Consider the following 113,023-nt stretch of genomic DNA (forward strand, 5'->3'; position numbering starts at 1 on the left):
GCACGATCCGCCAGAGCCTGCTCGACATCCAGTACGGCGTCGCCGAGGACACCCGCGGCTGGATGACCCGGCTCGCCTGAGCAGCCACGCCAGCACCGCACCGAGGTAGCCCACGTGACCCCTCGGCTCATCGCCACCGATCTCGACGGCACCCTGCTGCGCAGTGACGGGACCGTCTCGTCCCGCTCGGTCGACGCCCTTCGTGCCGTCGCCGATGCAGGGCTCGAGACGGTCCTCGTCACCGCCCGCCCCCCGCGCTGGCTCGACGAGCTGGCGCACGTCGTCGGCACGCGCGGAGTTGCGATCTGCGGCAACGGTGCCTTCCGCTACGACGTCGCCGAGCGGCGGGTCTTCGGCGTGCGCTCCATCCCGCGCGAGGTCGTCACCGAGATCGTGCTCGACCTGCGCGACCAGCTGCCCGGCACGGGTTTCGCCGCCGAGCGGCACACGGGGCTGGCCGCGGAGAGCATGTTTGCCGCGATCCACGACCACCCGGAGAACCTCGTGACGACCCCGGCCATCGAGCGGCTGGACGACGCGCTCGTCGGCAAGCTGCTCGCCCGCAACCCGCACCTGACCGACGACGAGTTCATCACCGCGGTCACCGAGATCGTCGGCGACCGCGCGGTCGTGGCCTTCAGCGGTGCCGGCGGGCTGGCCGAGGTCTCGGCGAAGGGGGTCACCAAGGCTGCCGCGCTCGCCGGCTGGTGCGCGGAGCTCGGGATCGACGCGGGGGAGGTGTGGGCCTTCGGTGACATGCCCAACGACCTGCCGATGCTCCTCTGGGCCGGGCGGTCCTTCGCCGTGGCCAATGCGCATCCCGAGGTCTTGGCGGCCGCGACCGACCACGCCCCTGCCAACGACGACGACGGCGTCGCCCAGGTGCTCGAGGGGCTGCTGTAGTCCCTTCGAGACGGCCGCGGGCGGCCTCCTCAGGGAGCGTAGGTCCGACCGGTCCCTGAGGAGCTCGCTCTGCGAGCGTCTCGAAGGGCGGACGGTCGGTGACCGGCTCGTGGGACGGTGCCATGGTGATCAGGTGATGCCCCAGATGACGACCCGCGCTGCCACCGCAGCCGAGCTCATTATCTAGGCGCGACGAGCCACCTGCTCGTCGCGCGGACCTCCCACACCCGGGGGGTCTTTCGCTTTTCTCGGGCAGGAGACGAGACGAGCGGACGGGTCCGGAGCATCACCCCCGCCACGGACGGGCGCGACGAGCAGGTGTCACACTCACCGCGGAGGCGAGTGCCTCCCTTCGCCCCAACCGGAAGAACCCACGATGCACGGCTTCCACGTCTACGACACGACCATGCGCGACGGTGCCCAGCAGGAGGGCATCAACCTCTCGGTCGTGGACAAGCTGACGATCGCCCGTCACCTCGACGACCTCGGTGTCACCCACATCGAAGGGGGGTGGCCGGGGGCCAACCCCAACGACACCGAGTTCTTCCGCCGGGCTCGCACTGAGCTGCAGCTGCACACGGCGACGCTCGCCGCCTTCGGCGCCACCCGGCGCGCCGGCGGCTTCGCCGCCACCGACCCGCAGGTGCAGGCGCTGCTCGACTCCGGCGCCGAGGTCATCACCCTCGTCGCCAAGATGCACCCGGGGCACGTCGAGCGGGCGCTGAAGACCACCCGCGACGAAAACCTCGCGATGATCGCCGACACCGTGACCCACCTCGTGGGTCAGGCCCGGACCGTCATCGTCGACGGCGAGCACTTCTTCGACGGCTACCACCTCGACCGCGACTACGCACTCGCCTGCGTGCGCGCCGCACACGAGGCCGGCGCCGAGGTCGTCGCCCTGTGCGACACCAACGGCGGCATGCTGCCCGGCCAGGTGAGCGCGGCCGTCGCCGACGTCATCGAGGCGACCGGGGCGCGGCTGGGCATTCACTGCCACAACGACACCGGCTGCGCGGTGGCCAACACGATGGCCGCGGTCGAGGCCGGCGCCGACCACGTCCAGGGCACGGTCAACGCCTACGGCGAGCGCACCGGCAATGCCGACCTCATCACCGTCGTCGCCAACCTCCAGCTCAAGCTCGGCATGGACCTCGTCGAGCCGCACCGCCTGCAGGACGCGACACGCATCGCGCACGCGGTGAGCGAGGTGACCAACTTCCCGCACTTCTCCCGGCAGCCCTACGTCGGCTCGGGCGCCTTCGCGCACAAGGCCGGTCTGCACGCGAGCGCGATCAAGGTCGACCCCGACCTCTACCAGCACATCGAGCCCAAGGACGTGGGCAACGACATGCGCATGCTCGTCTCCGACATGGCCGGGCGGGCGACGGTGGAGCTGAAGAGCCGGGAGTTCGGCGTCGACCTCGCCGGCGACGACGCGGCGCTCGCGCGCGTGCTCGCCAAGGTCAAGGATCTCGAGCAGCGGGGCTACACCTTCGACGCGGCGGACGCGAGCTTCGAGTTGCTGCTGCGGCGTGAGGTGCAGGAGGAGTCGCTGGAGTACGCGCAGGTCGAGTCCTGGCGGATCATGATCGACGCCCGCGGTGGGGCCGACGCACTCTCGGAGTCGACGGTCAAGGCGACCGCGGGCGGGCAGCGCTTCGTCGCGACGGGGGAGGGCAACGGCCCGGTCAACGCGCTCGACCAGGGTCTGCGCCACGCTCTCGTCGCGGTCTACCCGGAGATCGAGCGGATCGAGCTCATCGACTACAAGGTGCGCATCCTCGATGCCGCCCACGGCACCGACGCGACGACGCGGGTGCTCATCGAGCACAGCGACGAGCACACCTCGTGGACGACCGTCGGCGTGGCGCCCAACATCGTCGAGGCCTCGTGGGAGGCACTACTCGACGGCATCACCTACGGCCTGATGCGCGCCGGGGTGCCCGTGCGCTGACCCGCGCAAGGGTCAGGCCAGGACCTCCACCCGCTGGCAGCGATCAGCCCGCCACGTGACCGAAGCGATGCCGGGTGGTGCTCACGGCCTGCTCCCGGACGAAGGGGAGCAGCTCGCGGCGTCCGGTCGCCAGGACCTCGCCGGTGATGACGTCGACACCACCGGCGACGAGGTCGTCGACGAGGGTGGGCGGGACCTCGCCGATGGCGCGCACGCGCACGTCGGCGGTCGCGCGGGCCCGCACGAGGCAGGCCGCCTCGTCCTCGGTGACGACCTGCACGTGGCCGAGGCTCGCCGGAAGGTCGAGGGATGGGTCGGCGGAGACGACGACGCGGGCTCGGGTGAGGGTGGCGGCTGCGACGAGGCGCAGCACCTCGACCGGTCGCGCCCCGGCGCCGGCGCGCACGAGCACCCGCGGGTGCGGGCGGTAGCGGAAGACGTTGGTCTCCACGACCAGCGCGCTCTCGTCGTGCTCGACCCCGAGCTCGTCCGCCCAGGCGGCCGCATCGCTCGCGAGCGCCGACTCGAGCCAGGCGCGCTCCTCGTCGGTGACCGTGTCGCCGAGTCCGGCGAGCTGCGCGTCGACGGTGGCGCGGACCGCGGAGGCGACGGACGCCCCCTTCGTCGGGACGCCGTCGGCGGACCACGTGCCGAGCTGGGCGACGTAGTTGGGGCCGCCCGCCTTGGCGCCGGGACCGATCGAGCTGGCCTTCCACCCCCCGAAGGACTGGCGGCGCACGATCGCGCCGGTGATGTGCCGGTTGACATAGGCATTGCCGACCTCGACCGCTTCGGTCCAGCGCTCGATCTCCTCCTCGTCGAGGCTGTGCAGGCCACCGGTCAGGCCGAAGGCGGTCGCATTCTGCAGCTCGAGCGCCTCGTCGAGGGAGTCCGCGCGCATGAGCCCGAGCACCGGTCCGAAGACCTCGGTGAGGTGGAAGAAGGAGCCGGGGCGCACGCCGTCCTTGACGCCCGGCGACCAGAGCCGGCCGGTGTCGTCGAGGCGACGCGGCTGCACGAGCCAGCGCTCGCCCGGCTCCAGGGTCGTCAGCGCGCGGAGCAGCTTGCCGCTCGGCACCTCGATGACCGGGCCCATGCGGGTGTCGAGGTCCGCCGGCCACCCGACGGCGATCGACTCGACCGCGTCGACGAGCTGACGGCGGAATCGCTCGGAGTCGGCGACCGACCCGACGAGGATGCCGAGCGAGGCGGCCGAGCACTTCTGACCGGCGTGGCCGAAGGCCGAGGAGACGAGGTCGGCGACGGCCAGGTCGAGGTCGGCTGACGGGGTGACGACGAGCGCGTTCTTGCCCGAGGTCTCGCCGAGGACGCCGGCCCCGTGCTCGCGTCCGGCGCGCCAGCCGGCGAAGAGCCGCGCGGTCTCGCTAGCGCCGGTGAGCACGACGGTGTCGACGTCGGGGTGGGCGACGAGGTGCTGACCGATCTCGTCCTCGTCGGTGCGCACGACGTGCAGCACCTCGCGGGGGATCCCGGCGGCGTGCAGCGCCGCGACGGTCGCCTCGACGCACACCGGCGTCTGCGGCGCCGGCTTGATGACGACGGCGGAGCCCGCGGCGAGTGCAGCCAGGACACCGCCGATGGGGATGGCGACGGGGAAGTTCCATGGCGGCGTCACGAGCGTCAGGGCGAAGGGGGTGAAGCGCGCCCCGTCGGCCATCGCCCCGTCCTCGAGCTCGAGGGCGCGGTCGGCGTAGTAGCGCGCGAAGTCGACGGCCTCGGAGATCTCCGGGTCGGCCTCGGCGGCGGTCTTGCCCGCCTCGGCGGCCATGATCGCGAGCAGTTCCTCGCGGCGGTCGTCGATCTCGCGAGCGGCCTTGCGCAGCAGGTCTGCTCGCTCGGCGGCAGGCCGCGCGGCCCAGCCCTCGTGGGCAGTGCGGGCGGTGGCGACGACCTCGTCGACGGCGGCGGTGCTGCCCAGGTGAGGTGAGGTCGGCTCGGGCCGGGGTGCGGCGACGGCCCGGGCAGCCCACTCGCGGGTGGCCGGCAGCGCCGGGTCGGAGTCAGGCGTGTTGTCGAAGTGGTCGCCGATGGGTGCCCGCTCGGCGGAGCGGCGCGGCCCGACGGGCGTGGAGCCGATGGCCTCGACGCTCGTCCGGAAGCGAGCCTCCTGGTCGGGCATCGCCGACGGGTCGTCGGCGAAGGAGGCGTGCAGGTAGTTTTCCGGCGACGCGGTCTCCTCGAGGCGGCGCACGAGGTAGGAGACAGCGGCGTCGAAGTCCTGGGGGGCGACGACTGGCGTGTAGAGGATGACGGTGCCCACCTCGTCGCGCACGGCGCGGGCCTGGGCGGGGGACATGCCCTGCAGCATCTCGACGTCGAGCGCGGCCGAGACGCCGCGGTGCTGAGCGAGCAGGTGGGCGGCGGCGACGTCGTAGAGGTTGTGCGAGGCGACGCCGAGGCGCAGCGCGCCCGCGAGCTCGGGGCGCAGGGCCCGCTCGATGCAGCGCAGGTAGTTGGCGTCGACATCCCCCTTCGTCGGGTAGGGGGCCTGCTCCCAGCCGTGCATGACGGCCTCGACCCGCTCCATGGCGAGGTTGGCGCCCTTGACGAGGCGGACCTTGATCGGGGCGCCACCGGCCGCGCGGCGGGCGAGGGCGAAGTCGACGAGCCGCTCGAGGGCGGGCAGCGCGTCGGGCAGGTAGGCCTGCAGGACGATGCCGGCCTCGAGGTCGTGGAACTGCGGCTCGGACAGGAGGGTCGTGAAGACCTCCATCGTCATCTCGAGGTCGCGGTACTCCTCCATGTCGAGGTTGACGAAGGCGTGCGGCGTCGAGGCCCGGGCCGTCTCGTAGAGGGGGCGCAGGCGGGTCAGGCAGCGCTCGACGGTGCCCGCCGTGTCCCACGTGCTGATCTGGCTGACGAGCGAGGAGACCTTGATCGACGCGTAGTCGACGTCGGGGCGCTCGAGGATCTCGCGGGTGCGCTCGGTGCGCGAGGAGGCCTCGCCCTCGCCGAGCACGGCCTCGCCGAGGAGGTTGATGTTGAGGCGGAAGCCGTCCTCGCGGGCGGCGGCCAGGTGACGGCCGAGCCTGGGGTCGCGGGCGTCGACGATGAGGTGGCCGACCATCTGTTTCATCCGCGCGCGGGCGGCGGGCACGACGACCTTGGGCGCGATCCGCGCGGCGCGGGCGCCGAGGCCGAGCAGGCTGCGGTCGAGCGGGCCGAGGAAGGAGGCGGCGTCCGAGGCGGTGATCCGGTTGAGGGCGGTGGCCGCGACCCGGTCGTCCTCGGGCCGGGCGACCCGGTCGACGAAGAAGACGGCGAGGTCGAGCCCCTCGTGGTCGGACAGGAGCGCGGCGAGCTGGCCGGTCGACTGCGCCTCCCGCTTCGTCTCCCCGGCGCTGGCCGCGGCGGACCAGCGGGCGGCGAGGGCGATGGCCTCCTCGACGAAGGGGGCGAACGCGGCGGTGGCCGGGTCGGTCTGGACGGGTGTCGTCGTCATGCTCTCGACGGTAGGCGCGCGACGTGGCGATGACCACAGCCAGACGTCTGCCCCAAGCCGCTCATCGACATACATCTGTCTGGTCGGCACGGTCGGGGTCTGTGTGACACGCGTCCTGTCTCCACCCCTTGGGAGGTAGTGCCTCGGGCATCCCCTGCCTAGCGTCGAAGGAGACGTCGACCCGGCCGCGGGTTCCTGAACGTCGCCAGCCTGAGGAGGTCATCTCGATGCCCACGACGAAGCGCACCACCAACCACGACGCCGATCCACCTGCCGACGACGGCGTCGGTGCCGGCGGCGAGACCCACCAGCGAGCAGGCGGCGATAGCCCGGTCATGACGTCGGCGCACGGCGTCCCGATCGAGGACGACAACAACTCACTGCGAGCGGGTGGGCGTGGTCCGACCCTCATGTCCGACCACGCGTTCCGCGAGAAGCTCTTCCACTTCGACCACGAGCGCATCCCCGAGCGAGTGGTCCACGCGCGTGGCTACGGAGCTCACGGGGTCTTCGAGTGCCACGAGTCGCTCGCCGACATCACACGTGCCAGCATCTTCGCCTCGGCCGGCAAGAAGACCGAGACCTTCGTCCGCTTCTCCACCGTGGCCGGCAACCTCGGCTCCTTCGACCTCGCGCGGGACGTGCGCGGGTTCGCCACGAAGTTCTACACCGACGAGGGCAACTGGGACCTCGTCGGCAACAACATCCCGGTCTTCTTCATCCAAGACGCCGTGAAGTTCCCCGACCTGGTCCACGCAGTCAAGGAGGAGCCGGACCGCGGTTTCCCGCAGGCGCAGAGCGCCCACGACACCTTCTGGGACTTCGCCTCGCTCATGCCCGAGTCGACCCACATGACGCTGTGGCAGATGTCGGACCGAGCCATCCCGCGCTCTTTCCGCATGATGGAGGGCTTCGGTGTCCACACCTTCCGCTTCATCAACGACGCCGGCGACAGCTCCTTCGTGAAGTTCCACTGGAAGCCCGTGCTGGGCATGCAGTCCGTGGTCTGGAACGAGGCGGTCAAGATCAACGGCGCCGACCCCGACTTCCACCGCCGCGACCTCTTCGACGCCATCACCGTCGGCGACTTCCCGCAGTGGGAGCTGGGTGTGCAGGTCTTCGACGACGCCTTCGCCGACGAGTTCGACTTCGACGTCCTCGACGCGACCAAGCTCATCCCCGAGGAGCTCATCCCGGTCCGGACTGTTGGCACGATGACCCTGGACCGGCTCGTCGACAACGTCTTCGCCGAGGTCGAGCAGGTCGCCTTCATGACGCAGAACGTGCCGCCGGGCATCGACTTCAGCAACGACCCCCTGCTCCAGGGCCGCAACTTCTCCTACCTCGACACCCAGCTGAAGAGGCTCGGCAGCACCAACTTCAGCCAGCTGCCGGTCAACGCGCCCCGGTGCCCCGTCGCTCACTTCCAGCGCGACGGTCACATGCAGATGTCACCGCAGCCTGGTCGGGCGGCCTACGAGCCGAACTCCTTCAGCGGCGAGGACCGAGGGCCGCGCGAGGTGGGTGCGCAGGGACAGCAACCCTTCCCCGACGAGGTCGAGGGCCAGACCCGGCGCGTGCGCAGCGCGTCCTTTGCCGATCACTACAGTCAGGCCCGGCAGTTCTACGTCAGCCAGACGCCGGTCGAGCAGGAGCACATCGTCCTCGCGTACACCTTCGAGCTGGGCAAGTGCGAGATCCCGGCCATCAGGTCACGGATGATCGCCAACCTGCGCAATGTCGACGAGGACCTCGCCGCTGGCGTGGCCGCGGGCCTGCGGATGCCCCTCCCGGAGGCCTCCGTCCCGGCCGCGGAGCCCATCAGGGATCTGCCGCCGAGCCCCGCTCTGAGCATCCTTGCCAACGCCAAGGAGACCTTCGCCGGCCGCAAGCTGGGGCTGCTGGTCGGCGACGGCGCGGACGCGGCCGCGGTCAAGCGTCTGCGCAAGGCCATGACGAAGGCAGGCGGCATCTGCGAGGTCGTCGCCAAGGCCGTCGGGGGCGCCACGCTGTCCGACGACTCGCTGCTCGAGGCGACGCAGGCCGTCGCCGGCGCCCCCTCGGTGCTGTACGACGCGATCGCGGTCCTGACGGGGCCCGACGGTGGAGCCGTCCTGGCCGACGAGCCAGCAGCGCGTGACTTCCTCACCGACGCCTTCAACCACTACAAGGTCATCGGGCTCGGCGGCGCCACCGATGCTCTCGTCGCGGCGGCCGGTCTCAGCGACAAGCTCGACGCGGCCTGCCTGGGCCTGGACACGGCCAAGGACAACACGACATTCCTGTCGAGGATCGCCGGACCACGCCAGTGGGACCGCGACCTCGACGCCTGAGACACCACGACGGAGAGGCACCACATGAAGGCACTCACCTGGCAAGGCCGCAGCGACGTCCGCATCGACGACGTCCCCGACCCTCGCATCGAGCACCCGACCGACGCGGTCATCCGTGTCACATCGACGGCGATCTGCGGATCCGACCTCCATCTCTACGACCCACTCGGCCCCTTCCTGTCGAAGGGAGACATCCTCGGCCACGAGACCATGGGCATCGTCGAGGAGGTGGGGTCGGAGGTCACCCACATCTCGGTGGGCGACCGGGTCGTCGTCCCCTTCAACATCTCGTGCGGGCACTGCTGGATGTGCCAGCGCGGATTCATGGCCCAGTGCGAGACCACGCAGGTGCGCGAGCAGGGCATGGGGGCCTCGCTCTTCGGTTTCACCGAGCTCTACGGCTCCGTCCCGGGGGGCCAGGCGGAGTACCTGCGCGTCCCGCAGGCACAGTTCGGCCCGATCCTCGTCCCCGAGGGCGTGGCCGACGAGCGGTTCCTGTACCTCTCCGACATCCTCCCGACCGCTTGGCAGGGGGTGGAATACGCCGACGTGCCCGACGGGGGCAGCCTCGCCGTCATCGGGCTGGGACCGGTCGGCCTGATGGCGGTCGCCATCGCGACCCAGCGTGGCCTGCAGGTCATCGGCGTGGACAACGTGCCGGAGCGGCTGGCACGAGCGCGCCAGTACGGCGCGGCAGTCATCAACACCGACGAGACCGATGACGTGCCGGGCGCGATCCGCGAGCTCACCGACGGCCGCGGGGTCGACGGCTCCCTGGACGCGGTCGGGATGGAGGCCCACGGCGCACCCGTGGCCGAGACCGCCATCAAGGCCGTCGGCTTGGTCCCGGATGTCCTGGCCAAGCCGATGATGAAGACGGTCGGCATCGACCGCCTCGCCGCACTGCGCACGGCGATCGGAGCCGTCCGACGTTCGGGCACGGTCTCGGTGAGCGGCGTCTACGGCGGGATGGCCGACCCCCTACCGATGATGGAGATCTTCGACAAGGGTCTGGCTCTGCGCATGGGCCAGTGCCACGTCAAGCGGTGGATCGACGACATCATGCCGCTCGTGCTCGAGGACGGCGACCCCCTCGGTCTCGAGGCGTTTGCGACCCACCGACTGCCGCTGACACAGGCTCCTGACGCGTACTCGATGTTCCAGAAGAAGCAGGACGGCTGCATCAAGGTCGTGCTGAAGCCGTGACCGCAGCACGAGTGGCCGGGGCCCCACGCGGTCTCGGCCACTCGTGACGCGCTGCGCCCGCGATCGACGCGGTGCTGGCCGGTCGCTCGCCGATCGAGCTGACACCCCAGTCGTGGGTGGGCAGGCGGGTACACGGTGTCGCGCCGCGCGCCGGCTCAACCCGATCGATCCGGTCGAAGGGGGTCGCAGCGCGGCAGCGCGTCGGGTCAGTAGTCGGCGGGCGTGGGCGGCGCCTCGAGGACGATCCGCTTGCGTGTCGGGGCCATGCCGTTGTCGATCCCCCAGAGGACGGCCTGGCTGCGGCTGTCCACGCCCATCGTCCGGTACGCGGAGCGGATGTAGGACTTGACCGAGTTGATGCTCAGGCACGTCCGCTCCGCGATGGCGTTGTTGCTCAGACCGGCGGTCACGAGAGCGATGATCTCTGACTCACGAGGCGTCAGGCCGGCCGCGCGGCCGGGCCAGTAGTTGGTGGGGAGCGTGGAGTCCGGCTGGAAGGGGATGACCCGCAGATGCCCTTCGTGAGCCTTGGTCAGCTCCATGACGAGATCCTCCGCGCTGACCGACTTGGAGATCGCCGTGGTGACCCCGCGGGCCCGAGCTGACTCGATGAGGTCCTCGGACAGATGCCAGGTGAAGAGGACCACCTGCCCGATGTGGGGGGCGGCGCACAAGACGTCGAGGTCGTCACCGTCGAACGCGGTGCGGGCGTAGGTGTCGTACAGCGCGATGTCGACCGGTTGAGCCACCGTGGTCCCTGCATCCAGCTCGACGACCCTGACGACGTCGGCGTAGGGCTCGAGCATGGCGGCGACTCCTTGGATGATCAGCTCGTGATCGTTGATCAGGGCGACCCTCAAGGGGCCACGTGCAGGGGCGCTCATGCGCTGACCATAGCCGCGGTCACCGACTCGGTCAGGCTCGGGTCTCGTTGCCGTCCGCCGTCGCGACGAGCACGATCTTGCCGGGACGACGGATGATGCGGCCCTGCCTCTCGAACTCGTCGAGCCACCCCGACATGGGCCACTCGTGCCAACGTCGCCAGTAGATCGATGCATTGCGCACGATGTCGACGAGATGCTCGACCGGCGGCCGTGACACCGGGTGATGCTGGTGGTAGGCATGGGCGCCTCCGACCCAGACCAGCTCGACACCTCGCTCGCGGGCGACCCGACCGAGGTCGGTGTCCTCGGCCCCGTAGCCGACGTACTCCTCGGCAAAGCCTCCCAGCAGGTCCCAGGTGGACGCTTTGACCGCGAAGCTCAATGACCAGAAGAGCTCGTGCGAGCCGTCGCGCTGGATCGTGTCGGGCGCTGGTGCCGGCCGGGCGGGGTGGGGGTCGGTCAGGTCGTCGAGCCTGCGGGCGTCGTCCGGGACCCGGACGCCTTCGTCGAGGTAGGTCACCGGTCCGCAGAGCAGGGCCTGAGGAACTTTCTCGGCAGCGATCTCGTAGGAGCTCACCAGACGTGGTCCGGGCACACAGTCCACGTCGAGCAGGATCACCAGGTCCGCGCCGGAGCGCAGCGCTGCCCGCACCCCGATGTTGCGTGCTCGCGCGAGGGGGAGACCGCGAGGATCGCGCTCGACATGGATGACGGTCACGCTCGGCTGGCCAGCGACGACGTCGTCGATGGCGTGGTCGTCCATGGCCACGATGATGTGCGGCGTCCCGGGGGAGACGTCGCGCAGGATCCTGCGCTGCTCGCGCAGGTGCGCGTGCCGGCCGTGGACGACGGTCACGATCACGATGTGCTCAGCCACCGGCCACCGCCTCGACCAGCGCGGCCGCCCGGTCGACGGCACCTGCGCACTCCCACCGCACCCACCCCCGGCCGCCTCGCGCCAAGGCCGTGTCGAGCGCGCAGGCCCAGTCGATCGTGTCGAGGTCCTCGGGCCGGACCGCGGTCGCAAGACCTGCGGCGTCGAGGGTCGCGGCCATGTGCTCCTGCTCCTCGTAGGGTCGGCGCTGTGGCACGACCAATGCCGCCACACCGGCAGCGGCGACGTCAGCCACGGCGTTCTGCCCGCCGTGGGTGACCACGACGTCCGCGCGAGCGATCAGGCTGCGCACGTCCGGGACCCAGACGTCTCCGCCCGCGACCTGCCAGTCGAGGTGTGGGGCCGAGCGGACGATGCTCATCGGCAGGTCTCCGCGGTCGAATCCCTCGGAGCCCGAGAGGATGAGACCCGTGGCGCGACGCACGCCGTCCCGGGCGTTCGTCCGGTGCCGGCCTGCCGAGGCGATGGCTGCTCGCGGGCCGCGGGCTAGTCCTCCCACGGCCACGACGCGTGCGGCGAAGGTCTCGGTCGACCACAGCTGCGTGTGGGCCCACTCCGGCCATGGGGCGAGAACGGCGGTGGCTGCGGCCAGAGCGCTCTGGTGCGGCGCGTCGCGCCGCAGTCCCGGCTGTGCCACGACGATGACCGGGACACCGAGGAGTCGGACGAGCACGGTCACCTCGCACGAGACGTCCACGACGACGACGTCGGGCTCGTGCACCTGGATCCACCGTGCAATGGTCGTCATGCGCTCGCTGAATCCCCGGTGGCCCAACGGTGCCCAGTGCATGAGGCCGCGCATCGTCACGTCGGCGTCGCTGGCCGATGCGCCGTCGGCGAGAGGAGCGTCGTGGGGCAGCGGCACGGACTCGAGTCCGGCGGCGCGCGTGGCGGCCAGGTCCAGCTCTGAGCCGAGGAGGGTCACATCGACCCCGTGCGTGGCCAGCCGACGGCCAACGAGCATCGCTCGGGTGCGGTGCCCGGAGCCGTGGTGGTGCACGTACCAGCCGACCTTCACGCTCGGCCTCGTCCCGAGCCGACGAGCTCGCGGTACAGGCTCGCGTACTCGTGCACCATCCGCTCCGAGCCCAGGTCCCTCAGGGCGGCGTGGCGCACGCCCTCGCGGGGGAGCGAAGCCGCTGCGTCCACGCCGTCGCTCAGTCCCCGGACGATGCTGTCGGCGTCCCCCCGGGCACTCACGAGGACGCCGATCTCTGGGGTGACGAACTCTGCGAGACCACCCCGATCCAGAGCGATGACCGGGGTTCCCCAGGTCGCAGACTCCGCCGCGACGAGGCCGAAGGGTTCTTCCCACCGCGGGGTGAGCAAGGTCGCCGCGCTGGCGCGCACGAGCGCGGCCAACTCGGAGTGCGGCAGATGTCCGGCGTACCTCACACGATCGTCGAGCTGGGGCGCGATGACGTCGTCGAACCACGCCTGCTCGCTCACCGGGCCGACGATGGTCAGGCGCCGCCCGGCTCGTCGCGCGGCGGAGATGGCGAGGTCGCATCCTTTGGTGTGCGTCAGACGGCCGACCCACACCAGGTCCTCGCCCCCTGCGCCCGAGCCGCCGCCGTCGTCGGCGACCCCGTTGTGGATGACCCTCGGGCGGGTGGGCAGCGTGCTCCAGTCTGCCGCGTTGGTGCGGCTGACGCAGACGTACTCGACGCGCGGGCTCGCCAGGGCGACCCCGAGCTCCATCCAGGGGAAGGGGGGAGTGTGCAGCGTCGTCACCAGTGGTGCGGCCACCGCCGGGCTGAAAGCCAGCGGGAGGAAGTTCAGGCTCTGGTTGTGGACCACGTCGACGGGCCTGGCGAGGAGGTCGACGACAGCCGCGGTGAAGGCCGCGTGGTCGCGCAGGAAGTCGGGCTCGGGCAACTGGGGGTCGAGCGCGGCCACGGCACTGAGGTCGGGCAGACCGCGATAGGGGACGAGCTCGTCGGCGACACCGGGGTCGCTGCCCGCGGGCGCGTACATCCGCACGTGGTGCCCGAGCTCCCGCAGTCCGCGCGCCAGCAGCGCAGTGTGCGACTCCTGGCCACCGGCATAGGGCTCGGCGATGGGGTGACGCGAGGTGGCGAGCATGGCGATGCGCACTAGCCCACCTCGTCCGCGAGGTCGGTGAGGTACTCCGCAAAACCACCCCGGCACCGACCGTTCCGACGGGCCGAGGAGGACACTCGCACCGTGTCCGTCGCCACCCATGACGGCGTGTGAGCGCGGATGCGCCGCACGAGGTCGACGTCCTCGTCGCTCGCCATCGCGCGGAACCCTCCGATGGCGAGGTAGGTGCTCGCACGCAGGCCCAGGTTGGCGCCGTGCACGTGAGGGTGCCCTTCGACCAGGTGGTGCCGGGCGCGCCATTCCATCAGCACGCGCGAGTCGGTCAGACCGCGCGGCTCGACGGTGCCGATGACCGCGTCATGGGTCCGGGAGAGGTCGATGTGTCCGACCAGCCAGTGCGGGGGGACGACGGTGTCGGCATCGGTCGAGGCGAGCCAGAGGTCATCGACACCGATCTGAAGGGCCGCGGCGGTTCTCAGGGCAGCGGTGGCCCCACTGCGTCGGGCGGCGCCGACATTGCCGTGGTCGACGCTGAGGCTGCGGACACCCGCTCGGCGGACGACCGACGCGGAGCCGTCGACGGAGCGGTCGAGCACGACCGTGACGTCGATCATCACCTCGGGATGGACGGTGCTCGCCCGGCGCCGAGCGGCGTCGATGCTGGCCAGTGCCTCGGGGAGCAGCACCTCCTCGTTGCGTGCGGGCACGACGACGTGCAGGGCGCGGATCATCGGGACGCCTCGTAGACGTCGATGAGGACGTCCTCCTCGACGAGGGTGACCACCGACCAGCGGTCACACACGGCGCGGACCTGAGCGTGCACGCGGGGGCCGTCCGAGGGGATCTCGCGGGTCGCGTGCCGCCAGCTCACCAGGACGAGCTCACCGCCGGGAGCGAGCCGCTCGATGAGACCGCCGAGGGTGAGCCACAGCTCGAAGGGCGTGAGGAAGTAGCCGACCTCGGACATCACCACGAGGTCGAAGGGTCCGCTCAGCTCGGTGATGATGGAGGGGGCCTCGCCCCTGATCCAGGTCAGGCCGCTCGGTGCGTCGCGAGCAGCGATGTCGAGTGCGCGCTGACTGACGTCGATCGCCACGACGTCACCCGACCGCGACGCGAGGTCGCGCGTGAGCGCACCCGTGGAGCATCCGAGGTCGAGCACCCGTTCGTACCGCTCGCGTCGCAGGACGGCCGTGGTCAGGGCACGTTTGCGCCGCTCGTACCAGGTGTCGCTCGACCAGGGGTCCTCGCCGCAGTCGAACATCGCGTCGAACGTGGCGGGGCGCTGCGAACTCGGCGCATCGGGGCGCAGGTTGCCGCGGTCGGGCAGGACCAGGGTGGTGAAGCCACGCACGGTCGGCGCCAGCACTGCGTCCGTCAGCAACGCCTCGTCACCCGCGGCCGTCGAGAGCGGCTGGACCTGGCTGTGATGCCGCTGGACCGCCCGCGTGCGACGGGACTGGGCGTCCAAGGTCGCGTCGACGGCGACGAGGTCCGACCACGGCAGCAGGTCGGGTTCGCCCCAGTGCCAGAACCACACCAGGTAGTGGGCCAGGTTGACCCCCGCCTCTCCGGCGGACGTCCGGGAGAGGACCGCGGTGCGGGTTGCGCGACCAGCAGCGTCATGATCGGGGTGTCCGTCCGACGTCCACGGGGCCAGGACGAGGGTGCCCGCGGAGCAGAAGGAGGCGACGGCAGCCGAGATCTCCTCCTGGCGCTCTGCGAGGCCGCCGTCGGGGAGCCCGACGTGCACGACGTGTGCGGCCGGCGCGAGTTCAGCGGCGGCTCGCTCGCCCTCGGCGCGCCGACGAGCGCCCAGGTCCTCACGGCTCACCGTGGAGGAGCGAGGGTGCGACGCCTCCCCGCTGGTCAGGATCAGCAGCGTCACGTCCACGCCGAGCGCGGCGGCATCGGCGATGAAGGCCCCGGCGCCCAAGCACTCGTCGTCCGGGTGGGCTGCCACGACGAGTAGGTGGTGGTGGTCGCCGATGACGGCACGCGTCGTGGGTGTCCTCACCGATGACCATCGAGGGTCGCCCACCCACCGCAGCTCGCCGTCGGGGTGGTCCAGGCGTGGCGTCCGGGTGGTCATCGTGCGGCTTCGACGAGCAGCGCTCCGGTGCGCGCCAGGTCGCGGTCGCCATGGTGCTGCCGGACGTAGACGGTGAGGTCCGCGACCCGACGGGCGTGCTCCTCGTCGAAGGTCAGCGGAGCCGGCCCCAGCGCCCGAGCCACCTCGGTCAGGCAGACGTGGGCGGCGGACGCTGCCGCGTCGCGGGCCCGGGCGGCCATGAAGGCGCCCGCCGCACCCGTGGCCGTCCCCGCGTCGATCGCGGCGGCTGCCGCCCGCAGCTCCAACTCGGCGGCCCGCAGAGCCCGGTCGAGGCGCCCGAGGTGCCAGGTCGCGATCTGATCGGGCTCCCGGCGACATGCAGCGTCGAGCACGCGCTGCGCGAGGGCTGCCGCAGCTCCGAACCACACGGCCGCCACGGCGACCCCACCCCACGCGAATCCCGGTCGGGTCAGGTACCACCCGGCCGGGCCGACGGGGGTCGCTGGGACGTCGTGCAGGTCCAGGCCGGTGCTGCGCACGTCCACGAGCCCGCGCGAAGCCCAGGACGCGTCGTCCCGTCGGATGCCGGGGTGCGACAGGTCGACGGCGAAGGCCTGCCGCCGCTCGGCGGACACGTGCGCGGTGATGATTGCGTGGCTGACGTGGGCCGCGAGCGAGCACCACGGTTTGCTCCCCGACAGACGCCAGCCCGCATCCGAGCGGGTGGCGTCCAGATGGGTGTCCGGGGAGTGGGCCGCGTAGACGCCCCAGGTGCTGCCCCGCGGTGCGCTGACGGTCACGTCGCCACCGTCGGCGCCAGGGTGTGCGGCGGCCGCCTGCGCCAGGATGCTCAGCGCATCGAGGTGCGGCTCGACGACCCGGGCGACGGTGAGATCGCCGGCGCCGAGGGAGCCCAGGGATTGCAGGTAGGACCATGTGCTCGTCCCCAGGTGGGAGGAGAGCGGGCTCAGGTCGATCGCCAGCGACAGTGCCGCCGGGATGTCTGCCGCCACGTCGCGGGCGGCGAGGACGAGGTCTTGGTCCGCCCAAGCCAAGAAGCTGAAGGGCCGCGAGGCGGCCGTGCTGGTCGTCATGAACGTCGCAGCGACGACGCGCGATCGAGGAGACCGGCCGGACCACGCTGCTGCTCGCCGAGGGCGGCGTCCAGGACGAGCAGGCCGCCCGTCGCCATCGGGGTGGCCCACTGGAGCCAGCGCATACGGGCAGAGAGGTCGCGGACGCGCTGGGCCGCCTCCGGGTCCCGGTCGCCGGCCTCTTGGGCACGACCGAGCCGGGCCCCCTCGCGATACGCGGCGGCGCTCGCGACCAGCGCGACGCCGGTGAGAGCCGTCTTCACGACGACTGCAGTTGTGGTCGGTGGGTGGACCACGACGCGCCGTTTGTTGTCGGCGACGATCGCCAGCCCGCTCAGGAGGTGCACGCCGATCGCGCCGGCCTGCACAGGTCCCCACGAGGTCCACCCTTCGTCGGCGATGCGTGAGCGCTCCTGAGCGCTGTCGCCCACTCGTGATGCAGGGTTGAGAGCGACGGCGCCCATGAGCGAACCGCCGAACCAGGCGGCGTTGGTGACAAGGTGCGCGGCCCGGACCGTGGTGCTGTAGATCGTCATCTCTCGACAGTAGGAAGGGCGGGCCCGGGCTGCAACACCCCTAGGGGTGGCCTGGTGCAGTGGGCCGCTCCGCCTACATTTGTCCGATGGCCGATCTGCAGGACCTCGTCGACGAGGCCTCCGCGATCCTCCTCGCCCCGGTGACCCTCGAGGACCGTCGTTTCCGGCTGCTCGCCTTCGCCGCGCACGCCGGTGACGCCGACAGCGTGCGGGTCGAGACCGTCATGTCGAGGGGTGCGCACCCGAGTACTCGGGAGTGGTTCGAGGCCTTCGGCATCGCGCGGGCGAGCGGCCCGGTGCACATCCCGGCGGACCCGGAGCGGGGGACGGGTGCCCGGCTGTGCCTGCCGGCCCGCTGGCACGGGGTCGTCCAGGGCTACCTGTGGGCGGTCGAGCCGCCGGGGGGCCTGTCGGCGGAGCGCGTGACGGCGGCTGGCGTGGTGGCCGATCGCGCGGGGGAGCACTTCGCCCGGCTGGTCTCCCGTCGCCGCGAGACCGAGCGGCTCGTCCTCGACCTCGTCGCGGCCGGTCCGCGCTCGGGGAGCGGCCCGGCCCGCGAGCTCGCGGACGAGCTGGCCGTCGACCCGAGCGTCCGGGCGGCCGTCGTCGTGCTCGGGGCGGCGCCCGGCACCCGCCTGCGCGCCGACGAGGTGCACGGCCCGGGCGGGCTGCCGCGTCACGTCGGGGTCGCCGAGCGATCCGGTGACCTCGTGCTCGTCGTCCCCGCGGCCGGGGAGGCGGAGGTGCACGAGGAGGCACAGGCGGCGCTGCAGGTGCTCGGTCGGGTCAACCAGGCGCACGTCGTCGCGGGTGTGGGTGAGCTCGTGCCGCTGCCCGAGGTCGCGAGCTCGCTGCGGGAGGCGCGGGCCGCCCTTCGCGTCGTGCGGCCGGCCCCCGGCGACATCGACCGTCCGCCGGCCGCCGCCCGCGTCCACCCGTGGGCCGCGCTCGGCATCGAGCGGCTGCTCGGCACGACCGCGGGTGACGAGCTGCTCGCCGCGGTGCGCACGCCCGCGGTGGCCGAGCTGCTCTCCGCCGCACCGGATCTCGTCGAGACCGCCTGGGCCCACCTCGAAGGGGGCTGCTCCGTCGCCGCGACCTCGGCCCATCTCGGCCTGCACCGGCAGAGCGTCTACGCGCGGCTGCGGCGGATCGAGGCGATCACCGGTCTCGACCTCTCGCGCGGGCGCGACCGCCTCGAGCTGCACCTCGGCCTGCTCGTCCTGCGCCCCTGAGCCCGCATGTCCCTAGGGAAATGCGCACTCCAGCCCGCATTTCCCTAGGGAAATGCGGACTCGGGCGCGGCGAGCAGCCGGTCGCAGACGTCGACGAGCTCTCGCCGCAGCGCGTTGGAGGTCGTCATCAGCTCACGCTGCCGGGCGACGTACTCCGCCTTGCCCTGCGGCGTCTCGATCGCGACGGGGTCCAGCCCGAAGCCCGACACGTCGTACGGCGAGGCCTGCATGTCGAGCCGGCGCACCTGCAGCGCATGCCGGAAGGCGCGCAGCGTCAGCTCCGAGGGCACAGCCGGCGCGAGCTTGAAGCACCACTTGTAGACGTCCATGCCGGCGTGCAGGCAGGCCGGCTGCTCGTGCTCGACCTGGTCCTCACGGGTGGGGCGAAGGGAGTTCAGCTCCACCGCGTCGGGGGTGAAGAAGCGGTAGGCGTCGTGGTGGCTGCACCGGATCCGGTGGCCGTCGACGACCGCGTCGGTCGCCTCCTGCCCCAGACGAAGGGGGAGCTGCTCGTGCCGCTGCTCGCCGGGCTGGAGGTGGTAGACCATCGCCCACTCGTGCAGGCCGAAGCAGTCGTGGGTGCCGGGGCGCGACAGCGTCGCGAGGAGCAGGTCCCGCACGAAGGCGACGGTCCGCCCCCTTCGCCCGACGAGGCCGTCGAGGTCGAGCCGGGCGACGCCCCCGCTCACGACGTAGCCGGAGCGGTCGGCGTACTCCGGCGCGTCGCGCAGGGCGACGCCCGGGCCGGGGTGCCATCGGCGCAGCTGGCTCGGCCGGTGCGCGTAGTACTCGAAGAGGAAGTCCTCGACCGGGTGCCGCTCGCCCCGGGCGCGGCGCTCGCGGTGCCCGGCCGTCAGCTCGTCGACGGCGGTGGCGTGCTCGCGGGCACGCGTCGTCCACTCGTCGCGGGTCAGGGTCGTCGGGAGCATCGCACCACAGGGTAGGCAGTCGCCTAGGGTGGACTCGTGCGCATCGCGAGATACACCCAAGGTGACGACCCCGTCTACGGGCTCGTCGACGCAGACGGCAAGAAGATCGCGGAGGTGACCGGCGACCCGCTCTACCAGCGGATCGAGCTCACCGGCAGGACGACGACGGTCGACGAGGTGCGGCTGCTCGCACCCGTCATCCCGCGCAGCAAGATCATCGGCATCGGGCGCAACTACGCCGACCACGCCGCCGAGATGGGCAACGACGTGCCCGAGGAGCCGATGATGTTCCTCGTGCCCAACACGGCGGTCGTGGGCCCCGACGACCCGGTCGTCATCCCGACCGCCCTGACCTCCGAGGTCCACTACGAGGGTGAGCTCGCGGTGATCATCGGCCGGATGTGCAAGGACATCCAGCCCGAGGAGGCCAAGAAGGTCATCTTCGGCTACACCATCGCCAACGACGTCTCGGCGCGTGACCTGCAGCGCGGCGACGGCCAGTGGGCGCGGGCCAAGGGCATGGACACCTTCTGCCCGCTCGGCCCGTGGATCGAGACCGACCTCGACCCGCAGGACGTGTCGATCACGACCCTGCGCGACGGCGAGGTCGTCCAGGACGGCCACAGCTCGGACATGGTCCACGGCGTCGCGGCCCTGATCAGCCACGCCTCCCGGTCCTTCACCCTGCTGCCCGGCGACGTCATCCTCACCGGCACCCCGGCGGGGGTCGGCCCGGTGACGGCCGGTCAGCGGGTCGACGTCGAGATCGACGCCATCGGCACGCTGTCCAACCCTTTCGTCGCGTCCGAGTGACGCGCGGCTGACATGGACGTCGCCCGCTCGGTCCCGCTCTTCGTCCTCGCGGCGGTCCTCGAGATCGGCGGGGCCTGGCTCGTCTGGCAGGGCGTGCGCGAGCACCGCGGCTGGGTGTGGGTCGGGGCCGGCGTGCTCGCGCTCGGGCTCTACGGCGTCGTCGCGACGCTCCAGCCCGACGCCAACTTCGGGCGGATCCTCGCCGCCTACGGCGGGGTCTTCGTCGCCGGGTCGCTGCTGTGGGCCATGGCCCTCGACGGCTTTCGCCCCGACCGCTGGGACGTCGCCGGCGCGCTGATCTGCTTGGCCGGCGTCGCCGTCATCATGTACGCACCCCGGTCAAGCTGACCCCCTGCGGCCCACCCGGTGAAGGCGTCGTCCTGAGGTGCGACGGAGGAGCCTCGAAGGGGGGAGTCCTCCCCATGTCGCCACCGGTCACCCGCCGCTACGGTCGTCTCATCCACGGCGGGAGCGACGATGACCCTGACCCACGGCACCGATGCCGAGCGACTGCGCGAGGTCGCCTCGCGACTCGACGACGAGGCCGCTCGCGTGGCCCGGGTGCACGCCGACGGCACGACCCGGCTCGGCCTGCTCACCGCCGCCTGGCAGGGGAGCGACCTCGACGACTTCCGGCAGGAGTGGCGGCTCGCCGAGCGGGCCCTCGGCGACTGCACGACCCGGCTGACGACGGTGGCCCGCGCACTGCGGGCGCAGGCGGACGAGCAGGTCGCGGCGAGCGGTGGCTCAGGTGGCGCACCCGCCACACCGTCCACCCCGGGCCCGGCCGCACCGCGGACCGGACCTCCCACGCCGGACCCGCGGACCGGGTCGAGCTTCGACGAGGACGTGCGCGGCACGGAGGGGCAGCCGGTCGATCGTGACCTGTGGGCGCTGGCCCACCACGTCTACGGTCCCGACAACGGGCTCTACGACCACCCGCTGCTGCACGACAGCCAGCCCGACCTGCCCGAGGGGTACTCCGAGGTGTCGGACGACGACCTGCACGCCCTGGGCATCGACACCGCCACCTTCGAGGACGCGGGCAGCGGCCTGCAGTCAGCGCTCTACCGCACGGCCGACGGGGGATACGTGCTCGCCTTCCGCGGCAGCGACTCCGAGCTGTCGGACTGGTTGGACAACGGCCGGCAGGGTGTGGGGTTGCCCGCCCAGCAGTACACCCAGGCGATGGCCCTGGCCCAGCAGGTCGACGTGGCGACGGGCGGAGAGGTCACCTTCACCGGACACTCGCTCGGTGGTGGTCTGGCCGCGGCGGCGGCGATGGCCACGGGTCAGCCCGCGGTGACCTTCGACGCGGCCGGCGTGCACGACAACACCGCGGAGGCGGCGGCCGAGCTGCGCGGTGGGGGAGCGACGGCGGCCTCGGTCCTGGCGGCGACGGACCAGGGGCAGATCCGCACCTACAGCACGTCGACCGACATCCTCACCCAGCAGCAGCAGAGCGGGCCGCTGTCGGGGCTCATGCCCGACGCGCCCGGCACCCAGATCGTCCTCGAGACCCCGCAGAGCGCCCAGGGCGACGCCGTCGTGCGGACGGGCGCGATCATCGGCACGATGGTCGGCGCCGTCACCTCCGGATTCGACCTCAACCCCTTCGACACCGCACGTGACATCGCCGAGGGGGCGCAGACCGGTGCGGACCTCGGCGCGGGCGTGTGGGGTCACCACTGGGACCCGATGGAGCAGGCACTCGAGGAGCGCTACCCCGACTGACCCGGCCGGTGACGGCGATACGATCGGGCCATCATGAGCGACTCCTCCGCACACGCTGCACCCTCCGCGTCCTCCGTCCGCCTGCGCGTCGCGCCCTCGCCGACCGGCGACCCCCATGTCGGCACCGCCTACATGGCCCTCTTCAACCTCGCCTTCGCGCGGCAGCAGGGTGGCCAGTTCGTCCTGCGCATCGAGGACACCGACCGGTCCCGTTTCAACGAGACGAGCGAGCAGCAGCTCTACGACACGCTCGGGTGGCTCGGCCTGCGCTGGGACGAGGGCCCCGACGTCGGCGGCCCCTACGCGCCCTACCGGCAGAGCGAGCGTCTGGAGACCTACCGGCCGTACGTCGACAAGCTCATCGAGGACGGCCACGCCTACTACTGCTGGTGCTCCACCGAGCGCCTCACGGCCATGCGTGAGAAGCAGCAGAAGCTCAAGCTGCCCACCGGCTACGACCGCCTGTGCGTCGGCAAGACGCGTGAGGAGCGCGCCGAGCTCGAGGGCTTCAACGAGACCCCGGTCGTGCGCATGCTCGTGCCCGACGACGCGCCGACGACCTTCGAGGACGTCATCCGCGGCACCGTCTCCGCGCCGCGCCCCGACGACCAGGTGATCCTCAAGGCCGACGGCTTCCCGACCTACCACATGGCCGTCGTCGTCGACGACCACGAGATGGGCATCACCCACGTCGTGCGCGGCGAGGAGTGGATCTCCTCGACGCCCAAGCACGTGCTGCTCTACCAGTGGCTCGGCCTCGAGCCGCCGAAGTTTGCCCACATGCCGCTGCTGCGCAACACCAACAAGTCGAAGATCTCCAAGCGCAAGAACCCCGAGGCCCGCCTCACGTGGTTCCAGGAGCAGGGCTACCTGCCCGAGGCCGTCGTCAACTTCCTCGGCCTGCTGGCCTACCCACCGGCGAAGGGGGAGGACGGCCAGGACGTCGAGAAGTTCACCTTCGAGGAGTTCAGCCGCGACTTCGCGTGGAGCAAGGTCAACACCGTCGGCCCGATCTTCGACCTCAAGAAGCTCGAGTGGCTCAACGGCGCGTGGATCCGCGACCTCGACCTGACCGACTTCACCGCGCGGCTGCAGCCCTACCTGCAGGCCGACGGGGTGCTCGGCGACAACCCCTCGCTGGGTGAGCTGGCCCGGCTGAAGTCGGTCGCCGAGCTCATCCAGACGCGCATCGCGCTGCTCACCGAGGCGAGCGCCCTGGTGCGGCCCTTCTACACAGCCGACGCCGACCTGCAGATCGACGAGGACGCGCGTGCAGGCCTGAAGGACAACGCCGGGGAGGTGCTCGACGCGGCGATCGGCGCGCTCGAGGCGCTGCACGTGCCGGCCGGGGTCCTCTCCGAGGAGAGCCGGGCGGGCAACGAGTGGCACGCCGAGCAGATCGAGGCGACGCTGCGCGAGGCGATCGTCGACGGCATGGGCATCAAGCCGCGCTTCGCTTTCGGGCCGCTGCGCACGGCCGTGTCGGGGGCGCGGATCAGCCCGCCGCTCTTCGAGTCGATGGAGATCCTGGGGCAGCACTCGACGCTCGCGCGCCTGCGCGCGCTGCGCTCCTCGCTGGGCTGATCGGGGCGATTTGGGGTGACGCCCTTTCGCGGGTAGCATCGTCACTCGGTTCACAGGCCGCGCGGACTTCGGTCCGAAGGGTCGGTGATACCCCCTTGGGGTATGGTGTAATTGGCAACACGGCTGATTCTGGTTCAGTTGTTCTAGGTTCGAGTCCTGGTACCCCAGCGCTGAGAGCGGTTCGCCGCTCGATTTCGGAAAGAGCCCCCTTCGGGTTAAAGTTCTCTCCGTTGCCCAGCCGGTCAGCCGGTTTGGGAAGCACATATGGCCCCGTTGTGTAGTGGCCTAGCACGCCGCCCTCTCAAGGCGGTAGCGCGGGTTCGAATCCCGTCGGGGCTACATCGGTCGAAGGCCCCCGCTCTGAAGAGCGGGGGCCTTCGTCGTGTGCGGGAGCGCATCCGCTCCGGTCTCATGTCAGCCGCTACCGATCAGGAGACATGGCGCGCTGCTGATGTCCTTCGTGGTCGTGTGCTCACCTCGTCCTTCACGACATCGGCTTGACGCTGCGCCACGCCTCCTGCCCGTCCGCTCCTGCTCGGGGGCGGACGCGTCCGAGCAGGTGGCCGGCGTCATTGTTGTCGCCCGGTTGCCCTCCTCGGGGCAGCCAGGTGGCATTGACGACGCCGGGTGGCGTCAACGACGACAGGCGGGGCGAAGGGGGGGAGTGCCCCCCCTTCGCCCTGTGCTCCGTCTTCACTCGGTGTCGCGGTCGGCGGCCTCGGCCGCCTTGGCGTGCTTCTCCAGGACCTCGGTCAGCTTGTTGGCGCCGGCGATGACGGTCGCGGCGTGCAGGCGACCGGGCTGGCGGGAGAGGCGCTCGATCGGGCCCGAGATCGACACGGCGGCGATGACCCGTCCGCTGGGGGAGCGGACGGGGGCCGAGACGGAGGCGACGCCCGCCTCGCGCTCACCGACGCTCTGCGCCCACCCGCGGCGGCGCACCGCCGAGAGCATCGTCGCGGTGAAGGCCGCCTCCTGCAGGCCGCGGTGCAGCCGGTCGGGCTCCTCCCACGCGAGCAGGACCTGGGCGGCGGAGCCGGCCTGCATCGACAGCGTCGCGCCGACGGGGATCGAGTCGCGCAGACCGACCGGGCGCTCCGCGGCCGAGACGCACACACGGTGCTCGCCCTGGCGGCGGAAGAGCTGCGCCGACTCGTTGGTGTGGTCGCGCAGGGCGCCGAGGACGGGGTTGGCGGCGACGAGGAGCTTGTCCTCGCCGGCCGAGGCGGCCAGCTCGCCGAGGCGTGGACCGAGGACGAAGCGCCCCTGCATGTCGCGCGCGACGAGTCGGTGGTGCTCGAGGGCGACCGCGAGGCGATGTGCCGTGGGGCGTGCCAGACCGGTGGCCGCGACGAGCTGGGCGAGGGTCGAGGGACCCGCTTCGAGAGCGCCCAGCACGACGGCGGCCTTGTCGAGAACGCCAACTCCGCTACCGTTGTCCATGGAGTGATATTGACATCTCATGTCGTGAGACGCAAGATCCGGGTCGCTGGCGACGTGCGAATGTCGGCAGCGACACACCCCCGCGCACACATCGCGGAACCGCTTGGAGGGAAGAGGCACATGGCTGGAACGCTGGCCGAAAAGGTCTGGGGCGAGCACGTCGTCCGACACGTCGACGGAGAGCCCGACCTGCTCTACATCGACCTGCACCTCCTCCACGAGGTGACGAGCCCGCAGGCCTTCGAGGGCCTGCGCATCGCCGGCCGGCCCGTGCGCCGTCCCGACCTCACGCTCGCGACCGAGGACCACAACGTCCCGACGACCCCCGGGCCGATCACCGACCCGGTGAGCAAGGTCCAGGTCGACACCCTGCGCGACAACTGCGCGGAGTTCGGTGTGCGGCTGTACCCGATGGGCGACGCCGAGCAGGGCATCGTCCACGTCGTCGGGCCGCAGCTCGGCTTGACCCAGCCCGGCATGACGGTCGTCTGCGGCGACAGCCACACGAGCACCCACGGCGCCTTCGGTGCGCTGGCCTTCGGCATCGGCACGAGCGAGGTCGAGCACGTCCTCGCGACGCAGACCCTCTCGCTCAACCCCTTCAAGACGATGGCGATCAACGTCCGCGGCAAGCTGCAGCCCGGCGTGACCGCCAAGGACATCATCCTCGCCGTCATCGCCAAGATCGGCACCGGCGGTGGGCAGGGCTATGTGCTCGAGTACCGCGGCGAGGCCATTGAGGCCCTGTCGATGGAGGCACGCATGACCGTGTGCAACATGTCGATCGAGGCCGGCGCCCGCGCGGGCATGATCGCCCCCGACGACGTGACCTTCGACTACCTCAAGGGCCGCGACCACGCCCCGACCGGCGCCGACTGGGACGCCGCCGTCGAGCACTGGCGCACCCTGCGCACCGACGACGACGCCGTCTTCGACGCCGAGGTCGACATCGACGCCTCGACGCTCACCCCCTTCGTCACGTGGGGCACCAACCCGGGCCAGGGCTCGCCGCTCGGCGAGGCCGTGCCGGACCCCGCCGCGATCGCCGACGACACCGAGCGGGTCGCCGCCGCCAAGGCCCTGGAGTACATGGGGCTCACGGCCGGCACCCCGCTGCGCGAGGTCGCCGTCGACACCGTCTTCGTCGGCTCGTGCACCAACGGTCGGATCGAGGACCTGCGCGCCGCCGCCGAGGTCATCAAGGGACGCCGCGTCGCCGACTCCGTGCGCATGCTCGTCGTGCCCGGCTCCGCCCGCGTCCGCCTGCAGGCCGAGGCCGAGGGCCTGGACCAGGTCTTCACCGACGCCGGTGCCGAGTGGCGCCTGCCCGGCTGCTCGATGTGCCTCGGCATGAACCCCGACACCCTCGCGCCGGGGGAGCGGTCGGCCTCGACGAGCAACCGCAACTTCGAGGGGCGCCAGGGCAAGGGTGGCCGGACCCACCTCGTCAGCCCGCTCGTCGCCGCGGCGACCGCGGTGCGCGGCACTCTGTCGAGCCCCGCGGACCTGGAGTCCGACGCCCCCGCCAGCCTCGAGACGGTCTGAGGAGCACGCCATGGAAAAGTTCACGACCCACACCGGCACCGGCGTCCCGCTGCGCCGCAGCAACGTCGACACCGACCAGATCATCCCCGCCGTCTACCTCAAGCGGGTCTCGCGCACCGGCTTCGAGGACGGGCTCTTCGCGGCCTGGCGGGGCGACGAAAACTTCGTGCTCAACCAGCCCGCCTACCGCGACGGCTCCGTGCTCGTCGTCGGCCCCGACTTCGGCACCGGCTCCTCGCGCGAGCACGCCGTGTGGGCGCTCAAGGACTACGGATTCCGGGTCGTCATCTCCTCGCGCTTCGCCGACATCTTCCGCGGCAACTCCGGCAAGCAGGGGCTGCTCGCCGCGCAGGTCTCGCAGGACGACGTCGAGCTGCTGTGGAAGTACCTCGACAACACCCCGGGTGCGGAGATCACCGTCGACCTCACGGCCAAGACGATCACCGCGGGCGACATCGTCTGCGCCTTCCACGTCGACGACTACACCCGCTGGCGTCTGCTCGAGGGGCTCGACGACATCGGACTGACGTTGCGTCACGAGCAGGACGTCACCGACTTCGAGGCCGCCCGCCCGAGCTGGAAGCCGGTCACCAACCCGGCGTAACTCCTTGCCGCACAGGCGTATTGGTTCACAGCGAAGGGGGCGGCGCGCCGCCCCCTTCGTGAACCGGCTTGCGCGACAACAAACTGACGGGGTCCAAATCACACACCGTGGCTCTCCCCACCCCTACCGTCGGAACAGGTCGGGTGCACGACTCGGCCTTCCCTGCCGGGGGACGACCGGCGCCGTACCGCTACGGGAGTGACCGTGAACAAGGCAGAACTCGTCAAGGCTCTCGAGGAGAGGCTCGGCAGCCGGAAGGCCGCCCAGGAAGCGCTCGAGGTCGTGCTCGACACGATCGTCCGCGAGGTGGCGAAGGGTGGCCGCGTCGCCATCACCGGATTCGGCACCTTCGAGAAGGCGGCCCGCGCAGCCCGCACCGGCCGCAACCCCCGCACGGGTGAGGTCGTCAAGATCAAGAAGACGTCGGTGCCGCGCTTCAAGGCCGGGACGAGCTTCAAGGGCTACGTGGCCGACCCCCGTTCCCTGCCCAAGGCGGCCCCTGCCGCGGCGCGGGCTGCGGCCGGCACCGTGACGAGCGTCGCGGGGACGGCTCTCGGCATCGCCGAGAGCGCCGTTCCCGGTCGCAAGTCGAAGAAGGCCGCACCCGCCAAGAAGACGTCGACCGCCACGAAGACCTCGGCGAAGAAGGCGACGCCGGCGAAGAAGTCGACGCCCGCGAAGAAGGCCACGGCGACCAAGGCCGCCTCGGCGAAGAAGGCGACGCCGGCGAGGAAGTCGACGCCCGCGAAGAAGTCGACGCCCGCGAAGAAGGCCACGGCGACCAAGGCCGCCTCGGCCAAGAAGGCGACGCCGGCGAAGAAGTCGACGCCCGCCAAGAAGGCCACGGCGACCAAGGCCACCTCGACGAAGAAGGCGACGCCGGCGAAGAAGTCGACGCCCGCCAAGAAGGCCACGCCCGCGAAGAAGACCGCCGCGAGCAGCGACTGACCTGCGGTACGCGTGGGGCCGGTGACCGAGGTCGCCGGCCCCCACGTCGTCCCGTCAGGTGATCGTCTCGCCCTCGCCGATGCCGGTGATCCACAGCCGCTCGACGACGTCGCCGCGCAGGGTGATGCTCACCCGCTGACCGGGCCGCACGAAGCGCAGCCCACTGGCGGCCACGACCTCCGCGGCCACCTCGAGGCGGCGGCCCGCGTCGGTGACGACCGTCGTCGCATCCGGGGAGTGGGAGAAGACCGTGGCTTGCACGTGAGCGAGCGTATCCGTGTCCTAGGGTGAACAAGCCGACGCCGGCCGCGGGTCCCACCCCGGACCCGACAGCAGAAGAGGTGACATGGTCGTCCACCGCACGCACACGCCCGTGATGTACCGGGTGGCCGCCCGGCTGCTGCGCGGCGCGATGCGCGTCGTCGCGCGCTACGAGGTGTCGGGCCTCGAGCACGTGCCCGAGGAGGGCGGCTTCCTCATCACGCCCAACCACATCTCGCACGTCGACCCCTTCCCGTGGGCGCACGTGCTCTACAACCGCGGCTACAGCCCGGTCTACCTCGCCAAGAGCACGCTCTTCGACACCCCGGTCGTCGGGTGGGTCCTGCGCCACGCCAAGCAGGTGCGCGTCGACCGCGAGACCTCGTCTGCCGGAGAGGCTCTCGTCCCTGCCGTCCGGGCTCTCGGCGAGGGGGAGTGCGTCGTCGTCTACCCCGAGGGGTCGCTCACCCGCGACCCCGACCTGTGGCCCATGCGTGGCAAGACGGGTGCCGCACGTCTGGCGCTGCAGTCCGGTGCGCCGGTGATCCCCGTCGCGCAGTGGGGCCCGCAGGAGCTGCTGCCCCGCTACGCCAAGCGGCCTCGGCTCTCCCGGCACCGCCGGCTCATGCGGGTGCGCTTCGGGCCGCCGGTCGACCTGGACGACCTGCGTGACCAGCCGCTGAATGCCCCGACGGTCACCGCCGCCACGGAGCGCATCATGGCGGCGATCACGCACGAGCTCGAGCAGCTGCGGGGCGAAAGAGCACCCGCCGAGCGATTCGACCCCAAGTCCCACGGCCTGAGGGTCACGGGCAACTACCGACAAGGAGTCGACCAATGACACAGATCGCCGTCTTCGGTGCCGGCAGCTGGGGCACCGCCTTTGCCTCCATCCTCGCCGCCGGCGACAACGACGTGCGGGTGTGGGGCCGCCGTCAGGGGCTCGTCGACCAGCTCAACGCCGGCGTCAACGACGACTACCTGCCGGGGGTGGCGCTCCCTTCGCGCATCTCGGCCTCGACCGACCCCGCCGAGGTGACCGACGGGGCCGACATCGTCGTCCTCTCCGTGCCGTCGCAGTCGCTGCGCGACAACCTCACCGGCTGGGCCCCCCTGCTCGGACAGGACAAGATCGTCGTCTCGCTGATGAAGGGGATCGAGCTCGGCACGACGAAGCGGATGAGCCAGGTCATCCACGAGGTCGCGGGCATCCCAGCCGAGCGGATCGCGGTCGTCAGCGGGCCCAATCTCGCACGCGAGATCGTGCAGCAGCAGCCTGCCGCGACGGTCGTCGCCTGCCCGGACGTCGACGCGGCGACGAGCGTGGCCGCCGCCTGCTCGACGAGCTTCTTCCGCCCCTACACCTCGACCGACGTCGTGGGCGTCGAGCTCGGTGGTGCGGTCAAGAACGTCATCGCGCTCGCCGTCGGCATGGCCGCCGGCCTGGGCTTCGGCGACAACACCAAGGCGTCGATCATCACCCGCGGTCTCGCGGAGACCACGCGCCTGGCCATGGCGCTGGGCGCCGACCCCCGCACGATGGCCGGGCTCGCCGGCGTGGGCGACCTCATCGCCACGTGCATGTCGCCGCTCTCGCGCAACCACTCCTTCGGCGTCAAGCTCGGCGAGGGTCTGTCGGTCGCCGAGGTGACCGAGCAGACGCGCCAGACCGCGGAGGGTGTGAAGTCTTGCGCCTCGATCCTCGACCTCGCCCGCGCCCACGGCGTCGAGGTCCCGATCACCGAGCAGGTCACCCGGGTCGTCCACGAGGGCGTCTCGCCGCGCGACATGGTGGGCGTGCTCCTCTCGCGTGCCCGCAAGCACGAGACCGAGTAGCGCCCTCTTCCCTGAGGAGGCCGCCCGCGACCGTCTCGAAGGGCCGCTGCGGCTCCGGATGAAGGGGGACGACCGCGCCCGCCGAAGTCCTTCGTCTCCCCGCAGGTCACGTCGTCGTGCCTGACTTCGGCTTGATGTGCGCGGTCACCCCCCTTCGTCCTGCGCTTGCGCCGTCAGATGCGGTCGAGGGCCTGCTCGAGGTCGGCCCAGAGGTCTTCGACGTCCTCGACTCCGACGGACAGCCGCACGAGGTTGACGGGCACGGCCTCGGGCTCGCCCGGCTGGCGACGCCGCCGCTCGAGCTGCGACTCCACCCCGCCGAGGCTCGTCGACGGCGACCAGATCCGCGTGCCGGTGGTCAGGGCCTCCGCCTCGACGACGCCGTCACCCTCGCCAGCGACCTCCACGGAGACGATGGCGCCCCAGCCGGGGTAGCGGACCCGCGAGATCCGCGGGTGGGTGGCCAGCCGTCCCGCGAGATCGGCAGCATTGGCACAGGCCCGCTCGACGCGGAGGGAGAGGGTCCGCAGCCCGCGCAGGGCCAGCCACGCCTCCATCGGGCCGGCGATCGCCCCGCCGAGGGTTCGCTGCCGGGCCAGTCGGGTGTGCAGGTCCCGTCCCGTCGCCGTGTCGGGCGTGACGGTCAGCCCGAGGATGATGTCCGAGTGGCCCGCGAGGTACTTCGTCGCCGAGTGCACGACGACGTCGACGCCGTCCTCGAGGGGTCGCTGCAGCAGCGGGGTGGCGAAGGTGTTGTCGACGACGACGAGCGCCCCCGCCTCGTGCGCCGCGGCCGCCAGACCTGCGATGTCGGCGACCTCGAGCAGCGGGTTGGACGGCGACTCGAGCCACAGCAGGTCGGCGCCCGGCAGGGCGGCCCCGACGGCGGCATCGTCCGTGATGTCGACCCAGCGCACGGTGAGCCGGCCAGCCTCGGCGGCCTCGGTGAGGGAGACGACGACGCCGTTGTAGGCCGCGGCCGGCGCGACGACGGTCCCGCCCTGGGGCACGAGGGAGAGCGCCGCGTGCACGGCCGCCATGCCGGAGGAGTAGAGGAGGGCCCGGCCCCCTTCGAGGTCACCCACGGCCAGCTCGAAGGGGGTCCACGTCGGGTTGTCGACGCGGGCGTAGTTGACCGGTCCGTCCTGGACGTAGGTGGAGGTGAAGGTGACCGGAGCGTTGAGCGGCGCGCCCGGCGCCCGCTCGGGCCGACCGAGCGCCACCACGCGGGTGCGGGGGGAGAGGGCTGCGTGCGCGTCGTCGTCTCGGTGCTCCATGGGCGAGAGGCTAGACGTTAGTCTTCCCCCGATGAGCAGCCATCCCAGCAGCAAGCCGCGCGTCGCCGTCGTCTTCGGCGGACGCTCCTCCGAGCACGCCGTCTCGTGCGCCACCGCGGCCGGTGTGCTGCGGGCGATCGACCGCGACGCCTACGACGTCGTGCCCGTGGGCATCACCCGCGACGGCGCCTGGGTCCTGGCCGCCGACGACCCCGACGCGCTGGCGCTCACGCCGGGGCACACCCCCGAGGTCGCCCACACCGGCACCGAGGTGATCCTGCCGACGCGCGTGGGGGAGACGGCGCTCACCGTCCACCGCCCCGGTCAGGCGCTCGAGGCGCTGGGCGACGTCGACGTCGTCTTCCCGTTGCTCCACGGCCCTTACGGCGAGGACGGCACCCTCCAGGGCATGCTCGAGCTCACCGACATCCGCTATGTCGGCTCGGGGGTGCTCGCCTCGGCGGCGGGGATGGACAAGCACTACATGAAGGTCGTCTTCGCCGGCGCCGGTCTGCCCGTCGGGCCCTACACCGTCATCACCGACGCCCAGTGGCGCCGGGACAAGGCCGCGGCGATGGACGCTGTGGCCGCCCTGACCTACCCGATCTTCGTCAAGCCCTGCCGGGCCGGCTCGTCCATGGGAGTGTCCAAGGTCGACACCCCCGACGGGCTGGAGGCCGCCATCGAGGCCGCCCGCGAGCACGACCTCAAGGTCATCGTCGAGTCCGGCATCGTGGGCCGCGAGATCGAGTGCGCCGTGCTGCAGGGCCGCGGTCTCGACGCGCCGCGCACGTCCATGCCGGGCGAGATCGTCGTCGAGGAGGGCCACGGGCACGACTTCTACGACTTCGAGGCCAAGTACCTCGACGAGGCCTCGGTCGTCCTCTCCTGCCCGGCGGACCTGTCCGAGGCCGTCACAGACGAGGTGCGTCGCCTGGCAGCGGCCGCCTTCGAGTCCCTGGCCTGCGAAGGCCTGGCGCGGGTCGACTGCTTCGTCACCGACGGCGGTGCCGTGGTCATCAACGAGATCAACACCATGCCCGGCTTCACGCCCCACTCGATGTACCCGCGCATGTGGGAGGCGAGCGGCGTGACCTACCCCGAGCTCGTCGACGAGCTCATCCAGCTCGCCCTCGAGCGCCCCGTCGGCCTGCGCTGACCCTCCTTCGCTGTCATTTGCCTAGGGAAATGTGCCGAGGGGTGCGCATCTCCCTAGGGAAATGCGCAGGAGGGCCGTATTTCCCTAGGGAGATACGCAGCGAAGGGGGAGTGCCCCGGACTCAGGAGCACTCCCGGCCGTTGGTCGGCAGCTCCTCGACAGCCTCGCTGAAGGCCGGCAGGAGGAGCGGGCCCGGACCCTGCTCCTGCGGCACGATGACCTCGATCGCCGGGTCGTGACCGAAGCTCGTCAGTCGCGTGCCGTCACCCAGGTCCTCGGCGACCCACCCGATCTCGTCGACGACGACGCACTGCTCCTCGGTGGGCGGCATCGCCGGCACACCGCAGCGCGCGACGATCGCCGGGTCGCCCCACGCCCGGACAGCCGGGTCGCTCGGGTCCGTCTCCACGGGGGCCTGACCCGACAGCTCCTGCGGCCAGTGCTCGCTCGCGGCGGTGCACGCCGGACTACCCGCCGCCCCGGGCACGCCCACCTCGACGGCCCCGGCGCAGCCGGCGAGCAGCAGGGGCAGGGCGAGGGCACAGGCGAGCGCGACGCGAGGTCGGGGAGTGGTGGGCACGGCCGGGAGGCTACCGTGCGGTCCTGACCCCCCTTCGTCGGACGGAGAGCCCGGATGCCCCGCACGCGCCTGCGTGACCTCACCGAGGGCGAGCTGCTCGAGCAGCTCTTCCCGCGTTTCGGCGGGATCACCGGGCCCGCGGCCGTGCCGCTCGGCCCCGGCGACGACGCCGCGGTGCTCGCCGCCCCCTCGGGGAGTGTCGTGCTCACGACCGACTCCATGGTCCGCGGGCGTGATTGGCGCGACGACTGGTCGTCAGCGCGCGAGGTGGGGCTCAAGGTCGTCGCGCAAAACATCGCGGACATCGCGGCGATGGGGGCGGTGCCCACCGGGCTGCTCGTCGCGCTCGCGGCCGACCCGGAGACCGAGGTGGCCTGGGCGCTCGAGCTCGCCGAGGGCATCGCGCAGGCCGCGGGGGAGGCCGGTGCCCCCGTGCTCGGCGGCGACCTCTCGTCGGCGGCCTCCGGCACGGTCGTCGTCGCGATCACGGCGACCGGTGACCTCGAAGGGCGTCCACCCGTGCGTCGCGACGGTGCCCGGCCCGGCGACGTCGTCGCCGTCCGGGGCGGGCTCGGCCGGTCCGGGGGAGGGCTGCAGCTCCTGCTCGCGGGTCGCGGACGCACCCACCTCGACGGCGAGCCGGGCGGGTCCGAGCAGGCGGCCCACGACCTCTGCCTCGTCCACCGGACCGCCGGGTCGCCGCCCTGGCGCGAGGGGCCCGCGGCGGCGCGTGCCGGGGCGACGTCGATGATCGACGTCTCCGACGGGCTCGTGCGCGACCTCGGCCGGGTCGCCCGTGCGAGCGGCGTGCGGGTCGAGCTCGACGGGCAGGCACTGCGCGTGCAGGCCGACGGCCCGCTCACCCGGGCCCTGGGGGCCGACGAGGCACTCGTCCAGGTGCTCAGCGGGGGCGAGGAGCACTCGCTCGTGGCGACCTTCGCGCCGGCTGACGTCCCCGCTGGCTGGCAGGTCCTCGGCAGCTGTGCGGCCGGGGAGCCCGCGGTGCTCGTCGACGGCACAGCACCCGAGGTGATCGGCTGGGACCACTTCCGGGGGTGACCCCCTTCGGCCGTGGCGGTGGCGCCCGTGGACGCACGAAAAAGCCGCCGTCCCCGTGAGGGGAGCGGCGGCGATGTCGTCAGGCTCGGGTCAGCGCTTGACCTTGCCGGCCTTGAGGCACGAGGTGCAGACATTGAGACGCTTCGGGGTCACCCCGGCGTCGCCCACCTTGGCCCGAACGCGCTGGATGTTCGGGTTCCAGCGACGCTTGGTGCGGCGGTGCGAGTGCGAGATGGAGTGTCCGAAGGACGGTCCCTTGCCGCAGACGTCGCAGTTGGCAGCCACGGGTATCTCCTGTGTTCGTCAGTTACGTGAGTGTCGTGCTCGGGCACTCCACCGAAGAGGCGGACCTGTCACCGGGCAACCGGTACAGAGTAGCCGAGTGAGCACGACACCACCAAAACGGCGTGGGGGCGGTCCTTCTCCACTACCCTGACGGCGTGCTGGAGGTCCTCGACGCTGACTCCGTGCGCCGGTGGGTCGTGGTGACCCGCGCCGCACTCGCCGCGAGGCGTGCCGAGATCGACGCGCTCAACGTCTACCCGGTCCCCGATGGTGACACGGGCACCAACATGTACCTCACCCTCGACCAGGCCCTCGACGCCGCCCGCTCGGAGCAGGAGCGTGCCGGGACCTTCGGCAGCCTCCCGCTGCCCAGCGAGGCCGCCGCCATCTCCCGCGCGGCCCTGATGTCCGCCCGGGGCAACTCCGGCGTCATCCTCAGCCAGATGATCCGCGGGGTCAGCGAGGTCGTGAGCGCCGGCGACCTCGTGTCGATCGACACCGAGGCCGTGGCCCAAGCGGTGCGCCGCGGTGCCGACCGGGCCCGCGAGAGCGTCGTGCGCCCGCAGGAGGGGACGATCCTCAGCGTCGCCGACGCAACCGCCGAGCGGGCCGAGCAGGTCTGTCGTGACGGGGGCAGCCTGGGGGAGCTCACCCGAGCAGCCGTCGACGCAGCGCGCGCGGCGCTGGCGCGCACCCCGGACCAGCTGCAGGTGCTCGCCGATGCCGGGGTCGTCGATGCCGGCGGCGCCGGGTACCTCCTCTTCGTCGAGGCCCTGGACCAGGTCGTGCACGAGGAGGGCGCGCCGACGAGCTATGCCGTCGACGAGTTCACCCTCAACCCCACGCTCGAGCGGCGCCCGGGCTGGACCCGCCCGGTCGACGGGGCCGCCGTGACGGCTCCCCACGACGGCCCGGCCCACGAGGTCATGTACCTGCTCCACGACGTGGACGAAGGGGGCGTGGCCCGGCTGCGTCAGCGGCTCGACGAGATCGGCGACAGCGTCGTCGTGTCGACCGCGGAGGACGTGTGCCACGTGCACGTGCACACCGACGACATCGGGGCGGCCCTCGAGGCCGGCATCGAGCACGGGGTGCCCCGCCGGGTCGCCGTGACCCTCCTGGAGACCATCGCACCGGCCCCGAAGGGCGGCCTGTCGATCGTCGCCTGCGCGGCCGGGCCCGGCATCGCCGCCCTGCTCGAGGAGGCCGGGGCGACGACCGTCGCCTCGGGCCCCGGTCACCGCGCCTCGGCGGGCGAGCTCGTCGCGGCGGTGCGCCAGGCCGGGACCGAGGAGGTCATCCTCCTGCCCAACGACCGTGACACCCGGATGGCCGCCGACGCGGCAGCCCACGCCGCAGCCCAGGAGGGGCAGACCGTCCACGTCATCACCTCCGTGACCGCGGTCCAGGGACTGGCGGCGCTCGCCGTCTTCGACCCGGGCGCGACGACGCAGCACAACGTCCTCGCGATGACCCGCTCGGCCGCCGCCACCCGCCACGGCGCCGTGACGGTCGCCGTCAAGGCCGGGCTGACGAGCGGTGGGCTCTGCGAGGTCGGTGACGTCCTCGGGGTCGTGAGCGGCGACATCACCATCGTCGGCTCCGACGCCGAGCAGGTCGCCCGCGAGGTGCTGGAGGGCATCGTCTCCGCGGGCACCGAGCTCGTGACGCTCGTCGTCGGCGAGGACGCACCCGACGGGCTCGCCGAGGCCGTCACCGGGTGGATCGAGTCCCGGCGCGCCGGCATCGAGGTGCAGGTCGTCGACGGCGGCCAGCCGCACTACCTGCTCCTCCTCGGGGCCGAGTAGTGGCGACCGAGGAGACCCGGCTCAAGGGGCTGCTCGGCGGCCAGGCAGCCGGCAAGCTCGCCAAGCACCGGCAGATCGAGACCGTCGGGGAGCTGCTCGACTTCTGGCCCCGGCGCTACCGCACCGCCGCCCCCGACCTCGGCCGCCCCCGCCCCGGGGACTTCCTCGTCGCGGTGGCCAGGGTCGAGCACGCGGAGACCCGCACGATGAAGTCCCGCCGCGGCCGCATGCTCGAGGCCACGATCACCGACGGGCGCTCGCGGATGCGCGTGACCTTCTTCGACGCGCGCGGCCATGAGCACAAGCTCGTCGCCGGGCGCGAGTTCCTCTTCGCCGGCACCGTCTCGGAGTACCGCAACGTCACCCAGCTCGCACACCCGGGCTACGCCTCGCTCGAGGAGGCCGCGGCCCTCGGTGAGCTCGGCGACGCCGACCACACCGGCCTCATCCCGATCTACCGCCACGTGCCCGGCGTGCACCCGTGGACGATCACCCGCTGCGTGCGGCTCGTGCTCGGGCAGCTCGACGGCGTCGTCGACGCCGTGCCCGAGGCCGTGCGGACCCGGCGTGGCCTGCTCGACCGGAGGTCCGCCCTGCGTGCCATCCACGCACCCCGCGACCACGCCGACGTCGAGGCCGGCAGGGAGCGGCTGCGCTACGAGGAGGCGCTGGTCCTCCAGTGCATCCTCGGGCAGCGGCGGCGCGCGGCAGCGGCGGTCGTCACGCAGGGACGCGCCCCCCGCGAGGGTGGCCTGCTCGCAGCCTTCGACGAGCGGCTGCCCTTCGAGCTGACGCCGGGGCAGCAGCAGGTCGGTCGCGAGATCCTCGACGAGATGGCCCGCCCGACCCCCATGCACCGCCTCCTGCAGGGCGAGGTCGGCTCGGGCAAGACGATCGTCGCCCTGCGCGCGATGCTCGCCGCGGTCGACAGCGGGGGACAGGCGGCGCTCCTCGCGCCGACCGAGGTGCTCGCCGCCCAGCACGCCGCGTCGATCACCGCCATGCTCGGTGACCTGGCCGAAGGGGGGATGCTCGGCGGCGACGAGCACGCCACCCGCGTCGCCCTGCTCACCGGGTCGATGTCGGCAGCCCGCCGCCGCGGGACGCTGCTCGAGATCGCCTCCGGGCAGGCCGGCATCGTCATCGGCACCCACGCCCTGCTCGAGGACAAGGTCTCCTTCGCCGACCTCGCGCTCGTCGTCGTCGACGAGCAGCACCGCTTCGGCGTGGAGCAGCGAGATGCCCTGCGCGCCAAGGGCGTCACTCCACCCCACCTGCTCGTCATGACGGCGACCCCGATCCCGCGGACCGTGGCGATGACCGTCTTCGGCGACATGGAGACGTCGACCCTGCGGGAGCTGCCGCGGGGCCGCCAGCCGATCACCACCCACGTCGTCGAGGCCCGCAAGCCGGGGTGGGTCGACCGCACCTGGGCCCGCGTGGCCGAGGAGGTCTCGGCCGGACGTCAGGTCTACGTCGTCTGCCCCCGCATCGGCGGCGACGACCCGCACGACCTCGACGGGGTCGACCTCGTCGCCGAGGACGCCGTCGTCGACGACGAGCACGACGACGGTGAGCGTGTCGAGCAGGAGCGCACGGAGCGACCCCTCGCCGCGGTCGAGGAGACGATCGCGGCGCTCGCCGAGCACCCGGTCCTCCAGGGCGTCACCCTCGAGATGCTCCACGGGCGGATGGCCCCGGAGGACAAGGAGCGCGTCATGGCGCGCTTCCACGCCGGCGAGATCGACGTGCTCGTGTCGACGACCGTCATCGAGGTCGGGGTCGACGTGCCCAATGCCTCGATGATGGTCATCCGCGACGCCGACCGCTTCGGCGTCTCGCAGCTGCACCAGCTGCGTGGACGCGTGGGCCGTGGCGGCCACCCCGGCCTGTGCCTGCTCATGACGGACACCGACAGCGAGTCGGCGCTCGAGCGGCTGCAGGCCGTGAGCGCGACCACGGACGGCTTCGAGCTCGCGCGCCTGGACCTGACCCAGCGCCGCGAGGGCGACGTGCTCGGCACCGCCCAGCACGGCGTGCGCAGCCAGCTGCAGCACCTGTCGGTGCTCGAGCACGAGCCGCTCATCGTCGCCGCCCGCGAGGACGCGCAGGGCCTGCTCGACGCCGACCCGGAGCTCAGCGACCACCCGCAGCTGCGCGAGACGATCACCGACTGGCTCGACGCTGAGCAGGCGGCCTACCTCGAGAAGGGCTGAGTCGCTCCCTTCGTCGCGGTGACCTCGGGCGAGGGGCGGACCCGCGCCCGGGTGGTCCCTCGCCGACCCGATGACGCATCATGGAGCGGTGACTCGGATCATCAGCGGCGAGGCCGGCGGCCGACGACTGCGCACCCCCTCCGGCGACGGCACGCGGCCCACGACCGACCGGGTGCGCGAGGCGCTCTTCAGCTCGCTCGAGGCGCGCGATGTCATCGACGGGGCGCACGTCATGGACCTCTACGCCGGCTCCGGGGCCCTCGGCCTCGAGGCGGCCAGCCGCGGCGCGGCCAGCGTGCTGCTCGTCGAGTCCGACCGCGGGGCGTCCGCGACGATCCGCGCCAACATCTCCGACCTCGGCGTCGCCGGCGCGCGGCTGCAGTCGAGCACCGTCGAGCAGGCCCTCGACCGTCCGGCCTCGCTGCGCTACGACCTCGTCCTCGCCGACCCGCCCTACGACGTCACCGAGGACTCGCTCACCGCCGTCCTCGAGATGCTCCTCGCCCACCAGTGGCTGGCCCAGGAGCCGGTCATCGTCATCGAGCGCTCGTCCCGCTCGCCTGAGCCGACCTGGCCCGACGGCATCGTCGCCGAGGGCTCGAAGGCCTACGGCGAGACGACGCTGTGGTTTGCCACCCGCGTCGCCCCCGACTACCAGATCTGAGCGGCCGGCCTCCCGCACCGTCCCCGATCATCCGGTAGGAATGGGGACATGAGCGACTACACGATCCCGCGGCCGGCAGCAGGCGACATCACGGACCTCATCGCCGACGACCACCGGCTCTTCGAGAGCCTCATGCGCGACATGCGCGACGCCACGGCTGATCGCGAGGCGGCCCGCGCCGCCTTCGCCGCACTGCTCATCGCCCACAGCGAGGCCGAGGAGGAGATCGCCTACCCGAAGCTGAAGTCGCGCAAGGTCATCGCCGGCGAGGAGGAGGAGCACGGCGAGAAGGAGCACGCGGCGACCAACGAGGCGCTGCTCCACCTGCTCCGGGCCAAGGGCACCGACACGCAGAAGTTTCAGGACGCCCTCGAGGCCGTCGCGGAGGTGCTCAACCACCACATCGGCGAGGAGGAGCTGACGATCCTCAACCCGGCCCGGGAGGACGCGAGCGAGGAGCTGCGCGAGCAGCTCGGCAAGAGCTGGTCCGCCAGGCGCAACGCGCTCCTCGAGGCCGGCGCCGGCAGCATCGAGCAGGTGGAGTCCATTGTCAAGCAGGCCTACGACGACGGTCTGCTCCCCAACGACGACCAGCCGTCGTGACCCGCGCCGTCTGCCCCGGCTCCTACGACCCGGTGACGGTCGGCCACGTCGACGTCTTTCGCCGGTCCGCCACGCTCTTCGACGAGGTCGTCGTCGCGATCCTGCACAACCCGGCCAAGCAGGGCACCTTCACCGTCGACGAGCGGGTCGCCTTCATCGAGGCTCAGGTCGGGGATCTCGGCAACGTGCGGGTCGCTCCCTTCGCCAACCAGCTCGTCGTGGACGTGTGCGCGGAGCTCGACGCGCAGGTCCTGCTCAAGGGGCTGCGCGGGGAGACCGACTTCTCCTACGAGTGGCCGATGGGCCTGATGAACCGGCACCTCACGGGTGTCGAGACCCTCTTCATCCCCGGCGACCCCCGCCACGAGCACGTCTCCTCCTCGCTCGTCAAGGAGGTCGCCCGCTTCGGCGGCGACGTCACCGGACTGGTCTCCGACGAGGTGCGCGACGCCCTCGTCGAGCGGCTGCCGCGGCCCTGAGCGCCGCCCCCTTCGCCGGTTTGGGACGAAGGGGGGATCCCCGGTAGTCTGGTGCGTCGGTCTACGTCGTCGTGTCGTGGGCCGTTCTTCCGGAGACTGGAGCCATGGAACGCAACGCCCCCTCCTCGCCCTTGGTGCTTGATGCCAAGAACGTGGGCCGACGACCCGGGTCGATGCATGAAGTGGACGTCCAGGCCGGAGCACCTGCCGATTTCGGCACGGACGTGCTGTCCGTCCCCGAGGGCCACCCGATGGACCTGACGGTGCGGATGGAGTCCGTGCACGAGGGCGTGCTGGTGACGGGGACGGTCTCTGCCACGGCGACGGGCGCATGCGTGCGGTGCCTGGACGAGATCGACCTGCCGGTCGACAACCGTTTCCAGGAGCTGTTCGTCTGGCCGGATCGGGCGAAGCACCACCGCGAGGTGGATGCCGAGGCCGACGAGCAGGAAGAGCACCAGATCGAGGACGACCAGATCGACCTCGAGCCGGTGCTGCGGGACGCGGTGCTGCCGAGCCTGCCCTTCCAACCGGTGTGCCGGGACGACTGTCCGGGACTGTGCTCCGAGTGCGGAGCCAGGCTCGAGGACGACCCGGAGCACCACCATGAGCTGATCGACCCCCGGTGGGCGGCACTCGAGGCGCTTGCGCCTCTGGCCGCCCAGGCGGGGGATGAGGACAACGAAGAGAAGAGGAACTGACGTGGCCGTCCCGAAGCGGAAGATGTCGCGCTCCAACACCCGTAGCCGCCGCGCGAACTGGAAGGCGACGCCGACCGCGCTGTCGACCTGCCCCCAGTGCAAGTCGCCGGCGCCGGCCCACCAGGCCTGCCCCTCCTGCGGTACCTACAAGGGTCGCTACTACGCGACCGCGGACCGTACCGAGCACCAGGCCTGAGCCTCCTGTCGCAATGAGCGACAGGACCTCACCGCAGCAGCGGCCCGTCGAGGAGCTCTCCCGATACCTCACCGAGGTGACCGGGGAGCCCGTCGACGAGCCGCTGCTCACGCGTGCGCTCACACACCGCTCGTACTCTTACGAGAACGGCGGCCTGCCCCACAACGAGCGCCTCGAGTTCCTCGGGGACTCGGTGCTCGGGCTCGTCGTCACCGACCACCTGCACTCGACGCACCCTGACCTCAGCGAGGGGGAGCTGGCGAAGCTGCGGGCCGCCGTGGTCAACATGCGTGCCCTGGCGGAGGTCGCCCGGACCATCGGTCTCGGTGACTTCGTCAGCCTCGGGCGCGGCGAGGAGACGACCGGCGGGCGGGACAAGAACTCGATCCTCGCCGACACCGTCGAGGCGGTCATCGGCGCGGTCTACCTCTCGACGCCCAAGCCCCGCGGCCTCGACGCCGCGGGGCTGCTCGTGCACTCCCTGCTCGGCCCGGTGATGAAGAGCTCGGCCAACCTCGGCGCCGGCCTCGACTGGAAGACCTCCCTGCAGGAGGTCGCGGCCGCCCAAGGTCTCGGCGGCGTGCAGTACCGCACGAGCGACGAGGGTCCCGACCACGACAAGACCTTCACCGCCCACGCCCACGTCGGCGACGAGGTGCGGGGCACCGGTGTCGGGCGGTCGAAGAAGGACGCCGAGCAGCAGGCTGCGGCCAACGCGTACGCGGCGCTGACCGCGGACGCGCCCCAGACCTCGGCCTGACGTGCCCGAGCTGCCCGAGGTCGAGGTCGTCCGACGCGGACTGGCCGCCCACGTCACCGGACGGACCATCGAGACCGTGTCGCTGCGCGGCGAGCGGGTGGCTCGACGCCACGTGCCCGGTCCGCGTGATCTCGAGGACCGCCTCGCCGGTCGCACCGTCACCGGGGCCCACCGGCGCGGCAAGTACCTGTGGCTGGCCCTCGCCGAGGGGCCTGACGCCGTGCCCGACGAGGGGCTGGTCGTCCACCTCGGCATGAGCGGGCAGATGCTCGTCACCGACCCCGACGACGCGGAGGCCCGCCACACCCACGCTCGGGTGCGTTTCACCGACGCCGGCCACGAGCTGCGCTTCGTCGACCAGCGCACCTTCGGCGGCTTCGCCCTCGCCGATCTCGTCGACGGTGTGCCGGAGGGCATCACGCACATCGCGCTCGACCCCTTCGACCCCGACTACGACCGTGACGTCGTCGTGCGCGACATCAAGCGGCGGCGCAGCGGGATCAAGCGGGTGCTGCTCAACCAGACCGTCGTCTCCGGCATCGGCAACATCTACGCCGACGAGGCGCTGTGGCGTGCCGGGGTCCACGGGGAGCGGCTCGCCTCGTCGCTGACGAAGCCGGCGATCGCGCGCCTGCTCGACCATGCGCGCGACGTCATGGCGCAGGCCCTGGAGCAGGGCGGCACGAGCTTCGACGAGCTCTATGTGAATGTCAACGGCGCCTCGGGCTACTTCGACCGGTCGCTCGCCGCCTACGGCCAGGAGGGACGCCCCTGCCCGCGGTGTGGCACCACGATGCGACGCGAGCAGTTCATGAACCGCAGCTCCACCTCGTGTCCGCGCTGCCAGGTGCGCCCGAGGTCGGCATCTGCCTAGGGAAATGCGGCCGGGCGTGCGCATCTGCCTAGGGAAATGCGGCCGGGTGTGCGCATTTCCCTAGGGAAATGTGGTCCGGATGGGTGATTTCCCTAGGCAGATGCGGGGTCAGGGGCGGGGGAGCTCCTTGAGCTTCACCGACTTGCCGGTGTGCTTCTCGGAGAGGTCGGCGAAGGCCTGCCGGATCGTCGCCGCGTAGGTGTGCGCCCCGCCGAGCGAAGGGTGGATGCCGTCGGCCTGCAGGTCCTCCGCCGCCACGGCCGCGTCCCAGTCGGCCAGGGCGACGTTGGGCCGCTCGGCCGCGATCTTGCGCAGCTCGGCATTGTCGTCGTCGATGCGGGAGAGCCGATCGGCGTGGAGGTTGACGATGACGACCATGCGGTCGTCGCCGATCTCGTCGAGGATCGCGCGGATCGTCTCGGGCTCGGTGCCCGCGTTGGTGCCGAAGGCCAGGACGACGGCGCGGCGCAGCGAGGAGCCGGCCGCCTCGATGGCCGAGCGCCCGTCGGACCAGCGGCGGTTGGACTTCGCGTCGATCTGGACGCCGGGGAAGTAGTACTCGAGCGCGGGCACCGAGCCGACGACCATCGAGTCGCCGAAGACGTCGATCTCGTCCCCCTCCGGCATCGTGAAGCTCGCGGTGCCGGAGAAGGTCGGGGCGGGCTCGGTCTTGCGGGGGGCGGCCGCGCGGGCCTCGTTGGCCTCGATGGTGCGCTGGGTCGACGTGGTGTCAGGGGCCGTGACGAGGACGAGCCCGAGCACGAGGGCGGCGGCGACGGCGGTGCCGAGCACAACGCGGCGGGCCCGCGCCGACTGCAGGAGCGTGAAGGCGCCGAGGATGCGACGACCCGTCTCGCGGAAGCCGAGCCGGCGCACGGGGGTCTCGATGAAGCGGTAGGACAGGTCGGCCAGGGCCAGGGTCACGACGACGGCCCACACACGCGTCCAGACGAAGGCGGCGGAGCCGGCGCTCGTCGGGATGTCCTGGGCGACGATGAGGATGACCGGCCAGTGCCACAGGTAGATGCCGTAGGAGCGCTGCCCGATCCACGTCAGGGGCGGCAGCTCGAGGGTGCTGCGCAGCCGCCCGGGGCGCTCCACGGCCGCGAGCAGGAGCACGGCGGTCGCGACGGACACGAGCGGGATGCCCAGGCGGAAGGTCCACGCGTGGCCCTCGGCGGCGAAGGCCAGCAGCAGCGCGATCGTCACGATGGCGGCGCCGACGATCCACGGTCGACGGGTGCACCACACCCGGCTCGTCGTGTACGCCCGCAGCGGGCCGGTCCACACGATCGCCAGGGCGGCACCGAGCATGAGGCCGACGAGGTGGGTGTGCGTGCCGTAGTACGCGACGGTGGGCGCCGCGGGGTCGAAGGTCACCGCCATGAGCACGGCGGAGGTGAGCCCCAGCCCGAGCACGAGGGTGGCGAGCGCGCCCTCGGTGACGGCGAAGCGGCGGTGCAGCCACAGCAGGCCGATCATCGCCAGCGGCCACACGAGGTAGAACTGCTCCTCGACCGCCAGGCTCCAGAAGTTCATGAAGAGCTGCGGCGAGGTGGCGGCGAAGTAGTTGCTGCCCTGGGCGATCTCGAGCCAGTTGGTCGAGAAGGTCAGGGCTCCGAGCGCCTGGCGGCGCACGCCGACGAGCAGGTCGGCCTCGACGGTGCGGGCGATGAGGATCGCCACCGGGACGACGACGAGCAGGGCGGGCAGGAGGCGTCGGGCCCGGCGGGTCCAGAAGCCCCGCAGGTCCACCCGCCCGGTGTCCCGCCGCTCGCGGACGAGCAGTGTGGTGATGAGGAAGCCGGAGATGACGAAGAAGACGTCGACGCCGAGGAATCCACCGGGCAGCCAGGCCGGGTCGAGGTGGAAGACGACGACCGCGACGATCGCCAGGGCCCGCAGGCCGTCGAGCCCGGCGAGGTGGCCGCGGCTGGCACGGCCGGCCGGGGCTGGCGGGGAGGTGGCCTCGGGCGCGGAGGTGGCCTCTGCGTCGGCGGTGGCGGTTGGCTGACCCACGCAGCCGACGCTAGGCGCGCGCGGCCCTCGGGTGGTGGAGGCTCACCGGGGAGCGGGTAAGTTTCGCCGCCATGACCAGCTCGGAGCGCGCGACCTACTTCGTCCGGGGCCGGGTGCAGGGCGTCGGCTTCCGTTGGTGGACCCGCTCCCGGGCCCTCGAGCTGGGTCTGGTCGGCCACGCCCGCAACATGGACGACGGGCGGGTCGAGGTCGTGGCGCAGGGCTCCCCTTCGGCGTTGGCCGCGCTGGACCGGCTCCTGCGGGAGGAGCCCTCGACGACGCGCCGGCCCGGTCAGGTCACGTCGGTGGTGCGTCAGGACGGCAGCGCGAAGGGAGGAGTCGCGGGCTTCGTCGAGAAGTGAGAGGCCCTCGAGCCGAGCCGGGCACGTGACCTAGCCTTGACCGGGTGAGCGAGACACCCCCCGAGCTGCTGCGACTGCGTCAGTCCATCGACAACATCGACGCGGCGCTGATCCACCTGCTCGCCGAGCGGTTCAAGGCGACGCAGAGCGTCGGGGTGCTCAAGGCGCGCATGGACCTGCCGCCCGCCGACCCGGCGCGCGAGGAGCGCCAGATCGCGCGACTGCGCGACCTCGCCGACACGGCCGGCCTCGACCCGGTCTTCGCGGAGAAGTTCTTGAACTTCGTCATCGCCGAGGTCATCCACCACCACGAGCAGATCGCCAGCCAGCAGGCCGGCCCGGACGAGGACTGATCGCATGATCGAGCTGAAGACCCCCCGCGAGATCGAGCAGATGCGCCCCGCCGGGCGGCTCGTGCGAGACGTGCTGCAGCGCCTCACCGAGGTCGCCGAGGTCGGCACCAACCTCCTCGAGCTCGATGCGATCGCGCACGACATGATCCGCGCCGCCGGCGGGACCTCGTGCTACATCGACTACCACCCCTCCTTCGGGGCCAGCCCCTTCGGCAAGGTCCTGTGCACCTCGGTCAACGACGCCGTCCTGCACGGCCTGCCGCACGACTACCGGCTGCGCGACGGTGACCTGCTGTCCGTGGACTTCGCCGTGTCGGTCGAGGGCTGGGTGTGCGACGCGGCCCGGTCCTTCGTCGTCGGTACGCCCGACCCCGAGGACCTGCGGCTCATCGACACGACCGAGCGAGCGCTCGCGGCGGCGATCGAGGTCGCCCGCCCCGGCAAGAAGATCGGCGACATCGGTGCGGCGATCGCAGCCGTCGCCCGCGGCGAGGGCTACTCGATCAACACCGACTTCGGCGGGCACGGTGTCGGCCGCGAGATGCACGGGGACCCGCACGTCGCCAACGACGGTCGGGCGGGCCGGGGCATGCCCCTGCGGCCGGGCCTGGTCATCGCCATCGAGCCGTGGTTCCTCGCAACGACCGACGAGATCTACACGGACCCCGACGGGTGGACCCTGCGCAGCGTCGACGGCTCGCGTGGTGCCCACAGCGAGCACACGGTCGCCATCACCGACGGCGACCCGATCATCCTCACCGCCTGAGCGAAGGGGGCGCAGCGTCCCGGCCTCCGGCTGCCCGGAAGTAGAGTGGCCCGAACTCATCCCGCCGCCGGCCCGAGGAGCGCCTCGCTCGTGTACGTCAAGAGCCTCACCCTCAAGGGCTTCAAGTCGTTCGCCTCGGCGACCCACATGCGCCTGGAGCCGGGCATCACGTGCATCGTCGGGCCCAACGGGTCGGGCAAGTCCAATGTCGTCGACGCCCTCGCCTGGGTCATGGGCGAGCAGGGGGCCAAGTCGCTGCGCGGCGGCAAGATGGAGGATGTCATCTTCGCCGGGACGGCCGGCCGGGCGCCGCTGGGCCGCGCCGAGGTGACGATGACGATCGACAACACCGACGGTGCGCTGCCGATCGACTACACCGAGGTGACGATCAGCCGCACGATGTTTCGCAACGGCGGCTCGGAGTACGCGATCAACGGCACCTCGTGCCGGCTGCTCGACATCCAGGAGCTGCTCTCCGACTCCGGCATCGGCCGGGAGATGCACGTCATCGTCGGGCAGGGTCAGCTCGATGCCGTCCTGCGGGCGACCCCCGAGGAGCGCCGCGGCTTCATCGAGGAGGCCGCCGGCGTCCTCAAGCACCGCAAGCGCAAGGAAAAGGCGATCCGCAAACTCGAGGGGATGGAGGCCAACCTCTCGCGCGTCGCGGACCTGACCACCGAGATCCGTCGCCAGCTCGGGCCGCTGGGCCGCCAGGCCGAGACCGCCCGCAAGGCAGCGGTCATCCAGGCCGACGCCCGCGATGCTCGTCACCGCCTGCTCGCCGACGACCTCGTGCGGATGACCTCGGCCCTCCAGCAGGAGGTCGCCGACGAAGAGGCCATGCTCGAGCGGCGCAAGACCCTCGAGCAGGCCGTGCTCGCCGCCCGCACCCGCATCACCGAGCACGAGGAGGCCGGGGCCGCCGCCGCTGCCGAGCTCGTCGCCGCGCAGCAGCGCGCCACCCGGCTGGCGACGCTCACCGACCGCCTCGCCGCGACCGCATCCCTCGCCGCCGAGCGGGTGCGCCTGCTCGGCCAGGACGAGGAGGTCGAGACGACGAGCGGCCGCGACCCGGACGCTCTGCGTGAGCAGGCGGCCAGGGCACGTGCCGACGAGGAGACGCTGCGCGCTGACATCGCCCGCGTGGGGGAGGAGCTCGCCGCAGCCGTCGCCGCCCGCGAGTCTGCGGAGCAGGCGCACGCCGCCGAGCAGCAGCGCGTCGCGGCCCTCGCCCAGCGGGCCGCGGACCGGCGCGAGGGCCTGGCCCGCCTCGCCGGGCAGGTCGGCGCTCGCCGGTCGCGCATCGAGGCCCGTGAGGCCGAGGTCGGGCGCCTCGAGGAGATCGTCTCGACGGCACTCGCCCGCGCGGACGAGGCCGAGCGGGAGTTCACCCGGCTCGAGGGGACCATCGCCGACGAGGAGGGGAGCGAGGAGGGCCTCGACGAGGCCTACGAACGCACCGCCGCCGCCCACGACTCCGCTGCCCAGGAGGTCGAGCAGATCGTCGAGGCCGGGCGCACGGCCGACCGCGACCGCCAGTCCGCCCAGGCCCGCCTCGAGGCCCTCGAGCTCAGCCTGCGCCGCAAGGACGGGGTCGAGGCGCTGCGCGAGGCCGCGTCCGGGGAGCACGAGATCATCGGCTCGGTCGCCGAGCTCGTCACGGTCCGTGGGGGGCACGAGGCGGCCATCGCCGCGGCGCTGGACCAGGCCGGCAATGCGCTCGCGGTCGGCAGCGTCGCGGCGGCGGCCCGCGCCGTCGAGCAGCTGCGCACCGATGACGCCGGTCGGGCGACGCTCGTCGTCGGCGCAACGGCACGCCCTTCGGACCGGAGCAGCTGGCCCACCCTGCCGGACGGCGCCGTCTGGGCGCTCGACGTGCTCGAGGCCCCCGACGACATCCGCCCCGCAGTCGAGCAGGTCCTCGAGCGGGTCGCCGTCGTCTCGGACACGCCCGCCGCGCTGGTCCTCCTCGAGCGGGTCGGCGAGGTCACCGCCGTCACCGAGGAGGGTGACGTCTACGGACCGGGCTTCGTGCGGGGCGGGTCCAGCGCCGCACCGAGCCTGCTCGAGCTGCAGGCCGCCGTCGACGAGACCCGCACCCGCCTCGACGACGCGACCCGGCGCAGCGAGGAGTCGGCCTTTGCCCTGACCCGCGCCCGCGCCACCCTCGCTGAGTGCGTCGAGGCGCGCGATGCCGCGATGGAGGCCCTGCACGAGTCCGACGCCCGGATGGCGGCCGTCGCCGAGCAGCTCGGCAGCCTGGGCACGACGACCCGGACCGCCCGCAGCGAGGCCGAGCGCACCCGCGCCAAGATCACCGAGGTCACGACCGCGCTCGAGTCCGAGCGTGCCGAGCTCGCCGAGCTCGAGCAGCGCCTCGAGGAGGCCTCCGCGGCCCCGGCCGACGACGAGACGGATGACGACACCGACGACCGCGAGCGTCTGGAGCTCGAGGCGAGCGCGGCGCGCACCGCGGAGACCGAGGTGCGTCTGGCTCTGCGCACCAAGGAGGAGCGGGCCCGCTCCTTGCACGGCCGGGCCGAGTCGCTCGAGGGGGCCGCCCGCAACGAGATCGCCGCCCGGGAGCGACTGCGGGCCCGCCGCGAGCGTCGCCGACGCGAGGCCGAGGTCGCGGCAGCCGTGCAGAGTGCCGCCACCTGGTCGGGGGAGCGGATCGCTGCCGCCGCGGCGGTGGCCGGCCAGCAGCGCGACGCGGGGGAGGCCGCCCGGGCCGAGCGCGACGCGGCGCTGCGCGGGCTGCGCACCGAGCTGACCGAGCAGCAGGACGCGCTGCGCGAGCTGACCGACGAGGTGCACCGCGACGAGGTCGCGCGCGCCCAGCAGATCGCCCGCATCGAGCAGCTGCAGGCCAAGGCCATCGAGGAGCTGGGAGTCGACCCCGACGTCCTCATGGAGGAGTTCGGCCCGCACCAGCTCGTGCCCCACGTCGCCGGTCCCGACGAGGACCCGGAGTCCGAGGACTTCCCGCAGCCGCAGCCCTACGTGCGCGAGGTGCAGGAAAAGCGCCTGCGCACCGCCGAGCGCGGCCTCAAGGCCCTCGGCAAGGTCAACCCGCTGGCGCTCGAGGAGTTCGCGGCGCTCGAGGAGCGCCACACCTTCCTCACGACGCAGCTCGAGGACCTGCGGCAGTCCAAGAAGGACCTGCTCGAGATCGTCGCCGAGATCGACGAGCGGGTCGAGCAGGTCTTCTCCGAGGCCTTCGCCGACACCGCCGAGCAGTTCGAAGGGGTCTTCTCCCGCCTCTTCCCCGGCGGCGAGGGGCGACTGGTCCTCACCGACCCGAGCAACATGCTGACCACCGGCATCGAGGTCGAGGCCCGTCCTCCGGGCAAGAAGGTCAAGCGCCTGTCGCTGCTCTCCGGTGGTGAGCGTTCGCTCGTCGCTGTCGCGCTGCTCGTGTCGATCTTCAAGGCCAGGCCCTCGCCCTTCTACATCATGGACGAGGTCGAGGCGGCGCTCGACGACACCAACCTCGGCCGCCTCATCATGCTCTTCGAGGAGCTGCGCGACTCCAGCCAGCTCATCGTCATCACCCACCAGAAGAAGACGATGGAGGTCGCCGACGCGCTCTACGGCGTCTCGATGCGTGGTGACGGCATCACGACCGTGGTCAGCCAGCGCCTGCGTGACGTCGCACCGGCGGGCGAGGCCCAGCCGGCCTGAGGCCCCGCAGGCGCTCGATGACGCCCGTGCCGGGCGGCGGGTCGAGTTGAGCGGCCCGTCGTCACGGGGGACGATGGGGGTATGACCGCCATGATCGTGGGGCTGATCCTCTGCCTTGTCCTGTCCTTCGCCGTGATGGGCCTGGTGGCCATCCCCGCGAGGCGCGAGGGTCGCGAGATCCTCACCGCCCGGGGCGAGCGGGTCGTCGTCAAGGTCCGCGAGAGCGCCGACGGTGCCGCGACCCGCACCTCCGGCCTGGTCTCCAGCGCGTCGTCCTCCAAGCGAAAGGCCTCATGAGCTCCACCTCCGAGACCATCCCCGGCCTCCGCGGCCCCGTCGACCCTGCGGTCCGACCCCAGGACGACCTCTTCGGACATGTCAACAACCACTGGCTGCAGACGGTGGAGATCCCGGCGGACCGCGGTCGCTACGGGGCCTTCGACGTCCTGCGCGAGCGTGCCGAGCAGGACGTGCGCGACCTCATCGAGGAGGTAAGCGACCGGGTCGAGGCCGGTGAGCTGGCCCCGGACGACGTCGCCGGCAAGGTCGGGGCGCTCTACCGCTCCTTCGTCGACGAGCAGCGGGCTGACGAGCTGGGCAGCGCACCGATCGCCGACCTGCTCGACGCTGTGGACGGCGTGACGAGCACGCCCGACTTCGTGGCGCTCACCGGGCGTCTGGCGCGCGACGGCGTGAGCGGCTTCGTCCTCCCCTTCGTCAACACCGACGACAAGGACTCCTCGCGCTACGTGCTCTACCTCGAGCAGGGCGGGCTCGGCCTGCCCGACGAGTCGTACTACCGCGACGAGCAGCACGCCGAGACGCTCGGCGCCTACCGGGCCCACGTCGCCCGCCTGCTGCGTCTCGTCCTCGGTCGCGACGAGGCGGCGGCCGAGACCGCCGAGCGCGTGGTGGCCCTCGAGACCGAGCTGGCCCGTGACCACTGGGACCGCGTCGCCAACCGCGACCCCGTCCGGACGTACACGCTCCTCGACTCGGCTGCCCTCACCGAGCTGGCCCCGGCCATCGACTGGGGTGCCTGGGCCTCCGGGCTCGGGGCGTCGTCCCCCTTCGCCGAGGTCGTCGTGCGCCAGCCCGACTTCCTGCGCGGGCTCTCGCTCACGCTCGACACCACTGACCTCGAGACGTGGAAGGACTGGCTGCGGCTGCGCATCGTCCAGGCCCACGCCGCCTACCTCGGGTCCGACGTCGTCGCCGCGGAGTTCGACTTCGTCGGGCGGACCCTCTCGGGCATCCCCGAGCAGCGGGCCCGCTGGAAGCGTGGCGTCTCCCTCGTCGACGACTCGCTCGGCGAGGCCGTCGGCGAGCTCTACGTCGCCCGCCACTTCCCGCCCGCTGCCCGTGAGCGGATGGGCGAGCTCGTCGACAACCTCGTCGAGGCCTTCCGCCGGTCCTTCGCCGCATCCGACTGGATGAGCGAGGAGACCAAGGCGGAGGCCGTCGCCAAGCTCGAGGCCTTCACCCCCAAGGTGGGCCACCCGAGCACTTGGCGTGACTACTCCAGCCTCGAGATCCGCGAGGACGACCTCGTGGGCAATGTGCGCCGGGTCGCGGCCTTCGAGGTCGACCGGGCGCTCGCCAAGCTCGGCGGGCCGGTTGACCGTGACGAGTGGTTCCTCACCCCGCAGACGGTCAATGCCTACTACAACCCGGGGCTCAACGAGATCGTCTTCCCCGCCGCGATCCTCCAGCCGCCCTTCTTCGACGCCGAGGGTGACGACGCCGACAACTACGGCGGCATCGGTGCGGTCATCGGCCACGAGATCGGCCACGGCTTCGACGACGCCGGCTCCACCTTCGACGGTCAGGGCAACCTGCGCGACTGGTGGACCGAGGCGGACCGCGCGGCCTTCGAGGAGCGGCGCGACGCCCTCGTGCGCCAGTTTGACTCCTACTCGACGCGCAATGCCCCGGGCCATACGGTCAACGGCGCCCTGACGGTCGGCGAGAACATCGGCGACATCGGTGGCCTGGCCATCGGTCACGCGGCCTACCTCATCGCCGCGGGCGACGCCGCGTACGAGAGCGACGCCGACGGACTGACGGGGGAGCAGCGCTTCTTCAGCAACTGGGCTCGCGTCTGGTGCGGCGACGCCCGGCGGGAGGAGGCGGTGCGGCTGCTGTCCATCGACCCGCACAGCCCCCAGGACGTGCGGGCCAATGCGGTGCGCAACATCGACGCCTTCCACACCGCCTTCGGCACGCAGGAGGGTGACGAGATGTGGCTCGACCCGCAAGAGCGGGTCTCGCTCTTCTGATGCCCCGAGACCGCGACGCCCGGGGTCGGGCCGAAAACGCCCGGCCCCGTGACGGGCTCGGCCGGCCCCTGCCCTACGGCAGCGCCGGGGTCGAGCGGGTCGCGCCCGGCGAGCGCACCGCCGATGAGGCGCTCGCGTTGGCCCAGGACTACCTCGACCGCGAGATGCCCTTCCACGCCCACGAGGTGCTCGAGGAGCAGTGGAAGGCGGCGCCCGACCCTGAGCGTGCGCTCTGGCAGGGTCTGGCGCAGCTCGCCGTCGGCCTGACCCACCAGCGGCGCGGCAATGCGCGTGGGGCGGCGAGCGTGACGAGGCGGGGCGCCGCGGCCATCGAGCGCTACGTGGCGATCGCGCCCCACGGCATCGACGTCGCCGGGCTCGTGGCGTGGGCCGCGGAGCTCGCCGCGGACCCGGCGGCCGAGGTGGCCGTGCCCTCCCTTCGCTCGTGACTTCCGGGTAACTTCGGTGCGGGTGCCTCCGGGCGGCGGTCGAGAGCGGTGACGCCGCCACGGGTTCGGCGCGGTCCGCGTAGCCTGCGAAGATGGCCGGGTGATGGGTATCGACACACTGACTGAGTACATCGCCGTCGCGGTCGGCCTGCTGCTCCTGCTCGGGGGCCTGGCGATCGGACTCCTGCGCGGCGGGCGCGGTGGGACCAAGGAGCTGCCGCCGGAGCGGCGCCCCCCGGAGCGCCCCAAGGGCAGCACCGACCACCGCAGCGGCACGATCGTCCTCGACCGTCCGAGCGACCACGCCAAGCCGCAGGCCCCGCCGGAGGAGACGAAGGGGGAGGACCCCGAGCCAGCCAGCCCGCCGGCAGAGGAGCCCGCCGCCCCCGAGGCGGCCGCCCCGGAGACTGCCGCCCCCGAGACGAAGACCCCGGCCGCGGACGACGAGTTCACCCCCGTCCCCTCGGACGAGGAGGCCGACCGGGGTCGCACCGTGCCGCCGCTCGCCACCGAGCCGCAGTCGCCCGCCGAGCCCGAGGCCCCGACCCAGCCCGACGCCCCGGCTGAGCCTGAGTCCCCGGTCGAGCCGGAGGTGCCCGCCGAGGCGCCGGTCGACACCCCCGCTCCCACCCGCGACCGGATGCGGGCCCTGCGCTCGCGCCTGGCGCGCTCCAACGGCGCGATCGGCAAGGGGCTGCTCGCCCTGCTCTCCCAGGGCAAGCTCTCCGAGGAGGACTGGGAGGAGGTCGAGGACACCCTCCTCGTCGCCGACCTCGGCATGGAGCCCACGACCGAGCTCGTCGACTCGCTGCGCGAGCACGTCTCCGTCGACGGCACGACCGACCCCGAGGTCGCCAAGGACTGGCTCTACAACGACCTGCTCCAGCTCGTCGACCCGAGCATGGACCGCGGCCTGGCCGCCTCCAGGGTCGACGACCGCCCGGCCTGCATCCTCGTCGTCGGGGTCAACGGCACGGGCAAGACGACGACCGTCGGCAAGCTCGCCCGAGTGCTCGTGGCCAACGACCGGGACGTCCTGCTCGGTGCTGCCGACACCTTCCGCGCCGCGGCCGCCGACCAGCTCGAGACGTGGGGGGCCCGCGTCGGTGTCCCGACGGTCCGCAGCGACCGCGAGGGTGCCGACCCGGCCGCCGTCGCCTTCGACGCGGTCAAGGCCGCGGCGGACGCCGAGGTCGATGCCGTGATCATCGACACCGCGGGGCGCCTGCACAACAAGGTCGGCCTCATGGACGAGCTGTCCAAGGTCAAGCGGGTCATCGAGAAGCAGACCCCCATCGACGAGGTGCTGCTCGTCCTCGACGCGACGACGGGGCAGAACGGCCTGGCCCAGGCCAAGGTCTTCGCCGAGGCGGTCGACATCACCGGTGTCGTGCTCACCAAGCTCGACGGCACGGCCAAAGGCGGCATCGTCGTCGCCGTCCAGCGCACCCTCGGGGTGCCGGTCAAGCTCGTCGGCCTCGGCGAGGGGCCGGACGACCTGGCCCCCTTCGTGCCGGAGGCCTTCGTCGACGCGATCGTCGGCTGACTCCGGACCGAGCGATGAGGCCCCCGACCACCACGGTGGTCGGGGGCCTCGTGCATGCGTCGGGCGTCAGCGCAGCGACTGCTCGAAGGTCAGGTAGTACCGGCTGTCCGTCGAGGAGGTCATGACCGCCCACGCCACCTTGACCTTGACGTCCGAGCGCCGGCTCGTCCCGGGCACGGGCGCCGTGCACGTCGTCGTGCGGCCCTTGATGAGCACGAGGCGCGACGGGCAGGAGATGTCGGAGACCTTGTGCCCCACCTGCTTCATGCCCCGGGCGATCTGCCGCTCGACCTCGTCCGACGAGATCGTCAGGGACGCGTCGGTGTTGGGCGTCCCCGCCGGCGGCGGCGGGACGCTCGCGCTGGGCACGCTCGTCGGTGTCGTGGTCGTCGACCCATACGACGTCGAGGTCGACGTGGACGTCGAGGTCCACGTGCTCGTGCTCGTGCTCGTGCTCGGCTCGCCACTCGTCGAGGTGCTCGTCGGCTCGCTCGTGGGATCACTCGTCGGGCCTCCGGTCGACTCGCCCGAGGTGGGGGGCGGTGCACCGGTGCTCGTCTCGTCGCCACCCTGCATGGCGACGTAGCCGACCCCGCCGCACAGGCAGATGAGCAGCGCGATGACGACGGGGATCGAGACGACCCAGACCCAGGCCGGGACCCCCTTCGACGGCGGTGGGGTGTACGGCTGCTGACCGTAGGGCTGCTGGCCGTACGGAGGGTGCTGTCCCGGTCCCGGGGGCGGCGCGGTCATCGAGGCTCCTGCTCGTCGTGACCGAGAGGCACGCAGGCAGCTGACCCCCCGGCATGAAGTGCGTGCCCGCCCACCGTATGCCATGGCCGGCGTCTCATCACGTGGGACGGAGGGCGTGGTGTCACCGGGTCGTAACGCCTGCGCCGCAAGGGAAACACCGACGTAACACGGGGCATCCGCTGACGAAACGGCACCGGCGGACTCTTGCCGTCATGAGCCCAACCATCGCGCCCCTCGCGGCGACACCACCAGCGATCGACACGTCGGCCACCGCCTTCATGATCATCTGCGCAGCCCTCGTGCTCCTGATGACGCCCGGCCTGGCCCTCTTCTACGGCGGCATGACCCGCGCCAAGTCCGTCCTCAACATGATGATGATGAGCTTCGGTGCCATGGGCGCCGCGGGCGTCGTCTACGTCCTGTGGGGCTACTCGATGTCCTTCGGCGGGTCCGACATCGGCGGCATCCTGGCCAACCCATTCGAGAAGTTCGGTCTGCGCGGCGTCGCGAGCACCGTCGACGGGGTGACCGGGACCGTCGGCGCCGACGGCATGCCCGTCATCGACGTCTTCGGCGCCGACGTGTGGATCCCCGAGGTCCTCTTCGCCGGCTTCCAGCTGACCTTCGCGATCATCACCGTCGCGCTCATCAGCGGGGCCATCGCAGACCGCGTGAAGTTTTCCACCTGGATGGTCTTCGTCCCGGTGTGGCTCACGCTGGTCTACTTCCCGATCGCCCACATGGTGTGGGGCGGCGGGCTGCTGTCCGGTGCAGAGCGCGGCTTCGCCGCCTGGCTCTTCGGCACGGCCGACGGCGCGGCGACCGTCGCTCCGATCGACTTCGCCGGAGGCACCGTCGTGCACATCAACGCGGGCATGGCCGGCCTCGTCCTCGCCCTCGTCGTCGGCAAGCGACTCGGCTTCGGCAAGACCGCCATGCGCCCCCACAACGTCCCGCTCGTCATGATCGGCGCCGGTCTGCTGTGGTTCGGCTGGTTCGGCTTCAACGCCGGCTCCGAGCTCGCCGCCGACGGTGTGGCCAGCCTCGTGTGGGTCAACACCACGGCCGCCACCGCCGCCGCGATCCTCGGCTGGCTGCTCGTCGAAAAGCTGCGTGACGGGCACGCCACCTCGATCGGCGCCGCCTCCGGTGTCGTCGCCGGCCTCGTCGCCATCACCCCCGCCTGCGGCAGCCTCTCACCCGTCGGGTCGCTCGGCTTGGGCGCCGTCGCCGGTGCGCTCGCCGCCCTGGCCGTCGGCCTGAAGTACCGCTTCGGCTACGACGACTCGCTCGACGTCGTCGGCGTCCACCTCGTCGCCGGCCTCTGGGGCACCGTGGGTGCCGGGCTGCTCGCCACCGACGGCGGGCTGCTCTACGGCGGCGGCGTCCAGCAGACCGTCGTCCAGGTCGTCATCGCCCTCGTGAGCCTCGTGATCTCCGCGGTCCTCACCTACGTCATCGCCATCGTCCTCAAGCGCACGATGGGCTGGCGCATCAGCGAGGAGGACGAGGTGTCCGGTATCGACTCCGCCGAGCACGCCGAGTCCGGCTACGACCTCGCCTCCCGCGGTGGTCGCCTCGGGTCGGCCGGGGCCGGTGTCGCCACCGCAGCCGCGCACGCCCGCCAGCAGGACGAGACCATCGAAGGAGCCCGAGCATGAAGCTCGTCACCGCCATCATCAAGCCCCACCAGATCGACGACGTCAAGGAGGCCCTCGAGTCCTTCGGCATCACCGGCATGACCGTGAGCGAGGCGAGCGGCTACGGCCGCCAGCGCGGCCACAGCGAGGTCTACCGCGGGGCCGAGTACACCGTCGACTTCGTCCCGAAGATCCGCCTCGAGGTCCTCGTCGAGGACATCGACGCCGAGTCCGTCGTCGGCGTCGTCGTCTCGGCGGCCCGCACCGGTCGGATCGGTGACGGCAAGGTCTGGGTCACCCCCATCGACGACGTCGTGCGCGTGCGCACCGGGGAGAAGGGAGTCGAGGCGATCTGAGCCTCGGACACCATGACCCGCACCGGAAGCGACATGCGATCCGCGCGGCTCGATCTCGCCGGCACCCGGGAGTTCACGCTCCCGGGTGCCGGCGAGACCCGCCGCGCCGCGATCAGCGAGGCGACCCGCAGCTGGCTGACCGATCTCCACCTCGACGCCGTGGGGGAGCGCCCCGGCATCGCGCTCGCCGCGGTGGGCTCCCTGGGGCGTGGCTGGTCCGGCCCGCTCAGCGACCTCGACCTCGTCCTCGTCCACGACGGCCGCAGCATCCGCGCCGACGACCTCACGGCCATGGCCGACCGGCTCTGGTACCCGATCTGGGACTCCGGGCTCGCGCTCGACCACTCGGTCCGCTCCGCGGCCGAGTGCCGCAGCGTCGCCCGGGAGGACCTCTCAGCGGCGGTCGGCCTGCTCGACCTCTCCCTTGTCGCCGGCGACGAGGAGCTCGTCGCGGGGGTCCGCTCCACCGTCTCCCACGACTGGCGCTCGGGGGCCCGCACCCGGCTGCCGCAGTTCGTCGAGTCGGTGCGGGCCCGTCACCACCGGCACGGTGACCTGAGTCAGCAGGTCGAGCCCGACCTCAAGGAGGCCTTCGGGGGTCTGCGCGACGTCACCGTGCTCGACGCCCTCACTCGAGCCTGGCTCACCGACCGCCCCCACGGGGCCGTCGAGCCGGCCCTGCACCACCTGCTCGACGTGCGTGATGCCCTGCACGTCGTCACCGGTCGCGGCCGTGACCGGCTGCTGCGCGAGGAGCACGACGCCGTGGCCGCACTGCTCGGCCTCGCCGACGCCGACGAGCTGCTCACGAGCGTCTCGACCTCGGCCCGCACCATCGCGTGGGCCCTGGAGTCCACGATGAGGCGGGCCGGCCAGAGCCAGCGTGCGCGGACCCTGCGCGTCGGGCCGCGCCGCCCGCTCATGAAGCCCCTCGGCCACGGCCTCTTCGAGCACGACGGCGAGGCGGTGCTCGGGTCGACCCGGCTCGTCGGGGTCGACCCGAGCCTCCCCCTTCGTGCTGCGGTCGTGGCGGCTCGCCACGGTCTGCCGCTGGCGCCGCAGACCCTGACAAACCTCGCTGCCTGCCCCGAGCCCTCCCTGCCGTGGGACCAGCACGTCCGCGACCTGCTCGGCGACCTCCTCGCTGCCGGCCCCGGGCTGCCGCCCGTGTGGGAGGGGCTCGACCAGGTCGGCATCATCGAGCGCTGGCTGCCGGAGTGGGCCGACGTGCGCTGCCGGCCCCAGCACAACCCCGTGCACCGGCACACCGTCGATCGGCACCTGCTCGAGACGGTCGCCCGCGCCTCGAGCCTCGCGCGCGACGTCGCCCGCCCCGACCTGCTGCTCCTCGCGGCCCTGCTCCACGACATCGGCAAGGTCGCCGGTGCCCGCGACCACTCGCGCACGGGAGCCGACATCAGCGACCGCGTGCTGCGTCGGTGGGGCGTGCCCGACGACGACCGCGAGCGGGTCGTGCTGCTCGTGCGGGAGCACCTGACGCTCGTCGAGACCGCGACCCGGCGCGACCTGGCCGACCCGGCCACGGCGAGCGCCGTGTGCGACCTCGTCGAGGGTGATGCGGAGACCTTCGAGCTGCTGCGGGCGCTGACCATCGCCGACGCCCGGGCCGCCGGGCCGGCTGCCTGGACCGACTGGCGGGCGGGGCTCGTCGACACGCTCACCGGCCGCGTGCGCGAGCGGCTCACGGGCCAGACGCCTCCGGTCCCGCCGCTCGCGCCGGCGCCGGAGGTCGACGACGAGGCGCTTGGTGACGTCGTCGCCGGACGCCCGCACGTGCGTGTCGAGCGGGCGCCCGGCGGGTGGGCCCTGACGATCCACTGCCGGGACCGGCTCGGGCTCTTCGCCGACACGGCCGGTCTGCTGGCGGCGCACGGCATGACGGTCCGGCGGGCCCGACTGGCCACCGTGGACGGGATCGCCGTCGACGAGTGGTTCGTCGAGTCGCCGGGAGGGGACCCACCCGAGGCCGTGCGGGTGGCCTCGGGGCTCTCCCGGCTCGAGGCCGGGGACCGCGCCGCGCTCGGGGCGCTCGCCCGACGCCGGCGCGGGGACGCCCCGGCCGGTGCGGCCGGGGGAGCGCGGGCCTTCGTCCTGCCGAGCGCCGGCAGCGGCGCCACGGTCCTCGAGGTGCGCTCGCAGGACCGGCCGGGACTGCTGCACGACCTCGGGCAGGTCCTCGCGGAGGAGGGGCTGAGCGTGCGGTCGGCACACATCTCGACCTTTGCCGGGCAGACCCTCGACACCTTCTACGTCACCGATCGTCGGGGCAGCGAGCTCGGGCCGGCGGCGGTGGCGCGGGCGCTGGCGGCCGTCATCGACGCCTGTGACGGCGCCTGAGGCGCCCGTGCCACCACGAGGCGAAGGGAGGAGCCGCGGGCAAGTACCCTTGGCCGGGTGTTCACCAGCCTGTCCGACCGCCTGACCGCGACCTTCAAGAACCTCCGCGGCAAGGGGCGCCTGTCCGAGTCCGACGTCAACAAGACCGTCCGCGACATCCGGATGGCCCTCATCGACGCCGACGTCGCCCTGCCCGTCGTCAAGGAGTTCACCTCCGCCGTGCGCGAGCGCGCCACCGGCGCCGAGGTGAGTGGGGCCCTCAACCCGGCCCAGCAGGTCATCAAGATCGTCAACGAGGAGCTCGTGACGATCCTCGGCGGCAACACCCGAACGATCCAGTTCGCCAAGCGCCCGCCGACGGTCATCATGCTCGCCGGTCTCCAGGGCTCGGGCAAGACGACCTTCGCCGGCAAGCTCGGCGCCTGGCTCAAGGACCAGGGCCACACCCCGATCCTCGTCGCGGCAGACCTCCAGCGCCCCAATGCCGTCACCCAGCTCGAGGTGACCGGTCAGCGAGCCGGCGTCCCGGTCTTCGCTCCCGAGCGGGGCAACACCGGTGGGCACGACGCCGTCCTGGAGTCGGGGGAGGGCACCCGCTCCTTCGGTGACCCCGTCGCCGTGAGCCGCGCGGGCATCGCGCACGCCCAGTCGCAGATGCACGACGTCGTCATCGTCGACACCGCCGGCCGTCTCGCGGTCGACGCCGAGCTCATGCAGCAGGCCGCGGACATCCGGGCCGCCGTGCAGCCCGACGAGGTCCTCTTCGTCATCGACTCGATGATCGGTCAGGCCGCCGTCGAGACCGCACGGGCCTTCGCCGAAGGGGTCGACTTCACGGGTGTCGTGCTCTCGAAGCTCGACGGTGACGCCCGCGGTGGTGCGGCCCTGTCCGTCGCCGGCACGACGGGGCGGCCGATCATGTTCGCCTCCACGGGCGAGCAGACCAAGGACATCGAGGTCTTCCACCCCGACCGGATGGCCGGGCGCATCCTCGACATGGGAGACGTCCTCACGCTCATCGAGCAGGCCGAGCGCGCCTTCGAGCGCGGCCAGGCCGAGGAGATGCAGCGCAAGTTCCTCGCGGAGGAGGACTTCACCTTCGACGACTTCCTGCAGCAGATGTCCGCGATCAAGCGGATGGGCTCGCTGAAGTCGATGCTCAAGATGATGCCCGGCATGGGGCAGATGTCGGCGCAGCTCGACAACCTCGACGAGCGCGAGTTCGACCGGGTCGAAGCCATGGTCCGCTCGATGACCCCCTTCGAGCGGACGCACCCCAAGCAGATCAACGGCTCCCGCCGCTCGCGGATCGCCAAGGGCTCGGGCGTGACCGTCTCCGAGGTCAACCAGCTCCTCGAGCGCTTCACCGAGGCGCAGAAGATGATGAAGCAGCTCGCCCGGGGCGGTGGCATGCCGGGCATGCCCGGCGTCCCCGGCATGGGTGGCGGTGCGGGCCGCAAGAAGGGCAAGCAGCAGCAGAAGAAGAAGGGCAAGTCGGGCAACCCCGCCAAGCGCGCCCAGCAGGAGCGCGAGGCAGCCGAGCGCGCGGCCGGCGGGGGGCGCTCCGGGCCGGCGGGCTCGGCCTTCGGTGGCGGCCCCGCGGGCGGGGGCGCGGGCCTCGACCCCGCCGACCTCGACCCGGGCCAGCTGCCCAAGGGCTTCGAGAAGTTCCTGGGCGGCGGCAGCTGATCGACCGATGGATTCGCCGACGCTCCACGCGGTGACCTCGGGGACCTCCGGCCCCCGGGTCGCCTTCTGCCACGGGCTCTTCGGCCAGGGGCGCAACTGGACCCAGATCGCCAAGGGTCTGGCCGACATCAGCCGGCCGACCCTGCTCGACATGCCCGACCACGGACGGTCGCCGTGGACCGAGCGTTTCGACTACCCGACGGCCGCCGACATCGTCGCCGACAACCTGCGAGCGATCGACTCGGACGAGCCGTGGGTCGTCGTCGGGCACTCGATGGGCGGCAAGATCGCGATGCTCGTGGCCCTGCGCCACCCCGAGCTCGTCGACCGGCTGTGCGTCGTCGACATCTCGCCGGCCGCGACGACGAGCTTCAGCGAGTTCGAGACCTACATCGCCGCGATGCAGGCGATGGACCTCGGCAGCATCACCACCCGTGAGCAGGCCGACGCGGCGATGCGCGAGGCCGCACCCGATCCGGGGGTGCGGGCCTTCCTCCTGCAGAACCTGCGCCGGGAGGGCGACGGCTGGCGCTGGCAGCCCAACCTCGAGGTGATCGGCCGCGACATCGCCACCATCGGCGGCTGGCCCACCGACGAAGTGGCGGGTCTCGCCCCCTTCGACAAGACGGTGCTGTGGCTCGCCGGCGAGCGATCGCTGTACGTCACCGACGACGACCTCGCCGAGATGCGACGGCTCTTCCCCCGGGTGCGGCTCGTGACCGTCAAGGGTGTCGGGCACTGGGTGCACTCCGAGGCGCCCGAGGTGACGCTCCAGTCGCTGCGGGCGCTCATCACCTCGTCACGCTGACGCCGGAGTGTGATGGAGTAGAGGGGCCCGGCGGAGCTGCCGGGCACCCCGACCGAGAGGACCTGATCATGTCCCGCATCGTCGTCATCGGTGGCCACGGCAAGGTGGCCCTGCTGCTCACCCCGATCCTCGCCGAACTCGGGCACTCGGTGACCTCCGTCATCCGCAACCCCGATCACGCCGCCGACGTCGAGGCGGCAGGGGCGGCCCCGCACGTCGCCGATGTCGAGATGCTCGACACCGACGGCATCGCCGAGGTCCTCGCGGGCCACGACGCGGTCGTGTGGTCCGCCGGCGCCGGCGGGGGAGACCCCGAGCGCACCCGGGCCGTGGACCAGGACGCGGCGATCCGCTCGATGGAGGCCGCGCGACAGGCCGGCGTGCGGCGCTACGTCATGCTGAGCTATTGCGGTGCCGGGCCCGACCACGGCGTCGACCCGAGCAACCCCTTCCACGCATATGCCGAGGCCAAGGCCGCGGCAGACGAGCACCTGCGCGGCACCGACCTCGACTGGACCGTCCTCGGGCCGAGCAGCCTGACCCTTGACCCGCCGACCGGCAAGATCCAGATCGGCCGGGAGGGGAGCGGCCAGGTCTCGCGAGCCAATGTCGCCCGGGTCATCGCGGCGACGCTCGCCGCCAACGCGACTGTCGGGCGGACCATCGAGTTCCACGACGGGGAGACCCCGATCGACGAGGCGATCTCGGGCTAGCCTCGGGTCATGGCTGAAGTGCTGCACGTCAAGGGCGAGGTGCTGGTCTCCGAGCAGGAGAGCGTGCCCGAGCTGTGGATCATCGACGGCAAGATCTCCTTCTCACCGCCGACGAGCGGCGACGTCGAGACGATCACGGGCTACGTCCTGCCCGGCTTCGTCGACGCGCACTGCCACGTCGGGCTCGATGCGCACGGGGCGGTCGACGCCGCGACGAGCGAGACCCAGGCCGTGACCGACCGCGACGCCGGCACCCTGCTCATCCGTGACGCCGGCTCGCCGGCCGACACCCGCTGGATCGACGAGCGCGACGACCTGCCCAAGATCATCCGGGCCGGCCGTCACATCGCGCGGACCAAGCGCTACATCCGCAACTACGCGCACGAGGTCGAGCCCGAGCAGCTCGTCTCCCGGGTGCGCGCCGAGGCTCGCGCGGGTGACGGCTGGGTCAAGCTCGTCGGGGACTGGATCGACCGCGGGGTCGGTGACCTGGCCCCCTGCTGGCCGCGGGAGGTGCTCGTCGAGGCCATCGCGGCCGCCCACGAGGAGGGTGCCCGGGTCACCGCGCACTGCTTCGGCGAGGAGTCGCTCGCGGACTTCGCGGCGGCCGGCACCGACTGCATCGAGCACGCGACCGGCCTGATGCCGGAGACGATCTCCGCCTTCGCCGATCAGGGCATCGCGATCGTGCCGACCCTCGTCAACATCGAGACCTTCCCCAAGATCGCGGCACCCGCCGCGGAGAAGTTCCCCGACTACCACCGGCACATGCTCGAGCTGCACGAGCGGCGCTTCGAGACGGTCGCCGCCGCCCACGACGCGGGGATCGACGTCTACGTCGGTACCGATGCCGGCGGCTCCCTGCCGCACGGGCTCGTCGCCCAGGAGATGGAGCTGCTCACCCGAGCGGGCTTCAGCACCCGTGAGGCACTGGCCGCGGGCACCTGGCGCTCACGTGACTGGCTCGGTCACCCTGCCATCGCTGAAGGGGAGGACGCCGACCTCGTCGTCCTCGCCGACGACCCCCGTGAGGACGTGCGCGCCTGCGGCACGCCGACGCACGTCATCCTGCGGGGGGCCCGCGTCGGGGGGCGCTGACCCCCTTCGTCGCCCCGTCCCTCAGACGGGCTCGCCCACGAGCTCTCGCTCGTCGCTGTCGCGGGTTGCGGTCGCCTCGGCCGCCACCTCGGCCCGGTGGGCCCGCATGCTGTAGGCGACTGCGGCGATCCACACGGCCCACACGAGGCCGTAGACGACCCACTTCGCGGCGTCGTCGAGGGCGAGACCGCCCTTGCCCATGATGGTCTTGGAGTTGGTCAGGACGATGAGGCCACCGACGAGCGAGCCGAGGATCCGCGGGGGGATCGTGCGCACGAGCCAGGCGGCGATCGGCGCGGCGACCGCCCCGCCGATGAAGAGCATCGCGACCCAGGAGAAGTTGATGCCCTGGGAGCCGAGGGCGGCGAGGAAGCCGATGCTCGCGGCGACCGAGATGAGGAACTCGCTGGTGTCGATCGAGCCGATGACCTTGCGCGGCTCCATCCGGCCGCTGGCGAGGATCGCCGGGGTGCCGACCGGCCCCCAGCCGCCGCCGCCGGTCGCGTCGACGAAGCCGCCGAAGAGCCCGAGGGGAGCGAGGAAGCGCTTGCGCAGCGGGGTGCCGATACGGTCCTTGCGCAGCCCCTTGAAGGTGAAACGCAGCAGGACGTAGAGACCCAGCGCGAGCAGGATGCCCGACATGATCGGCTTGGCCGTCGAGGTGTCGAGGCTGGCGAGGAAGGTCGCGCCGGCGAAGGCGCCGACCGCCCCGGGGAGGCCGATCTTGAGCACGACCGGCCAGTCGACGTTGCCGAAGCGCCAGTGCGAGGCGCCGGAGACGAGCGTCGTGCCGATCTCGGCGAGGTGGACGGTGGCCGAGGCGGCGACGGGGTTGGTCCCGATCGCGAGCAGCAGCGTCGTCGTCGTGACGCCGTATGCCATGCCGAGCGATCCGTCGACGAGCTGGGCGAGCAGGCCGACGACGGCCAGGAGGACGAGCTTGCGCATACGGAGGACTCTTTCCGTGAGGAGTGTGCGGCGCTCCGTGGGGTATGTCCCACGTGATGAGCAGGAGTTTCACCGAACATCCTGTTATCGGTCAAGTAACGTCACGTTATGTCTCAGGTCGTGGTCACCACCCCCGGCCCCGCCCGCGATACTGAGGGCATGGATATCTCCGCCCGATCCGACTACGCGGTGCGCGCCATGCTCACCCTGGCCGCGGCCACTGACGGGGGCACGCCGGTCTCGGTCGTCCGGCTCGCCGCCGAGCAGGAGCTGCCGCGCAAGTTCCTCGAGGCGATCCTCGCCGACCTGCGCCGGGCCGAGCTCGTCGTCAGCAGGATGGGTGCCAGCGGTGGCTACCTCCTCGCCCGCCCGGCGACGCAGATCTCCGTGGGTGCGGTCATCCGGGCCGTCGACGGTCCGCTCGCCGAGGTGCGGGGGGAGCGCCCCCAGGCCATGACCTACGACGGCGCCGCCACCCACCTGCGGACGGTCTGGGTCGCCGTCCGCTCGAGCGTGCGCTCCGTCCTCGACGGGACGAGCCTCGCCGACGTGCTGAGCGGCGACTTCCCTGCCGCCGTCGAGGAGGCCCTCGCGGCCCCCGACGCCTGGGAAAACCGCTGAGGTCCTCCCTTCGTCCCGGTTTGGGCCGGGGAGGGGAGGCGTGGAACAATCCCCTCCGTACCCGTCCGCGCCGGGGATCTCTCCTGCGTGCGCCGGATGCCTACACCCCGAGCTCGATACCCCGTGCGAACCGCGCACGGTCTCGCCGTGCTCATGACTGAAGGGACCACGACCGTGGCCGTCAAGATTCGTCTCAAGCGGATGGGCAAGATCCGCGCTCCGTTCTACCGCGTCGTCGTCATGGACTCGCGCGCCAAGCGCGATGGCCGGGCCATCGAGGAGATCGGCAAGTACCACCCCACCGAGGAGCCCTCGCTCATCGACATCGACAGCGAGCGCGCGCAGTACTGGCTCTCCCAGGGCGCCCAGCCCACCGAGGCCGTCGCCGCGCTGCTCAAGGTCACCGGTGACTGGCAGAAGTTCAAGGGTGAGGCCGGCGCCGAGGGCACCCTCAAGGTCAAGGAGGCCAAGCCCTCCAAGAAGGACCTCTACGAGGCCGCGCTCGCCAACTCCGACAAGGAGGGCGCTGAGCACGAGGCCATCACCGCCAAGAAGAAGGCCGACAAGAAGGCTGCGGACGACAAGGCCGCCGCCGAGAAGGCCGAGGCCGAGGCTGCTGCCGAGGCTCCCGCCGAGGAGACCCCGGCCGAGGCCGAGACCACCGAGGCCTGAGATGCTCGACGAGGCGCTCGAGCATCTGGTCACCGGCATCGTCGACCACAAGGACGACGTCGTCGTGCGCAGCAAGAACCTGCGTCGCGGTCAGATCCTCGAGGTGCGCGTGCACCCCGACGACCTGGGTCGCGTCATCGGTCGCTCCGGCCGCACGGCGTCTGCCCTCCGCACAGTGCTCGGCGCCCTCTCGGGCGGCGACAACGTGCGGATCGACATCGTCGACACCGACCGCGAGCGCTGAGCCCGGCGCTCCACGTCCGGCTGATGGCCGTCCTCCCCTCGGGGAGGGCGGCCATTCGCCATACCGGGCCCCGGATACATAGGTTGTCCCGCATGGCATCTCCTGACGGTCACGTCGTCGCCCGCATCGGCAAGCCCCACGCGCTGCGTGGCGAGGTCACCGTCCAGCTGCACACGGACGACCCGGAGTCCCGCCTCGTGCCCGGCACCGTCTTCGACACCCGCGCGCAGCCCGGGTCGGGCGTGCCCCGTCAGCTGACGCTCGCGACGACCCGCGTGCACCGGGGGATCTGGCTGCTCGGCTTCGAGGAGATCCCCGACCGCACCGGCGCCGAGTCCCTCCGCGGCACCCGGCTCGTGCTCGCCGCCGACCAGCCGGACCCGTCCGAGGACGACGAAGGGTGGTACGAGGAGGATCTCGTCGGGCTCACCGCCGTCGACCCCACCGGCACGGTGGTGGGCGAGGTCGTCGCCCTCGAGCTCGGCGCCGCCCAGGACCGGCTGCGGCTGCGGCGACCGGACGGCGGCGAGACGCTCGTCCCCTTCGTCGAGGCGATCGTCCCCGAGGTCGACCCGCAGGCCGGCCGGCTCGTCGTCGACGCACCCCCCGGCCTGCTCGACCTCGACGCGGCAGGAGAGTGACCGTGCGCATCGACGCCGTCTCGATCTTCCCCGACTACCTCGCCGCCCTCGACATCTCGCTCATCGGCAAGGCCCGCCGCGAGGGTCTGATCGACCTGCGCGTGCACGACCTGCGCGACCACGCGCACGACCGTCACCGCACCGTCGACGACACCCCGTACGGCGGGGGAGCGGGCATGGTCATGAAGGCGCAACCGTGGAGCGAGGCGCTCGAGCACGTCCTCGCCTCCGCCGACGAGACGAGCGGACCGGCCCCGATCCTCGTCGTCCCGGGGCCGGGCGGGGAGCGCTTCACGCAGGCGACGGCGCGAGAGCTGGCGCAGGCGCCTTGGCTGGCCTTCGCCTGCGGCCGCTACGAAGGGATCGACGAGCGGGTCTACGAGTGGGCCGCCGAGCGGATGCCCGTGCGGGTCATCTCGCTCGGCGACTACGTGCTCAACGGTGGCGAGGTCGCCGTCCTCGCGATGGTCGAGGCCATCGGCCGGCTCCTGCCGGGCGTGGTCGGCAATGGCGAGTCCCTCGTCGAGGAGTCGCACGAAGGGGGCCTGCTCGAGTACCCCATCTACACCAAGCCGTCGGTGTGGACCGATGGTGACGGCGTGGAGCGGGCCGTGCCCGAGGTGCTCCTCGGTGGCAACCACGCGGCCGTCGCCGCGTGGCGGCACGAGCAGCGTCTGGCCCGCACCGCGGCCCGCCGCCCCGACCTGCTCCACGTCGCGGCGACGACCTCTGATCTCGCCGGGCTCGAGCACTCGGTCGCCACCCGGGCCGACGCCGCCGAGCTGACCGTGCTGCAGAAGGCCTGCTGGATCGAGATGATCACCCCGGAGCAGCACTGGTGGGGAGCCCCGGCGGAGGACGCCGCCGCGGTCGCGGCCGCCCTCGAGCACTGGACGACCCACCTCTTCCGGAGCGAAGGCCGGCTCGTCGGGTCGGTCCGGGTACGTCGCGACCCGCAGGAGCCGACGACCTGGCAGATCGGGCGGCTGATGATCGCCCCCGACCTGCAGGGGCGCGGCCTCGGTCGCGCGCTGCTCGCCCATGCCGAGGCCCTCGCCCCGAGCGACGTGACGACGCTGTGGCTCAACACCGGCGCCGACCAGGAGCGTCTGCTGCGGCTGTTCAAGAAGGCCGGCTACCGGGTGCGCGGTCCCGGCGAGGGCCCGGGGACGGTCGACCTCAGCCGACCCGTCCGTCGCTGAGGCTCACGCGCACTGGGGCAACCACACGCGCAGCCCGACCTCCAGCAGTGCCGTCACGCCGAGGACCAGCAGGAGCCAGGTCCACCCCGTGGCGCGGTGGGCCAGGGACAGCAGAGCTGCGGGGATCGCGATGAGCAGGACGACGACGGGCAGGCCCTGGAGCAGTAGCGGGCCGAGGAGATCGGTGCCGGTGCACGCCGCACCGAGCCGGTCGAGCTCGAGCAGCCCCCGCAGCCGGGAGGTGAGCACGGCGGCAGCGGGTGCGACGAGCAGCAGGGTGAGCAGGCCGCCGACCGGGTGCCAGTGGTGCTCGCCGGTCGATCGGGGACGACGATGGGCCCCGGCACGATTTCTGGTCACGCGCTCCCCTCTGGCAGAATCGGACATCGCGCTCAACGACACCGCCCCTGCCACAGGGGGAGTGCCGAGACGAGCCCGCCAGCACGGCGGACCGACCCACAGCACGCGGCGGTGGGCGCGACACCTCACACACTACTGACGAGGGCGGACGGCCTGTGGCGTCCGCAGGAAGCGACAAGCGCCATGCAGCGTTTCGACGAGATCGACAAGGCGTCCCTGCGGGACGACATCCCCGAGTTCCGCGCCGGTGACACGGTCAAGGTCCACGTCAAGGTCATCGAGGGCAACCGCTCCCGTGTCCAGGTCTTCCAGGGCGTCGTCATCCGCCGCCACGGCGGTGGCATCGGCGAGACCTTCACCGTCCGCAAGGTCTCCTTCGGTGTCGGCGTCGAGCGGACCTTCCCGCTCCACACCCCGGTCATCGAGAAGATCGAGGTCGCGACCCGCGGTGACGTCCGCCGCGCGAAGCTGTACTACCTGCGCAACCTGCGCGGCAAGGCCGCTCGCATCCGCGAGCGTCGCGAGACGCCCGCGAACTGACCGCTGCCGCCCAGCGGGCCGTAGGCTGACCCCGATGTCGACCGAGCCCGCCCAGGACGCCAACGCCTCGACCCCCGCCGGAGACCCGGCGGGGGTCGACGTGCGTCCCGCCCGCCGCATCCTGCTGGAGATCGGCGTGGCGGTGCTGCTCGTCATGCTCCTGCGCATCTTCGTCATGGAGTCCTTCCACGTGCCGAGCGGGTCGATGGCTCCGACGATCCAACCCGGTGACCGGGTCGTCGTGACGAAGATCGGGGCCTCGCACGTCGAGCGCGGCGACGTCATCGTCTTCGACGGGACGACGACCTTCGCGGCGGGGGACCGCACCCCCTTCGCCTCCGACGGCCTCATCGGCCGCACCCTGTCGTCGATCGCCTCGACCCTGTCCATCGACCTCGGAGAGCAGGACTTCCTCAAGCGGGTCGCCGGGGTCGGGGGCGACCGGGTCTCGTGCACGCCGAAGGGGGGACTGGTCGTCAACGGCTCGCCGGTCGACGAGCCGTGGCTGGCGCCGGGCACGACAGCCTGTGACACCCCCTTCGACGTCAAGGTGCCGCAGGGGCGCCTCTTCGTGCTCGGGGACAACCGCAGCGACTCGGCCGACTCCCGCAGCCACCTCGGGGACCCCGGCGGGGGCATGGTGCCGGTCGACGACGTCGTCGGCCACGTGTCGTGGCGCTACTGGCCCCTCGACCGCATCGGCGGGCTGGGGCACTGAGCCCCCAGGGCGGACACGACCCGCTCGCTGACGACCGCGGCCGCGCGGAGCACGCATACTGGACCGGATGACGCCCCGACCTGCTGGGCGCGCAAGAGGAAGAGACCCGTGGCACACGATCCCGATTCGGCGCACGCCGAGGCCGAGGGCGAGGAAAAGGACCGCGCCCGCGAGGAGCGTGCGCGCGACGAGCGGGGGATGGGCGCCCGTCTCGGCGCGGCCGTCCGCGAGCTCGTCGTCGTCCTGGCCATGGCCCTGACGCTGTCCTTCATCGTCAAGTCCTTCCTCGTCCAGGCCTTCTTCATCCCGAGCGAGTCGATGCAGGACACGCTGCTCGTCGGGGACCGGGTCGTCGTCTCCAAGCTCACCCCCGGGCCCTTCGACCTCGAGCGAGGGGACATCGTCGTCTTCGAGGACCCCGGCGACTGGCTCAGCCCGACCCCCGAGGCCAGCCGTGGCCCGGTGCTCGACGGGGTCCGTGACGCCCTGATGTTCGTCGGCCTGCTGCCGGACACCTCCGAGGGCCACCTCATCAAGCGGGTCATCGGGCTGCCGGGCGACCGGGTCCAGTGCTGTGACGCCGAGGGGCGGCTGCTCCTCAACGGCGAGCCGATCGACGAGACGCCCTATCTCAAGCCCGGTGTCAGCGCCAGCGACATCGAGTTCGACATCACCGTCCCCGAGGGGCGCATGTGGGTCATGGGTGACAACCGCAGCGACTCCTCGGACTCGCGCTTCCACGACCCCGGCGGCACGGGCGCCAAGGGGTCGGTACCGCTCGACCTCGTCGTCGGCAAGGCGGTCGTGACCGTGTGGCCCTTCGACCGGATGTCCGGCCTGTCCGGGCACGACGAGGTCTTCACCGACGTGCGGGCACCGGGCACCCACTCGCTGGCACCGCCCGGGCGCGAGCCGCACACCTCGTGACGACCCGGCGCCGCACACCGCGCTCCGGTCGGCCCAGCCTGCGCGTCGAGCGGGAGCTGCAGCGGGCCGGTCACCGGGTGCTCGCCGGCATGGACGAGGTGGGCCGGGGGGCGCTCGCCGGCCCGGTCAGCGTCGGCGTGGTCGTCATCGACGAGACCTGCCGCAGCGCGCCAGCCGGCGTGCGCGACTCCAAGCTGCTCACCCCGGCGGCCCGCGTCGCCATGGTGCCGCGCCTGCGGCGCTGGGCCGTGGGCCACGCGGTCGGGCACGCCTCGCCCGCAGAGATCGACGAGATCGGGATCATCGCTGCGCTGCGCCTCGCGGGGCAGCGGGCGCTCGGGCAGATCGACGTCGTCCCCGACCTCGTCCTGCTCGACGGCAACCACGACTGGCTGACCGACCCGCAGGAGGTCGGCCTGCTCGCCGAGATCGTCGGTGGGGCGTCGACACCGCCGGTGCGCACGATGATCAAGGCCGACATGCGCTGCAGCTCGGTCGCTGCCGCGAGCGTGCTGGCCAAGGTGGAGCGCGATGCCCACATGGTCGATCTCGACCATGAGCACCCGCACTACGGCTGGGCGGACAACAAGGGTTACTCGGCGAGCGCCCACCTCGATGCGCTCGCGGTGCACGGGGCGAGCGAGCAGCACCGACGCTCGTGGTCCCTGCCCGGGGTGACCCCGCTGCCGGCCGCCGCACACGTAGGGGATGATGAGGAACGACCGGGCGGGGACCGTGGGCTCCTCGCCGGCACGACGAGCGAAGGGAGGTCCCGGTGAGCTCGGAGGACCTGGAAAAGTACGAGACCGAGATGGAGCTGGCGCTCTATCGCGAGTACCGCGACGTCGTGCACCTCTTCAGCCACGTCGTCGAGACCGAGCGGCGCTTCTACCTCGCCAACAGCGTCGACGTGAAGGTCCGCGGCGAGGGGGCCGAGGTGTACTTCGAGGTGACCATGCAGGACGCGTGGGTGTGGGACATCTACCGTCCGGCGCGCTTTGCCAAGCAGGTGCGGGTCGTCACCTTCAAGGACGTCAACGTCGAGGAGCTCGCCAAGTCCGAGCTCGAGATGCCTGACGGCGGCTTCTAGCCCGTCCACAGCCCCGCCCCGGGCGAAGGGGGTGTCCACAGACCGTCGACGGGTCCGCCACGGGTCCCCGCTCCCACCTTGACTGGGTGCCGGAGGTGGTCGGACATGACCCGGTCGGGGACGAGTGAGCAGCCCACGAGGGCGCGCATCGGAGCAGAGGGCGAGGCCTTCGCGGAGCGCTATCTCACGGGCAGAGGCATGCGGGTGCTGGACCGCAACTGGCGGTGCAGCTCAGGTGAGATCGACCTCGTGCTGCTCGACGGCGACGTCGTCGTCGTGTGCGAGGTCAAGACGCGGCGCAGCAAGGCCTTCGGCGAGCCGATCGAGGCGATCACCCGGGCCAAGCTGGCCCGGCTGCGTCGACTCGCCGGTCGCTGGCTGGCCGAGCACGCGGTCTCCTGCGGTGGGGTGCGCCTCGACGTCGTCGCGCTCCACCTCGACCCCGCGACCGAGACCTACCGGGTGCGCCACGTCGCGGGGGCAGGGCTGTGAGCGTCGGGGTGACGCGGGGCGTGGCCCTGCGCGGGGTGAGCGGGCACCTCGTCGACATCGAGTGCCACGTCGGTCGGGGGCTGCCGGCCTTCGACATCAGCGGGTTGCCCGACACGGCGCTGCGCCAGGCTGCGCAGCGGGTGCGGGCCGCTGCGCTCTCCGCGGAGGTCTCGCTCAACGCGCGACAGCTCACCTTCAACCTGTCACCCGCCTCCCTGCCCAAGCACGGCACCGGCTTCGACCTGGGCCTCGTCGTCGCGGCGCTCACGGCCTGCGGGGAGCTGCCGGCCGAGCCCGTCCGGCCGGTCGTCCACCTCGCCGAGCTGGGCCTCGACGGACGGCTGCGGCACGTCGCGGGAGTCCTCCCCGGAGTGCTGGCCGCCCAGGGGGCCGGCTGCGAGCACGTCGTCGTCGCCCCCGACGACGTGGGGGAGGCCCGCCTCGTCGACGGGGTGCGGGTCTCGACGGCGCAGACCCTCGCGGAGCTCGTCGCGGCCTACCGGTGCGTGCCGCGCGGTGGGCGTCTGACCGAGGCGGATGGGGAGCCGGCGGCCGCGCCACCGGCGGGTCGGCGTCGGCTGGACCTCGCCGACGTGTCCGGGCAGCACGAGGCGCGGGCGGCTCTCCTCCTGGCGGCGGCGGGTGGTCACCACATGCTGCTCAACGGCCCACCGGGGTCGGGCAAGACGATGCTCGCCGAGCGTCTCGTGACGATCCTGCCCCTGCTCACCCGGGAGCAGGCCCTCGAGTCCCTCGCCGTGCGGTCGGTCGTCGGCGCCATGCCGACGGGGATCGACCTCGTGCCTCCCTTCGTCGCACCGCACCACTCGGCGAGCGTCGCGGCACTCGTCGGCGGGGGCTCTGGGGCGGTCCTGCCCGGGGCGGTCTCGCAGGCGCACCACGGAGTGCTCTTCCTCGACGAGGCGGCCGAGTTCGGTGGGGCGGTCCTCCAGGCGCTGCGCCAGCCGCTGGAGTCCGGCCGGATCGTCGTCTCCCGCGCTCGCGAGCAGGTGACCTACCCGGCCCGGGTGCAGCTCGTGCTCGCGGCGAACCCCTGTCCCTGCGGCGAGGGGTACGGCAAGGGGCTGTCCTGCCGGTGCCGACCCACCGAGCGGCGGGCCTACGCCGCCCGCCTGAGCGGACCACTGCTCGACCGGGTCGACATCCAGGTCCAGGTGCCCAAGGTGAGCCTGGCGGACCTCACCGAGGCGCCGCCGGACTCGAGCGCCGCGGTCGCGGAGCGCGTCCTCGCGGCGCGGGAGGCCCAGGCCCGTCGTTGGGGGCCGCAGGGATGGACGCTCAACAGCCAGGTGCCCGGCCCCTTCCTGCGGCGGGCGCCCTGGCGGCTGCCGTCGAGCACGACAGCGATGCTCGACCGGGCGCTGGACCTGGGGCAGGTGACCGTGCGCGGCTACGACCGGGTCCTCCGACTGGCCTGGACGAGCGCCGACGTCAACGGACGAGCGACGCCGAGTCCGACCGACGTGGGGCTGGCGCTGATGTACCGCACCCAGGGGGCGGTGGCCGCATGAGTCGCTCGAGGGGTGCCGCGCCCACGGCGGCCGAGGCAGCTCGCGCCCATGCCCAGGTGGGGACGGACGAGCGGCGGGCCCGGGTCGCCTGGAGCCGGGTCCTCGAAAATCGCCGCGAACGAGCCAGCGACGTGTTGCCCGCACTGCTCTTCGAGGTCATCTCCCTGGGCCACGTCGAGGCCTGGCACCGCCTCGTCGACGGGGACCTGCCCAAGTGCGCGAGTGCCCGCGCCCACGTCGCAGGCGTCGACATCGACGCCGAGCTCGACCGGGTCGAGCGCGTCGGGGCCCGGGTCGTCGTCCCCGGCGACGCGGACTGGCCGGAGTCGCTCTCGCACCCCCTCGTCTCCCCGCACCTGCTGCACGTGCGTGGTCATGCCTGCCTCGCGGACCTCGTCACCCGGTCGGTGGCCGTCGTCGGCTCACGGGCGAGCACCGGCTACGGCGAGGCGATCGCCCGTGAGCTCGGCGCCGGTCTGGCCGGTCGAGGGTGGACCGTCGTGTCCGGGGCCGCCTACGGCATCGACGCCGCGTCCCACCAGGGGGCACTCACGGGCGACGGGCCCGCGATCGCGGTGCTCCCGTGCGGCCCGGAGCGCGCCTACCCCGAGGGCAACCGCCGGCTCGTCGACGCCGTCGCGGAGCGCGGGGTCGTCATCACCGAGCTCGCGACGGGCACGGTGGCGATGCGGCACCGGTTCCTCGCCCGCAATCGGATCATCGCGGCCCTGTCGGGTGCCACGGTCGTCGTGGAGGCGGGGCTGCGGTCCGGGTCGCGCAACACGGCGGGGTGGGCGGAGGCGCTCGGGCGCCCCGTCGGGGCGGTGCCCGGGCCGGTGACGCAGATGTCGTCGGCCGGCTGCCACGAGCTCATCCAGAAGGGCCGAGCTGCCCTCGTCACGGACACCGACGACGTCCTCGCGATTGCGGCTCGGGTCGGAGAGGCCGCCGACCAGCCCGACGAGCTGCTCGGGCCGGGGCGTCCGCTGGACGCGCTGACGCCACCACAGCGACGCATCCACGACGTCCTCACCCGCAGGTCTGGCCGAGGGGTCGGCGCGGTGGCCCACGAGCTCGTCCTCCCGGTCGACGAGGTCCTCGCACAGCTGTCGGTCCTCGCGCTCGAGGGCTGGGTCGAACAGACCGACGACGGCGGTTGGGTGCGCGGAGCCGGACCCGGGTGAGGGTCGCTGCCTCGTGGTCGGCACGCTGCGTGGCACGGTGGTGGGGTGAGCAGGCAACCGATCGACTCCGCGCCGGCCCCGCCTGACTGGGCGCTCGAGTGCATCGAGGCCTTCGTCGGCCACCTCGAGCGTGAGCGGGACCGCTCCGCGCACACGATCCGGGCCTACGCAGGCGACGTGCGGGCCTGTCTCGCATGGTGCGCGGCAGACGGTGCCGACGATCTGGGCGACGTCACGCTGCAGCAGCTGCGCGCCTGGCTCGGTGAGCTGTCCGCCGGTGGCGCGGCCCGGGCGACGCTCTCCCGACGCTCCGCCGCGGTGCGCACCTTCTTCGCCTGGGCGCGACGCAGTGGTCGGGTGGAGGCCGACCCCGCGCTGCGGCTCACCTCGCCGAAACGGCAGCGCACCCTGCCCGACGTGCTGAGCCGCGAGAGCGCGACCGCCGTGCTCGACGTCGCGGCGGTCGCGGCCGACGACGACGACCCGATCCACCTGCGCAACCGGGCCGTGCTCGAGCTGCTCTACGCCACCGGGATCCGGGTCAGCGAGCTCACCGGGCTCGACGTCGACGACGTGGACCGCTCGCGGCGCGTCGTCCGGGTGCTCGGCAAGGGGCGCAAGGAACGGACCGTGCCCTACGGCGCCCCCGCGGACGCGGCCCTGGGGGAGTGGCTCGAGCGGGGACGCCCCCGGGTGGTCGTCGACGGTTCGGGCCCGGCGCTCTTCCTCGGGCGCCGTGGTCGTCGTGTCGACCCTCGTCAGGTGCGCGAGGTCGTGCACGGCCTGCTCGCCCACGTGCCCGACGCCCCGGACATCGGTCCGCACGGGTTGCGCCACTCCGCCGCGACCCACCTGCTCGAGGGCGGCGCTGACCTGCGCATGGTGCAGGAGCTGCTGGGGCACTCCTCGCTCGCCACGACGCAGATCTACACCCACGTCTCCCTCGACCGGCTGCGTCGCAGCTACGAGCAGGCGCACCCCCGCGCCTGAGCGGCCGTCACGCCACCGGCAGCAGCACGACCCGCCGGGCCCCGAAGAAGCCCATGGGGTCGAGGTAGGTGTCATCGCGCTTGGCGCCCAGGTGCAGGCAGGTGGCGGGCTCGCAGTGCCCGGGCTCGGGACCGACCCGGCCGATCTCCTCACCTCGGTGGACCCGATCACCCACGGTGAGGGAAGAGTCCACGGGCTCGTACGTGCTGCGGACACCGTCGCCGTGCGTGATGCTCACCGTCCCGCGGCCGGCGATCCGACCGCGATGGGTGACGACGCCGTCGTCGACGGAGGTGACGGGGTCGCCCTTCGACGCCGCGAGGTCGATGCCGCGATGGCCCGCCCCCCACCGCTCCTCGGGGGCATCGAAGGGAGCCGCCACCACCGGGCGTCCACCGTCGCCGACCGGCCAGGACCACATCGCCCGCGGCGGCGGCGCCGGCCCGACGAGGGCTCCGGCGGCGAGGAGGGCGACGACGGGGACGGTGCTCATGACGGGGAGCGTGGCCGTTGTCGGGCCGTGGTGCCGGCTCCGGCCCGCAGCGGTGGACGGTGACCGCGGGCCGGGGCCGCCTGTGGATCACGCGGCCAGGCGCTGACAGGCCTCGCGCAGGAGCGACTCGTGCTTGCAGCAGGCGAAGCGCACGAGCGAGGCCGTCGGTGCCGGGTCGTCGCAGAAGACGGAGACCGGCACGGCGGCCACCCCCGCGGACTCGGGCAGCCGCAGGCACCACTCGAGAGCGTCGGTCACGCCGAGCGGCGCGGCATCGGCGACGACGAAGTAGGTGCCCTGGGAGGGCCGCACCTCGAGCCCGGCCGACCGCAGACCGTCGACGAGCAGGTCGTGTCGGGCCCGCAACGACTCGCGCAGCGCGTCGAGGGGCGCCGGCCCCAGACGCAGCGCGTGCGCCACCGCGTGCTGGAGGGGAGAGGCCGTCGTGAAGGTCAGGTACTGCTTGACGACCCGAGCGGCCCGCACGAGGTGCGCGGGCCCGCTGACCCAGCCGACCTTCCACCCCGTGACGGAGAAGAACTTGCCGGCGGAGCCGATCGTCAGCGTCCGCTCGGCCATGCCCGGCAGGGTGGCGATCGGGATGTGCGGCACCCCGAAGGTCAGGTGCTCGTAGACCTCGTCGCTCACGACCCACGCGTCGTGCCGACGCGCGAGCTCGGCGACCATCTCGAGCTCGGCCCGGTCGAGGACCTTGCCCGTCGGGTTGTGCGGGCTGTTGAGCAGCACGACCCTGGTCCGGGGGCTGAAGGCGCGGGCGAGGGCCGCGGGGTCGATCGTCAGGTCGGGCAGCCGCAGCGGCACCGTCCGCTTGACCCCGCCGGCGAGCGCGATGACGGCCGAGTAGCTGTCGTACGAGGGCTCGAGCACGACGACCTCGTCACCCGGCTCGAGCAGGCCGAGGAGCGACGCGGCGATCGCCTCGGTCGCGCCCGAGGTCACGAGCACCTCGTCCGCCGGGTCGAGTCGAAGGGAGTGGTGGCGGGCCTGGTGCTCGGCGACCGCCTCGCGCAGGGCCGGGATGCCGATCGACGGCGGGTACTGGTTGTGGCCCGCGTCGATCGCGTGCTTCGCGGCCTCGAGCACCTCGGCGGGGCCGTCGGTGTCGGGGAAGCCCTGCCCGAGGTTGATCGCGTCGTGCTCGACCGCGAGGGCCGACATCGTCGCGAAGATCGTCTCGGCGTGCGGCTCCATGCGGGCGACGAGGGGTGCGCTCATGTCGGGCAGGCTACGCCGCCGGACGATTTCCTCCCTTCGCCCCGCGGCCGTAGGATGGGGTGCACATCCAGTGTGTCTGGATGAATTCGCGTGTTCCTCGCCGGGTGACGAGTCCGACTCTGAATCCGGGGCACACCACGGCAGTCCCGACCTCGGTCGGGCGGGGTCGTGCCGGAGCACCAGGACAACAACTGACAACCTATGAGAGAGGACTTCGGCATGGCCGTCGTCACGATGCGCCAGCTCCTCGAGAGCGGCGTCCACTTCGGGCACCAGACCCGTCGCTGGAACCCCAAGATGAAGCGCTTCATCATGACCGAGCGCAATGGCATCTACATCATCGACCTGCAGCAGTCGCTGACCTACATCAACGACGCGTACGAGTTCGTCAAGCAGACCGTGTCGCACGGCGGCACGATCCTCTTCGTCGGCACGAAGAAGCAGGCCCAGGAGCCGATCGCCGAGCAGGCGACGCGCGTCGGGATGCCCTACGTCAACCACCGCTGGCTCGGTGGCATGCTCACCAACTTCCAGACGATCTCCAAGCGCCTCACCCGGCTCAAGGAGCTCGAGGAGCTCGACTTCGACACCGTGGCCGGTTCGGGCTACACGAAGAAGGAGCTGCTCATCCTCCGTCGTGAGAAGGACAAGCTCGACAAGACCCTCGGCGGCATCCGCAACATGTCGAAGGTCCCCTCCGCCGTGTGGATCGTCGACACCAAGAAGGAGCACCTCGCGGTCGACGAGGCGCGCAAGCTGGGCCTGCCGGTCATCGCGATCCTCGACACCAACTGCGACCCCGACGAGGTCGACTACAAGATCCCCGGCAACGACGACGCGATCCGCTCCGTCACGCTGCTGACCCGCGTCGTCGCCGATGCGGTCGCCGACGGCCTGATGGCCCGCGGTGGCGGCAAGTCCGGTGCGGACGCCTCCGCCGAGGCCGAGCCGATGGCCGAGTGGGAGCGCGAGCTCCTCGCCGGTGAGGCCGCTGCCGAGGCTCCGGCCGCTGCCGAGGCCCCCGCCGCTGCTGAGGCTCCGGCTGCTGCCGAGGCCCCCGCCGCCGAGGCCGCCCCGGAAGCTCCGGCCGCCGAGGCCGCCCCCGAGGCCTGAGCCTCCACTCACCGACCACCGTCACACCTCACGAAGGAGAACGGGACACACATGGCGAACTACACCGCCGCTGACATCAAGGAGCTGCGCGAGCGCACCGGCGCCGGCATGCTCGACGTGAAGAAGGCGCTCGACGAGGCCGAGGGCGACAAGTCCAAGGCCCAGGAGCTGCTGCGCATCAAGGGCCTCAAGGGCGTCACCAAGCGCGAGGGACGCACGACCTCCAACGGTCTGGTCGTCGCCAAGGCCGAGGCCGGCGTCGGCACGCTCGTCGAGGTCCTCTGCGAGACTGACTTCGTCGCCAAGGGCGAGAAGTTCGGCGCCCTCGCGGACGAGGTCCTCGCCGCGGCCGTCGCGGCCAAGGCCACCGACGCGGAGTCCCTGCTGGCTGCCCCCGCCGGGGACAAGACCGTCAAGGACCTCCTCGACGACGCCAACGCCACCATCGGCGAGAAGATCGAGGTCAAGCGGGTCGCCCGCGTCGAGGCCCCCAACGTCTCGGCGTACCTGCACAAGACCAGCCCTGACCTGCCGGCCCAGATCGGTGTCCTCCTGGGCACCGAGGGTGGCGACGACCAGGTGGCCCGTGACGTCGCGATGCACATCGCCGCGTTCAGCCCCAACGTCCTCACCCGCGACGAGATCGACGCCGACGTCGTCGCCAACGAGCGTCGCATCGCCGAGGAGACGGCCAAGGAGGAGGGCAAGCCCGAGGCTGCCCTGCCCAAGATCGTCGAGGGCCGGGTCAACGGCTTCTTCAAGGAAAACGTCCTGCTCGACCAGCCCTTCGCCAAGGACTCCAAGAAGTCCGTCGGCAAGGTCCTCGAGGAGGCCGGTGCGAGCGCCACGCAGTTCGCGCGCTTCCGCGTCGGTTCCTGACGAACCCCGCACCACGCCGAAGGGCGCCGCACCCCATCCGGGGGCGGCGCCCTTCGTCATGCTCGTCGCCAGATCACGGCGAGCGCCGCGGCTGGGTCCACGGCAGGAAGAGCCGTGTGACGAAGGGGAGGAAGACGTACGTCATCCACGGGATGGCGATGGCGCAGGTGAGCAGCACGCGGCCCCAGGCCGGCCACCCCTCGGTCACCACGGCGAGCACGTAGGTGAGCACCAGGCTCGTGGGGAAGAAGGCGCAGAAGATGACGACCATCTGCTTCCACCGCGGCGGGGCGGGCGGGGCGATGTCGCCGCCGGTCACCTCGTGCGGCTCGTCGAACCACCCTTCGATGCCCGTGCGCGACTCCATCCGGGTCGTCTCGACGAGGCGGGTGGCGGCGCCGAGCCAGCGGGCCCGCTCGTGGGACTGCTGCCAGTGCTCGAGGGCGTCGGCATCGGCGAAGCGGTAGAGCATGTGCCACTGCTCGGACCCGGGCGAAGGGCGCACCCAGCCCGAGCCGAGGAAGCCGGGGAAGCGCCGGGCGAGGTTGGTGCCCGCGTCGGCCCAGACCTGCATGAGGGCGTCGTCCTCGGGGCGGACGGTACGGGTGATCGAGACGGTGACGGGGGCCGACCGGTCGGCGGGTGCGGTGCTCACGACGGGCAAGGATAGGTGCTCAGGCGGGCGGGCGGAGCGCCTCGAGCACGACCCGCAGGGGGTGGTCGGCGGTGGCGCCGGCCAAGGTGCGGACGACGCCAGTGACCCCGCGGTCACTTGACAAGTGGAGAGCAACTGTCAAGCAGTCGGTGCGACTCGGGCGAGTTCCTCGGTGGGGCCGGACCTGTGGAAGGATCGGGCGAACCCGCACGCGACCCAGGGAGCACCACGTGACCGAGCAGACCACCCCCCAGGCCGACCGCAGGGTCCTCCTCAAGCTCTCCGGCGAAGCCTTCGGTGGCGGCAAGGTCGGGCTGAGCCCCGACGTCGTGCGGGGGATCGCCGAACAGATCGCCGTGGCCGTCCGTGAGGGCATCCAGGTCGCGATCGTCGTCGGGGGTGGCAACTTCTTCCGCGGCGCCGAGCTGCAGGAGCAGGGCATGGACCGCAGCCGCGCCGACTACATGGGCATGCTCGGCACGGTGATGAACTGCCTGGCGCTGCAGGACTTCCTCGAGCACGCCGGCGTCGACACCCGCGTGCAGACGGCGATCACCATGGGTCAGGTCGCCGAGGCCTACATCCCGCGCCGGGCGATCCGCCACCTCGAAAAGGGCCGAGTCGTCATCTTCGGTGCGGGGGCCGGCATGCCCTTCTTCTCCACCGACACGGTGAGCGCCCAGCGCGCCCTGGAGATCAAGTGCGACGCGGTGCTCATGTCCAAGAACGGCGTCGACGGGGTCTACGACTCCGACCCGCGGACCAACCCGGACGCCCGCAAGCTCGACCGGGTGACCTACGAGGAGGCCATCCAGCAGAACCTCAAGGTCGTCGACGCCGCGGCCTTCAGCCTCTGCCGCGAAAACCGCCTCCCGATGGTCGTCTTCGGCATGGAGGGTCCGGGCAATGTCACCCGCGCCCTGCTCGGCGAGCCCATCGGCACCGTCGTCACGGCCTGAGTGAGAGACTGACCCCAGACCACCGCGGCCCAGCCGCACGCGAGGCCCCCGGGGCCGGAGAAGGAGACGGACGCACATGATCGAGGACGCACTGCTCGAGGCCGAGGACAAGATGGGCAAGGCCATCGAGGTGGCCAAGGACAACTTCGCCGGCATCCGCACCGGTCGCGTCAACCCGGGCCTCTTCAGCGGGGTCATGGTCGACTACTACGGGTCCCCGACGCCGCTGCAGCAGCTGGCCTCCTTCCAGACCCCCGAGGCCCGCACCCTGCTCATCACCCCCTTCGACAAGTCCTCGATGGGCGCGATCGAGAGTGCCCTGCGCGACTCCGACCTCGGCGCCAACCCGAGCAACGACGGCACCGTCATCCGGGTGACGATGCCCGAGCTGACCGCCGAGCGTCGCAAGGAGTACATCAAGCTGGCCCACTCGCAGGGCGAGGACGCCAAGGTCTCGATCCGCCACGTCCGTCGCGCCGCCAAGGACACGATCGACAAGCTCGTCAAGGACGGCGAGGTCGGCGAGGACGAGGGCACCCGCGGTGAAAAGGACCTCGACGCCCTGACGAAGAAGTACGTCGAGACCGTCGACACCCTCCTCAAGGCCAAGGAAGCCGAGCTCTCCGAGGTCTGATGTGACCGAACCCCAGCCCGCCACCCGGCGCGCCATCAGGGCGGCTGCGCCCGCCGCCGCAGGTCCGTCGAGCCGGGCGGGTCGTAACCTGCCCGTCGCCATCGCCTCTGGCGTCGTCCTCGGCGCCGGCGCGGCCGGCGCCCTGGTGGCGCACCCGGTGGCCTTCGTCGTCGTCATCTGCGTCGCCATGGTCATCGCGGTCTGGGAGATGCGGCAGGCCCTGAGCGAAGGGGGGCTCTTCGCCCCCTTCGCCCCGGTGGCCATCGGTGCGGTGAGCATGATCGTCGCCGCCTACGTCCGTGGGGCCGAGGCGCTCGTCTTCGCGGCGGCGCTCACGCTCGTGGCCACGCTCGTGTGGCGGGTGGCCGACGGGCTCTCCGGGGCCGTGCGTGACGTCGGCGCCGGCGCGCTGATCCTGCTCTACCCGTGCCTCCTGGCCGGCTTCGCCGCGATGATGCTCGCCGAGCCGCAGGGGCAGTGGCGGATCTTCGTCTTCATCATCATCACCATCGCCTCCGACATCGGCGGCTATGCCTTCGGGGTCCTGCTCGGCAAGCACCCGATGGCGCCGAAGCTGTCCCCGAAGAAGTCCTGGGAGGGTTTCGCCGGGTCGGTCATCTCGTGCGCGCTCGTCGGGGCGATCGCGATCCCGCTCACCCTCGACGGTCCCTGGTGGCAGGGTGCCGTGCTCGGCGCCCTCGTCGCCCCGGTCGCGACGATCGGTGACCTCATCGAGTCCAGCCTCAAGCGCAACCTCGGGATCAAGGACATGTCCAACATCATCCCGGGCCACGGCGGCCTGATGGACCGGCTCGACTCGCTCGTGCTCGTCGTGCCGCTCGTGTGGGTGGCGCTGCGGGTCATCGCGCCCCACTGATCTGGTAGATCCCTGACGAGGCCCCCGGCCGGGCCTGACCGCGTGTTCACCCGCGGTCCCACAGGTCGCCCTAGCGTCGCTCGGGCCCCGAGGGCGTCGAGCTGGCTGATCGCGGTGGCCGTGGACGGGATGCCGGGAGGTGCGGCGGTGGCCGACGCCGCCGGCCAGCACGAGCGAGGTGGCTGCGGTGGCGGCGAGGAGGGAGCAGGTGGCGCGCAGGCGCATGGCGGGTCCTTGGCGGTCGGGTGCCGTCGGGGGACTGGTACAGCGAGTACGACGGCGCGTCCTTCACCGACGGCAGCGACCTCGACATCGACCACGTCGTCCCGCTCGCCGAGGCCTGGCGCTCGGGCGCGGACTCGTGGTCGGCCCAGGAGCGCGAGGACTTCGCCAACGACCTCGATGTCCGCAGCTCATCGCGGTCTCGGCCTCGTCCAACCGGTCGAAGGGGGACCAGGACCCCTCGTCGTGGTGGCCCACTCGCACCGCCTACCAGTGCACCTACGCGAAGATGTGGGTGGCGACGAAGTACCGCTGGGGCCCAGCCCTGCAGTCCGCGGAGAAGACGGCGCTGAGCACCCGACTCGAGAGCTGCTGAGGAGACCACCGTGCCCACGAGCACCTTCACCACCCGCGCCGGCGTCGCCACCCGTGAGGTCGGCACGATCACCGGTCGCGTCGAGCTCGAGACGACCGAGCGCGACGGCCGGGTCGCGAACCGCATCCGCTACGAGGGTGCTCAGGAGTGGTACCACCTCGTCGACGAGCCGAGCATCGGTAGTGCCGAGGCCGTGCACGTCGCCCTCGTCGGCGCCCTCTCCGGGCCGGACGAGTCCCCGGCGCCCGACGAGGCGGCCCACAGCGAGGGCGAAGGGCGGGACGCCGCCGATCCCGCGGCGGGCAGCTTTGGCGGGGCACGCTCCTGACCTGAGAGACTGGGGGCGATGACCGATCTGCCCACACCCTCGACCGCCCGACCGGCGCCCGGCCAGCTGACCATGACCGCGCCCCGGCGCGGCAAGCCGCCGCGCCATCTCGCCGACCTCGACCTCGCCGGTCGCGTCGAGTGGGCCAAGGAACTCGGCCTACCCGGCTTCCGCGCCAAGCAGTTGTCGACGCACTACTTCACCCACCACACCGACGACCCCGGGCAGATGAGCGACCTGCCCAAGGCGGCGCGCGAGGAGCTCGTCACGGCGATGCTCCCGCGTCTGCTGACGCCGGTGCGCACCATCACCGCCGACCGGGGCGCGACCCTGAAGTCGGTGTGGCGCCTGCACGACGGCGCGCTCGTCGAGTCGGTGCTCATGCGCTACCCGCGCCGGGCGACGATCTGCATCTCCAGCCAGGCCGGCTGCGGCATGAACTGCCCCTTCTGTGCCACTGGTCAGGAGGGTCTGACCCGCAACATGTCGACCGCCGAGATCGTTGACCAGGTCGTCGCGGCCAACCGGATGCTCGCCGAGGCGGGCGACCTGTCGCTCGGCGACGACGCCGGGGCCGGGCTGGGGGCCGAGGCCGATGACGAGGGGGAGTCGCTCCCTTCGTCCGGGGGGCGTCGGGTCACCAATGTCGTCTTCATGGGCATGGGGGAGGCCCTGGCCAACTACAAGGCGGCGATCGGCGCGATCCGGCGCATGGTCGACCCCTCGCCGGAGGGGCTGGGCATGAGCGCCCGCGGCATCACGATGTCGTCGGTCGGGCTCGTGACCGGTATCGACCGGCTCACCGAGGAGGGCATCCCCGTGACGCTCGCCCTGTCGCTGCACGCTCCCGACGACGAGCTGCGCGACGAGCTCGTGCCGATCAACACCCGATTCAAGGTCGACGAGGCGATCGACGCCGCCCACCGCTACTACCTGCGGACCGGCCGCCGGGTGAGCATCGAGTACGCCCTGATCCGCGACATCAACGACCAGGCCTGGCGCGCCGACCTGCTCGGCAAGAAGCTCACGGAGCGCGGCAAGGGCTGGGTGCACGTCAACCCGATCCCGCTCAACCCGACCCCGGGCTCGAAGTGGACCGCGTCGCGGCGCGGCGTCGAGCAGCAGTTCGTCGAGCGGCTGCGGGCACACGGCATCCCGACGACGGTGCGCGACACCCGCGGCAGCGACATCGACGGTGCCTGCGGGCAGCTCGCGGCGGCCACCTCGGGTGCCGAATGAGCACGCCCATTGAACGCGGCCTCGGCCGCGAGATCGTCCTGACCCTCAACGGGCCCGACCGGCGCGGCATCGTCCACGCCGTGACCGGCGCCATGGTCGGGCTGGACCTCAACATCCTCGACAGCCAGCAGTTCGGTGACCCGTCGACAGGGGAGTTCCACCTGCGGATGCACCTGCAGGCCGACACCCCGATCGACGCCGACCGGCTCGAGGCCGAGCGCCAGCGGCTCGTCACCGAGCTCGGCGCCGACGTCGACGTGCACGACCCGCAGGAGCCGCACCGGCTGCTCATCATGGTCAGCCGGCAGGGCCACGTGCTCAACGACCTGCTCTTCCGGGTGCGCACCGGCCAGCTCAATGTCGTCGTGCCGGCCGTCGTGTCCAACCATGAGGACTTCCGGGCCGAGGTCGAGTGGCACGGCATCCCCTTCCACCACGTCCCGGTGACCCGGGAGACCAAGCCCCAGGCCGAGGCACGGCTGCGCGAGATCATCGCGGCCGAGCGGATCGAGACGGTCGCGCTCGCGCGCTACATGCAGGTGCTCTCCGAGGACATGTGCGCCGACTTCCCGGGCCGGGTCATCAACATCCACCACTCGCTGCTGCCCTCCTTCAAGGGGGCGCGGCCCTACTCGCAGGCACACGAGCGCGGGGTCAAGGTCATCGGCGCCACCGCCCACTACGTGACCTCCGACCTCGACGAGGGCCCGATCATCGAGCAGGACTTCCGGCGGGTCGACCACCGGATGAGCCCCGCCCAGCTCGCCGCCACCGGCGCCGAGCTCGAGGCGATGGCCTTTGCCCGCGCCCTGCGCTGGCACGTCGAGCGCCGGGTCGTCCTGCGCGGCCGGCGCACCATCGTCTTCGACTGACCGCACCCCCGTGCGCATTTCCCTAGGGAAATACGCACGGGGGCCGTATTTCCCTAGGGAAATGCGCACGGGTTCCGTATTTCCCTAGGGAAATCTGCACTGGGGCGGTGGCTCCTCAGGCGGCGAGCAGCGCGGCGGCCTCCTCGGGGGTCTCGGCGAGGTGCAGCACCTCGCCGAGGGGCCGTCCGGTCCCCAGCGCGCGCAGGGCGGGCCAGACGGGGACGGTCTCGGTCCAGTGCTCGAGGCCGACCAGCACGAGCGGCGGCAGCGTCTCGCCCTCGGGCGCGTAGTACAGCGGCGTGCAGGCCTGGAAGATCTCCTGCACGGTCCCGGCTGCGCCGGGCAGCACGACGAGCCCGCCGCTGCTCTGGGCGAGCAGCACGTCCTCGCGCAGCGCGTTGGAGAAGTACTTGGCGATGCCGTCGCAGAAGACATTGGGCGGCTCGTGGCCGTAGAACCACGTCGGGATGCCGTAGCTGCGGGCCCGACCCGGCGCGGCCCCGAGGTCGTCGCGCACCCGCAGCGCGAGCTCTGCCCAGGCCTCGACCGACGGGCGGAAGCTCGACACCGCGGCCAGCCGGCCCAACGCCGCGTCGACCGCGTCGGGGGTCGGGGCGAGCGCGCCGAGGTTGGCCGCCTCCATGGCTCCCGGCCCGCCGCCGGTCAGCACGACGCGCCCGCTCGCGGCGAGTGCGTGGCCCAGCCGGGCGGCGTCGGCGTAGTCGCTGCTCCCACGCTCCAGCGCGTGCCCGCCCATGACGCCGACGACGTCGCGACCGTGGAGCGCCTCGACGAGGGCGTCCTGCACCGCGTCGTCGTGCACCGCCCGCAGCAGCGTCGCCCACGCATCGTGCTGGGTCCGCGCCTCACGGCTCCACGCGTAGGCGCGAGCGTCGACGGTGCTGGCGTAGCCGTGCTCGGCGATGCCGTCGTAGAGGTCGAAGGGGGTGTACAGCCGCGAGCGGAAGGCCTCGACCGGGCAGGTGGGGTCGGGCGGGATGATGACCGCGCCGCGCGCGACGAGGTCGCGGGCCAGCGCGTCGGGGACCTGACCGCCGAGCACGACGAGACCGCGCACGTCGGCCCGGGAGAGGTGCTCCGCGTGGGGCTCGAGGTCCAGGCCCTGCAGGCGCCAGCCCGCGAGCGGGGTGCCCGCTCCGATGAGGCGACGCAGACCCCCTTCGTCGTGGACCTCGCGGAAGGCGGGGTCGCCCGGACGGCGTCCGAGCACGTCCCCCAGGGGGTGGTGGCGGGTCTCCCTCGTCATGCCGCCCAACCTAGCCGCGGGTGTCGGGGGCGTCGGGGATCGGTATGGATTCTCTCCGGAAATCGGGCTCCGGAGGGTGGGTGATGGCCTGCGGCGACTGGGCCCAGCCGCCGCAGGATCCGCGGCAGATCGCCTCTCACGCACCGGTTCTTACCGTTCGTTGACGCTAGGGAGGGGTCGATCTCGAGCCGTGGACACCCCCGTGAGCCACTCGTAGTGTCCAGCAGCAGCCGCTCCGAGATCCGGGACGGCAGACGAAAGGAACCCATGAAGTACTCGACGAAGAGCGCCAGTGTTGTCGTCTCCTCGGCGGCACTCCTGCTGGCGGTGACCCCCTTCGCAGCCCAGGCCCACGGCGAGGACCTCGCCCCGCTCACCACGCACGGTGACGCAGCGCTGGAGATGCAGGGGGAGACGACCTACGTCGTCACGCTCGACGAGGGCGAGGACGCGCGGGCTGTCGCCTCCTCCCTCGGCGTGACCCCGACGCACGTCTACACCGAGGTCATGGACGGCTTCTCCGCACGGCTCACACCGCAGCAGCTCCACGACGTGCGCGCCGACGCGGACGTCGCGGCCGTCTCGGAAAACATGAGCATCCGCGTCGACCCCTCCGAGGGGCAGGCCGCGGCCGACACCCCGTGGGGTCTGGACCGCATCGACGACCCGGCGCTGCCCCTCGACGGCAGCTACGAGCCGGCGGGGACGGGTGCCGGCGTCACCGCCTACATCCTCGACACCGGCATCGAACCCGACCACACCGAGTTCGGTGGCCGGGCGTCCGTCGGCTTCGACGTGACCGGCGGGGACGGCCTCGACCGTCAGGGCCACGGCACGCACGTCGCCGGCACGATCGGCAGCGAGAGCTACGGTGTCGCCCCGGGCGTCGACCTCGTGGGGGTCAAGGTGCTCGACGACAGCGGCAGCGGCTCGTCGGCCGGGATCATCGAGGCCATGGACTGGGTCGCGCAGCAGGCCGACGGTCCCTCCGTCGCCAACATGTCGCTCGGCGGGTCCAAGGACCCGGCGCTGGACAACGCGGCCAGCGGCCTCGTCGACAGCGGCGTCTTCACCTCGGTGGCGGCGGGCAACGAGTCGCAGGACGCGGCCAACGTCTCCCCGGCGAGCGCGGACGGGGTCTTCACGACCGCCGCCTCGACCGACGGGGACGGCAACGCTGACTTCTCCAACTACGGGTCGGTCGTCGAGGGCTATGCCCCGGGCCAGGACATCGAGTCGACCGTGCCCGGTGGCGGTACCGAGACCTACAGCGGCACCTCGATGGCCAGCCCGCACGTCGCGGGCGCGGCCTCGCTCTACCTCGAGGCCAACCCGGGTGCGACGCCCGACGCCATCACGAGCGGTCTGCAGGACAGCGCCGTCGACGTCATCGGCGATGCCCCCTCCGGCACGACCGGGGGTCTGCTCCAGGTGGCTGCCGGCTGATCGGCGACCCCACGACAGCGGCGGGTCCGCTCCCTTCGTCAGCCCTTCGAGACGGTCGCTGCGCGACCTCCTCAGGGACCGACAGGGGGCGGGCCCGCCGCTGCTCGCCCGCCGCCGGAGATCCGCATTTCCCTAGGGAAATGACCGCCGGACCCGGCATCTCCCTAGGGAAATGCGGCCGGGGTGTGCATTTCCCTAGGGAAATGCGCAGGGAGGGGCGGGCGAAGGGAGGTCAGAGGTGGTTGGGGGCCTCGGTGAGGACCGTGCGCAGCCGCTGCTCGATGTCGTCGAACTCGGCCTGGCCGACCGTCAGCGGGGGAGCGAGCTGGACGACCGGGTCGCCGCGGTCGTCGGCGCGGCAGTACAGGCCCGCGTCGAAGAGCGCCTTGGACAGGTAACCCCGCAGCATCGACTCGGACTCGGCGGCGTCGAAGGTCTCCCGGGTCGTCTTGTCCTTGACCAGCTCGATCCCGTAGAAGTAGCCCTCGCCGCGCACGTCACCGACGATCGGCAGGTCGAGCAGCCGCTCGAGGGTGCGGCGGAAGGCCGGGGCATTTTCCTTCACGTGGTCGTTGAGCCCCTCGCGCTCGAAGATGTCGAGGTTGGCCAAAGCGACCGCCGAGCTCACCGGGTGGCCACCGAAGGTGTAGCCGTGGGCGAAGCTGTTGGTCCCGCTCTTGTACGGCTCGAAGAGCCGGTCGCTCGCGATCATCGCGCCGATGGGGGAGTAGCCGGAGGTCATCCCCTTCGCGCAGGTGATGATGTCGGGCGTGTAGCCGAAGTCCTCGCAGGCGAACATCGAGCCGATGCGGCCGAAGGCGCAGATGACCTCGTCGGAGACGAGCAGCACGTCGTACTCGTCGCAGATCTCGCGCACCCGCTCGAAGTAGCCGGGGGGCGGCGGAAAGCAGCCGCCGGCATTTTGCACCGGCTCGAGGAAGACGGCGGCGACGGTGTCGGGGCCCTCGAACTCGATCGCCTCGGCGATCCGGTCGGCGGCCCAGCGGCCGAAGGCCTTGGGGTCGTCACGCAGGTCCTCGGCCGCCCGGTAGATGTTGGTGTTGGGCACCTTGTGCGCGCCCGGCACGAGCGGCTCGAAGTCCTCCTTGAGCGGCGGCAGGCCGGTGATCGACAGAGCGCCGTGGGGGGTGCCGTGATACGCGATCGAGCGGGAGATGACCTTGTGCTTCTTCGGCTTGCCGGTGAGCTTGAAGTACTGCTTCGCCAGCTTCCACGCCGACTCGACGGCCTCGCCGCCGCCGGTGGTGAAGAAGACCCGGTTGAGGTCGCCGGGGGCGCCCTGGGCGAGACGCTCGGCGAGCTCGATCGCCGCCGGGTGGGCGTAGGACCAGATGGGGAAGAAGGCGAGCTTCTCGGCCTGCTTGAGCGCCGTCTCGGCGAGCTCGGTGCGCCCGTGACCGACCTGGACGACGAAGAGACCGGCGAGGCCGTCGATGTACTCGCGCCCCTGGTCGTCCCAGATCTTGTGGCCCTCGCCGCGCACGATCGTCGGGACGCGGCCGCCCTCCTCGTAGACGGAGTGGCGGGTGAAGTGCATCCACAGGTGGTCTCGGGCGGCCTGCTGCATGTCGGTGCCGAGAGCAGTGGTGGTCGGTTGGGTCATCTGGTCCCCCAGTTGTAGTGCTGCTTGTTGAGCTTGAGATAGACGAAGGTCTCGGTCGAGCGCACGCCCGGCAGGGTGCGGATGCGCTCGGTGAGCAGGCTGAGCAGGTGCGCGTCGTCCTCGCAGACGACCTCGACGAGCAGGTCGAAGCTGCCGGCGGTGGTCACGACGTAGTCGACCTCGGGGATCTCGGCGAGAGCATCGCCGACCGGCCCCATGTCGCCGTCGACGGTCAGGCCGATCATGGCCTGGCGGCGAAAGCCCACCTGGAGCGGGTCGGTGACCGCGACGATCTGCATGAGACCGCCGTCGATGAGCCGGCCGACCCGCTGGCGCACCGCGGCTTCGGAGAGGCCGACGGCCCGGCCGATCGTCGCGTAGGACTGGCGGCCGTCCTCCTGGAGGTGCTCGATGATCCGCTTGCTCATCTCGTCGAGCGGAGCAGGGGTGGTCATGGCGCCATCGTGGCGTGATCCCGGTCGCATGGCAAGCCCAGAGCGACGAAATCCGCACGAAACACCGGCGATCGCTGATGTTTTCACAAATGTGAGTGCGAGAGCCTGTCGATTTCGTTGACGGCGCACTATCGTCTGGGTCACATTCCCGATCGGAAGGACCCCAGTCGTGACCCAGCCCCGGACCCTGCGCAACTTCATCGGTGGCGAGTACGTCGACGCCACCGGCGATGCGAGCATCGATCTGGTCAACCCCGCGACCGGGCAGGTCGTCGCCCACGCTCCTGTCTCCACGCAGGCCGATGTCGACGCGGCCTACGCCAGCGCCGAGGCGGGCTTCGCCGAGTGGTCCGAGGCGACGCCGGGCGAGCGGCAGAGCGCGCTGCTCAAGTTCGCCGATGCCCTCGAGGCCCGCGCCGACGACCTCATCAGGCTCGAAGGGGAAAACACCGGCAAGCCGCACGCCCTGACCGCCACCGAGGAGGTGCCGGTCATGTGCGACCAGCTGCGTTTCTTCGCCGGTGCCGCCCGTGTGCTCGAGGGACGCGCCTCCGCCGAGTACATGAAGGGCCACACGAGCTGGATCCGCCGCGAGCCCATCGGCGTCGTCGGTCAGGTGACCCCGTGGAACTACCCGATGATGATGGCCACGTGGAAGATCGGTCCGGCCCTGGCTGCCGGCAACTCGATCGTCCTCAAGCCGAGCGACACCACTCCCGAGACGACCCTGCTCATGGCGGAGATCGCCAGCGAGTTCCTGCCCGCCGGCACCTTCAACGTCATCACCGGTGACCGCGACACCGGCCGCATGGTCGTCGAGCACGACACCCCCGGCCTCGTCGCGATCACCGGCTCGGTGCGTGCCGGTATCGAGGTCGCCGCCTCCGCGGCGCGCAACCTCAAGCGGGCCCACCTCGAGCTCGGCGGCAAGGCGCCGGTCGTCGTCTTCGACGACGCCGACATCGAGGCCGCGGTCGAGGGCATCGCCACGGCCGGCTACTTCAACGCCGGCCAGGACTGCACCGCCGCGACCCGCGTGCTCGCCGCCCCCGGCATCCACGACGACTTCGTCGCCGCACTCGCCGAGTACGCCCGCGACAACGCCAAGGTCGGCATGCCTGACGACGAGGACGCGCTCCTCGGCCCGGTCAACAACAGCAACCAGCTGGCCAAGGTCGCCGGCTTCATCGACCGGCTGCCCGACCACGCCAACCTCGCGCAGGGTGGCGAGCGGCTCACCGCGATGGGCGACGGCTTCTTCTACGCGCCGACGGTCGTCTCCGGCCTGCTGCAGGACGACGAGGCGATCCAGGACGAGATCTTCGGCCCGGTCATCACCGTCCAGCGCTTCACCGACGAGGACCAGGCCGTTGCCTGGGCCAACGGCGTCGAGTACGGCCTCGCGTCGTCGGTGTGGACCAAGGACTTCGGGCGCGCCATGCGCATGAGCAAGCGCCTCGACTTCGGCTGCGTCTGGATCAACACGCACATCCCGCTCGTCGCCGAGATGCCGCACGGCGGCTTCAAGAAGTCCGGCTACGGCAAGGACCTGTCGATGTATGGCTTCGAGGACTACACCCGGGTCAAGCACGTCATGGCCAACATCGAGAGCTGACGCACCACCCTCCCCTTCGTCCCTCCCCACGGAAGCGAGGTCCGAGATGGACCGCCTCCGGCGACCTGCCGACCCCAGAACCGCCGCGCTGATCCGGGCCGCGCAGGCCTCGGCCCGCTCGCGTGGCTCCTTCCAGCCGAGCCGACGCACGATGCTCGGGGCCGGCGCCCTCGGGCTCGGGGCCACCCTCCTCGCAGGGTGCGCCCCGCCCGAGCCGCCGGCCGGCGGCGTCGCCGAGCTCGACCTGCCCGAGGACCGGTCCGAGCGGGAGCAGACGGTGCGGTGGGCCAACTGGACCGCCTACCTCGACATGGACGACGCGGGCAAGACCTACCCGACGCTCACCGCCTTCGAGAAGCAGACCGGCATCAAGGTCTCCTACACCGAGGACGTCGACGACAACGACACCTACTTCAACAAGATCGCGCCGCAGCTGCGGGCGAAGCAGGACATCAACCGCGACATCTTCACCTTCACCGACTGGATGGCCAACCGGATCATCCGCGAGGGGCTGTGCCAGCCGCTCGAGCTGATCCAGATGCCCAATGCGAGCAACCTCCTGGCCCCGCTCAAGGACGTCTCCTTCGACCCCGGGCGGCAGTACTCCCTGACCTGGCAGTCCGGCTTCGCCGGCATCGGCTACCACAAGGGCAAGGTCGGCCGGGAGCTCAAGGCGATCGAGGACCTGTGGGCCGACGACCTCAAGGGCCGCATCTCGGTGCTCAGCGAGTTCCGCGACACCCTCGGCCTGATCATGCAGTCGCAGGGCGTCGACCCCTCCGGTGACTTCGACCAGGCCGCCTTCGAGGCGGCGATCGGTGAGGTCGACAAGCGCCTCACCGAGGGCTACATCCGCCGGGTCAAGGGCAACAGCTATCTCAACGACCTCAAGAGCGGCAATGCCGTGGCCGGCATCGTCTGGTCCGGTGACCTCTTCGTCCTGCGGGCCGAGACCGAGGACGACGACTGGGAGTTCGTCATCCCCGAGTCCGGCGGGATGCTCTGGAGCGACAACCTCATGGTGCCGATCACGAGCCACCACCGGCGCAATGCCCAGCAGGTCATGGACTACTACTACGACCCCAAGGTGGCCGCCGAGGTCGCCGCGTGGGTCAACTACATCTGCCCCGTCGAGGGCGCCCGGGCGGAGATGGAAAAGATCGACCCCGACCTCGCGGAGTCGCCCTTCATCTTCCCGAGCGAGGACTACATCGCCGACCACGACATCGTCGGCTTCAGGGCACTGTCCTCCCAGGAGGACGCGGACTACAGCGCTCTGTGGGCGAAGGCGGTGGGCAACTGATGGGCCTCTTCACACGATCCGGCGCCGGCGGCGTCCGCGAGGCGAAGGGCGACCTCGTCCTGTCGTCGGTGACCAAGACCTTCGGTGACTTCACCGCCGTCGACGACCTCGACCTGCGGGTGCCGCGGGGTTCCTTCTTCGCCCTGCTCGGCCCGTCCGGGTGCGGCAAGACGACGACCTTGCGGATGGTGGCGGGGCTCGAGCAGCCTTCTGCTGGAAGGGTGCTCATCGGCGACACCGACCTCACCGGCTCGCGCCCCTACGAGCGCCCGGTCAACACCGTCTTCCAGAGCTATGCCCTCTTCCCGCACCTGAGCATCCGCGACAACGTCGCCTTCGGACCAAAGCGCCGCGGCGAGAGCGAGGCGACCCGTCTCGCCGACGAGGCGCTCGAGCTCGTGCAGATGGCCCACCTCGCCGGGCGCCGCCCGGCCCAGCTGTCGGGTGGCCAGCAGCAGCGGGTGGCGTTGGCCCGGGCCATCGTCAACCGGCCCGAGGTGCTCCTGCTCGACGAGCCGCTCGGCGCCCTCGACCTCAAGCTGCGGCGCCAGATGCAGGTCGAGCTCAAGCGGATCCAGACCGAGGTCGGTCTGACCTTCATCCACGTCACCCACGATCAGGAGGAGGCCATGACGATGGCCGACACCGTCGCGGTGATGAACGGCGGGCGCATCGAGCAGATGGGCGCCCCCGAGGAGCTCTACGACCTGCCGGGCACGGCCTTCGTCGCCGGCTTCGTCGGCCAGTCCAACCTCGTGCCCGCAACCGTCACCGGCAGCGACGGGGACCACCTCGTCGCCGATGCGGCCGGGACGACGGTGCGGGTGCCCCGTGCCCGGGCGGCCGTGACCGAGGGACGGGTGCTCTTCGGTGTCCGGCCCGAAAAGGTGCGGCTGCACACCCTTCGGCCCGATGCGGCCGGGAGTGACGTGCGGGCGACGGTCACCGACGTCTCCTTCACCGGCGTCGCGACGCAGTACCTCGTCACCGTGCCCTCCGGGGGCACCTGGTCGGTCTACGAGCAGAACCTCGACGTCGAGCCGCAGGCGACCCGACCCGGCGACGAGGTGTGGCTGTCGTGGAACCCCGCCCACGCCTTCGTCGTCGCCGCCGACGACCTGCCCGAGGGAGCGCAGGACAAGGCCTTCGTCGCCACCGCGGGGGAGGCATCGTGACCACCGCGACGGCGGGCGGACCCCCTTCGGCCGCCGTCGATCCCGACGTCGTCGAGGGCCGGCGCTCCCGCCGGATCGCCTACCTGCTGCTCCTGCCCGGCGTGCTCTGGCTCGTCGTCTTCTTCGTCGTGCCCGTCGTGCAGCTTTTCACCGTCTCGCTGCAGAGCGACTACCCCGGGGCGCCCGGCTACTACTACCGCGACGTCAACTTCTCCAACTACGTCGACGCGCTCGTCGAGTTCTGGCCGCACATGCTGCGCTCGCTGCTCTTCGGGGCCCTGGCGACCTTCTTCGCCTTCGTCCTGGCCTACCCGCTCGCCTACGCGATGGCCTTCAAGGCGGGGCGGTGGCGCCCGGTGATGCTCATCTGCGTCATCGCGCCCTTCTTCACCTCCTTCATCCTGCGCACGATTGCGTGGCGCCAGATCCTCGCCGACGACGGGGTCGTCGCCAGCGTGCTCACGACGCTGCACCTGCTGCCGGGCGGACGGATCACCGAGACCTGGGTGGCGGTCGTCGCGGGCCTGACCTACAACTTCCTGCCCTTCATGGTCCTGCCGATCTACGCCTCGCTCGAGCGCGCCGACCCGCGGGTCATCGAGGCCGGGGGCGACCTCTACGCGAGCGGGATGACGACCTTCGCGCGGGTGACCCTGCCGATGTCGATGCCGGGCGTGCTCGCGGGGACGCTGCTCACCTTCATCCCCGCCTCCGGCGACTACGTCAACGCCGAGCTCCTCGGGTCCGACCGCAGCACCAAGATGGTCGGCAACGTCATCGAGAGCCAGTTCTTCAAGGTGCCGGGCGGCTACGACACCGCCGCGGCGCTGAGCTTCACGCTCATGGCGATGATCCTCGTGCTCGTCTTCTTCTACGTGCGCCGTTTCGGCACCGAGGAGCTGGTCTGAGATGCGCACCGTGACCCGCTGGCTCGGTGACCGCTTCGCGATGATCGCCGCACTCCTCGTGCTCTTCTACCTCTTCCTGCCGGTCCTCTACACCTTCGTCTTCAGCTTCAACGACTACCGCAAGTCCAACATCACGTGGAACTCCAACGCCGGCCCGACGCTCAAGCACTGGCAGAACCCGTGCGGCGCCCCCGGCATCTGCGAGTCGCTCGCCACGTCGTTGCAGGTGGGGCTGCTCGCGACCTTCGTCGCGACCGTGCTCGGCACGATGATCGCCTTCGCCATGGTGCGGCACCGCTTCCGCGGCAAGTCCGCGAGCAATGTCCTCGTCTTCGTGCCGATGGCCACGCCCGAGATCGTCCTCGGCGCGAGCCTGCTGACGATCTTCGTGCAGGGCTTCTCCCAGGTGGGGCTGCGGCTGGGCTTCTGGACGATCGTCATCGCGCACATCATGTTCTGCCTGAGCTTCGTCGTCGTCACCGTCCGGGCGCGGCTGCAGAGCCTCGACCCGCGGATGGAGGAGGCCGCCCAGGACCTCTACGCCGGGCCGGGCGAGACCTTCTGGCGGGTGACGCTGCCGCTCGTGCTGCCGGGCATCGTCGGCGCCGCGATGCTCGCCTTCAGCCTGAGCTTCGACGACTTCATCATCACCAACTTCGTCTCGGGTGACACGAGCACCTTCCCGAAGTTCGTCTACGTCAGCTACCTGCGCGGCATCCCCGCCCAGGCCAATGTCATCGGCTTCTCGCTCTTCGTCATCGCGGTCCTCCTCGTCGTGGTGGGCCAGCGGGTGGCGAGCAGCCGGACCTCGAAGTGAGTCGGGAGGCTCTCATGCGCGTGCTCATGATCGGTGCCGGCGGGGTTGGTGACGCGGCGGCCAAGATCGCCGCCGAGCGCGACTTCTTCGAGCGGTGGGTGGTCGCCGACTACTCCCTGGAGCGAGCCGAGGCGACGGTCGCCGCGGCGACGGCACGAAGGGGGAGTGGCGGAGCATTTGTCGCGGCGCAGGTCGACGCCTCCGACTCGGCGGCCGTGACGGCGCTGGCCCGGGAGCACGGGGCGACGCACGTCTTCAACGCCGTCGACCCCCGGTTCGTCATGCCGATCTTCGAGGGGGCGCTCGCAGCGGGTGCCGACTACCTCGACATGGCGATGTCGCTGTCGAGCCCGCACCCGCAGCGGCCGTACGAGCTGCCGGGGGTCAAGCTCGGTGACCAGCAGCTGGCGCGCGCGAGGGAGTGGGAGGCCGCGGGGCGGCTCGCGCTGCTCGGCATCGGGGTCGAGCCGGGACTGTCCGACGTCTTCGCCCGCTACGCGGCCGACGAGCTCTTCGACGAGATCGACGAGCTCGGCACCCGTGACGGCGCCAACCTCGTCGTCCACGACGACGAGGGCAACGAGGTCTTCGCCCCCGGCTTCTCGATGTGGACGATCATCGAGGAGTGCCTCAACCCACCGGTGGTGTGGGAGGGCGAGCGGGCCGGTGGTGACGTCGAGGCGGGATTCGTGACCCTGCCTCCCTTCGCCGAGCCGGAGGTCTTCGACTTCCCCGAGGGGATCGGGCCGGTCGAGTGCGTCCACGTCGAGCACGAGGAGGTCCTGCTCATGCCGCGCTGGCTCGATGCCGGGCGGGTGACCTTCAAGTACGGCCTCGGTGAGCAGATGATCTCGATGCTCAAGGTGCTCCACGAGCTCGGCCTCGACTCGACCGAGCCGGTGGACGTCAAGGGCATGCGGGTCAGCCCGCGTGATGTCGTCGCGGCCGTGCTGCCCGACCCGGCGACGATCGGTCCGCGGATGACCGGCAAGACGTGCGCGGGCGTCCTCGTCACGGGCACGAAAGACGGCGCGCCCCGGGCCGTGTACCTCCACCACGTGGCGGACAACGAGGTGACGATGCGCGACTACGACGCCCAGGCGGTGGTGTGGCAGACCGCCATCAACCCCGTCGTCGCGCTCGAGCTGCTCGCGACGGGCGTGTGGTCGGGCACGGGGACCAAGGGGCCGGAGGCCTTCGACGCCCGACCCTTCCTCGACCTGCTCGCCGCGCCCGCCCCGCAGGGGTACGGCTCGCCCTGGGGGCTCGAGGAGCGGGACCCGGCTGCCCCCAACCGGTCCCCCGGCTGATCTCGTCGATGGTTGTGTCCTGAAGTGGTAGCCGGGGGAGCCGGCAGCCCCCACCAACGCCTGCCGGCTTCCAGGCCTACCGGTTCAACACACAACCATCTGGGTCGCGGCGCAGGATCAGTGAAGCTGTAGCTCGCGCTCGGGGCGTCGGTGGGTGGGCGTGCCCGGCGTGCGCACCGACCACTGGGCCGTCAGGGGACGCAGGTGCTGCACCGACGGCCGGGGCAGGTCGAAGGGGGAGGTGCGCAGCCAGACCGCCGCCGGCACGGGCACCGGCTGGGGCCGCGGGCTCGGCGCCGGGGCGGCCTCGGGCTCGCTCTGGCGGCCCGGCAGGTCGTAGCTCCAGCCGAAGGGGAGGCCCCGTCGCTGCAGCGCCCGGTCTCCGTTGACGATGAGGCGCAGCACGAGACCGCCGGCGAGCAGCCCCGCGACGAGGTCGGTGGGCCAGTGGAAGCCGAGGTAGAAGGCGACGACGATCGCATTGGCGGCGATGAGCCCGACGAGCCACGTCAGTCGCCGCCGCAGACGGTTGTCCGGCCCCGCGTAGGCGAGGATCAGGTAGGCGGCGGCGCCGTAGATGAGCACCGCCTCGGCCGCGTGCCCGGAGGGGTAGGCGATGCCGTACCAGCCGTGGGCGATGGGACCACCGTCCCAGAAGCCGCCACCATTGCCGTGGATGGGGGCCGAGCGACCGAGGAGGACCTTCAACCCGCCGATGCCGGCGTAGAAGCCGATCTCGGCGGCGGCGACGATCGCGAGCGGGTGCCAGGTGCGGTGCCGCCAGGCGAGCGTGACGGCGACGAGGAGCAGCACGGGCAGGCAGACCGCCTGACCGGCGACGGCATTGGGCACCTGGTCGAGGAACTGCCACCAGTTGGGGGTGTACCGCTTGGCCCAGTAGCCCTGGAAGCGCTCGTCGTACGGCTGGAGCGGCCCGGCCGCCAGGAGGGTGAAGACGACGAGCGCACCGGCGAGTACCGGTGCGCTGGTCAGTCGAGGGAGGCGGGCCACCCTTCAGGTGTAGTAGATGAATCTGAGCAGGACCTGAAGAAACCCCGGTCTGTGAGCAACCTCACCGGCTCAGCTCGGCCCGCACCGCCTCGACGAAGGCGTCGACATCGCCCTCGGTGGTGTCCCAGGAGCACATCCAACGGACCTGCCCCGTCCTCTCGTCCCAGAAGTAGAAGCGGAAGGACTCCATGAGGCGCTCGCTCGACTCGCGCGCGAGGATCGGGAAGACCGCATTGGCCTCGACCTCGTGGGGCAGGGTGAGCCCCTCGACCTCGGCGACCCCCTCCGCCAGACGCCGCGCCATCGCATTGGCGTGCTCCGCATTGCGCCGCCACAGGTCGCCCTCGAAGAGTGCGAGCAGCTGCGCCGAGACGAAGCGCATCTTGCTCGCCAGCTGCATCGACTGCTTCCGCAGGAAGGTCGCTCCCGTCACCCGGTCGGGGGAGAGGACGACGACCGCCTCGGCGAGCATCGCGCCGATCTTGGTCCCGCCGAGGGAGAGGATGTCGACGCCGGCGTCGGTCGTGAGCTCGCGCAGCTCGACGCCGAGGGCGGCTGCGGCATTGGACAGGCGGGAGCCGTCGAGGTGCAGCACCCACCCCATGTCGTGGACGACGTCGGCGATGGCGCGGATCTCGGCCGGCGTGTAGACGGTGCCGACCTCGGTCGAGTTGGTGATCGAGACGACGCCGACCTGGGCGAAGTGCTCGTCGCCGACCCGCGCGGGGTAGGCGCGGATGAGCTCCGGGGTCAGCTTGCCGTCGGGGGTGTCGACGACGTTGACCTTGAGCCCGCCGACCCGCTCGGGCGCCGCGGCCTCGTCGACGTGGATGTGCGCGCTGGTCGTCGTGAGGACTGACCCCCAGCGCGGCGTGCAGGCCTGCAGCGCAAGGACATTGGCCCCCGTGCCGTTGAAGACCGGGTAGACCTGCGCCGCCGTGCCGAAGACCTCGGCGAGCACGTCGGTCAGACGCGCCGTGTAGACGTCCTCGCCGTAGGCCACCTGGTGGCCGCCGTTGGCCGCGACGAGCGCAGCGAGCACCTCCGGGTGGATGCCGGCGTAGTTGTCGCTGGCGAAGCCGCGGACGGACGGGTCGTGGATCGGGGCGAAGGGGGCGGCCTGCGTGGTCGTGTCGGTCACGCGGGGATCCTCTCAGCCGCGGCGGCCTCCGCCGCGCGGGGGTCGAGGGTGCCGGTGATGCCGCGGGTGGCCTCGATGACCGGCGCGAGCTTCTTGCGCAGCGCCTCGTAGAAGACGTTGAGCGGGAACTCGTCGGGCTGGACGAGATCGGTCAGCCCCTTGGGCGGGCCGTCGAGGGGCAGGTGCTCGGCCCCCTTCGCCCACGCCGAGGCCGGGTGCGGCGCGACGTAGCCGGCGATGAACTGGTGCGCGGCCATCCAGTGACCGACGCGCGAGCGGTCGATGCCCTCGCGGTAGAGGGTCTCGACCTCGTCGGACAGGGCGACGACTGCGGCCGGGACCTGCGCCCAGTCGAAGGTCAGCGTGTTGTCGGTCCAGCGCATCGCCCCGCGCTTGTGCAGCCACGCGAAGAGCAGCTGCCCACCGAGGCCGTCGTAGTTGCGCACCCGGTCGCCGGTGACGGGGAAGCGGAAGAGCCGGTCGAAGAGGATGGCCAGCTGCACGGCGCGGGCGTAGGGGTGACCCTGCTCAGCCAGCGTCACGCTCTGCCGGAAGGTGTTGAGGTCGCAGCGCAGCTCCTCGAGGGCGTACATCCAGAAGGGCATGCGCTGCTTGATCATGAAGGGGTCGAAGGGGAGGTCTCCGTGGCTGTGCGTGCGGTCGTGGATGAGGTCCCACATCGCGAAGGTCGCCTGGGCGACCTCCTGCGAGGCGACGAGCCGCTCGCCCTCGGGCGGCAGGTCGAGGCCGAGCACCTCCGCGGAGGCGGAGGTCACGCGACGGAAGCGCGCGGCCTCGCGGTCGCAGAAGATCGCGCCCCAGCTGAACTTCGGCACCTCGCGCACGGCGACGGTCTCGGGGAAGAGGACGGCCGAGTTGGTGTCATAGCCGGGGGTGAAGTCGATGAAGCGGACCGGCAGGAACATCGGGTTGTCGTAGGTCGCCTCGACGTCGGCGAGCCACTGCGGCCACATGACGTCGAAGAGCACGGCCTCGAAGACCCGGTCGAGGCTGCCGTTCTGCGTGTACATCGGGAAGACGGCGAGGTGCTGCGTGCCGTCGACGCGGTGCTGGTCGGGGCGGAAGGCCATGAGCGACTCGAGGAAGTCGGGCACCCCGAAGCCGCCGTCGACCCACCGCTGGAGGTCGACCGGCAGCGCGGCCAGGTAGTCGGCGTCGTGCGGGAAGCGCGGCGCGAGCTCGGTGATCCGCTCGGCCATGACGGCGACGAGGGCCGTCGCGCGCTCGCGGTCGGCGTCGTCGGCGAGCGAACCGTCCTTGGTCTGCATGAGCCGCAGCTCCTCGACCGCCGCCTTGAGCGCGACCCACGCCTCGCTCGCGCCCACCCCCGGTCCCTGAGGAGCGAGCCCGCTCTGCGGGCTGGGTGCCACGTTCCGCGTGGGCGTGCCTCGAAGAGCCGCGCCACCGATCCCCGCCCACGTCACGAGGTTGACCCAGAACTCCTCGTGGTCGAGCTCCGCGATCGAGTCGTCGCCGACGAGGTCGGAGTCGGCGAGGACGACGACGCGCCCGGCGCCGTGCTGCACGGCGACGGCCAGCGGCTGGGCGGCGGGGTGGGCGGTGGCGGAGGTGCGGGCGAGGACGCGCGCACCCGGAGCGCCGGAGACGTCGATGGTCCCGGCACGGTAGAAGCACAGCTCGTCGATGCCGGCCATGACGCCCTGCCCGGGGCCGGTGCTCGTCTCGCCGAGGACCCAGGTCGCATTGCCCTGGTGTCGGCGTCCGCCGTCGGCGCGCTCGTGGACGAGCGTGGAGGCGATCGCCAGGCCGAAGGGAGCCAGCAGGTCGTTGAGGTTGTTGCCGTGGGCGTCGTGGTCGCACTCGCCGAGGACGACGAGACCGCCCCCCTGTGCCACGTGATCGGTGACGGCCGTGATCTCGGCGGGGGAGAGGACCGGCGGCAGGTCGCCGGCGACGCGCTCGCTGGAGGCGGCCGCGGGGTGGGCGATGACGAGGACGTCGGCGCCGGCCAGGGCCGCAGGCGTCAGCTCACCGTCGGTGTGGGCCAGGACCTCGGTGCCGCGCTCGCCCAGGACCGCGGCGGCCCGGGCGAGGCTCGCGTCGCCGGGGTTGGCGGGGTTCATCCGCTCGGCGAGCTCGGGGTCGATGGACCACGCGCTGCTGTGCGCCTGGTCGAGGAGCACCCGGGCGAAGGGGGTCGTGACAGTCATTGCGGCCTCCCGCGGCGAGATCTGGAAGTTCAACGCCCATAGCGTGACAAAGCCGAAGGATTTACGCCAGTCGCCGTACGCGGCTGTTGGTCGTAACGTAGCCCCCATGGCAGCCGTGACGCAGAAGTCAGCCCTCGAGTACGCACCCACCCAGCTCTACATCGGAGGGAAGTGGCACGACGCCGGTGACGGTGCCACCTTCGCCGTGACCGACCCGGCGACCGGCAAGACGCTCGTCGAGGTCGCCGATGCGACCGTCGCCGACGGCAAGGCGGCGCTCGACGCCGCCGTGGCCGCGCAGGCCGAGTGGGCCGCGACCGACCCGCGGGTGCGCTCGGAGATCCTGCGCTCGGCCTTCGAGCTCATCACCGAGCGGGCCGACACCTTCGCCATGCTCATGACCCTCGAGATGGGCAAGCCCCTGGCCGAGTCCCGCGGCGAGGTGACCTACGGCGGGGAGTTCTTCCGCTGGTTCGCCGAGGAGGCCGTGCGCATCCACGGACGCTACGCCGTCGCCCCGAGCGGCGGCACCCGCCTGATGACGATGAAGCAGCCCGTCGGGCCGGTCTTCGCCGTCACCCCGTGGAATTTCCCGCTCGCCATGGGCACCCGCAAGATCGGTCCCGCGATCGCCGCCGGCTGCACGACCGTCGTCAAGCCCGCGCACGAGACGCCGCTGACGATGCTCGCCCTGGCCCGCCTGCTCGAGGAGGTCGGCCTGCCCGCCGGTGTGCTCAACGTCGTGCCGACGAGCTCCTCCGGCGAGATGAGCGAGCCGATCATCCGCGACCCGCGACTGCGCAAGCTGACCTTCACCGGCTCCACGCCCGTCGGCAAGAAGCTCGTCGAGCAGTCCTCCGAGCAGCTGCTGCGCACCTCGATGGAGCTCGGGGGCAATGCCCCCTTCGTCGTCTTCGAGGACGCCGACCTCGAGCGCGCCGTCGAGGGCGCGATGCTCGCCAAGATGCGCAACATCGGCGAGGCCTGCACCGCCGCCAACCGTTTCATCGTCCACGAGTCGGTCGCCGACGACTTCGCCGCGGCCCTCGCCGACCGCATGGGCGCCCTCACCATGGGCAAGGGCACGACGAAGGGGGTCGACGTCGGCCCGCTCATCACCGAGAAGGCGCGCGCCGGCGTCGCCGAGCTCGTCGACGACGCGCTCTCGCAGGGCGCCCGCGCCCTCGTCGGTGGCGAGGTGCCCGCTGGCAAGGGCTGGTTCTACCCGCCGACCGTGCTCACCGACGTCCCGGCGAGCGCGCGCGTGCTCACCGAGGAGGTCTTCGGTCCGGTCGCCCCGATCACGACCTTCAGCACCGAGGAGGAAGCCGTGCGCCTGGCCAACTCCACCGAGTACGGCCTCGTCGCCTACGTCTTCACCCAGGACACCTCCCGGACCATCCGGGTCGCCGAGGCGCTCGAGTTCGGCATGGTCGGCATCAACCAGGGCATCGTCTCCAACCCCTCGGCCCCCTTCGGCGGGGTCAAGCACTCCGGCTTCGGCCGCGAAGGGGGATTCGAGGGCATCGAGGAGTACCTCGAGACCAAGTACGTCGGCCTGGCGCTCTGACCGTGTCGAAGACCTGGCGCACCCGGCTCCAGCTCGCCGGGGGCGTCCTGCTGATCCTGCTCGCTGCCTGGATCGTCATCACCGGTGGTGGCGGCGACTCCTCGCCGAGCGGGTCGACCACCTCGGCCGCGTCGTCGGCGACCTCGCAGACCGAGGCGGGGGGACCCCCTTCGGGCACACCGGGGCCCGGCTCCACCCCGGACTCTGGGCTGGGCACGATCGCCGAGTCGCAGCTGCCGCAGGAGGGCCGCGAGACGCTCGAGCTGGTCCGCGTCGGCGGGCCCTTCCCGTACGACCGCGACGGCATCACCTTCGGCAACAGGGAGGGGATCCTGCCGGACCGGTCCCGCGGCTACTACCGCGAGTACACGGTCCCGACGCCCGGCGAGAGTGACCGTGGCGCACGACGGATCGTCGGTGGGCAGGACGGTGACCGGTACTACACGGACGACCACTACGCGAGCTTCGCCCAGATCGAGGAGGGGCAGTGATCCACATGGAGGCCGCCGGGGTCGACGGGCTGCTCGCGCGGGCCGTCGCCGGCACCGACCACGTCCACCTCGTCGACGGGGGAGCCGACCGCGACGAGACCTACGACCGCTTCGTCGAGGCCCTGCTCCTGCCGGAGCACTTCGGGCGCAACCTCGACGCGCTCATGGACTGCCTGCGCGACGTCGCCGACCGGCACGAGGCGCCGTGGACCCTCGTGTGGCGACCGGGCGCACCCGACGCCGGCGTCCTGCACGTCCTCGCCGACCTCGACGAGGAGTACCCGGACCTGAGCATCGTCGTGGCCGATCGCTGAGATGATGACGCGGTGACGACACCCACCGACACCCGCATCACCCTCTCCCGCGTCATGTCCCAGGCCGAGGCCAACCTCCTGGGCAATGTCCACGGCGGCAACATCATGAAGATGGTCGACGACACCGCCGGCGTCTCGGCCAACCGCTTCGCCCAGGGGCCGGCCGTGACCGCGGCGATGGACGAGATGGCCTTCCTCAACCCCGTCCGGGTCGGTGATGTCCTCCACGTGAGCGCCCAGGTCAACTGGGCCGGGTCGTCGTCGATGGAGGTCGGCGTGCGGGCCGAGGTCGATCGCTGGGACGCCGTCACCGACCGCGTCCACGTCGCGAGCGCCTACCTCGTCTTCGTCGCCGTCGATGCCGAAGGGAGCACCCGCCGGGTCCCCGAGCTGGCGATCGAGACCCCAGAGGAGCAGCGCCGCCACCGCGAGGCCGAGATCCGCCGGGCCCACCGGCTCGCCCGCCGCGAGGCCATCGACTCCAGCCGCCGTGAGGGCGGGGCGTGAGCACGCGCGTCACCCTGCTCGGGTCGACCGGGTCGATCGGCACCCAGGGACTGCAGGTCATCGAGGCCCACCCCGAGCGCTTCGCCGTCGAGGTGCTCGCCGGCGGTGCCAACACCCAGCTGCTCGCCGAGCAGGCGGCACGTCACCGCCCTTCGCTCGTCGCGGCCGCGGCCGGCACCCGCGAGGACCTGACCGCAGCCATCGCCACCGCGGCCGGTGACCCGGGCTACGCGCCCGAGGTCGTCGTGGGGGAGGAGGCCGCGACGATCGCCGCCGGTGCGCCCACCGACGTCGTGCTCAACGGGATCACCGGGGCCATCGGCCTGCGACCGACGCTCGCCGCGCTGCGCTCCGGCGCACGCCTCGCGCTGGCCAACAAGGAGTCGCTGATCATCGGCGGCCCGATCGTCAAGGACACGGCCGCGCCCGACCAGATCGTGCCCGTCGACTCCGAGCACTCCGCGATCGCCCAGGCCCTGCGCTCCGGCCGGGCCGACGAGGTGCGCAAGCTCGTCGTCACCGCGAGCGGCGGGCCCTTCCGCGGGATGGACCGGGCCGCCCTGCGCGAGGTGACGCCGGCACAGGCGCTCAAGCACCCCAACTTCGCCATGGGGCGGGTCATCACGACCAACAGCGCCACCCTCGTCAACAAGGGGCTGGAGCTCATCGAGGCGCACCTGCTCTTCGACGTGCCGATGGAGCGGATCGAGGCCGTCGTCCACCCGCAGCAGATCATCCACTCGATGGTCGAGTTCCACGACGGCGCCGTCATCGCCCAGCTCGGGCTGCCGACGATGCTCGCGCCGATCGCGCTCGGGCTGTCGTGGCCGGAGCGGCTCACCGACATCGAGACTCCCGTCGACTGGACGCGGGCGCAGGACTGGCGCTTCGAGCCGCTCGACGACGGGGCCTTCCCGGCGGTCCGCCTCGCCCAGCAGGTCGGTGCCGCGGGTGGGACGCACCCGGCGGTGTACAACGCGGCCAACGAGGTCGGGGTCGACGCCTTCCACGACGGGGCCGCGCGCTTCACCGACATCGTCGACACGATCGCCGAGGTCCTGCAGCGGCACGACGACGCGCGCTTCGACGCGCACACGGTCGAGGGCGTGCTCGCTGCGGATGCTTGGGCGCGCGACGAGGCCGCGGGGCTGCTCAGCGGGAGCAGCACCGGTCCCTGAGGAGGAGGCCGCCTGCGGCCGACGTCTCGAAGGGTCGGGGCGCCTCCCTTCGAGACGGTCGCGGGGCGACCTCCTCAGGGAGCGGCAGAGACGGTCGCGGGGCGACCGCCCACGCGGAGCGTGGGACCCACTCAGGGAGCGGCAGAGACGGTCGCGGGGCCACCCACGCAGGGAGCGGGGGAGCGTCAGCGTGAGACGATCGGGACATGCTCTACGTCCTGGGGGTCCTGCTCGCCGTGCTCGGCATCGGTCTGTCGATCGCCCTGCACGAGATCGGCCACCTGGTCCCGGCGAAGAAGTTCGGGCTGCGGGTGCCCCAGTACATGGTCGGCTTCGGGCCGACGATCTGGTCGCGACGCCGCGGTGAGACCGAGTACGGGGTCAAGGCGATCCCGCTCGGTGGCTACATCCGGATGATCGGGATGTTTCCGCCCGCCGCGGACGGCACCGTGCGCGCGTCGAGCACCGGCCGGATGAGCCAGCTCGTCGACGAGGCGCGTCAGCAGAGCCTCGAGGAGATCCGTCCCGGCGACGACGGGCGGATGTTCTACCAGCTGCCGATCTGGAAGCGGATCGTCATCATGATGGGCGGCCCGGTGATGAACCTGCTCATCGCGCTCGTCCTCTTCACCGGCATCTTCACCCTCAACGGCATCGCCGTCGCCACCCCGACGATCTCCGCTGTCAACGAGTGCGTCGACATCCAGCAGCAGGGCCAGCAGGCCGCGACCGAGTGCACCGACGACATGCCGATCGCCCCGGCCAATGCTGCCGGGCTCAAGCCCGGTGACACCATCACCTCGATCAACGGCACCCCTGTCTCGACGTGGGCCGATGTGCGTGCCGCGATCCGTAGCAACCTCGACGAGCCGCTGACGATGCAGGTCGACCGGGCCGGCACGACCAAGACGCTGCGTGCCGAGCCGATCGTGCTCGACCTGCCGGTCCAGGACGACCAGGGGCGGATCGAGACGGACGCGACGGGAGCGCCCGTCACCGAGCGGGCCGGCTTCCTGGGCGCGACCGGGACCCGGGAGATGCAGAAGCAGCCGATCACCGCGGTGCCCGGCCTCTTCGGTGAGCAGCTCGGGCAGACCTACGGGCTGCTCGTGCGCATCCCGCAAAAGCTCGTCGGCGTCGCCGAGGCGGCCTTCGGCAGCCAGGAGCGCGACCCGGACGGCCCGATGTCGGTCGTCGGCGTGGGCAGGATCGCGGGGGAGGTGGCCAGCTCCGACGACTTCGGCGACACCTCGGACAAGGCGATCCTCCTGCTGACCCTCATGGGCTCGCTCAACCTCGTCCTCTTCGCCTTCAACACGATCCCGCTCCTGCCGCTCGACGGCGGCCACGTCGCGGGCGCGCTGTGGGAGGCGGTCAAGAAGGGCTGGGCCAAGCTGCGCGGCCTGCCCGACCCCGGCCCCGTCGACGTCGCCAAGGCCCTGCCGCTGGCCTATGTCGTCGCCCTGGCCTTCATCGGCATGACCCTGCTGCTCGTCTACGCCGACATCGTCAAGCCGGTGAAGCTGACCTGACGCGCCCGCGGCGAGACCCCGAGGGGTCCCCGGTCAGCCTGTCGGCGCTGATGTCACCTGGTCCCCCTTCTCCGGTCAACCGGGTGGCGGCAACGCCGACAGGTGACGACCACGCTGCCGAGCGATGCGCGCACCGTCCGAGTCGTCCGACGTGCGTGGTGTCGAGGAACAGCCGTGGACGGCCTTCGCACCTTCACGCGCGGGGCGCAGGGGACGTCCAGCCTGCAGGTCGCATAATGGAGGCATGAGCGTCTCCCTCGGTATGCCCAAGGCCCCGGCCCCCGTGCTCGCGCCCCGTCGCCAGACCCGGCAGATCAAGGTGGGATCGGTCGGTGTCGGCAGCGAGTCGCCGATCTCGGTGCAGTCGATGACGACGACGCTGACCTCCGATGTCAACACCACGCTGCAGCAGATCGCCGAGCTCACCGCCGCCGGCTGCGACATCGTGCGCGTGGCCTGCCCGAGCCAGGACGACGCCGACGCGCTCGCCGAGATCGCCCAGCACAGCCAGATCCCGGTCATCGCCGACATCCACTTCCAGCCCAAGTACGTCTTCCAGGCGATCGAGGCCGGCTGCGCCGCCGTGCGCGTCAACCCGGGCAACATCCGCAAGTTCGACGACCAGGTCAAGGAGATCGCCAATGCCGCCAAGGACCACGGCACCTCGATCCGCATCGGCGTCAACGCCGGCAGCCTCGACAAGCGCCTGCTCGAGAAGTACGGCAAGGCGACGCCCGAGGCCCTCGTCGAGTCCGCCGTCTGGGAGGCCGGCCTCTTCGAGGAGCACGACTTCCACGACTTCAAGATCTCGGTCAAGCACAACGACCCGGTGACCATGGTCCGGGCCTACGAGCTGCTCGCCGAGGCCGGTGACTGGCCGCTGCACCTCGGCGTCACAGAGGCCGGTCCCGCCTTCCAGGGCACGATCAAGTCGGCCACCGCCTTCGGCGCGCTGCTGTCGAAGGGGATCGGTGACACCATCCGCGTCTCCCTCTCGGCTCCTCCGGTCGAGGAGATCAAGGTCGGCCAGCAGATCCTCCAGTCGCTCGGACTGCGCCCGCGCAAGCTCGAGATCGTCTCCTGCCCGAGCTGCGGGCGCGCGCAGGTCGACGTCTACAAGCTCGCCGACGAGGTGACGGCCGGGCTCGAGGGCATGACCGTCCCCCTTCGCGTCGCCGTCATGGGCTGCGTCGTCAACGGCCCCGGTGAGGCCCGTGAAGCCGACCTCGGCGTCGCCTCGGGCAACGGCAAGGGCCAGATCTTCGTCAAGGGTGAGGTCATCAAGACCGTCCCCGAGAGCAAGATCGTCGAGACCCTCATCGAGGAGGCCCTGCGCATCGCCGAGGAGATGGGCGAGCAGATCGACGGCGAGGAGTCCGGCGCGACGGTCACGGTGGGCTGACCCTTCGAGACGGCCGCGGGCGGCCTCCTCAGGGACCGGGCTCTCGTCACCGCGGGTGGCCTCCTCAGGGACCGGGCTCTCGTCACCGCGGGCGGCCTCCTCAGGGACCGGGCTCTCGTCACCGCGGGCGGCCTCCTCAGGGACCGGGCTCTCGTCACCGCGGGCGGCCTCCTCAGGGACCGGGCTCTCGTCACGGTGGGCGGCCTCCTGAAGGACCGGGGAGGGTGCTCGGCGTCTACGCTGGCGGGGTGCTGCGCACCCGCCAACCCACCCGGCTCCTGGGCCCCGACGACGTCGATGCCGCCTTGGACCTGTGCGCGCGCGACCCAGCCGCCCACGTCTTCGTCGCGAGCCGGATCCTCGACGGTGGGCTGGGGTCCGGAGCGGCCGGCGCCTTCGGGTGGTTCGAGGACGGACAACTGGCCTCTCTGGTGTGGACGGTCGCCAATGTCGTGCCCGTCGGGACGACCCCGGCCAGCTGGGGGCCGCTCGCCGCGCAGGTGCGCAAGGTCCGTCGCCGGTCGGCCTCCTTCCTCGGCCCCCGCGACGAGGTGCGCGGCCTGTGGGACGCCGTCGGCCACGACTTCCCGCCCCCCCGCGCAGTGCGCGGCGAGCAGCCGCTGCTCGCGACGGCGACACCCCCGTCTCGGCTGGGGATCCCGCTCGACCCCCGGGTCCGGCCCGCGCAGGAGCACGAGGTCGACCTCGTGCTTCCCGCCGCCGAGCACATGTTCACCCAGGAGATCGGCTACCGGCCCTACACCGGCAGCCCTGCCTTCTACCGCGACTCGATCTGGCGGCTGATCCACGCCGGACGCACCTACGTGGTCGTCGAGGGCGGACGGGTCCTCTTCAAGGCCGACGTCGGCTCCGTCGGTCTCGGGGCCTGCCAGATCCAGGGGGTCTGGCTCACGCCCGAGCTGCGCGGTCAGGGTCTGGCCGCGCCGATGATGGCGGCAGCGCTCGAGCAGTCGATGCTCGACCACGCGCCGCTCGCGACGCTCTACGTCAACGACTACAACGCGCCCGCCCTCGCGACCTACCGCCGCATCGGGATGGAGCGGGTCGGCACCTTCGCGACGATCCTGCTCTAGGCCCTCACGACGGGTCGGTCGGCTCCCAGCGCCAGCGTGACGCGGTCCGTTGCACGGGCGATGCCAGGGTGAAGGTCGTCTTGCCCGCGACGGTGGTGGCCATGGCCACGACGGTCTCGTCCAGCCGGTGACGCATCGCCTCGGGGGTGACGTCCTCCCACACCTCGTCGCCCGCGCGGAGCAGACGGGCCCGGCCCGGGGAGTACCCGGGGTTCGCCCACGCATGGCCGTCGGAGGCGCCCGCGCCGACGACCCACCGGTCGTCCACGCGGGCCGCGCTGGTGATGCCGTAGATGTCCACCGGCAGCGGCAGTGCCTCGACCTCGTCCTCGACCGTCCCGTCGGTCGAGACCCGCTGGATGCTCAGCTCATCGGGTCCGTCGTCACCGTCGGTGCGCCACAGCAGGAGGGCGCCCTCGGGGGTGTCGACTGCCCGCGCGAGATGCATCCCCTCAGGGGCCTTGCCGACCTCCTGCCAGTCGAGTCCTGCGTCGTCGGCGAAGAGGACCCGCACGCCGTCCATCCCGTCGACGACGAGGACGAAGCCGGTCCCCGTCGAGGCGAGGTCGACCGGGATGCCCGGCGCCTCGAGTTCGTCCCCCCAGCGGCAGGCGCTCGCGTCCGGGCTCACGGCGAGCCCGCGTGTGGTGTTCTTCACCCCCGACGTCGACTCCTGGTGCCAGGCGGTCACCCCCAGATCGTGGCTGTCGATGGTCGCCACCGCGACGAAGGAGTGGAGTGCGGTCTCTCCAGAGATCATCGGGTCGGGAGCTGCCGGCACCTTCGACGCCGTCGGCGCGGGCAGCGCAGCGTCGGGGTCGGACTGGCCCGCCCAGTCGCCGGACCACGACCGCAGCGTGTGGTCAACCGTGTGGGCCGACGAGGCCCCCAAGGCCACCCACGGGCCGTCTTCGCTGCCCGGCAGGGCCGCGAGATCGACGGGGCGGACCCTGCTCGTGGTGTCGACGTATGCCTCCCACCGACCTCCGGGTACCTCTCGCTGCGGCAGCAGGGCGAAGCCGCTGTCCGTGGGCGCCAACAGGAGGGTCGAGCGACCGTCGGTCCACCACTGCTGGAGCCCCCCGGGAACCTCGTCGTGGGCTTCGGTGGCGATGAGCTGCACGGTGCCGCTGCCGTCGCCCGCCTCGGTGACCATCAGCTCGTCCTGCCAGGGGCGCGCCGCGCCGAGCCACCCCGCGCCCACCCCAGGAGGCCGGCGAGGGTGGCGGCAACGACGGTGGTACGGGAGGGAGCGCGCATGCGGCGAGGGTAGCCGTGCGGGCCGGCGTCAGAGGGTGAAGACGATCTTGCCGATCTGGTCGCCCTCGATCATCTGCGCGAACCCGTCACGGGCCTGCTCGAGCGGCAGCTGGGCATGGACGAGGGGCCGGGTGCCCGTGGCGTGCAGCATCTGGACGAGGGCGTCGAGCTCGTCGCGCGTGCCCATCGTCGAGCCGATGACGCCCAGCTGGAGGAAGAAGATGTGCGTGAGCATCGCGTCGTCGACCTGCGGCCCGCTCGTCGTGCCGGCGATGACGATCCGACCGCCGGGGCGAAGGGAGCGGATCGAGTGCTGCCAGGTCGCACGACCGACCGTCTCCATGACCGCGTCGACCTTGACCGGCAGTCGCTCGCCGGAGTCGAAGACCTCGTGCGCCCCGATCTCCAGGGCCCGGGCTCGCTTGGCCTCGCTGCGGGAGGTCGCGTAGACCCGCAGGCCGGCGGCCCGGGCCAGCGCGACGAGCGCCGTCGAGACGCCACCACCGACGCCCTGGACGAGCACGCTCTCTCCGGGGCGCATCGCCCCGCGGACGAAGAGCATCCGGTAGGCGGTGAGCCACGCCGTCGGCAGGCAGGCGGCCTCGACCATGCTCAGGCCCTCCGGCTTGGGCACGAGGTTGCGCCGCGGCACGACCACGGTGTCGGCGAAGGTCCCCTGATAGCGCTCGGACAGCAGCGAGCGACGCGGGTCGGTCGTCTCGTCGGTGCCGGTGAAGCCAGGGTCCGAGATGACCGCGTGGACGACGACCTCGTTGCCCTCCTCGTCGACGCCGGCGGCGTCGCAGCCGAGGATCATCGGCAGGGCCTCCGCCTTGAGACCCTGACCACGCAGCGACCACACGTCGTGGTGGTTGAGCGCCGCGGCCTTGACGGTGACCCGCGCCCACCCCTCCGGCGCCTGTGGCTCGGGTCGCTCGCCGACGACGAGCCCGGAGAGCGGGTCCTTGCTGTTGATGCTCTCGGCGTACACGGCGCGCATCGGTGCGCTCCCTTCGATCGGGGACGATGCGCCCTACTCTGCCACCGGGCACTAGCGTGGGCATTACCGACTGTTCCCGAACAAGGAGCTGCGCATGAGTACCATCGCCGACAACGTCATCGCCACCCTCAGGGCCAACGGGGTGACCCGCGCCTACGGCGTGCCGGGTGACTCGCTCAACGGCTTCACCGAGGCGATGCGTCGTGACGGCTCGATCGCCTGGCGTCTGGTGCGCCATGAGGAGTCCGCCGCCTTCGCCGCTGCGGCCGATGCCGAGCTCACCGGCGACCTGGCCGTCGTCCTCGGCAGCTGCGGCCCGGGCAACCTCCACCTGATCAACGGGCTCTTCGACGCACAGCGCAGCCGGGTGCCGGTGCTGGCCATCGCCGCCCAGATCCCGAGCTCCGAGATCGGCAGCGGCTACTTCCAGGAGACCCACCCGCAGGAGCTCTTCCGCGAGTGCAGCGTCTGGGCCGAGATGGTCACCGACGCCTCGCAGATGCCACGGATGCT

General features: G+C 71.8%; 110 protein-coding genes and 2 tRNA genes (2 of these 112 only partly in view). 82 read left to right on the plus strand and 30 right to left on the minus strand.

Features of this window, described 5'->3' with window-relative positions:
* From AB4Y78_RS00255 to cimA, 3 genes are all read left to right on the plus strand, one after another.
* On the plus strand, positions 1-80 hold the end of the coding sequence (locus AB4Y78_RS00255) for a branched-chain amino acid aminotransferase (protein WP_441736805.1). The gene continues 1,021 nt to the left of window position 1, outside the view; 80 of the gene's 1,101 nt are visible here — the last part of the coding sequence; the start codon falls outside the window, past its left edge; its stop codon occupies positions 78-80.
* Between the two features lie 34 nt (positions 81-114).
* Positions 115-903 carry an HAD family hydrolase gene (locus AB4Y78_RS00260; RefSeq protein ID WP_007927923.1) on the plus strand — a complete coding sequence of 263 codons (789 nt, stop codon included), beginning with the start codon at positions 115-117 and terminating at the stop codon, positions 901-903.
* Between the two features lie 376 nt (positions 904-1,279).
* Entirely contained in the window at positions 1,280-2,860 is a 1,581-nt protein-coding gene (gene cimA, locus AB4Y78_RS00265) for a citramalate synthase (RefSeq protein ID WP_441713826.1), read from the plus strand.
* Between the two features lie 43 nt (positions 2,861-2,903).
* Here cimA and AB4Y78_RS00270 read toward each other — a convergent pair whose 3' ends face one another.
* A complete protein-coding gene (locus tag AB4Y78_RS00270; protein WP_441713827.1) occupies positions 2,904-6,323 on the minus strand; it encodes a proline dehydrogenase family protein in 3,420 nt (1,139 codons plus the stop codon).
* Between the two features lie 227 nt (positions 6,324-6,550).
* Here AB4Y78_RS00270 and AB4Y78_RS00275 point away from each other — a divergent pair, with 227 nt between their 5' ends.
* Both AB4Y78_RS00275 and AB4Y78_RS00280 read left to right on the plus strand, forming a co-directional pair.
* Positions 6,551-8,656: a catalase gene (locus AB4Y78_RS00275; protein WP_441713828.1), complete on the plus strand. Its 2,106-nt coding sequence runs from the start codon at positions 6,551-6,553 to the stop codon at positions 8,654-8,656.
* 24 nt (positions 8,657-8,680) lie between these two features.
* Positions 8,681-9,862 (plus strand): zinc-dependent alcohol dehydrogenase, encoded by a 1,182-nt coding sequence (locus tag AB4Y78_RS00280; protein ID WP_441736807.1) that lies wholly within the window; start codon positions 8,681-8,683, stop codon positions 9,860-9,862.
* A 206-nt stretch (positions 9,863-10,068) separates the two neighbouring features.
* Here AB4Y78_RS00280 and AB4Y78_RS00285 read toward each other — a convergent pair whose 3' ends face one another.
* The 8 genes from AB4Y78_RS00285 to AB4Y78_RS00320 all read right to left on the minus strand — a co-directional run bounded on the left by AB4Y78_RS00285 (position 10,069) and on the right by AB4Y78_RS00320 (position 17,388).
* On the minus strand, positions 10,069-10,746 hold the full coding sequence (locus AB4Y78_RS00285) for a helix-turn-helix transcriptional regulator (protein ID WP_040881314.1): 678 nt from the start codon (positions 10,744-10,746) through the stop codon (positions 10,069-10,071).
* A 31-nt stretch (positions 10,747-10,777) separates the two neighbouring features.
* Positions 10,778-11,623, minus strand: coding sequence for a glycosyltransferase family 2 protein (locus tag AB4Y78_RS00290; RefSeq protein WP_128277432.1), 846 nt, complete (start codon positions 11,621-11,623; stop codon positions 10,778-10,780).
* On the minus strand, positions 11,616-12,659 hold the full coding sequence (locus AB4Y78_RS00295) for a glycosyltransferase (protein WP_441713830.1): 1,044 nt from the start codon (positions 12,657-12,659) through the stop codon (positions 11,616-11,618). The genes AB4Y78_RS00290 and AB4Y78_RS00295 overlap by 8 nt, the downstream gene beginning before the upstream one ends.
* Positions 12,656-13,738, minus strand: a complete 1,083-nt coding sequence (locus tag AB4Y78_RS00300) for a glycosyltransferase (RefSeq protein ID WP_441713831.1) — start codon at positions 13,736-13,738, stop codon at positions 12,656-12,658. Before AB4Y78_RS00300 ends, AB4Y78_RS00295 begins: the two co-directional genes overlap by 4 nt.
* On the minus strand, positions 13,738-14,436 hold the full coding sequence (locus AB4Y78_RS00305) for a glycosyltransferase (protein WP_238148250.1): 699 nt from the start codon (positions 14,434-14,436) through the stop codon (positions 13,738-13,740). The genes AB4Y78_RS00300 and AB4Y78_RS00305 overlap by 1 nt, the downstream gene beginning before the upstream one ends.
* Positions 14,433-15,722, minus strand: a complete 1,290-nt coding sequence (locus AB4Y78_RS00310) for a bifunctional PIG-L family deacetylase/class I SAM-dependent methyltransferase (protein ID WP_259909836.1) — start codon at positions 15,720-15,722, stop codon at positions 14,433-14,435. Before AB4Y78_RS00310 ends, AB4Y78_RS00305 begins: the two co-directional genes overlap by 4 nt.
* 71 nt (positions 15,723-15,793) lie before the next feature.
* Positions 15,794-16,852: an acyl-CoA dehydrogenase gene (locus tag AB4Y78_RS00315; protein WP_441713832.1), complete on the minus strand. Its 1,059-nt coding sequence runs from the start codon at positions 16,850-16,852 to the stop codon at positions 15,794-15,796.
* Positions 16,849-17,388 carry a hypothetical protein gene (locus tag AB4Y78_RS00320; RefSeq protein ID WP_007927891.1) on the minus strand — a complete coding sequence of 180 codons (540 nt, stop codon included), beginning with the start codon at positions 17,386-17,388 and terminating at the stop codon, positions 16,849-16,851. The genes AB4Y78_RS00315 and AB4Y78_RS00320 overlap by 4 nt, the downstream gene beginning before the upstream one ends.
* Before the next feature lie 86 nt (positions 17,389-17,474).
* Between AB4Y78_RS00320 and AB4Y78_RS00325 the strand changes: the two genes are divergently transcribed.
* Complete coding sequence (locus AB4Y78_RS00325; RefSeq protein WP_441713833.1) at positions 17,475-18,623, plus strand: PucR family transcriptional regulator; 1,149 nt, start codon at positions 17,475-17,477, stop codon at positions 18,621-18,623.
* A 44-nt stretch (positions 18,624-18,667) separates the two neighbouring features.
* Here the strand turns inward: AB4Y78_RS00325 and AB4Y78_RS00330 are convergent, their stop codons facing one another.
* A complete protein-coding gene (locus AB4Y78_RS00330) occupies positions 18,668-19,552 on the minus strand; it encodes a 3-methyladenine DNA glycosylase (protein ID WP_441736809.1) in 885 nt (294 codons plus the stop codon).
* A 36-nt stretch (positions 19,553-19,588) separates the two neighbouring features.
* Between AB4Y78_RS00330 and AB4Y78_RS00335 the strand changes: the two genes are divergently transcribed.
* From AB4Y78_RS00335 to AB4Y78_RS00360, 6 genes are all read left to right on the plus strand, one after another.
* Complete coding sequence (locus AB4Y78_RS00335) at positions 19,589-20,365, plus strand: fumarylacetoacetate hydrolase family protein (protein WP_007927884.1); 777 nt, start codon at positions 19,589-19,591, stop codon at positions 20,363-20,365.
* Positions 20,366-20,377: 12 nt separating this feature from the next.
* Positions 20,378-20,713, plus strand: coding sequence for a YnfA family protein (locus AB4Y78_RS00340; protein ID WP_259909841.1), 336 nt, complete (start codon positions 20,378-20,380; stop codon positions 20,711-20,713).
* A gap of 129 nt (positions 20,714-20,842) precedes the next feature.
* Positions 20,843-22,099: a WXG100 family type VII secretion target gene (locus AB4Y78_RS00345; protein ID WP_441713835.1), complete on the plus strand. Its 1,257-nt coding sequence runs from the start codon at positions 20,843-20,845 to the stop codon at positions 22,097-22,099.
* 33 nt (positions 22,100-22,132) lie between these two features.
* Positions 22,133-23,683 (plus strand): glutamate--tRNA ligase, encoded by a 1,551-nt coding sequence (gltX, locus tag AB4Y78_RS00350; RefSeq protein WP_441713836.1) that lies wholly within the window; start codon positions 22,133-22,135, stop codon positions 23,681-23,683.
* Between the two features lie 96 nt (positions 23,684-23,779).
* A tRNA-Gln gene (locus tag AB4Y78_RS00355) sits at positions 23,780-23,851 on the plus strand.
* A gap of 98 nt (positions 23,852-23,949) precedes the next feature.
* Positions 23,950-24,022 (plus strand) — tRNA-Glu (locus AB4Y78_RS00360).
* 354 nt (positions 24,023-24,376) lie between these two features.
* Here the strand turns inward: AB4Y78_RS00360 and AB4Y78_RS00365 are convergent.
* On the minus strand, positions 24,377-25,126 hold the full coding sequence (locus tag AB4Y78_RS00365) for an IclR family transcriptional regulator (protein WP_007927877.1): 750 nt from the start codon (positions 25,124-25,126) through the stop codon (positions 24,377-24,379).
* Between the two features lie 120 nt (positions 25,127-25,246).
* Between AB4Y78_RS00365 and leuC the strand changes: the two genes are divergently transcribed.
* The 3 genes from leuC (at position 25,247) to AB4Y78_RS00380 (ending at position 28,223) form a co-directional block, all read left to right on the plus strand.
* Positions 25,247-26,671 carry a 3-isopropylmalate dehydratase large subunit gene (gene leuC, locus AB4Y78_RS00370; protein WP_282069741.1) on the plus strand — a complete coding sequence of 475 codons (1,425 nt, stop codon included), beginning with the start codon at positions 25,247-25,249 and terminating at the stop codon, positions 26,669-26,671.
* Between the two features lie 10 nt (positions 26,672-26,681).
* Positions 26,682-27,275: a 3-isopropylmalate dehydratase small subunit gene (leuD, locus tag AB4Y78_RS00375; RefSeq protein WP_259909844.1), complete on the plus strand. Its 594-nt coding sequence runs from the start codon at positions 26,682-26,684 to the stop codon at positions 27,273-27,275.
* 204 nt (positions 27,276-27,479) lie between these two features.
* Positions 27,480-28,223, plus strand: a complete 744-nt coding sequence (locus AB4Y78_RS00380) for an HU family DNA-binding protein (protein ID WP_441713837.1) — start codon at positions 27,480-27,482, stop codon at positions 28,221-28,223.
* 54 nt (positions 28,224-28,277) lie between these two features.
* On the opposite strand, the gene AB4Y78_RS00385 is transcribed toward AB4Y78_RS00380, so the two are convergent.
* A complete protein-coding gene (locus tag AB4Y78_RS00385; RefSeq protein ID WP_259909846.1) occupies positions 28,278-28,484 on the minus strand; it encodes a hypothetical protein in 207 nt (68 codons plus the stop codon).
* A gap of 85 nt (positions 28,485-28,569) precedes the next feature.
* On the opposite strand from AB4Y78_RS00385, the gene AB4Y78_RS00390 reads away from it, so the two are divergent.
* Together AB4Y78_RS00390 and AB4Y78_RS00395 are read left to right on the plus strand one after the other, a co-directional pair.
* A complete protein-coding gene (locus AB4Y78_RS00390) occupies positions 28,570-29,325 on the plus strand; it encodes a lysophospholipid acyltransferase family protein (protein ID WP_441713838.1) in 756 nt (251 codons plus the stop codon).
* On the plus strand, positions 29,322-30,320 hold the full coding sequence (locus AB4Y78_RS00395) for an NAD(P)H-dependent glycerol-3-phosphate dehydrogenase (protein WP_441713839.1): 999 nt from the start codon (positions 29,322-29,324) through the stop codon (positions 30,318-30,320). The genes AB4Y78_RS00390 and AB4Y78_RS00395 overlap by 4 nt, the downstream gene beginning before the upstream one ends.
* Before the next feature lie 173 nt (positions 30,321-30,493).
* On the opposite strand, the gene AB4Y78_RS00400 is transcribed toward AB4Y78_RS00395, so the two are convergent.
* Positions 30,494-31,597, minus strand: a complete 1,104-nt coding sequence (locus tag AB4Y78_RS00400; protein WP_441713840.1) for a trans-sulfuration enzyme family protein — start codon at positions 31,595-31,597, stop codon at positions 30,494-30,496.
* A 31-nt stretch (positions 31,598-31,628) separates the two neighbouring features.
* Between AB4Y78_RS00400 and AB4Y78_RS00405 the strand changes: the two genes are divergently transcribed.
* Complete coding sequence (locus AB4Y78_RS00405) at positions 31,629-32,756, plus strand: D-alanine--D-alanine ligase family protein (protein WP_265231442.1); 1,128 nt, start codon at positions 31,629-31,631, stop codon at positions 32,754-32,756.
* A 121-nt stretch (positions 32,757-32,877) separates the two neighbouring features.
* On the opposite strand, the gene AB4Y78_RS00410 is transcribed toward AB4Y78_RS00405, so the two are convergent.
* On the minus strand, positions 32,878-33,336 hold the full coding sequence (locus tag AB4Y78_RS00410; RefSeq protein ID WP_007927864.1) for a DUF3515 family protein: 459 nt from the start codon (positions 33,334-33,336) through the stop codon (positions 32,878-32,880).
* Positions 33,337-33,390: 54 nt separating this feature from the next.
* On the opposite strand from AB4Y78_RS00410, the gene thiL reads away from it, so the two are divergent.
* Entirely contained in the window at positions 33,391-34,395 is a 1,005-nt protein-coding gene (gene thiL / locus AB4Y78_RS00415; RefSeq protein ID WP_259911770.1) for a thiamine-phosphate kinase, read from the plus strand.
* A 90-nt stretch (positions 34,396-34,485) separates the two neighbouring features.
* On the opposite strand, the gene rpmB is transcribed toward thiL, so the two are convergent.
* The gene (rpmB, locus tag AB4Y78_RS00420; protein WP_007927862.1) at positions 34,486-34,680 is read right to left on the minus strand and encodes a 50S ribosomal protein L28; all 195 of its coding nucleotides are present in this window, start codon (positions 34,678-34,680) and stop codon (positions 34,486-34,488) included.
* A gap of 155 nt (positions 34,681-34,835) precedes the next feature.
* On the opposite strand from rpmB, the gene AB4Y78_RS00425 reads away from it, so the two are divergent.
* The 9 genes from AB4Y78_RS00425 (at position 34,836) to mutM (ending at position 42,981) form a co-directional block, all read left to right on the plus strand.
* Entirely contained in the window at positions 34,836-36,488 is a 1,653-nt protein-coding gene (locus AB4Y78_RS00425; protein ID WP_259911768.1) for a DAK2 domain-containing protein, read from the plus strand.
* Entirely contained in the window at positions 36,488-38,704 is a 2,217-nt protein-coding gene (locus tag AB4Y78_RS00430; RefSeq protein WP_259911766.1) for an ATP-dependent DNA helicase RecG, read from the plus strand. Before AB4Y78_RS00425 ends, AB4Y78_RS00430 begins: the two co-directional genes overlap by 1 nt.
* A gap of 88 nt (positions 38,705-38,792) precedes the next feature.
* Complete coding sequence (gene rsmD, locus AB4Y78_RS00435) at positions 38,793-39,368, plus strand: 16S rRNA (guanine(966)-N(2))-methyltransferase RsmD (RefSeq protein ID WP_259911764.1); 576 nt, start codon at positions 38,793-38,795, stop codon at positions 39,366-39,368.
* Between the two features lie 48 nt (positions 39,369-39,416).
* Entirely contained in the window at positions 39,417-39,971 is a 555-nt protein-coding gene (locus tag AB4Y78_RS00440; protein WP_259911762.1) for a hemerythrin domain-containing protein, read from the plus strand.
* Positions 39,968-40,450 (plus strand): pantetheine-phosphate adenylyltransferase, encoded by a 483-nt coding sequence (gene coaD, locus AB4Y78_RS00445; RefSeq protein ID WP_441713842.1) that lies wholly within the window; start codon positions 39,968-39,970, stop codon positions 40,448-40,450. The genes AB4Y78_RS00440 and coaD overlap by 4 nt, the downstream gene beginning before the upstream one ends.
* 104 nt (positions 40,451-40,554) lie before the next feature.
* Positions 40,555-41,151 carry a YceD family protein gene (locus tag AB4Y78_RS00450; protein WP_441713843.1) on the plus strand — a complete coding sequence of 199 codons (597 nt, stop codon included), beginning with the start codon at positions 40,555-40,557 and terminating at the stop codon, positions 41,149-41,151.
* 1 nt (position 41,152) lies between these two features.
* Positions 41,153-41,347: a 50S ribosomal protein L32 gene (gene rpmF, locus AB4Y78_RS00455; RefSeq protein WP_007927847.1), complete on the plus strand. Its 195-nt coding sequence runs from the start codon at positions 41,153-41,155 to the stop codon at positions 41,345-41,347.
* 13 nt (positions 41,348-41,360) lie between these two features.
* Entirely contained in the window at positions 41,361-42,107 is a 747-nt protein-coding gene (gene rnc, locus AB4Y78_RS00460) for a ribonuclease III (RefSeq protein ID WP_007927846.1), read from the plus strand.
* Between the two features lies 1 nt (position 42,108).
* Entirely contained in the window at positions 42,109-42,981 is an 873-nt protein-coding gene (mutM, locus tag AB4Y78_RS00465; RefSeq protein WP_007927845.1) for a bifunctional DNA-formamidopyrimidine glycosylase/DNA-(apurinic or apyrimidinic site) lyase, read from the plus strand.
* A gap of 108 nt (positions 42,982-43,089) precedes the next feature.
* Here mutM and AB4Y78_RS00470 read toward each other — a convergent pair whose 3' ends face one another.
* Positions 43,090-45,000, minus strand: a complete 1,911-nt coding sequence (locus AB4Y78_RS00470) for an acyltransferase family protein (RefSeq protein WP_265231449.1) — start codon at positions 44,998-45,000, stop codon at positions 43,090-43,092.
* Between the two features lie 71 nt (positions 45,001-45,071).
* On the opposite strand from AB4Y78_RS00470, the gene AB4Y78_RS00475 reads away from it, so the two are divergent.
* From AB4Y78_RS00475 to ftsY, 8 genes are all read left to right on the plus strand, one after another.
* Positions 45,072-45,362, plus strand: a complete 291-nt coding sequence (locus AB4Y78_RS00475) for an acylphosphatase (protein ID WP_259911748.1) — start codon at positions 45,072-45,074, stop codon at positions 45,360-45,362.
* A gap of 44 nt (positions 45,363-45,406) precedes the next feature.
* On the plus strand, positions 45,407-45,715 hold the full coding sequence (locus AB4Y78_RS00480; RefSeq protein WP_128277439.1) for a chorismate mutase: 309 nt from the start codon (positions 45,407-45,409) through the stop codon (positions 45,713-45,715).
* 4 nt (positions 45,716-45,719) lie between these two features.
* Positions 45,720-46,481, plus strand: coding sequence for a type I methionyl aminopeptidase (gene map, locus AB4Y78_RS00485; protein ID WP_007927831.1), 762 nt, complete (start codon positions 45,720-45,722; stop codon positions 46,479-46,481).
* A gap of 90 nt (positions 46,482-46,571) precedes the next feature.
* Positions 46,572-50,165 (plus strand): chromosome segregation protein SMC, encoded by a 3,594-nt coding sequence (gene smc / locus AB4Y78_RS00490; RefSeq protein ID WP_306511807.1) that lies wholly within the window; start codon positions 46,572-46,574, stop codon positions 50,163-50,165.
* An 81-nt stretch (positions 50,166-50,246) separates the two neighbouring features.
* On the plus strand, positions 50,247-50,462 hold the full coding sequence (locus AB4Y78_RS00495) for a hypothetical protein (RefSeq protein WP_007927408.1): 216 nt from the start codon (positions 50,247-50,249) through the stop codon (positions 50,460-50,462).
* On the plus strand, positions 50,459-52,444 hold the full coding sequence (locus AB4Y78_RS00500) for a M13 family metallopeptidase (RefSeq protein ID WP_259911741.1): 1,986 nt from the start codon (positions 50,459-50,461) through the stop codon (positions 52,442-52,444). Before AB4Y78_RS00495 ends, AB4Y78_RS00500 begins: the two co-directional genes overlap by 4 nt.
* Positions 52,444-52,893, plus strand: a complete 450-nt coding sequence (locus AB4Y78_RS00505; protein ID WP_259911739.1) for a DUF309 domain-containing protein — start codon at positions 52,444-52,446, stop codon at positions 52,891-52,893. The genes AB4Y78_RS00500 and AB4Y78_RS00505 overlap by 1 nt, the downstream gene beginning before the upstream one ends.
* Before the next feature lie 103 nt (positions 52,894-52,996).
* A complete protein-coding gene (ftsY, locus tag AB4Y78_RS00510) occupies positions 52,997-54,439 on the plus strand; it encodes a signal recognition particle-docking protein FtsY (RefSeq protein WP_265231453.1) in 1,443 nt (480 codons plus the stop codon).
* A gap of 66 nt (positions 54,440-54,505) precedes the next feature.
* Here ftsY and AB4Y78_RS00515 read toward each other — a convergent pair whose 3' ends face one another.
* Positions 54,506-55,192: a DUF4333 domain-containing protein gene (locus AB4Y78_RS00515; RefSeq protein ID WP_306511811.1), complete on the minus strand. Its 687-nt coding sequence runs from the start codon at positions 55,190-55,192 to the stop codon at positions 54,506-54,508.
* Between the two features lie 212 nt (positions 55,193-55,404).
* Here AB4Y78_RS00515 and AB4Y78_RS00520 point away from each other — a divergent pair, with 212 nt between their 5' ends.
* The 7 genes from AB4Y78_RS00520 to AB4Y78_RS00550 all read left to right on the plus strand — a co-directional run bounded on the left by AB4Y78_RS00520 (position 55,405) and on the right by AB4Y78_RS00550 (position 63,854).
* On the plus strand, positions 55,405-56,853 hold the full coding sequence (locus AB4Y78_RS00520) for an ammonium transporter (protein WP_259909096.1): 1,449 nt from the start codon (positions 55,405-55,407) through the stop codon (positions 56,851-56,853).
* Positions 56,850-57,188 (plus strand): P-II family nitrogen regulator, encoded by a 339-nt coding sequence (locus tag AB4Y78_RS00525; protein ID WP_007927419.1) that lies wholly within the window; start codon positions 56,850-56,852, stop codon positions 57,186-57,188. The genes AB4Y78_RS00520 and AB4Y78_RS00525 overlap by 4 nt, the downstream gene beginning before the upstream one ends.
* Positions 57,189-57,200: 12 nt before the next feature.
* Positions 57,201-59,546 carry a [protein-PII] uridylyltransferase gene (locus tag AB4Y78_RS00530; RefSeq protein WP_306511813.1) on the plus strand — a complete coding sequence of 782 codons (2,346 nt, stop codon included), beginning with the start codon at positions 57,201-57,203 and terminating at the stop codon, positions 59,544-59,546.
* Between the two features lie 57 nt (positions 59,547-59,603).
* The gene (gene ffh / locus AB4Y78_RS00535) at positions 59,604-61,235 is read left to right on the plus strand and encodes a signal recognition particle protein (RefSeq protein WP_259909095.1); all 1,632 of its coding nucleotides are present in this window, start codon (positions 59,604-59,606) and stop codon (positions 61,233-61,235) included.
* Positions 61,236-61,242: 7 nt separating this feature from the next.
* Positions 61,243-62,043 (plus strand): alpha/beta fold hydrolase, encoded by an 801-nt coding sequence (locus AB4Y78_RS00540; RefSeq protein WP_259909094.1) that lies wholly within the window; start codon positions 61,243-61,245, stop codon positions 62,041-62,043.
* A 68-nt stretch (positions 62,044-62,111) separates the two neighbouring features.
* On the plus strand, positions 62,112-62,756 hold the full coding sequence (locus tag AB4Y78_RS00545) for an SDR family oxidoreductase (protein WP_306511817.1): 645 nt from the start codon (positions 62,112-62,114) through the stop codon (positions 62,754-62,756).
* 9 nt (positions 62,757-62,765) lie between these two features.
* Entirely contained in the window at positions 62,766-63,854 is a 1,089-nt protein-coding gene (locus tag AB4Y78_RS00550) for an amidohydrolase family protein (protein WP_265231464.1), read from the plus strand.
* A gap of 21 nt (positions 63,855-63,875) precedes the next feature.
* Here AB4Y78_RS00550 and AB4Y78_RS00555 read toward each other — a convergent pair whose 3' ends face one another.
* Entirely contained in the window at positions 63,876-64,802 is a 927-nt protein-coding gene (locus AB4Y78_RS00555) for a sulfite exporter TauE/SafE family protein (RefSeq protein WP_007927426.1), read from the minus strand.
* A 108-nt stretch (positions 64,803-64,910) separates the two neighbouring features.
* Here AB4Y78_RS00555 and AB4Y78_RS00560 point away from each other — a divergent pair, with 108 nt between their 5' ends.
* From AB4Y78_RS00560 to trmD, 5 genes are all read left to right on the plus strand, one after another.
* Positions 64,911-65,423, plus strand: a complete 513-nt coding sequence (locus tag AB4Y78_RS00560) for an RrF2 family transcriptional regulator (protein ID WP_306511819.1) — start codon at positions 64,911-64,913, stop codon at positions 65,421-65,423.
* 174 nt (positions 65,424-65,597) lie between these two features.
* Entirely contained in the window at positions 65,598-66,095 is a 498-nt protein-coding gene (gene rpsP / locus AB4Y78_RS00565; protein WP_259909103.1) for a 30S ribosomal protein S16, read from the plus strand.
* 1 nt (position 66,096) lies between these two features.
* Entirely contained in the window at positions 66,097-66,339 is a 243-nt protein-coding gene (locus tag AB4Y78_RS00570) for an RNA-binding protein (RefSeq protein WP_007927429.1), read from the plus strand.
* Between the two features lie 92 nt (positions 66,340-66,431).
* Entirely contained in the window at positions 66,432-66,980 is a 549-nt protein-coding gene (rimM, locus tag AB4Y78_RS00575) for a ribosome maturation factor RimM (RefSeq protein WP_306511821.1), read from the plus strand.
* 2 nt (positions 66,981-66,982) lie between these two features.
* Positions 66,983-68,182, plus strand: a complete 1,200-nt coding sequence (gene trmD, locus AB4Y78_RS00580) for a tRNA (guanosine(37)-N1)-methyltransferase TrmD (RefSeq protein WP_441713845.1) — start codon at positions 66,983-66,985, stop codon at positions 68,180-68,182.
* Between the two features lie 3 nt (positions 68,183-68,185).
* On the opposite strand, the gene AB4Y78_RS00585 is transcribed toward trmD, so the two are convergent.
* Positions 68,186-68,542, minus strand: a complete 357-nt coding sequence (locus AB4Y78_RS00585; protein WP_282069795.1) for a hypothetical protein — start codon at positions 68,540-68,542, stop codon at positions 68,186-68,188.
* Positions 68,543-68,725: 183 nt separating this feature from the next.
* Here AB4Y78_RS00585 and rplS point away from each other — a divergent pair, with 183 nt between their 5' ends.
* From rplS to AB4Y78_RS00630, 9 genes are all read left to right on the plus strand, one after another.
* On the plus strand, positions 68,726-69,082 hold the full coding sequence (gene rplS / locus AB4Y78_RS00590) for a 50S ribosomal protein L19 (RefSeq protein ID WP_306511825.1): 357 nt from the start codon (positions 68,726-68,728) through the stop codon (positions 69,080-69,082).
* Between the two features lie 34 nt (positions 69,083-69,116).
* Entirely contained in the window at positions 69,117-69,800 is a 684-nt protein-coding gene (gene lepB / locus AB4Y78_RS00595) for a signal peptidase I (protein WP_306511827.1), read from the plus strand.
* A gap of 108 nt (positions 69,801-69,908) precedes the next feature.
* Positions 69,909-70,727 (plus strand): signal peptidase I, encoded by an 819-nt coding sequence (gene lepB, locus AB4Y78_RS00600; RefSeq protein WP_306511829.1) that lies wholly within the window; start codon positions 69,909-69,911, stop codon positions 70,725-70,727.
* Entirely contained in the window at positions 70,724-71,506 is a 783-nt protein-coding gene (locus AB4Y78_RS00605; RefSeq protein WP_306511831.1) for a ribonuclease HII, read from the plus strand. Before lepB (AB4Y78_RS00600) ends, AB4Y78_RS00605 begins: the two co-directional genes overlap by 4 nt.
* Positions 71,503-71,817, plus strand: a complete 315-nt coding sequence (locus tag AB4Y78_RS00610; protein WP_007927448.1) for a DUF2469 domain-containing protein — start codon at positions 71,503-71,505, stop codon at positions 71,815-71,817. The genes AB4Y78_RS00605 and AB4Y78_RS00610 overlap by 4 nt, the downstream gene beginning before the upstream one ends.
* 105 nt (positions 71,818-71,922) lie before the next feature.
* Entirely contained in the window at positions 71,923-72,309 is a 387-nt protein-coding gene (locus AB4Y78_RS00615) for a YraN family protein (RefSeq protein WP_441713846.1), read from the plus strand.
* Positions 72,306-73,841 carry a YifB family Mg chelatase-like AAA ATPase gene (locus tag AB4Y78_RS00620; protein WP_441713847.1) on the plus strand — a complete coding sequence of 512 codons (1,536 nt, stop codon included), beginning with the start codon at positions 72,306-72,308 and terminating at the stop codon, positions 73,839-73,841. Before AB4Y78_RS00615 ends, AB4Y78_RS00620 begins: the two co-directional genes overlap by 4 nt.
* Positions 73,838-75,025 (plus strand): DNA-processing protein DprA, encoded by a 1,188-nt coding sequence (gene dprA / locus AB4Y78_RS00625; protein WP_441713848.1) that lies wholly within the window; start codon positions 73,838-73,840, stop codon positions 75,023-75,025. The genes AB4Y78_RS00620 and dprA overlap by 4 nt, the downstream gene beginning before the upstream one ends.
* Before the next feature lie 45 nt (positions 75,026-75,070).
* The gene (locus AB4Y78_RS00630; RefSeq protein ID WP_007927459.1) at positions 75,071-76,015 is read left to right on the plus strand and encodes a tyrosine recombinase XerC; all 945 of its coding nucleotides are present in this window, start codon (positions 75,071-75,073) and stop codon (positions 76,013-76,015) included.
* A gap of 7 nt (positions 76,016-76,022) precedes the next feature.
* Here the strand turns inward: AB4Y78_RS00630 and AB4Y78_RS00635 are convergent, their stop codons facing one another.
* Entirely contained in the window at positions 76,023-76,508 is a 486-nt protein-coding gene (locus tag AB4Y78_RS00635; protein ID WP_441713849.1) for a murein hydrolase activator EnvC family protein, read from the minus strand.
* An 87-nt stretch (positions 76,509-76,595) separates the two neighbouring features.
* A complete protein-coding gene (locus AB4Y78_RS00640; RefSeq protein ID WP_007927461.1) occupies positions 76,596-77,744 on the minus strand; it encodes a pyridoxal phosphate-dependent aminotransferase in 1,149 nt (382 codons plus the stop codon).
* Between the two features lie 219 nt (positions 77,745-77,963).
* Between AB4Y78_RS00640 and rpsB the strand changes: the two genes are divergently transcribed.
* Both rpsB and tsf read left to right on the plus strand, forming a co-directional pair.
* Complete coding sequence (rpsB, locus tag AB4Y78_RS00645) at positions 77,964-78,857, plus strand: 30S ribosomal protein S2 (RefSeq protein WP_128277460.1); 894 nt, start codon at positions 77,964-77,966, stop codon at positions 78,855-78,857.
* A 51-nt stretch (positions 78,858-78,908) separates the two neighbouring features.
* Entirely contained in the window at positions 78,909-79,736 is an 828-nt protein-coding gene (gene tsf / locus AB4Y78_RS00650) for a translation elongation factor Ts (protein ID WP_007927464.1), read from the plus strand.
* A gap of 73 nt (positions 79,737-79,809) precedes the next feature.
* Here the strand turns inward: tsf and AB4Y78_RS00655 are convergent, their stop codons facing one another.
* Positions 79,810-80,391: an antibiotic biosynthesis monooxygenase gene (locus AB4Y78_RS00655; RefSeq protein ID WP_441713850.1), complete on the minus strand. Its 582-nt coding sequence runs from the start codon at positions 80,389-80,391 to the stop codon at positions 79,810-79,812.
* Positions 80,392-80,621: 230 nt separating this feature from the next.
* Between AB4Y78_RS00655 and pyrH the strand changes: the two genes are divergently transcribed.
* From pyrH to purU, 7 genes are all read left to right on the plus strand, one after another.
* A complete protein-coding gene (gene pyrH, locus AB4Y78_RS00660; protein ID WP_007927466.1) occupies positions 80,622-81,350 on the plus strand; it encodes a UMP kinase in 729 nt (242 codons plus the stop codon).
* Positions 81,351-81,426: 76 nt separating this feature from the next.
* Complete coding sequence (gene frr / locus AB4Y78_RS00665; protein ID WP_007927467.1) at positions 81,427-81,984, plus strand: ribosome recycling factor; 558 nt, start codon at positions 81,427-81,429, stop codon at positions 81,982-81,984.
* A 1-nt stretch (position 81,985) separates the two neighbouring features.
* Positions 81,986-82,861 carry a phosphatidate cytidylyltransferase gene (locus AB4Y78_RS00670; protein ID WP_259909083.1) on the plus strand — a complete coding sequence of 292 codons (876 nt, stop codon included), beginning with the start codon at positions 81,986-81,988 and terminating at the stop codon, positions 82,859-82,861.
* A gap of 245 nt (positions 82,862-83,106) precedes the next feature.
* Positions 83,107-83,436 (plus strand): GmrSD restriction endonuclease domain-containing protein, encoded by a 330-nt coding sequence (locus AB4Y78_RS00675; protein WP_441713851.1) that lies wholly within the window; start codon positions 83,107-83,109, stop codon positions 83,434-83,436.
* Positions 83,437-83,469: 33 nt separating this feature from the next.
* The gene (locus AB4Y78_RS00680) at positions 83,470-83,787 is read left to right on the plus strand and encodes a hypothetical protein (RefSeq protein ID WP_259909082.1); all 318 of its coding nucleotides are present in this window, start codon (positions 83,470-83,472) and stop codon (positions 83,785-83,787) included.
* 18 nt (positions 83,788-83,805) lie between these two features.
* The gene (gene rlmN / locus AB4Y78_RS00685) at positions 83,806-85,026 is read left to right on the plus strand and encodes a 23S rRNA (adenine(2503)-C(2))-methyltransferase RlmN (RefSeq protein WP_441713852.1); all 1,221 of its coding nucleotides are present in this window, start codon (positions 83,806-83,808) and stop codon (positions 85,024-85,026) included.
* Positions 85,023-85,898: a formyltetrahydrofolate deformylase gene (gene purU, locus AB4Y78_RS00690; protein WP_441713853.1), complete on the plus strand. Its 876-nt coding sequence runs from the start codon at positions 85,023-85,025 to the stop codon at positions 85,896-85,898. Before rlmN ends, purU begins: the two co-directional genes overlap by 4 nt.
* A 115-nt stretch (positions 85,899-86,013) precedes the next feature.
* Here purU and AB4Y78_RS00695 read toward each other — a convergent pair whose 3' ends face one another.
* Complete coding sequence (locus AB4Y78_RS00695) at positions 86,014-87,165, minus strand: LOG family protein (protein WP_259909079.1); 1,152 nt, start codon at positions 87,163-87,165, stop codon at positions 86,014-86,016.
* 267 nt (positions 87,166-87,432) lie between these two features.
* Here AB4Y78_RS00695 and AB4Y78_RS00700 point away from each other — a divergent pair, with 267 nt between their 5' ends.
* On the plus strand, positions 87,433-88,611 hold the full coding sequence (locus AB4Y78_RS00700; RefSeq protein WP_387355399.1) for a S8 family peptidase: 1,179 nt from the start codon (positions 87,433-87,435) through the stop codon (positions 88,609-88,611).
* A gap of 232 nt (positions 88,612-88,843) precedes the next feature.
* Here AB4Y78_RS00700 and AB4Y78_RS00705 read toward each other — a convergent pair whose 3' ends face one another.
* Both AB4Y78_RS00705 and AB4Y78_RS00710 read right to left on the minus strand, forming a co-directional pair.
* Positions 88,844-90,235, minus strand: a complete 1,392-nt coding sequence (locus tag AB4Y78_RS00705; RefSeq protein WP_387355398.1) for an aspartate aminotransferase family protein — start codon at positions 90,233-90,235, stop codon at positions 88,844-88,846.
* Positions 90,232-90,690 (minus strand): Lrp/AsnC family transcriptional regulator, encoded by a 459-nt coding sequence (locus AB4Y78_RS00710; RefSeq protein ID WP_259909076.1) that lies wholly within the window; start codon positions 90,688-90,690, stop codon positions 90,232-90,234. Before AB4Y78_RS00710 ends, AB4Y78_RS00705 begins: the two co-directional genes overlap by 4 nt.
* 169 nt (positions 90,691-90,859) lie before the next feature.
* Between AB4Y78_RS00710 and AB4Y78_RS00715 the strand changes: the two genes are divergently transcribed.
* Genes AB4Y78_RS00715 through AB4Y78_RS00740 form a run of 6 tightly spaced genes read left to right on the plus strand, consistent with a single transcriptional unit; the run spans position 90,860 to position 97,818 of the window.
* Complete coding sequence (locus tag AB4Y78_RS00715) at positions 90,860-92,305, plus strand: gamma-aminobutyraldehyde dehydrogenase (RefSeq protein WP_441713854.1); 1,446 nt, start codon at positions 90,860-90,862, stop codon at positions 92,303-92,305.
* Positions 92,306-92,351: 46 nt separating this feature from the next.
* Positions 92,352-93,608: a polyamine ABC transporter substrate-binding protein gene (locus tag AB4Y78_RS00720; protein ID WP_259909074.1), complete on the plus strand. Its 1,257-nt coding sequence runs from the start codon at positions 92,352-92,354 to the stop codon at positions 93,606-93,608.
* Positions 93,608-94,783 carry an ABC transporter ATP-binding protein gene (locus AB4Y78_RS00725; protein ID WP_387355396.1) on the plus strand — a complete coding sequence of 392 codons (1,176 nt, stop codon included), beginning with the start codon at positions 93,608-93,610 and terminating at the stop codon, positions 94,781-94,783. Before AB4Y78_RS00720 ends, AB4Y78_RS00725 begins: the two co-directional genes overlap by 1 nt.
* Positions 94,780-95,691 (plus strand): ABC transporter permease, encoded by a 912-nt coding sequence (locus tag AB4Y78_RS00730; protein WP_387355395.1) that lies wholly within the window; start codon positions 94,780-94,782, stop codon positions 95,689-95,691. Before AB4Y78_RS00725 ends, AB4Y78_RS00730 begins: the two co-directional genes overlap by 4 nt.
* A gap of 1 nt (position 95,692) precedes the next feature.
* Positions 95,693-96,508, plus strand: coding sequence for an ABC transporter permease (locus AB4Y78_RS00735; protein WP_007928931.1), 816 nt, complete (start codon positions 95,693-95,695; stop codon positions 96,506-96,508).
* 14 nt (positions 96,509-96,522) lie between these two features.
* Positions 96,523-97,818 carry a saccharopine dehydrogenase family protein gene (locus AB4Y78_RS00740; protein ID WP_387355394.1) on the plus strand — a complete coding sequence of 432 codons (1,296 nt, stop codon included), beginning with the start codon at positions 96,523-96,525 and terminating at the stop codon, positions 97,816-97,818.
* A 117-nt stretch (positions 97,819-97,935) separates the two neighbouring features.
* Here the strand turns inward: AB4Y78_RS00740 and AB4Y78_RS00745 are convergent, their stop codons facing one another.
* From AB4Y78_RS00745 to AB4Y78_RS00755, 3 genes are all read right to left on the minus strand, one after another.
* Positions 97,936-98,829 (minus strand): phosphatase PAP2 family protein, encoded by an 894-nt coding sequence (locus AB4Y78_RS00745; protein WP_259909069.1) that lies wholly within the window; start codon positions 98,827-98,829, stop codon positions 97,936-97,938.
* A gap of 61 nt (positions 98,830-98,890) precedes the next feature.
* Positions 98,891-99,970 carry a threonine aldolase family protein gene (locus AB4Y78_RS00750; protein ID WP_259909068.1) on the minus strand — a complete coding sequence of 360 codons (1,080 nt, stop codon included), beginning with the start codon at positions 99,968-99,970 and terminating at the stop codon, positions 98,891-98,893.
* Positions 99,967-102,162, minus strand: coding sequence for a DUF6421 family protein (locus tag AB4Y78_RS00755; protein ID WP_387355392.1), 2,196 nt, complete (start codon positions 102,160-102,162; stop codon positions 99,967-99,969). The genes AB4Y78_RS00750 and AB4Y78_RS00755 overlap by 4 nt, the downstream gene beginning before the upstream one ends.
* A 106-nt stretch (positions 102,163-102,268) precedes the next feature.
* Here AB4Y78_RS00755 and AB4Y78_RS00760 point away from each other — a divergent pair, with 106 nt between their 5' ends.
* The 8 genes from AB4Y78_RS00760 (at position 102,269) to AB4Y78_RS00795 (ending at position 110,250) form a co-directional block, all read left to right on the plus strand.
* Positions 102,269-103,732 carry an NAD-dependent succinate-semialdehyde dehydrogenase gene (locus AB4Y78_RS00760; protein WP_387355391.1) on the plus strand — a complete coding sequence of 488 codons (1,464 nt, stop codon included), beginning with the start codon at positions 102,269-102,271 and terminating at the stop codon, positions 103,730-103,732.
* 2 nt (positions 103,733-103,734) lie between these two features.
* The gene (locus AB4Y78_RS00765; RefSeq protein WP_259909065.1) at positions 103,735-104,223 is read left to right on the plus strand and encodes a ribonuclease domain-containing protein; all 489 of its coding nucleotides are present in this window, start codon (positions 103,735-103,737) and stop codon (positions 104,221-104,223) included.
* 5 nt (positions 104,224-104,228) lie between these two features.
* The gene (locus AB4Y78_RS00770; RefSeq protein WP_259909101.1) at positions 104,229-104,537 is read left to right on the plus strand and encodes a barstar family protein; all 309 of its coding nucleotides are present in this window, start codon (positions 104,229-104,231) and stop codon (positions 104,535-104,537) included.
* Between the two features lie 12 nt (positions 104,538-104,549).
* Complete coding sequence (locus AB4Y78_RS00775) at positions 104,550-105,044, plus strand: acyl-CoA thioesterase (protein ID WP_282069833.1); 495 nt, start codon at positions 104,550-104,552, stop codon at positions 105,042-105,044.
* A complete protein-coding gene (gene dxr / locus AB4Y78_RS00780; RefSeq protein WP_441713857.1) occupies positions 105,041-106,222 on the plus strand; it encodes a 1-deoxy-D-xylulose-5-phosphate reductoisomerase in 1,182 nt (393 codons plus the stop codon). Before AB4Y78_RS00775 ends, dxr begins: the two co-directional genes overlap by 4 nt.
* A 206-nt stretch (positions 106,223-106,428) precedes the next feature.
* The gene (locus tag AB4Y78_RS00785) at positions 106,429-107,754 is read left to right on the plus strand and encodes a M50 family metallopeptidase (RefSeq protein WP_007928948.1); all 1,326 of its coding nucleotides are present in this window, start codon (positions 106,429-106,431) and stop codon (positions 107,752-107,754) included.
* Positions 107,755-107,998: 244 nt separating this feature from the next.
* The gene (gene ispG, locus AB4Y78_RS00790) at positions 107,999-109,156 is read left to right on the plus strand and encodes a flavodoxin-dependent (E)-4-hydroxy-3-methylbut-2-enyl-diphosphate synthase (protein ID WP_007928949.1); all 1,158 of its coding nucleotides are present in this window, start codon (positions 107,999-108,001) and stop codon (positions 109,154-109,156) included.
* Positions 109,157-109,380: 224 nt separating this feature from the next.
* Positions 109,381-110,250 (plus strand): GNAT family N-acetyltransferase, encoded by an 870-nt coding sequence (locus tag AB4Y78_RS00795; RefSeq protein WP_441736813.1) that lies wholly within the window; start codon positions 109,381-109,383, stop codon positions 110,248-110,250.
* A gap of 4 nt (positions 110,251-110,254) precedes the next feature.
* Here AB4Y78_RS00795 and AB4Y78_RS00800 read toward each other — a convergent pair whose 3' ends face one another.
* Both AB4Y78_RS00800 and AB4Y78_RS00805 read right to left on the minus strand, forming a co-directional pair.
* Positions 110,255-111,406, minus strand: coding sequence for a hypothetical protein (locus tag AB4Y78_RS00800; RefSeq protein WP_128276818.1), 1,152 nt, complete (start codon positions 111,404-111,406; stop codon positions 110,255-110,257).
* 132 nt (positions 111,407-111,538) lie between these two features.
* Positions 111,539-112,510 carry a zinc-binding dehydrogenase gene (locus AB4Y78_RS00805; RefSeq protein ID WP_387355387.1) on the minus strand — a complete coding sequence of 324 codons (972 nt, stop codon included), beginning with the start codon at positions 112,508-112,510 and terminating at the stop codon, positions 111,539-111,541.
* 94 nt (positions 112,511-112,604) lie between these two features.
* Between AB4Y78_RS00805 and poxB the strand changes: the two genes are divergently transcribed.
* Positions 112,605-113,023, plus strand: partial view of a ubiquinone-dependent pyruvate dehydrogenase gene (gene poxB, locus AB4Y78_RS00810; RefSeq protein ID WP_306511862.1) — the 5' end (the start) only. Its footprint extends 1,327 nt past the window's final position; only the first 419 of its 1,746 coding nucleotides appear in the window; it begins with the start codon at positions 112,605-112,607; its stop codon lies beyond the right edge, outside the window.

This window comes from Janibacter sp. RAF52 (assembly GCF_052114035.1).
Taxonomy (GTDB): domain Bacteria; phylum Actinomycetota; class Actinomycetes; order Actinomycetales; family Dermatophilaceae; genus Janibacter; species Janibacter hoylei.

Bases quoted from the DNA above. Each gene is read 5' to 3' on its own strand.
- AB4Y78_RS00550 (WP_265231464.1), top strand. From the start codon at position 62,766: ATGGCTGAAGTGCTGCACGTCAAGGGCGAGGTGCTGGTCTCCGAGCAG.
- map (WP_007927831.1), top strand. From the start codon at position 45,720: ATGATCGAGCTGAAGACCCCCCGCGAGATCGAGCAGATGCGCCCCGCC.
- AB4Y78_RS00760 (WP_387355391.1), top strand. From the start codon at position 102,269: ATGGCAGCCGTGACGCAGAAGTCAGCCCTCGAGTACGCACCCACCCAG.
- AB4Y78_RS00305 (WP_238148250.1), bottom strand. From the start codon at position 14,436: ATGATCCGCGCCCTGCACGTCGTCGTGCCCGCACGCAACGAGGAGGTG.
- rlmN (WP_441713852.1), top strand. From the start codon at position 83,806: ATGACCGATCTGCCCACACCCTCGACCGCCCGACCGGCGCCCGGCCAG.
- AB4Y78_RS00740 (WP_387355394.1), top strand. From the start codon at position 96,523: ATGCGCGTGCTCATGATCGGTGCCGGCGGGGTTGGTGACGCGGCGGCC.
- AB4Y78_RS00475 (WP_259911748.1), top strand. From the start codon at position 45,072: ATGACCAGCTCGGAGCGCGCGACCTACTTCGTCCGGGGCCGGGTGCAG.
- AB4Y78_RS00525 (WP_007927419.1), top strand. From the start codon at position 56,850: ATGAAGCTCGTCACCGCCATCATCAAGCCCCACCAGATCGACGACGTC.
- AB4Y78_RS00270 (WP_441713827.1), bottom strand. From the start codon at position 6,323: ATGACGACGACACCCGTCCAGACCGACCCGGCCACCGCCGCGTTCGCC.
- AB4Y78_RS00515 (WP_306511811.1), bottom strand. From the start codon at position 55,192: ATGACCGCGCCGCCCCCGGGACCGGGACAGCACCCTCCGTACGGCCAG.
- AB4Y78_RS00395 (WP_441713839.1), top strand. From the start codon at position 29,322: ATGACACAGATCGCCGTCTTCGGTGCCGGCAGCTGGGGCACCGCCTTT.
- AB4Y78_RS00555 (WP_007927426.1), bottom strand. From the start codon at position 64,802: ATGCGCAAGCTCGTCCTCCTGGCCGTCGTCGGCCTGCTCGCCCAGCTC.
- AB4Y78_RS00280 (WP_441736807.1), top strand. From the start codon at position 8,681: ATGAAGGCACTCACCTGGCAAGGCCGCAGCGACGTCCGCATCGACGAC.
- AB4Y78_RS00530 (WP_306511813.1), top strand. From the start codon at position 57,201: ATGACCCGCACCGGAAGCGACATGCGATCCGCGCGGCTCGATCTCGCC.
- AB4Y78_RS00315 (WP_441713832.1), bottom strand. From the start codon at position 16,852: ATGACGACCAGCACGGCCGCCTCGCGGCCCTTCAGCTTCTTGGCTTGG.
- AB4Y78_RS00720 (WP_259909074.1), top strand. From the start codon at position 92,352: ATGGACCGCCTCCGGCGACCTGCCGACCCCAGAACCGCCGCGCTGATC.
- lepB (WP_306511827.1), top strand. From the start codon at position 69,117: ATGTCGACCGAGCCCGCCCAGGACGCCAACGCCTCGACCCCCGCCGGA.
- AB4Y78_RS00615 (WP_441713846.1), top strand. From the start codon at position 71,923: ATGACCCGGTCGGGGACGAGTGAGCAGCCCACGAGGGCGCGCATCGGA.
- AB4Y78_RS00405 (WP_265231442.1), top strand. From the start codon at position 31,629: ATGAGCAGCCATCCCAGCAGCAAGCCGCGCGTCGCCGTCGTCTTCGGC.
- AB4Y78_RS00500 (WP_259911741.1), top strand. From the start codon at position 50,459: ATGAGCTCCACCTCCGAGACCATCCCCGGCCTCCGCGGCCCCGTCGAC.
- AB4Y78_RS00770 (WP_259909101.1), top strand. From the start codon at position 104,229: ATGGAGGCCGCCGGGGTCGACGGGCTGCTCGCGCGGGCCGTCGCCGGC.
- AB4Y78_RS00320 (WP_007927891.1), bottom strand. From the start codon at position 17,388: ATGACGATCTACAGCACCACGGTCCGGGCCGCGCACCTTGTCACCAAC.
- AB4Y78_RS00285 (WP_040881314.1), bottom strand. From the start codon at position 10,746: ATGAGCGCCCCTGCACGTGGCCCCTTGAGGGTCGCCCTGATCAACGAT.
- AB4Y78_RS00735 (WP_007928931.1), top strand. From the start codon at position 95,693: ATGCGCACCGTGACCCGCTGGCTCGGTGACCGCTTCGCGATGATCGCC.
- rpsB (WP_128277460.1), top strand. From the start codon at position 77,964: ATGGCCGTCGTCACGATGCGCCAGCTCCTCGAGAGCGGCGTCCACTTC.
- AB4Y78_RS00805 (WP_387355387.1), bottom strand. From the start codon at position 112,510: ATGCGCGCCGTGTACGCCGAGAGCATCAACAGCAAGGACCCGCTCTCC.
- purU (WP_441713853.1), top strand. From the start codon at position 85,023: ATGAGCACGCCCATTGAACGCGGCCTCGGCCGCGAGATCGTCCTGACC.
- rnc (WP_007927846.1), top strand. From the start codon at position 41,361: ATGAGCGACAGGACCTCACCGCAGCAGCGGCCCGTCGAGGAGCTCTCC.
- frr (WP_007927467.1), top strand. From the start codon at position 81,427: ATGATCGAGGACGCACTGCTCGAGGCCGAGGACAAGATGGGCAAGGCC.
- AB4Y78_RS00570 (WP_007927429.1), top strand. From the start codon at position 66,097: ATGCTCGACGAGGCGCTCGAGCATCTGGTCACCGGCATCGTCGACCAC.
- tsf (WP_007927464.1), top strand. From the start codon at position 78,909: ATGGCGAACTACACCGCCGCTGACATCAAGGAGCTGCGCGAGCGCACC.
- AB4Y78_RS00695 (WP_259909079.1), bottom strand. From the start codon at position 87,165: ATGACGAGGGAGACCCGCCACCACCCCCTGGGGGACGTGCTCGGACGC.
- AB4Y78_RS00540 (WP_259909094.1), top strand. From the start codon at position 61,243: ATGGATTCGCCGACGCTCCACGCGGTGACCTCGGGGACCTCCGGCCCC.
- AB4Y78_RS00365 (WP_007927877.1), bottom strand. From the start codon at position 25,126: ATGGACAACGGTAGCGGAGTTGGCGTTCTCGACAAGGCCGCCGTCGTG.
- AB4Y78_RS00800 (WP_128276818.1), bottom strand. From the start codon at position 111,406: ATGGTCACCGAGGCGGGCGACGGCAGCGGCACCGTGCAGCTCATCGCC.
- AB4Y78_RS00640 (WP_007927461.1), bottom strand. From the start codon at position 77,744: ATGAGCGCACCCCTCGTCGCCCGCATGGAGCCGCACGCCGAGACGATC.
- rplS (WP_306511825.1), top strand. From the start codon at position 68,726: ATGCAGCGTTTCGACGAGATCGACAAGGCGTCCCTGCGGGACGACATC.
- dprA (WP_441713848.1), top strand. From the start codon at position 73,838: ATGAGTCGCTCGAGGGGTGCCGCGCCCACGGCGGCCGAGGCAGCTCGC.
- AB4Y78_RS00700 (WP_387355399.1), top strand. From the start codon at position 87,433: ATGAAGTACTCGACGAAGAGCGCCAGTGTTGTCGTCTCCTCGGCGGCA.
- AB4Y78_RS00450 (WP_441713843.1), top strand. From the start codon at position 40,555: ATGGAACGCAACGCCCCCTCCTCGCCCTTGGTGCTTGATGCCAAGAAC.
- AB4Y78_RS00495 (WP_007927408.1), top strand. From the start codon at position 50,247: ATGACCGCCATGATCGTGGGGCTGATCCTCTGCCTTGTCCTGTCCTTC.
- AB4Y78_RS00345 (WP_441713835.1), top strand. From the start codon at position 20,843: ATGACCCTGACCCACGGCACCGATGCCGAGCGACTGCGCGAGGTCGCC.
- AB4Y78_RS00390 (WP_441713838.1), top strand. From the start codon at position 28,570: ATGGTCGTCCACCGCACGCACACGCCCGTGATGTACCGGGTGGCCGCC.
- AB4Y78_RS00340 (WP_259909841.1), top strand. From the start codon at position 20,378: ATGGACGTCGCCCGCTCGGTCCCGCTCTTCGTCCTCGCGGCGGTCCTC.
- AB4Y78_RS00330 (WP_441736809.1), bottom strand. From the start codon at position 19,552: ATGCTCCCGACGACCCTGACCCGCGACGAGTGGACGACGCGTGCCCGC.
- AB4Y78_RS00755 (WP_387355392.1), bottom strand. From the start codon at position 102,162: ATGACTGTCACGACCCCCTTCGCCCGGGTGCTCCTCGACCAGGCGCAC.
- leuD (WP_259909844.1), top strand. From the start codon at position 26,682: ATGGAAAAGTTCACGACCCACACCGGCACCGGCGTCCCGCTGCGCCGC.
- AB4Y78_RS00440 (WP_259911762.1), top strand. From the start codon at position 39,417: ATGAGCGACTACACGATCCCGCGGCCGGCAGCAGGCGACATCACGGAC.
- rimM (WP_306511821.1), top strand. From the start codon at position 66,432: ATGGCATCTCCTGACGGTCACGTCGTCGCCCGCATCGGCAAGCCCCAC.
- AB4Y78_RS00325 (WP_441713833.1), top strand. From the start codon at position 17,475: ATGGCCGATCTGCAGGACCTCGTCGACGAGGCCTCCGCGATCCTCCTC.
- AB4Y78_RS00635 (WP_441713849.1), bottom strand. From the start codon at position 76,508: ATGAGCACCGTCCCCGTCGTCGCCCTCCTCGCCGCCGGAGCCCTCGTC.
- AB4Y78_RS00785 (WP_007928948.1), top strand. From the start codon at position 106,429: ATGCTCTACGTCCTGGGGGTCCTGCTCGCCGTGCTCGGCATCGGTCTG.
- AB4Y78_RS00545 (WP_306511817.1), top strand. From the start codon at position 62,112: ATGTCCCGCATCGTCGTCATCGGTGGCCACGGCAAGGTGGCCCTGCTG.
- AB4Y78_RS00560 (WP_306511819.1), top strand. From the start codon at position 64,911: ATGTCTCAGGTCGTGGTCACCACCCCCGGCCCCGCCCGCGATACTGAG.
- leuC (WP_282069741.1), top strand. From the start codon at position 25,247: ATGGCTGGAACGCTGGCCGAAAAGGTCTGGGGCGAGCACGTCGTCCGA.
- AB4Y78_RS00705 (WP_387355398.1), bottom strand. From the start codon at position 90,235: ATGACCCAACCGACCACCACTGCTCTCGGCACCGACATGCAGCAGGCC.
- AB4Y78_RS00400 (WP_441713840.1), bottom strand. From the start codon at position 31,597: ATGGAGCACCGAGACGACGACGCGCACGCAGCCCTCTCCCCCCGCACC.
- AB4Y78_RS00275 (WP_441713828.1), top strand. From the start codon at position 6,551: ATGCCCACGACGAAGCGCACCACCAACCACGACGCCGATCCACCTGCC.
- AB4Y78_RS00520 (WP_259909096.1), top strand. From the start codon at position 55,405: ATGAGCCCAACCATCGCGCCCCTCGCGGCGACACCACCAGCGATCGAC.
- thiL (WP_259911770.1), top strand. From the start codon at position 33,391: ATGCCCCGCACGCGCCTGCGTGACCTCACCGAGGGCGAGCTGCTCGAG.
- ftsY (WP_265231453.1), top strand. From the start codon at position 52,997: ATGGGTATCGACACACTGACTGAGTACATCGCCGTCGCGGTCGGCCTG.
- AB4Y78_RS00725 (WP_387355396.1), top strand. From the start codon at position 93,608: ATGGGCCTCTTCACACGATCCGGCGCCGGCGGCGTCCGCGAGGCGAAG.
- AB4Y78_RS00505 (WP_259911739.1), top strand. From the start codon at position 52,444: ATGCCCCGAGACCGCGACGCCCGGGGTCGGGCCGAAAACGCCCGGCCC.
- gltX (WP_441713836.1), top strand. From the start codon at position 22,133: ATGAGCGACTCCTCCGCACACGCTGCACCCTCCGCGTCCTCCGTCCGC.
- cimA (WP_441713826.1), top strand. From the start codon at position 1,280: ATGCACGGCTTCCACGTCTACGACACGACCATGCGCGACGGTGCCCAG.
- ispG (WP_007928949.1), top strand. From the start codon at position 107,999: ATGAGCGTCTCCCTCGGTATGCCCAAGGCCCCGGCCCCCGTGCTCGCG.
- AB4Y78_RS00710 (WP_259909076.1), bottom strand. From the start codon at position 90,690: ATGACCACCCCTGCTCCGCTCGACGAGATGAGCAAGCGGATCATCGAG.